The following is a 115343-nucleotide window of genomic DNA, read 5'->3' on the forward strand; positions in this document are numbered from 1 at the left end:
TTTTATCTACGTTATAAACCTTTGCAATTCCGGAATCCCAGCTCTTACTAATCAAAAATAGCTCGTCCCCTCTGACAACCATCGCTTCTGCATCGTAATCATGATGGTAAATCATATATTCGCCAGGCGCGTAGCCTTGGTAACTGAGGTGTAAAGTATTCCTATCTGTCCAGGTGTGTTTATTGGCTTTGATAATTCCTAAATCGGTGCGGACGCCGTTATTGTTCCCGACATCGCCTACGTAATAGAAATCGCGATCGGCAGTGAGGCTTTCCCAGTCATTATTATGTTTTGCCACTATTTTTGAAAAAGTACGATTGCCCTCATAATCCATAAAGTAAAGCGCAGGATAATTCCCCGAATCATTGACTGTTACCAAACCTTGGTCAGCACAGTAGAGTCCGGACGATTCCTGTAATACTGGTCCAAATGTTTTCTCCATTAATAGCTGAATATGATCTTCGCCTATCCCCGCCGCGTTATTGCAGCCAATCATTAGCACACTTAACCCTAACAACAGTGTGCTGCATGATGTGCTAACTTGCTTGAGCCATCGATTAAGGAAAAATGGCATTCTGAGAACCCCTTGGAGATACGATTGATTAAACATTTTTCGCCTGGCCTGAAACAACATTGGTAAACCAGGAACTTACTCTTGTTGAGAGGAAAGCATGCTTTATGATGGTTTTCAGCCCGCAATACCCTTACTAGATGATTCTTTACAACGATTTATCTACACAATTAGATTTTTATCTGCTGACATTATTATCGATTTGAACCATTATCACGGTTTTCTAATTAATTTCCTTGCCGAGGAAATGTATGAGAGAGACTTTTTTATATTGTCCTCATACATCCTATCTTATTAGCTACTTTTCGTCCTTTCTGATGCATCAAAAGTCGGCTCTGGATCAGACGCTATTCTTTTTATTAATGTAAGGGCGATGTATAACCGTTCTATAGGGTAGCCTAATTTTCTTGATTAATAATACTGGCGGAATGAAGCATAAGTGATCCCCCGCTATAGCTGGCACCTGATGTTTTTAGGAAAAGGAGCCTGCGCAAATAACGAATGGGCCATGTTTTTAAAACTTCTCCTGAGAAACTAACCCGACTATATACTTTAGACTGAAGGGCTGCTTGCTCCGAATCTGATTAACTAGTAAGACGGTTAGGGATAGACTGAATTGGGGGGAGGAGCGAGTTGTTTTTTAAACCCTTTATAAGCGTTATTCCGTAATGTTGCAAATACTTTTCTCACATCAACATACCATCCGCTCAGCGGTTTAACATTTATTTTGCTGTTTCCCCCGGCTTTATATATTTCATATGGTTCTTTTTAATATTGTTCAACCCATGCAAGGCTTCCTAAGAAGCTTTGCATGGCGACTTCCTTTATTCAGTTTCAACTTCAGCTTCGAATACTAGAATATAAGCTTCTTCAATCCACACCCCAGTAAATTCGATGCTATCTCCTGCCGAGACTGTAGATAGAAATACCTCACCAGATACCTCTTCATCATTCAATGTCAATTTACTATTGTGGTCAAAACGAAGTTCAGACCCAGCGACTAGCACAGAGTTATCGTTTATCGCTTCTATAAGTCCTTCCATCTCGACTTTGCGAGATGTGGGCTCATCCTCATCTTCATTACCTGTAGATTCGGAATGCACCTCTACATCCGTGGCAATAAGTGCGTTTTCACTGTACTTACCCTCAACTTCGACTCGTATCGTTGCGTCTCCTGCGACCAAATTCATAAACTCATCAGCAGTGATACTTCCATCATCTGTTTCAAATTCGGTGTTTTCATCAAAAAGAACTGCCACTCCAGCAACAGTCATCCCTTCCAGTGAAATGTCGGTTGGAGCACCTTTCACTTCACCTTCTCGATCTTCTTCATTGATGCGCTTAACCTTTAACGCTATCACGTTGCCATCTTGTAGTTCTCTTGAGGTCACTTTAAGAATGTCATTCACTTGGATATCGTCGAAGGTGAAACGGCGCTCGTCTTGCTCCGACTCATCTTCATATTGTGTATCGAGATCAGCATGAAATGTAATACCATTAACTACAAATGTTTCCGCTTCGCTGTCGATGGAAGCGACTTGGCCTTCGGACTTACCGTAATTCTTACGTTCTTTAAACTCTATAGTTTCTGCAACCAATGCATCACCATCACGGGAGCCTTCAACTTTTACCCAAACATTGCCGGTAAAACTTTCCTTAGAGCCATTGTCAAATTCAGTTTCTTGGTCAAGAATGAACGTATATTGGTTAACCTTGAATGTACCAGCTTCACTGTCGTAGTTCGTTAACATACCCGCTATTTCTATCTCGTCTGCATCCTCGAAATCTCGCTCCAAATCAGGTTCTTTATTTTCTATTTCGGTAGCAGTCAAAGTGCGAGTATCTGTATTGTAGGTTGTGCCTTCAACCTTAACCACCATCCCATTACTTAAGTCGTCAGCAGTCATATCGTCAAAACTGGCTTCGCTATAATTAACGGTTAGCTCACTTAGCAAAAAGGTTTGTTGTTCGGTATTCAGCTGTGACACAGGTCCAGACAATTTGATATCTTTTTCATCCGTTTCCAGCTCGATGTAAGTGGCATAAAATCCTGTTTCGGTAATATATCCACTGATCTCTACTAAACTTCCCACACTCAACTGGGCGGGATCGACGCTCTCAAATTCAGTTAAATCGTCAAAATAGACCGCTTGCCCCATAATCGTTAATTGCGCACTTGCGTAATCAATTAGGCTGATAAATCCTTGCAGGGTTTCTTCGTAGACAATTTTAGTGGCCTCTGGGTCTTGACCCTCTGCCCCCTCAGTAGCCTTTATTTTTACAACCATTCCCATTTTCAGACCCGCTTCCTGAGCCCCCGTTTTCCCTTCAATGGTGAATGAAGCGCTGTCCGACACATACCGTTTTCCATTTACGTATACACTTCCAAATCCTGTGATAACACCTTGGGTAGCCGTTGATGAAGCGGAAGTGCTTGGGGCGGGTGCAGGATCTGCGGCTGGAACCGGTTCAGTCGTCTCGCTTACAGAGTTGGGTGATTCGCTTCCTCCACATGCAGTAAGAAGGGTAGCCAAGGTAGCAGCAAGTAAAGAATGATGGAAAGTCATAAATGTGTTCCTCTCTATTGATATCACTCAGCATACAACTGTTGAATGCTTAAACAATCAATGAAAGGAATGCTGATCTATACCTTAAATTACCCGCTTATACGTCACCCTAGCGTTAACAAGTGGTCTTCTCGAGGCAATCTCCAATATTAGCAACAACTTATATTCTGCTCGACAGGTTGTATTAAGTTAAGCACATTCTGACAATACTTGGCGTTTTGCCGTGTTATGAAGAGGTATCGCGTTACAGTTGTTTGAATGGAAGGGTTAAGCTTTATTGTTCATTCGCAGCTAATGAGAGCGATAAACATGGCTAACCAAAGACAAAATATTATTGACTACATAGAAATATTAACGCGATTTTTTGATAAAATTCAGCCGTCGCTGTGAAAATACTTATTCCTCATACTCGTTGTCCTGCATGTCTCTTGTAGGTTTGATATCGACTGATTCGTGCAACTCTGAATAAACGAGCACTGCCTCGCCGGATTGAAGCTGTGTTAGCACTTGCGCCACTTTCTCAGCCAATGTGACTTCTTCGTCACCATAGTCTGTGCCTTCTCTCAAGACGAATTCTTTAACGATATTGTGCAGAGTATCCTTACTCAGTTGCTCTATGGGAATAATCATTTAGTTACCTGTGTATCGACGGGCAAATACTGTTTAACAAATTGTTTGATACGTTTATGCAACCAAACAGTAGGGTTAGCCATTGACCCTTGCATAAATCCGACATGCCCACCTCGGTCACTTAATTCAATAGTGACATCTTTAGCCAGGTTATGCTCGTTGGGAATAATTAAATGATTCATAAAGGGATCATCAATGCTATGCAATATCAATGTAGGGCAGTGAATGGAGCTTACGTAATGATACGCACTGCTTTTTTCATAGTAATCGTCAGCATCGACGAAGCCATGCAATGGCGCTGTGACTTTCTGATCGAAATGTTGAAAACTGGTGATATCATTTAAATCGTCCGGTTTAAGCTGAATTAATCTGCGATAGTCTATGTAGGCCATTTTCTTTTTAAGCGTGGCTTTCATGCTGCCGAGTAAATACTTCTGATAAACACGGGAAAACCCCTGATTAATACTCTGTGCACATTCAGCAAGTTTAAGTGGTGCAGATACCGCGATTGCCGCTTTTAGCCATTTCTGCGCAGGATTTTCACCTAATAATTTAAGCAACATGTTGCCACCTAATGAGAAACCCACAGCGACTTTAGGCGTATCTGGAAAACGCTTATGTAGTACTTTTAAGAAGTAACTAGGGTCTTCTGTCTCACCTGAATGGTACGCACGCGCCAGTTTGTTGGGTACACCGCTACATCCTCGGTAGTGCATCATGACTACTTGCCAGCCACTAGTGCTTAAGGTAGCCATAATATCGTTTGCATAGTGAGAACGAATACTGCCTTCAAGGCCATGAAAAAGGGCGACCAAGCCAGTAAGTTTTTTTGGTTTAGGGCCCCATGCTATGTCCACAAAGTCCTCATCGGGCAGGGTCAACCGTTCCATAGAAAACGCGAGAGGCAATCGTTTTTGAACAAAGCGTGGCCAAATCGTTTGAATATGTCGATTACGAGCCCAGCGTGGAGCCTTGAATGTGCTTTCAATAATTTTCCCGTGATTTTGCTGAGTGAACGTCATGACAACTACTTTTTACTTTTTACTTTTTACTTTTTACTTTTAACTTTTTATATTAATTTACGACTGCGGCAATTAGGGCTAACGCGTCGGCATTGCCGCGTAAATTGTATAAATGAATGAAAGCGGGAATACTACCATTAACTTGTTGTGGCTCAACCGAATGATGCGTTTGCTGATTAAACTGCGCTAGCATATCCGCCTGTTGAAGACGCTCTAGCGATAATTCCTCATCCTTGAGTTGTTGATATCGGACACTGTTAAATGGCGTCTTATGTTTTACTTTTCTACGCTTTTGGCGGTGAAGGTTTAATTTTTCATCACTTTGTTTAATAGCGTGTCGTAGTGCCTGCCACTGCACCAGAGTAAGCATAATGTTATTGGACACGCACCAGCCAAGTAAAAGCAGTAGATTGATGTTCACACCAAACTTATCTTGTAGTGCAAGACAGTGATGCATGTTTTCGCCTAACGCGTAGCGTTTGACACTAAAGTCCCAAAAACGCGCGGGTGGTAGGTTACTCATTGGGCAGGGATTCTGTCGGGCAATATTGTTGTCCTTTATCTAGTGTGATTTTCCATTCATCCTGAGCGTTGTTGCGCCACACTGACGTGTAGTCGGCGAATACTGTACCGTCGGGTCGAGGGACCGAGCCAGTGCTCAGCGCTGTGGTACCGTCTCCCATTACCGCTGCGTACTCAGGTTCCCACGCAAATGGAGTTTGTTCACTTTCACAAAAGCGTTCCACTGGGCCACTACTTCCTCGCTACCTCGAATAACTGTTTGGCCTGACAAAAACACTATACTAGGATCTAAAAAGGTTTTAAATGCTTCAAAATCCCGGTCAGTCATAGTTTAGCGAAAGCTTTCTCCACTTCTGTTACCTTCTGTTCGAGGAGTGTCATATTAGATGCTAATGACACTGTACTGAATAAAAAAGCTGAATAGAACAACAAGCTTCTGACTTTTAAAATAATTTATTTTCGTAGCTTGGTACTAACAGGCTATTTTATTATGCAAATATGATGATGCGCTACCGATATCATATTGCACTTTTAAGCAGTTGAGATGCACCATTAATTATAGCCTCCCGAATCCGGCGCCCTTCTGCTGTCGTGGTGTGAGTGGCAAGCTCTTCTTTTTTTTCTGGAAAATAAACTTTTATTAAGCCTAGCTCCTGAAAGTACCTGAGCCGTTCGTCGAATAGATCTTTTGAAATAGGCACATTGTAACTGAATCCAATCGCATCAGTGTGCGTGACCAACAAAAACATGTCGATTTCTGCGGAAGATAATGCAGCAAGCTTTTCTAATTGTGATTGAGTCAGCGTTTGCGAATGGATTTGCTGCCTCATTCGAATCTCAATATCACCCGCTTTAAAACCGCTCATTCGCGACAATAATTTTTTGATTTCATTTTTCAATACAACGACAGCAAAGACTACTGCCAAAGGCCACAACGCGTGCTCAATTAAATTAATGATTATTTCTTTCATAGATATCCCAGGGATAAATTTGCCTCAACCCACTATAGGAAAACTAGACTAGAAATAAGAATTTCACACGTTAAGCGTACCACACGCATAAAAATATAGGCTACCGATAGGACGTATTCGCCAGGTGAAATTACATTAAAAGTATCTACTTGCTATGACACGCTAGCGTAAAATATTTTCGATTGCTTCTTGCGCCTCAAGCCAGTGTAGTTCTGATTCTTCCAGTTGCTGCTTTAGTTCAGTCTGCTCAGCAAGCAACGTCATCAATTTAGCCTTATTTTTATCGTCATACATATCAGGTTCAGCCAGTTGCGCTTCAATTTCGGTCAATTTTGCTGACGCTGTGGCCATATGCTTTTCATACTTATCTAGTTGTTTTTTGTAAGGTGCAGCTTGTTGACGAAGCTCAGCTTGCTTACGTTTTTCTGCTTTACGATCAACTTTAGGCTCTGATTCTGCAGACTGTTGCGATGATTTATCTTGCGATAAAATCCAGGTTTTATAGTCTTCTAAATCACCATTAAAAGGATTAACTTCGCCAGCGTCGACCAAATAAAATGATTCACATACTGAGCTTAGCAGAAAACGGTCATGCGAGACTAAAACCATGGCACCTTCGAACGCTTGCAAAGCAATATTTAAGGCGTGACGCATCTCGAGATCAAGGTGGTTAGTGGGTTCATCAAGCAGTAATAAATTAGGTTTTAGATACACTATCATAGCTAATACCAGACGCGCTTTTTCACCGCCTGACATAGGCGCCACAGGCGAGATTGCTTCGTCACCTTGAAAACCAAAACCACCCAGATAGTCTCTAATAGACTGTTCGGTTGCTTTTTCATCCAAACGCTGAATGTGTAATAGGGCATTAGCTGTCGGATCGAGCGTTTCCAGTTGATGTTGTGCGAAGTAACCCACGTTTAACCCTTGGGCTATAGTAAATTCCCCTTGCTGAGGAGCAAGAACACCTGCTAGCAACTTAATTAACGTAGATTTACCCTGACCATTTCGCCCTAACAATCCAATACGGCTTCCAGGCACCAAATTAAGCTTAACCTGGTTCAAGATAGTGATCTCACCGTAACCCAATTTAACCTCACTCATTTGCACGAGTGGGTTAGGCAGGGTGGTGGGTTGCGCAAAAACAAAATTGAACTGGCTCTGGGCATGCGCGGGAAGCAAATCTTCCATTTTCTGTAGTTGCTTAATCCGACTTTGTGCTTGCTTTGCTTTACTGGCTTTGGCTTTGAATCGATTGATAAATGACTCTAAATGCGCGCGTTTGGCCTGTTGTTTTTCAAATTCTATGGTTTGTAGGCGTGCGCGCTCTGCCCGTTGTTTCTCATAACTCGAGTAGTTACCCGTATACGCCACCAATTTTTTGTGCTCTACACTGATAATTCCCGACACTGCGCTATCGATAAAGGCTTTGTCGTGAGATATAAGAATTAACGTTCCTTCATAGCGTTGAAGCCATTTCTCTAACCAGATCACCGCATCTAAGTCTAAGTGATTGGTAGGTTCATCTAGCAGCAACAGGTCTGAAGGACACAGTAGGGCCTGGGCCAAATTTAACCGCATACGCCACCCACCAGAAAATGCATTAACCCCGTGAGACAATTGTTCTTGCGTAAAACCGAGTCCGGCAAGGATAGTTGCTGCACGAGCTTCAACGGTGTACGCCCCAGATTGATCTAATTGACCATGGAGTTTCCCGATAGCCGCCCCATCATGACAGGCTTCGGCCTGAGCCAAATCAGCTTGCAACGCACGTAAACGAATATCGCCATCAATCACATAATCAAGTGCACTACGTTCTGTGGCAGGCGTTTCCTGCGCCACGCTGACAATACGCCATTGGGCCGGAACGTTACAGTCACCACTTTCAACACTCAATTCATTGCGTAATAGTGCAAATAAACTGGATTTTCCGCAGCCATTGGCACCAATTAACGCCACTTTTTGACCCGGGTTAATTTGTGCTGATACTTCATCAAGCAGCACCTTATTTCCCCGCATCAACGTTACGTCTGACAATTTGATCATGTAATTTGAGCCTCCGTAAATTCGGCGCGTATCATAGCAGAATGCCGAAGGAATTATTATTCACTTAATTAAGGTATAATGGGTTTAACGCCACTTTATGAGGAAAGCAATGAGTACGAAAAAGCGCAAGCGTTTTATCGCTGGTGCCACCTGCCCAAAATGTCAGGCCTCTGACACCGTTATGCTGTATCTAGAACATAATGTCGAAAAACTGGAGTGCGTAGCTTGCGGCTACACTGAAAGCCAAGCAGAGAAAAATGTACAAAACGCGGCAAAAGCTGAAAACAGCGTAATTGGGATATTCAAACCTTAAGCCGGCTTTATTTCTGATCGTTCTGCCATTACTCACCGTTTCAACGATTAGTTAGCTAAAGCAGGAGCGCTTAGATGCAATCAAAAATTTTCTCCCGCTGGACAACTGGGTTTGTCATATTCCTCGCGGTGCTTATCGCGCTAAGGATGGCACTTCCTTACGCCACAGAATGGTATTTAAATAAAATGCTGTCTGAAGAAGATGGTTTTGCGGGAAAAGAAACCCCTAAAGCCTTTGTCGGACAGGTCGGTGATGTAGATATCATGCTCTGGCGAGGTGCTTACAGCCTTGAAAATATTGAGCTGGTTAAGCGTAACGGTAAAATTCAAGAACCCTTTATTAAAGTCCGCGAAGTCGAATTCAGTTTACTATGGTCTGCGTTATTTGATGGGGCCTTGGTAGGCTCAATCGATCTTTACCAGCCTGAGCTTAATTTCGTCGACAGTAAAGATAAAAGCAAGTCGCAATCGGGTGAAGATGAGAAATGGCTCGTGCTGGCAGACCAACTGTTTCCGCTAAAAATTGATATGCTCAAGATTCACGACGGAAAGGTGGCATTTCACAACACCGATGTAAAGCCTGAAGTCCATATCTCGCTTCACGATATTACTCTTAAAGCTCAGAATTTGGTGAATAGCAGAGACTTATCCAAAGATTTAGTGGGTCGAGTAGAAGCGCAGGGAGAAGCAGCTAGCGCAGGCACCATCAAGCTCAAAGGGTCACTTGATCCGCAAACACAGAAACCTACCTTCGATTTGGACGTCAAAGCAGAGCAGATCGCATTAGTGAATTTTAAGAACTTTTTAGATACTTACGCTCCTTTCGATTTAGAGGCGGGAAGCTTGGATTTAGCGCTGGAACTTGCCAGTGATAACGGCGAAATAAAAGGCTATGCCAAACCGATATTACATAATGTCGAAGTATTTTCCTGGAAAGGAGATATTGAACAAGATAACGATGGCTTTTTCCAAGGCATGGTTGAAATGGGTTCAGCGTTTATTGCTGAACTTCTTGAAAATCAGTCTAAAGACCAAATAGCTACCCGTATACCGATAGAAGGCTCTATCGATTCTCCCGATACCCCACTGATTCCCACCGTTTTAGGGATTTTAAAAAATGCTTTTATTCAGGCGCTTAAAGGGGATTTGGAAAACAGCGTTGACTTAGAGCAAAGCACCGATCCGAGTGAGGATAGTGAATCAGATAACAACAATGAAGTAGAAGATAAGTCTCAAGAATCTCAAAAAGAAAAGTGAAAAGTGAAAAGTGTGATTTAGCAACCCATAAGGAGAAGATATGAAACTTGTTACTATTAGTATTTTAGCCACACTATCAACTTTTTCGTATGCGCATTCTGTAAAAATGCTCAACGTTCAGTCAGGAAAGCCCGCCGGAACAGTAGAGATTAGTGAAACTGAACACGGGCTCGTGTTTCAACCCTCTTTAAAAGGCATCGCGCCTGGCGGTCACGGCTTTCATTTGCATGAGAATCCAACATGTGAAAGCGCCGTAAAAAAGGGAAAGAAAGTACCGGCGGGAGCAGCGGGAAGTCATTATGATCCGCAAAATACAGACAAGCATGGATACCCGTGGGGTGAAGATAATCATTTAGGAGATTTGCCCTTACTCTATGTGGATGAAAAGGGAAATGCCGACACCCCAGTACTCGCTCCGAGACTGAGCATGGGTGATATTGAGGGCAGAGCGCTAATGGTTCATGAAGAAGGCGATAATTATTCGGACGCTCCGCAAAAACTAGGCGGGGGCGGCGCGCGGGTACTATGTGGCGTTATAAAGGCGTCTAAATAACTTCCTCAGGCAAGTAAGGCGATGGAGTAGGGTTATTCTTAAAACTCCATTCGCCTTGCATGCTACAACATTATGTCAATTTGTATGTGTTATTGGGAGAAGTAACTAATAATACACACCTCTTTACGCGGCGGATGATCTTACCCCTCGCGTACAACTTCGCTACTGTCACCCTATGAAATTAGCTATTTGAATTGAAATTGGCACAACAGTGAAACAATTACAAACATGTAAGAATTATTGAGAGGGGGGACCAGCAGAAACCTGCTGGCCGGGGAGAAGCCAAACTTATCTATCGTCCTCTTCTTCCTCACCCTCTTCTTCATCAGGCATAGTCACGTCAACAGTTGGCACTTCCACTTTTTTAGTTTCTGTACCCACATCCACGTCTGCTACATCCACGTCGTATTCAGGCATTTCACCGCCTTCAACGTCTATATCAGGAAGTTCACCTTCATCGGTTTTCTTAACCTCATACTCAGGTAGCTCGCCCGCATCAGCGTCTACGTCTGGCATTTCGCCATCTTCAGTTTTATCTACATCACACGCCCCTAAAGCGAGAGCGATACTCGAAATCATCAATAATTTATTAAGTTTTAACATCATTTTTCTCCATTTTTAGGATTGGGTTAAAATTAAGCACCTTTCATGCCAATAACAGATAGTTAGCAAACAATAGAATCCCGCAAGCTTTATATAAAGATAGTCGCTATCAATCATAAAAACTAATCCTAGTAATCGTTTATATGAATTAACGGCTAATGGAAAGTTAATATCATATAACCTATATTCTATTTGGTGTGTACAAAATTTGAACAAGGGATTAATATGTTATTTCGAAAAGCAAAAGTCGCAACGTTATGTGCGCTACTTATTGCAGGACCTATCAGTGCAGATAATCAAATCATTAGCGAACTTTCCTCTCCCGTATCCAATCAGTTTTGGTGGCCTGATCAACTAGATCTTTCACCTTTACGTGACCATGAAATGCGCTCCAATCCCTATGGCGAAGACTTTAATTACGCCAAAGCGTTCGAAAGCCTCGATATTGAGGCCGTCGAGAAGGACGTTAACGCGTTGCTCACTTCATCAAAAGATTGGTGGCCGGCTGATTTTGGCAACTATGGGCCGCTATTTATCCGGCTAAGCTGGCACAGCGCTGGTACATACCGAACTATTGACGGCCGCGGCGGTGCCGGCGGCGGGCAGATGCGTTTTGACCCCCTTAACAGTTGGCCTGACAATGGTAATTTGGATAAAGCCCGGCGTCTGCTATGGCCCATTAAACAGAAGTATGGCAGAGCCCTCTCCTGGAGTGACCTAATGGTACTGGCGGGCACGGTGGGGATGAAAAACATGGGCTTTACTATTTACGGATTCGCGTTTGGTCGAGCTGACGATTGGGAGCCAGATTTCGTTTACTGGGGGCCTGAAGTGGAAATGCTTGCAAGCGACCGCAAGGACAAAGATGGTGAACTAATCCGTCCCTTGGGGGCTACCCATATGGGCCTGATATACGTCAACCCGGAAGGCCCAAGGGGTAAACCGGATCCAGCTGGTTCTGCTAAAAATATACGTACCGCGTTTAGCCGGATGGCGATGAACGATGAAGAAACCGTTGCGTTGATTGCCGGCGGCCATACTTTCGGCAAAATGCACGGCGCTCGTAAGCCTGACTGTTTGGGTAAAGAACCTGCTGCTGCCGATTTGGAAGCTCAAGGTCAAGGGTGGCTCAATAATTGTGGTAAGGGCCACTCTGAAGACACCACCACCAGTGGCATTGAAGGGGCATGGACCCAAACTCCCACTAAATGGTCATCACTGTACTTGTCTAACTTGCTTAACCATGAATGGGAGCAGACCAAAAGCCCAGCGGGTGGTATCGTGTGGCACCCTAAAGACAAATCCTTGCACAAAGCAGTGCCCGACGCCCACGTGAAAGGTAAAAGAAATCCGCCGGTCATGACCACCGCGGATTTGGCATTGAAATTCGACCCCGAATACAGAAAAATTGCCGAACGATTTCTGAAAAACCCAGACGAATATGAGAAAGCATTTGCTAAGGCTTGGTATAAACTGACGCATCGCGATATGGGGCCCACCGCACGCTATTTAGGCAACAATGTCCCTGATGAAGAGCTAATCTGGCAAGACCCAATCCCAGAAGTTAATTACGAGCATATTAATGACAAAGATATTGCCGCACTTAAAAAGCAAATTTTGGCCACTGATCTAACTGTTTCCCAGCTTGTTAGAACTGCATGGGCTGCAGCTTCGAGCCATCGGGTTACGGATATGCGTGGGGGCGCGAATGGTGGAAGACTACGTCTTGAGCCACAAAACAATTGGGAAGTGAATAATCCACAAGAACTTAAACAGGTTTTAGCCGCTCTTGAAAAGGTGCAGTCTGATTTTAATAAAAATTCAGGCAACAAGCAGGTTTCAATGGCTGATTTAATTGTGCTGGGGGGAGCGGCTGCGATTGAGAAAGCCGCGCAGGAAGCTGGACACCCAGTTGATGTGCCATTTGAACCCGGCCGAGCGGATGCGACTAAGGAGCAAACTGATGCGCAATCGTTTGCATTACTTGAACCCACCGCCGATGCGTTCAGAAATTACTATAATCCTTCCAAAAGTTATCGACCTGTACTTGAGATGATGGTCGATAAAGCGGACCAGCTTGACCTAACGGTTCCTGAAATGACGGTATTGATTGGTGGCATGCGTGCGTTAGACGCAAATGCCAATGGGGATAAGCATGGCGTATTCACTGATAAGCCTGGAACCCTAAACAATGACTTTTTCGTTAATCTGTTAAGCATGGATACCACGTGGGAAAAAATGAACGAAAAAGAAGGCTTTTATCAAGGTAAAGATCGTAAATCAGGTGACAACAAATGGACTGCAACCCCGGTTGATCTGATATTTGGTGCGAATGCGGAGCTTCGGGCTGTCGCGGAAGCGTATGCATCCAGTGACTCTGATCAGATGTTTGTAGATCATTTCGTTAAAGCGTGGCATAAGGTGATGAATTTAGACAGGTTCTAACCCCTGTATCTTCGTGATTAAAGCGCCTTGATGGCGCTTTCTTCTCCAGCTCTGGTTTTACCCGGTGGAAAGTCAGCGGCATAACAAAGAGAGCACAAATCTGCATGGAGTGTATTCCCTACACATAAGTTCGCTTCACCTTTCGCTGAGCCCCGGCCACTTCAAACTGCATTTCAAATACATTGCGTATATGCTGACATTATCGCCGACGTTGGCGGGTTCATGGAGGATTCTAACGAAATTGAAAATTGAGTTAATTAAAGCAGCGAGATTGTTTACCCCTGCTATTCGTACGCGAAGTTATCGTACAAGCCGGATTTTTTGGTGCAACCACTACGAATGACTTGGTTTGGGGTATTTGTAAAACAAAAAGAATGTATGAAAACGGACCAGATGACGTAATTCTTTGGTGTTAATAACACACCATAGCGATGATTAATTTAAACATGTAAATCTCTTCATTGACCGGTCACCTCGCGAGAGGGCTTAAGTCTACAATACAAACAGATTTTCGGGCGATTACTGCCAGAACGACGCCACGGCATTAGGCATTCTGGCCTAATAAGGTGACGTTGGCGATTACTGGGGCTGTCGACGACTTTCTGAAAGCACCGATTCATTGCCACACATCACTGCCTTTGTTATTTATGAGTCGTCAAAAGAATAGGAATCAAGGTAGAACCTAGTTTTTTGAGGAAAATAGATGTTCCCTACCCAGATGGAAGACCAATCCATTAACAGAGATTTCTACTCAGGCAAATTGAACAGAGTGTATATCTTTGTGGTGCCAGCGCGTGCCTAGCAGATAACTTGTTCCTAACATGACACAAATAGCAGAACTGACCAGCCAAAACAGAGACGAATTATCAGCTAAAATATAGATTTCAGGTGATACCGCAAAAACTAAACCTATCGCGCCACGGATAAAAAAGATACCGGTGAGTACATAAAGTACTGTTTTTTGGAAGGGAAGTTTAAACAACATATTTGCGGCTGCAAATGCGTAAAGCGAGCCAAGAAATAAGCCTAATGCAAGTACGCATGTCACGATGGAAGGATAAATACTTCCTGATTCCGCCAACTGCGCCATCTGTTCGCCCGCACCAAATTTACGGTACCACTGTGCGCCCCGAAAAATGATGGCCACATGCAGTAAAGAGGCGAAGAGACTCGCACACCCCGCTAAAATTAACCAGATCCTACCCACTGTTATTGTCCTTTTATTATCATTTACCCACTGTCCGAATTGTGATTGGGCGCTTATAAGGTTATAAATTAAACAAAATAAAGGTTAGTGATCAAGCTTTTTTGCAAAAAACCGAAAATTGTAAGTGCTAGGCAGAGCTTATTTTTTAGCTTCCTACCCACCCCGCTGCGTGACAAATGTTAAGATGACCCGTAAATCGACTTCTCTTTCGGTGATAACCCAATCAAGACGCAAACCCTTATAAGAGGAGGGTGATAAAAAACTAAACACCTAGCTTGGAAAATCAATTAGCCAGCGAGAAGTATAAAAGCTCTACTTGTATTAGCGACAGAGGCGATAAAACGTCGATCCACTTACCCTAAGAAGGTTAATAATGTGGCGGCGGGGTTTCTTCTGACTGCTTGGCAATGTTGGACGGCTCGATAGTTTTTACTTTTTGCAGTACATGCTTCATTTGATATTGAAGTTTTTCTAACTGATGCTGCTGACCCGTCAATGCATCGTTTAAGAGTTCTATCGTGTGTTCTTGAAACGCCACTTTAGTTTGTAGGTCTTCAATATGCTGTGCAGCATTGTACAATTGCTGTTCAAGGGAGGAGTTAGTCATTTTTGCGGCTCCATAATTCTGCTAATCCGCTGCTGCTTTCGGTTAGAATGTGTTTATCACCTTTATACCCTACGCCATAGACTACGGCGCTGGGAGGACTCATATTGGCTCGCGGTGCTACCTTCCACTCGTTGATCTGCTCACCCGTTTGAACATTCCATTCATAAACTCGACGAGAAGGCGCCCCAGTTAGTAAACGCTTACCATCTTTTGAAAACACAGCATCGGTAAAAATTTTCTGCCGCGCAATATACTGCAAATTACTCACCGGTGCACCGGTTTGTGCATTCCAGATCTGAGATTTTTGCTGACTATCAGCGGTAAACACGTATCGCCCTTCATCGTCAATGGCCACCAGTGTTACTCTGCTTGGGTGGGTAAAGGTATGGATGATCTGCCCGGTCTCGGTGCTCCATAAATACGCTACATAATCATTGCCACCACTCAGTGCATACTTCCCATTGGGAGAAATATCGACACTGTTCACTTTTTCCTGATGACCTAGAAACTCCAGACGCCGGCCGGTCTGAGGCTCAAAATACATCACTTTACCATTTGAACGGCCTACCAGAATGCCTTTCCCCTGATTTGCCACTGCAATATCCCGCACCGAAGACTCGTCAATTCGCCAGAAGCCGATTGGCTCTCCCCGCTGCATGCTCCACAACGCAAACGCTTCTCTGTCAGAAGTGGCAACGAATTGATTGTCTGCAGAAATATGTACAGAAACCACTACATTGCTTCCTGCCCCTTGATGACTCCATTGATAAACTGGTTCTTCTTTACCGTATTGCCAGACGTTAATGCCTTGTGTAAGGCTGGAAACTACCGAAAAGCGACCGTCCGGACTAATATCGGCAGCAAATGCTGCTTCTTCAGCATGACGCCATACTTTTTCTGGCTTCGTATCGGGAACAGAACACGCAACCAAAACAAATATTAAAAAGGCTATTGTTAACGCTTTAGGGAACAATTGTTAATGATTCCTGTCAAATGGGTTTCGCTTTGTCATTACTACGTTTACCATAGCACGGAACACGTTTAATTTTATACTGTAACGATCTTGACGAACGTTACCACGTAGCAGTACAACTATTGCCTCGTTTAACGTGCCCAAACGACATGGTAAAAGTACGATTTTAACAATAATATGGAGAAGATTTTTATGCGTAAGTCGCTAGTCGCCTTATCCACTCTAACTGCGCTGGGCCTTTTTGCCTGCCAACCTAATACTAATGAAGAAAGCACCGCTACTACAGACAAAGCTGAAGCAGTCGAAACGGCGAATACTGGAAGCCAAGCCAGCGATATGAGTGATGCACAAAAGCAAGCTTATGCGATGGGTGCTAGCATGGGGCTTTTTGTTGAGAACAGAGCAAAACAGCAAAAAGAATTAGGTGATGAAATGGATCAAGACGCGCTCATGCAGGGCTTTAAAGATGCATTGAACGCCAACCTTAAGTTCTCTCAACAGGAAATCCAGCAATTCGCCCAAGAAGGCGAGCAAGCGTTGCGTGCGAAGCAGCAGGAAGTAGCGGCGAAAAAGTCCGAAGAAAATATTGCTAAAGGCAAAGAATATCTCGCTGAGAATGCGAAAAAAGAAGGTGTTAAAACTACTGATTCCGGGCTTCAATATGAAGTACTTGAAGAAGGTACAGGCCAGCGTCCTGAAGCAGAAGATACCGTGAAGGTACATTACCGCGGTACTCTACTGGATGGAACCGAGTTTGATTCTTCGTATAGCCGTAATGAACCTGCAGTATTTCCACTTAATCGCGTGATTCCTGGATGGACTGAAGGTGTTCAGCTTATGAAAGAAGGTGCAAAATATCGTTTCCACATTCCGTCTGATCTCGCTTACGGTGAACGAGCTACTGGCAATATCACGCCAAATTCGACCTTAATTTTTGAGGTGGAGTTGTTAGAGGTTATGCCAAGAGGCGATGAAGAAGCCACTGAATAATTTCTGAAGAATATACGAAAAAAAGCCGACAGATTAGCTGTCGGCTTTTTCCTTTTAGGGGAAGAGCGTAATCCGTGCTCGCCTTATTCCAATCGTGAAAACTCTATTATGAATTTACACGCGACCCGGATTAAATATTCGGGTATTGATTAATTTCGACTTATCGAATTGTCACTTAAGTATAGCTTGGATTTATAAATTAGCCCCTCCTTCAGCACTTATCATTAAATCGATTTGTACTAATCAAAACACTTTAATAGCTAAATGTTTTAAAGCCAAAATCCTCTACGTCTTTCACGTTTAAGCGTTAATGTGGCGTAATGACGAATCATGGTCAAACCCACTTTATAAAGTATAGCTCCAGCTAATAGATATGCCAGTTTTCTTACATTTTCCCAGCTGTCAAAAATATCAAAAAAGCCCGCGATAACGAGCATCGTGCCAGTGAGAAAAAGAATAAAGCCTGCGATAGTTACCCCCAAGTTCATTGCCGTCGGCGGCTGAGAGCGGGTGGAATAACTTCTGAACATATCATTCACCGTGAAAAACAACTTCAAGTAGATTTATGACCGCTTTGCCTTAAAAATGTTCATAAATTAACCATTAAATGATTTTCATGGTTTGTCGACTTAGTTTTACTGATGTTTAGCGAAAGCGGGCCGATAATCTATTTTATTGATATACCACTCTTTTTTTCCAGAAGGGGTGGGCACTACACAGACATCGTCAACTTCTTTTTTAAGCAGTGCGCGTGCCATTGGTGAGTCGATTGAAATGACTTCTTTTTCGTCACCATATATTTCCTCTGGGCCAACGATTCTAAAAGTGTGTGATTCACCCGCTTCATTTTCAATTTCTACCCAGGCTCCAAAAAACACTTTCCCTTCCTGTTGAGGGGAATAATGCACCACAGTAAGTTCGGGTAAAAGCTTCCGAAGGTAACGAACACGCCGATCAATCTGCCTTAATAAGCGCTTGTTGTAGGTATAATCAGCATTCTCTGAGCGATCACCCAGGCTGGCGGCCCATGTCACAATTTTAGTTATCTCAGGGCGTTTCTCGAACCACAAATGATCGTGCTCGTCTTTTAATTTTTTATAGCCTTCTGGGGTGATGAGTTTAGTTTTCACTTTCTAATAGACTCATGATGAAAATTCGCTTCTAAATCGCAATGTGTGTGTAAAAAGTTGAATTGGCTCAATGATGCCAATGAGTGACTATGATACAACAGTTATTTACCGAAATAACGCCAGTATTTACTGCTATGATCCAGATGAGTTGTACACAACAACGTGAGAGAAGCGCTGATTTAGTAAATATGTTAACATCGGCTCAAACCTAACACGCATGAAATGGATATACGCATGCCTTATTGTGTTCGCTGGATGCCTCTTCTTTTCGGTAGTATTTTTCTTGCTTTTAATGTCCACGCCTCCCAACGAGCTGATGATAATTTCACACCGCAAACGTCAATCTGTACCTATTGTAAGGGCAGAGAAATAACGGTATCAGTAGATGCCGCTCATCACAACTTTCACACTATCGATAATCGCTATGCGCCTTTTGCGAAAGTGCTTAGTGCAGACGGGTTGGTCGTTAAACCAAACCATCAAAAATTTTCTCAGCGCTCGTTAAAGTCAGCAGATATCTTGGTAATCGCAAATGCGCTTCATAAGAACAATGTTGCAAATTGGGACCGCCCCCATTACCCGGCGTTTTCTCAAGCTGAGCTCAACGCCGTTTACGAATGGGTATTTAAAGGGGGAGCGTTGTTTCTTATTGCTGATCATATGCCATTTCCCGCCGCCTCGGCCGAGCTAGCGAGTTTATTTGGGTTTGGCTTTTTTAATGGCTATGTGGAAGTGACCGGTCATTCTGAGCAATTTTTTTCGCTCAGTGACAATAGCTTGATGCCGACCCCAGTAACAACCCAGCGTAAGGACTACCCAGTCACACAAGTGCAAGGCTTCCTCGGTCAAGGTTTCACTATTCCGCCAGAGGCTATCCCGGTTATGCAATTCGTTTCCCCCGCAATTTCGTGGATGCCACAAAAATCGTGGAACATTAACGATAAGACGCCCTTTTTCAACGCAACAGGGCTTTACCAGGGTGCTTTACTTCAAGTCGGCGAAGGAAGAGTAGCCGTGTTTGGCGAGGCGGGTATGTTCACAGCGCAAATTGTGGAAGATAAAGATGAAGTCTGGAAATTTGGGCTGAATGCCGCATCCGCTTCTCAAAATGAACAGTTTCTTTTAAACATTATGTCTTGGTTGGCAGAAAAGCTATGAAATCAAAAACCTACATCATTGACCGGGCGTTACATTGGGCTGCAGCATTACTACTATTATTCATGCTAATGAACTTATCCACCCAGCTTCATAACGTTGACTGGGACATAAAAGGGCAAGTTGAACACCGTCAAGATGCGGTTGAATGGCACGCCATTATCGGCATCATCTTACTGTTGCTAACGGTCGTGCGTATTATTTTTCCAAAATTATCAAAAAACGTCATCCCACGTGTAAAACCGAAAAGTCGAAATCATGCGTTTTTTATCAAAACCACACACATCGCAATGTACATTTGCATTGGGTTACTGGTCATTACAGGTATCGCTATGATTAATAATTACGAAATTTCGTTGCACGTTTTTGGCATTGAGCTTGCGCCATCCCGCGAGAATTTCTTTGAAATTTTTCCCAAATTTCACGAAATCCATATGCTACTCAAACAAGCTATTTGGTGGTTAATTGGAATTCATTTTGTGGGGATTTTGTATGCTAAAAAATAGCCAAAAGTGAAGTAAACACGTGGTTTAATAGTAAGTTTGTTCACGTATGCCTTACACACTGTGGATATTGTGGGTAATTGAAGATAACGCAAATTACTTTTCGCTTTTTGGCTCAACCGAGCAGGTTCTATTTTTCCGCTCGATAGCGCCAGCTTCAAAATAGGGATAACTTTAGACGAGTCGAACAGAGGTAATGGAGAGGAATTAACTTCTTATCAGCTAAGCATTAATAAGCACCGAAATTTCTGTTCCTTGCTCACTATTAACTCCTAATGTCCAGTTCTGATAATCGCAAAGTCTTTTAACAATCGACATACCGAACCCGTAACCTGTACTTTTACTTCCCTGCACCCCGGGTTCAAGGAATCGATTGCCAATACTACTTTCGATACCCGTTCCGGTATCACTGACCATCAGCGTGTTGTCGACATAGCGAATGGTTACTTCACCTTTATCCGTATATTGAAATGCGTTGCTCAACAAATTTGCCAGTAGGACATTCAACATGCCGGGCTGAGCGAGAATAGTTGCATGGCAACTATCGTCTACGTTTACCTCTACCGATTTATTGTTTAACAAATAAAGATGGTCCAGCACAGATTGCTCAACCACAGGCATGAGTTGTATCGCTTCTTTTTGACTCACGTTATGTTCTTCCCGTGCCAGCATTAAAAGTGTGGATACCGTGTTTTCCATTTGCACGCATGCTTGCGCTATACGCTTTATATCTGCCTGCTCGGATGAAGTGGTAGCATTGTGAACTTCCAGGGCGTTTTTAATTATCGCCAGCGGGGTGCGTAATTCATGGCTGACATCTCGGGTAAAGCATTTCTCACGTTGCAAGGCATCGTTAAAGGCTATCATGGTGTGTTCGAGCGTAATCGCCAACGTTTTAATTTCGTTAGGCGGAAACTGTTGAGCAAAGCCTTTACGCATTTGACCGGGCTGCATTCCTTCTACCGCTGAAGCCAACTGTTTAAGGGGTTTAGTCGTTTTTCTGCCAATAAACCAGGCAATTATACACGCTATCAACGTTACAATAACGGCGCTAATGACGAAAAATTTAATAACATCGTTTCTTACGGGTCTGACCATTAACTCGCTACTCACTTCGGAGAGCAAAAAGACATTTGGCTGCTCCGGCAGGGGGTAAAGATGATAATGGCGTCCTTGCGAACCCGAAAATTCCTTTCGTTGGGGTTCTTGAATGGCCATGACACGAATATCTTTAGGTAACGAGCGTTTTGAGAAATGAAGCGACATATGCTCTCTGCGCGGTGTAAGCCACTCGCCACTTGAGCGATATTGCTGGCTTAAATACTTCGCTTCCTGTGCCATCTGCTTTTCGATAAATTTATCTTCCAGGTCATACATCAACAGTAGGCTGAGTAGGCTATACACGGCGGAGAGTATAAACGTATAGAGGCAAAAACGTGAAATAACCTGAGTGCTAATGCTGCTGAATTTATCGGTAAAATAACGTTGATTCACGGTTGAGCTTCGCTTTCTGTTTGTAAAGCAAAGCCAACGCCGTGTTTCGTCTTTAACATAGGGAACGAGAAAGGCTTATCTAACACATTACGTAATTGATAAATATGCGAACGGATGGCATCAGACTCAGTGGGTTCGTCACCCCACAATTTGTATGTGAGTTCGCTTCGGCTGACTACCTGCGGATAAGCCTCTGCTAAAACCACCAATATACGATATCCCATGGTCTGTAGCGGCAAGGTAGTGTCTTCTCTCATTACTACCTGGCGTTTTCTGTCGATACGCAGGGGGCCTATTGTCACCACGTCGTTTGTTTGTAACAAATGGCGCCGTGATAGCGCAATACATCTCACCTCTAATTCCTGAAGAGAGAAGGGCTTGGTCAAATAATCATCAGCTCCTGCAGTAAAACCTATCACTTTATCGTCAACGCTGTCTCTGGCGGTGAGCATCAAAACGGGAATGTGTCGCTGTGCTTTGTTCCGCAATTGGCGACACACCTCAATACCGTCAATTCCCGGTAGGTTTAGATCAAGGATCACTAAGTCATAGTATTCTTGCATGGCCAAGGCCAAGCCTTGATCCCCGCGGATGGCAAAATCAATTACATGACCTTGTTGCTCCATAAAGTCGGCAATATTGCTAGCGATATTTTGCTGATCTTCGACTAGCAAAATACGCAATGAAGTAGAATGGTATGACATCGCTATGCTTGTTATTTTTTTGCTAATTATATAGACAAACTTTTTAACATGTCTATGGCAGGCTGAAAATCTGGTTGGCTTTTTAATAATGTTTTCAATGTCCCTTTAGCCGCCGCCACCTCCCCTAGCTGTTGCTGAGTCTGTGCAATCTTCATGTCTAACTTAGGATGTTTAAGACTAGATTGGGCCACTTGCATAAGATCAAGCGCACGTTCAAGTTGGCTGTCTGTATTCGCTACTTCGGTATAGTAATAGCCATACATGCCAATCAAATTCATTTGGTATTGCTCAGGCTGGTGTTCAAATTTAGTAATAGCCTTTCCGTCCCCCGCTAAAAACTCTGCGATAACAGTTAAAGTACGATCCTCAGTATACGGAGTACTTTGCACAGGGGTTAATCCTAATTTTTCGACCACTTTATTAGCAACGTCGACCGTAGAAGTAGGGTTTTGCCCGGTGATAAGGCGTCCGTCAACAGCCACATGGCTTAACATAATTTCACTGGACTCAAATTTTGCGCCTCTTTCTATTAGTTTATCTTCTAGTAAAAATGCAAACTCGTTAATCCACTTTTTACCGAAAAGCTGCTCTTCTTCATTCGTGAAACTGTTAACTTCTTTATCCGCGACCAAATAACTTCCGTCCGCTAGTTTTATGTCCACTAATGCTGCCGGACCATGGCAAACGGCAGCTACCACCCCATCCTGCTGCCATATATCAGCAATCACATGTTGAAGCGCTTTATCTTTAGGTAAATCGAACATGGCGCCTTTGCCTCCGACCACAAATACTGCGGCATAATCACTCGCATCTACGGCACTCGTGGCAAGTGTTTGCTTTAGTTTTTGCATAGCAGTGGGGTCGGCTAACACCTCGGCATTGTATGGCTTGTCTGCATCGTATTTATCGGCAATAGGTGCTCCACCTGCGGGGCTGGCAATATCTACGTGCAAGCCATTACGTTTGAATACAAGGTACGCTTTGGCGAACTCGTCAAATTCGAAGCCAGGCGCAACGTCTCCGGCATCTTCCCCATTACTGCTGAGTACAACCAGAACTTTCTGCTCTTCTTTCGCTACAACAGTTAGTGCACAAAAATAAGTGAGCAGGCCAAGAACTGCGAATATTATTTGTTTAGCATTCATCATCTTTCTCCTTTGTTATCGCTGATAATCGCAGCTTTCCTGTGAAAAATATGTGAAGCCAGACTAACTTTCAGACATAAGTTGTCTAACGCTACTATTTAACGATTTTCTACTTGCCACTAAGCCTATTATCGTCACCGAGGTTAAAATGATGAAAAGCGTCCCAACCAGCCAATACATATCGGGATAATACGGCATTGAAAACTGGGATTGATAAATTAATAACCCGGCCAAATAGGTTCCTAAGATCGCGCCTATTGCTGCAATAGAAGCGGTAATAAGCCATTCGAAAACAGTTAAACGAAAGCACGTGGACCGGCTCAGGCCAAAGCTAAGAATGATGCTGTTTTTCTTTTTGTCCTTGGTTTCAGCCGCTTTGACGGTGGCCATGATAACTATTGCGGCCAGTAAAATTATAATAAATGAAAAGCCACTGACCACCTTGGTTACCATGCCCAATACATTATCGAAACGAAGCATCAGTTCTTTTAATGACACCATGCGTAAAGAGGGGTGATGTCGCCAAAGCTCACTCAGCTGTGCCCAGTCTTTCTCTGCAAGCTCCATGCTTGCCATACTGTATTCAGCAGCATCTAACTGTTGTAATGCGGCCGACGGAATTTGCATCCAAAAAGTGATTACCCCTTTACCTGATTGATATTCGTGAGTAGCGACAATAGTAAACGTTACGCTTTTTGAACCAATAAAAAAGGTCAACTGGTCGCCTAAGCTCAGCTTTAAATCTACCATCACTTCTTTTTCCACAGAGATTTGTTGCCAGTGAGCGGTGTCAGGCTGCCACCATTTTCCATCGACAATGCGATTATTCGCAGGAATATTATCACTCCAGTGCAACCTTATTGGACGCGCTAAGGTGGCTGCACTTTCACTAGGCCTGCCAATAAAATCAAGCAGTGGGGTCGCATTTACTTCGAGTAATTTGGCATAGATGAAAGGTTTTTGCTGACGAAGTGCAATCTGCTTTTGTTCAGCCCATTGGTTGATGAAATTCATCTGTGTTTTTGTCGCCTGGGTGATTAATACATTACCATCGTGTTGCCTGGTGTAATTTCCCATTGATGCGCCAAAGTCTTTTAACAGCATCAGCGTAAACAGCAATAAGAAACAACACAGCCCTATCCCTAATATTTGCGTGCTTTTACTCACTATGCGCTGGCGCATCATGAAAAGTGTAAAAGGGATCAACCCTGACACACTTCGCGTCAAGCGTTCTAACAAATACAACGAAGCCCAGCTAATTGCGATTAATACTACAACACTGAAAAGTGTGGCGAGCACGACCATTAGCGTAAGCGTATAATTATCCGAATACAAAAGCGTGATAACGCATAGCCCCAGCAGTGCGGTTAACTGACTCTTCCATTGGCGTTTTGTCGAATGCTCGCCCTTTAGTAACTGTGCGGGTGAGCATTTCAATAGCGCTAACCAAACCCGAGAATGGAACAACATAAATACCACCGCCACAATAGCGATTGAACTAAACGGCGCTTTCACATCCCATACCCACTCGATTCCGTTAAACGTGTTCCCTAGCCATTTAATGGTCAGCCAGTGCAAACCAGCAGAAAACAGGAGCACAACAGGAAGCATCCAAAGAAACCCAAATATCCACTTAAACCATGACACCATCAGACCCATTGATTTTGAAGCCGTCATGCTCATACATAGCGCAGAAAAAAACTGATCCTTGCGCACATGTACATGGGAAAGCTGCTCTATCCCAATCGCAGCCATAAAGAAAAGAATGATAGATGCCAGCCCCATAAAGTTTTCAGCTCTTATCCAAAATAGAGCTAACGGATGCCCGCCACGCTTATGGTGCACTTTTGCAGCGGGGGCATTTTCCGCCTGCCACGTTAATATTTTTTCAATATTGTTCTGATCTGCTGCGATAAGATAGCGATGTTGAATCACTTCTTCAGGAAAATGTAACGAAGGTAAATCTTTGACGTTCATCATGGCCCGCATCTCAACATTGTGAGATTCCATCAGTCGATCCGGTTCGTGCAATAAGATTCGGGAAACGTGAAAACTGTGATTACCTAATTGAAGAGTGTCGCCCACCTTTACACCCAAAACAGTCATCAGTCTGGGTTCGAGCCAAATGCTCCCTGATTCGGGCACGCTTATTCTACCTGAGCCTGGTTTGTCACTGTGCTCTTCATCAAACCTCTGCGTTGCCTGTATTTCACCCTGTAACGGGTAATCCATGTCGACAGCTTTCAGCAATACCTGCTGCCATTGTTCATTATTGGTCAGCATGGCTTTAAGCTGCCGCGTATGAACAACGTCCTTCGCCAGAACGTTTAACTGTTGAAGTTGAGCAGGGGTAAATGGTTGCGAATGAGACAGCACCACATCTGCGCCAAGCAAAGATTGTAAATTTTGTTCTAGAAAATGTTGGATATTGGCACTGGTGAGACTTAAGGTAATAATAAATACCAATAAAATTCCTTGGGTCCACCGTAGCAATACTTGGTGGCTTGCGTACTTTTCCTGTTGAAAAAGATACCATGCTAACGTTAAGGCATTCTTCAACATTGGGCTAACCTCAGCGTACTGTTGGTCAGTTGAGTACAGGTTCCCAATTCAAGGTGATATACATGCTCAGCCCGTTGCGCCAAGCTTTCGCTATGGGTGACCACTACTAGAGCGGCATTATGTTGCTCACAACAGGAAAATAAAAGGTCAGCAATTTCATTGGCATTTTCAGAGTCAAGATTACCGGTAGGTTCATCGGCAAATATAAATTTGGGGTTAAACACCAAGGCCCTGGCTATCGCCACGCGTTGTTGCTCGCCTCCACTTAATGATGAAGGCTTGTGATGAAGCCGGCTTGCTAAACCAACTTTTGCTAACCATTCTTCGGCTTTATCTTCAGCGTATTTTTCTCCTCTCAATTTTAGTGGCAACGCAACATTACTTAATGCCGAGAGTTCGGGCAGTAGATGAAATTGCTGGAAGATGAAACCTATATCGTTGCGTAGCGCATCCAGCTTACGCGTTTTATTTGATTGCATATAACAAAGCCGACCGGAAAAAGGCTTTTCAAGCCCAGACATAATCATCAACAAGCTGGTCTTCCCAGTTCCCGAGGGACCACTTATCGCGTAGGACGTTCCCTGCTCTATGGTTAGATTAAGATCGCTGAAGAGCGTTATGCGCGAGCTATTATCAATGAATTGTTGGCTCACATTTTTTAACTGGATCTGACTTGGCATTGCTCGCTCGTTTTTTTACGTTTCTTAGAATAAGTAAACTAATCCACCGTGTGTGAAATAGTTGTGAAAGTAAAAACGACCCGATATTTTTATTTAGAAAAAACTTGCCTGATTTTAATCTTCCCCCTTATCGCATCAATGCTATACTGCGCCTCTTGTTTTTGCGTGAAATGAACCTATCTCTTGGCTCAGACATTCATTCTTCAGCCCTAATTAAACATTCATTTGATAATCTATGATCATATCGACTATTGCGAAAGAACTGGCAGTTAAAGAAAGCCAGATTGAAGCTGCCGTTAATCTACTTGATGGAGGCGCCACTGTTCCCTTTATTGCCCGATACAGAAAAGAAGCGACTCAGGGGTTGGATGATACTCAGTTACGTAACCTTCAACAGCGTTTAACTTACTTGCGGGAATTGGAAGATCGCCGCAACGTAATTCTTAAGTCAATTGACGAACAGGGTAAGTTAAGCGACGAATTAGCGGCGCAAATTAAAGGGGCGGACAGTAAAACCACGCTGGAAGATTTATATCTTCCTTATAAGCCTCGTCGTCGTACCAAGGGGCAAATTGCTATTGAAGCAGGGCTTGAGCCGTTGGCTGACAATTTGTTTGCTAACCCAGAATTGAACCCTGAAGATGAAGCTCAGTCATTTGTTGATTCCGAAAAAGGCGTCGCTGATACCAAAGCAGCGCTGGAAGGTGCACGCTTTATTTTAATGGAACGTTTTGCTGAAGACGCAGGGTTGTTAGCCAAGGTTCGTCGCTACCTTATTGACAACGCCCTGATGGTCAGTTCTGTGGTGCCTGGTAAAGAAAAAGAAGCGGCCAAATACAAAGACTATTTTGAGCATCAGGAAAAATATAAAACCGTTCCTTCGCACCGTGCATTAGCCATGTTCCGTGGTCGAAATGAAGGCATGCTGCACATCCAACTCAATGCTGATCCAGCGAATGAATCTGCCAGCCAGCATTCAGAGTGTGAAAACATTATTGCAGAACATGTCGGCATTCAGGATAAAGGCCGTCCCGCTGATGCCTTCTTGCAGCAAGTGGTGAAGTGGACCTGGAAAATTAAAATCGGCATGCACATGGAAACAGAGCTATTCGCCAGTTTACGAGAAAGAGCCGACGAAGAAGCCATTAATGTGTTTGCCAAAAATCTGAACGATTTGCTGATGGCTGCTCCGGCTGGTTCACGCGTTACCATGGGCCTGGATCCCGGTTTACGTACTGGCGTTAAAGTAGCCATTGTAGATGCTACTGGTAAAGTATTGACGACTAACACTATTTATCCTCACGCGCCGCAAAATCAGTGGGATAAATCTTTACGTACCCTGGCGGTGTTGTGCCAACAACATAAAGTCACCTTGATCAGTATCGGGAATGGTACGGGTTCGCGCGAAACCGACAAGCTGGTAGCAGAAATGCTTAAAGCTAACCCTGAACTTAAAGCGCAGAAAATTGTAGTCAGTGAAGCTGGCGCTTCAGTTTATTCTGCCTCTGAATTAGCGTCGCGAGAACTACCAGAGCTTGATGTATCCCTACGCGGGGCTGTTTCGATAGCCCGCCGTCTGCAAGACCCTTTGGCCGAATTAGTTAAAATTGAGCCTAAGGCCATTGGTGTCGGTCAATATCAGCATGATGTTAGCCAGAGCCAACTAGGTAAGTCTCTTGATCAGGTAATCGAGGACTGTGTTAATGCAGTAGGTGTAGACTTGAACACCGCATCACCGGCGTTACTCAGTTACGTTTCTGGATTGAACAAAACGCTGGCGAATAACATTGTTATGTTCCGTAATAGCAATGGTGCATTTGCTGATCGCAAAGCGTTGTTAAAAGTTGAGCGTTTAGGCCCGAAAGCGTTCGAACAAGCAGCTGGATTCCTACGCATTAACGAAGGTACCAATCCGCTTGATCGCTCTGCGGTACACCCTGAAGCCTACCCGGTTATCGATAAAATCGTTTCGCAAACCAATGTTGCGGTGAATGATTTAATTGGCAACACCGAGTTGTTGAAGAAGCTATCCCCGGATACCTTCACAGATGAACAATTTGGTTTACCCACTGTTAAAGATATTCTTAAAGAGTTGGATAAGCCAGGCCGTGATCCACGCCCTGAATTTAAGACTGCTTCCTTTAAAGAAGGTGTGGAGACTATCGCCGATCTTAAACCGGGTATGATTTTAGAAGGCGTGGTCAGCAACGTAGCGAATTTCGGTGCTTTTGTTGATGTAGGTGTGCATCAGGATGGTTTAGTGCATATTTCAGCACTAACCAATAAGTTCATTTCTGATCCACGCGAAGTGGTAAAGGCTGGTGATATCGTTAAAGTCAAAGTGATGGAAGTCGACGTAGAGCGTAAACGTATTTCCTTCACCATGCGGCTTGACGAAACGCCTGCCCCAGCTAAAGCAGCCGCACCTAAAGGTAAATCAGCGACGCCACGCTCTCCCAATAAAGGACACAATAAAGGCCCCCGTAAACCGGCGCAAACACAAAATGCTGCTATGGGTAATGCCTTTGCCGATGCGTTTGCTAAAGCGAAGCAGAAGTAAGTTTATACGTTTTACTTTTATACATAAAAGAAAATGGAGGGATGCAATGTGTCTGCGTCCCTTTTATTGCACTAATTAGCTTTCTCATTCAAACAATTCGCCATCAAGATCACGGTGTTTTGCTGCAACTTTTCGGCATCCCGATGAAAATCGGGACCTCCTCACTTGTTACTGCGAACGTAAATAGAAGGTATGATTTCGATACGCAGGGGAATGGGGATGTCAGGTTTCTAATGAAGGAGATCGTGATTTTCATCACGATGACGGAGGCTGGCCGGTGACGGGGTTGGCCGATGACGGGGTTGGATATTACGCTAAGCGCTTGCTGAGAAACCCTCGTTTCTTGGTGCTGATATGGTTTGATAAAACTGTTGAATAACGCCTGTTCTAATGGCCAAATCACCTTCTTTAGCTATATTTTTAGATGGCGTATTGTCTAAATCAGATAAGCTTGCCTTTAATCCCGCTGTTGAGGACGTTTGTGTCTTTTCTTTAGCTAATTCAGCTTTTGCTTCGGCAGATTTTTGTTCCGCCTCAGCAGCCACTTTTAAATCTTGTTGAGAGGGTTGCTCAGGTGCCAGCGCTGCTGCCCGCACTTGTTCCATCTTTTGAATGGTTTTCTCTGGGGACGCGGCTTCAGAAATATCGATAGACACTTCGCCGCCTACGGCGTAACGTTTGCCATCTGGGCCTTGCTTATATTCATATTGAGGCGAACCTGCGTACTGCCCACCTACGGAAGCGTGTGCTTCTTCATGACGCCGCACTTCTGCATCGCGATCTTTTAATTCTTTAAGCTGTTGTTCTTCAGCTTGTTGTTTTTGTTTATCTTCGGCGCTTTCTTTACCTGCACTTTCACCATTGGCTGCGTCTTGCTGTTTACCACTATTTGCGGCATCTTCCTGTTGGCCAAATGCTTCACTTACCTGAGGCTGTATTTGGGGCTTTTCATACACGAATGGACCGCTAGGTTGGCCAGGTGAGCGCGCACGGTCAGAATCTGAACCAAGCCCTTTATTGTTATCGCCTTGCTCTGCTGTGGAGGTGGCGGGAATAGTTTCTCTAGAAAGGTTGTCACGACGCGCTGCCTCCGTATTGACGTTGGCAGTGCTAAACACCACATTGGTAGGGATGGGCGTGACAATATTCATCAGCGCTTCTTACGCTAGGATATCAATGATAGTACCGAGATTGTCAAAAGAAGTGCCTAATACTTTTGCATTAGCTTCGGCGTTGATACTTCCCATCTTCAACGATACTAAATCGGAAGTCATGTTGCCTGCTGGAGCAGACGACTGACCTGATGTACTCGAACCACTTCCACTTTGGTTCTGACTTTCTGAAGTTTGCATGGTACGTTCAGCGATATTCTCTGAGGCTTGCGTAATATCTGCCTGAGCTTGTTGAAGACCACTATAGCCTGCCGCAATAGCCGACCCTATACCTGAATCAATACTGTTCAAAATACTTCTACCTCTTACTACCCGAGGCTAATTATTATACAAATCGGTGTTAATTAAAAAGGCAATTCCGCCAAAACGGCCTATTTAGCGTATCCAAAATCATACTTAGGTAAGCTGGGTCATAACAAAGTGTCGTATTATATCCGCGGTCTGCTGTGGATGCGAAATAAAAGGGGCATGGGAAGCGTGCGGCAATACCACGGTATCTGCATGAGGATGCAATTTACATATCTGGTCAATACTGCTGGGTGGGACCAGGCTGTCCAGTCTGCCGTATAAACGCAAGGTGGGTTGTTTAATACGGTTTATTTCGTGGCGTAAATCTTCAGAAGATAAAAGCTTTAACCCTTCAGCCAAGGCTTTTCGGGCTGGTTCGGGAAAATCGTGAATGGCCTGTCGAATAGCTTTGATATCTTGTCTGGCAGTGGTGCTACCCATTGCTTGTATTGCTAAAAAGCGTTCAATCGTTTTTTTGTAATCCTGAGAAAGCTGCTGTTGAAACTGGGCGAGTAACGTTGCATCGATACCTGGCCAGCCAGGTGCCTGTTCAAATTTTGGCGACGCGGCTATGGTAACCATTGCGGCGATTTTGCTCTGATGCTGTAGTGCCAGGTGTTGCGCCAGCAAACCACCAAACGACCAGCCGACAATGATAGCATCCGTTGACAGTTTAGCCGCGACCAACTCTGACAAAGCAGGCAGGGTAAAGGGTTCGGGAACCACATGACTATTATCGCCAAAGCCCGGTAAATCAATAACGGTTAACGTAAAATCTTCTTGCAAATAGGGAAATAGTTTTGCAAATGCTCCGCCATTCATCCCCCAGCCATGTAAGAAAAACAGTTCTTTTCCTGTACCAATAGATCGACTGTTCAGCACATTGGGTTTATGAGAATCTTGCACGTCATACTTCCTAATCATTTTTTTCAACTACATACCGATATACGAGGTAAGCAGATCGATGTTAAAACGCCTTTTGCCGAATTTGGCGTGTATGCTTTGTCACCAGCATAGTTCCAGCGTGGTATGTCAGTTTTGTAGATATGATACCGTGTTTTTTCATCATACTGATAAACCATCGAATTTACTGCTTCGACCAGAGGTGGCTAAATATGTTAAGCACTCGGCAATTGATGGGTTATATTCAATTGGTCCTTACCAGTGGCCGCTTAATAAGCTGATAGGCAGGCTTAAATCGTCCCGGGACCTATTACCGGCTGGTGTGCTGGCTGATTGGTTTGCCGAGTCGATTGCAAATGCAGATTTGCCGTTATTGCCAGAAGCTCTGTTACCTGTACCCATTACCTATTGGCGCTATTACCAACGTCGCTATAATCAAGCTGTAGAACTGGCAAACCTGATTGGAAAAAAAATTAACATCCCCGTTGATACACAATGGGCTAGACGCAAGACGGCTAAACAGCAAACGGGCCTTAATCGGCAGCAGCGGTTACAAAACTTGCGCCGGGCATATATCGTTAGTGATGGGTTACCGTATCGTCATCTAGCCATTGTAGATGATGTAATCACTACAGGCAGCACGGTAGATGTCCTTGCCAAACAACTCAAACGGGCTAATCCACGCGTTAAAATTGATGTGTGGGCGACGGCGGTAACCCTCGCCCCACTGGTTAATCGGTCTTAATTAATATGCGCAGATTGATAAATGGCATTACTCATCAGCTTGTTGGTGCCGTACCAATACCCTCTAAAGTGGATATTGTCGGTAAAGGCAATTACCGCTCCTTCACCTAACGGCTGACTGATAACCGCCGTGGTGGCGGCAACCATTTTCACCAATTCTGGTGCAGTGTAGCCTGCTAGCAACGGTTCCTGATTATAGCGAGCGATGGTCGTAAAGGGCGAGTTATCACTCTTCACTATTAAGTTACTGGATTTAAACACCGGTATCGTTAGACGTTCATAACCATAAAAAACAGGGTGTGACGAATCGATTACCATCTCGTAAGTCGCCCCCGCTATGAGTTTTTTGGCTTCCAGTGCTTCTTTATCGGCATAGCGCAAACCCTCTGTGGAAAAGGCTTCGTCAATGGCAGCGTCTTCTTCAATTTCAACATTAAGCCAACCGTTAGACTCAAAATATTTAAGCGCCGACTGCTGACCAATCAACACGCCGCCTTCTTGGATCCAACCACTTAATTTTGCAGCAAACAGTTCATCTAATGGCCCATAGTCTCCGCTAACGAACACCACGTGAGTATAGTCCTGTAACGGCACTTCTTTCAGGCGGCTAAGTTCTACAATACTGACGGGTAATCCAACTTTGGTATCAAGATAGTGCCACACTTCACCTACATCGTATTCGGTGGACTCTTTGCCGCCAACTAACAGTAATTTAACCGGCTCAATCGGTACCATACGGCTACTGCCTAAATCGATACCGTGACTGGTTAACCCTGTGGCTATTGAATGGACAGGCACCCCAGATTGTTGGCTTAATTCTTTTACTATTGAAAAAACATCTTTGTCCTGTAACGCCATCGGGATAAGAATAGTGCCACGGGAAAATTTATAGTTCTCATTGTTGGTAAGGGTAGCGGTAAACGTATCCCCTGCAGAGCGCACCTTTACGTCTTTTTCTAGCAATGCTTGCAATAGTGCTGGCGCGTAATAGTGATGCCACTCGAATGCATAAGCGTAAGATTTCGCATCAATCGTTTCTACATCTGATCGCGCTAACGTAAACGATTCTGAGGCTTTGACCCGTCTCCGGTTACGATGGCTAACCACATCAAACTCAACATTGAAGGCATAGGGTAGGTTCCAGCTTGATACATCATAGAACGTATTGTCAGTAAAGGATGTTCTGGTTGAAAATAACGATTTCACCAGGCGGTATTGGGGCTGGTTTAACGGAATAAATAAGGTAGCCCCCGGCTCATAGCGACGTTTGTCTACTTCCAGTGCTTTGGTCACACCATGATACTGTATCTGATGTTGATCAAGTAGATTAATCATAGCCTGTGCCCGTTGCTTGTCCTGCGGGATTCGCATTACATGACCAAAGGCGTGATCCTCATCAATTAGCTTTTGTGTGTTCTTGGCAAAGTTAGATTGGTAGTTCAGTAATGCAGCTTTATTGGCCAGCGCCCCTGCAAACGTACTTAAACTGGTGGTGACTTGATTTTGAATCGTATCGGCAAATTTTACCTCACCATTTATGGATGTCTGAAGGTGACCCCGACTGCTTGCCTGCTCAAATAGGATCCCAATACTGCCGTGGGCGTCGGGATAGGTTGATCCTTTGCCATAATAAAAGTCATCAAAAGCTTCCTGGGAAAAATATAATACTTTTTTGTCGTCAAAGGCTTTGGCATGAAACTTCGCCAATGCTTCGGTCAGCGTGACATTAGCATCAGGCGTCCAAGGATTCTTACGAGAGGCTACACCCGGTTGGAAAAAGTACGTACTGTCAGTGTCCATTTCATGAAAATCGGTAAGCACATGGGGCCGCCATTTATGAAATTGACGAATACGAGCCTGTGATTCTGGATGAGTGAGTAGCAACCAGTCGCGGTTTAAATCGAACCAATAATGATTAGTGCGTCCCGAAGGCCAACCTTCCTGATGTTCACGGTGTTCGCGATCAGCATTGAGTTGTTTACCTTTGTGCATATTAGCCCAGTGAGCGAAACGGGATAACCCATCCGGGTTTAGCGAAGGGTCGAGTAACACAACCGCATTACTGAGGAGCTTTTCGATGTCATTTCCTTGTGCCGCAGCGAGATAATAAGCGACGACCATGGCAGCATTACTACCGGACGGTTCATTACCATGAATGCTGTACCCCATATATAAAAAGAGGGGGGCCTCTTTGCCTACATTTTGCTTGCTGTCGAGGGCAGCGATATGTTGATTGCGCAGGGAGTCGATTTTGCTTTGATTATCTTTGCTGGTAGCGGTAACTAACACTAGCGGTCTATTTTCATGGGTATAACCCGTCACTTCAATTGACAGACGATCAGACGCCTTTGCCAGTGTCTGCATATAACCGACCAATTGATCGTGCCGAACATGCCACTCTCCGACTTTATTGCCTAGATAAGCTTCTGGAGTTGGAATGGCGGGATTAAACGTAACATTTTTGGGTAGATAATCCTTTGCTGCTCTTCCACCTTCATCCATGTGAGGAAATTGAGCTAATGACTGAGTCGCGCATGTTAATAGCGCTAAACCAACCAACGATATCAATATTCTCAGCTTATTCATTGCAAAACCTTTTTCTTGTCTGCTGTATCAGAACAAATTTCTATACAATACTTGACTGTTTTAGTCAGGTAAATTTGTTATCATAGTCTCAACATTAATTCGAGACAGGATTTGTTAATGATCACTATATCAGAAGAAGCACAAGCGCACTTTGCTAAATTGTTGGAAAAACAAGAAGCTGGGACCAATATTCGCGTATTTGTGGTGAACCCTGGTACATCATCAGCAGAGTGTGGTGTCTCCTATTGTCCCCCGGACGCAGTAGAAGACTCCGATATACGCCTGCCGTTTAACGGTTTTGATGCCGTGGTAGATGAAGAAAGCGCACCCTATTTAGACGACGCTGAAATAGATTACGTCACTGATCAAATGGGGTCACAGCTTACGCTTAAAGCACCTAACGCAAAAGCGCGCAAAGTAGCCGATGACGCGCCGCTGGTTGAACGCGTCAATTACATGATTGAGTCAGAAGTGAACCCTCAGCTAGCCAGTCACGGCGGTAAAGTGGTACTGACTGAAATTACTGAAGATGGTTTTGCGGTACTTCAATTCGGTGGCGGCTGTAATGGGTGTGCCATGGTAGACGTGACGTTAAAAGAAGGCATCGAAAAACAGATGCTGGAGGAGTTTGCTGGTGAACTCAAAGGCGTTCGAGACGCTACTGAACACCAGGCTGGCGAACACTCCTACTACTAAGATGGATGGCGACACTCGCTTCTTTGGCCTAAGCAAAAGCTGGCACCGTTTCAAATGGGGGCTGCTGGTTTTTGCGCTAGGCGCTAGTGGCATGCTTTTTACCGACGAACAAAGCATTGTTACCTTATGGGTGAGTGTCGCAATTATGCTGCTTGGCTTTGCCTTAGCCATGAGCGGCTACCTGGGTATCTTTCTGAATCGCTTTAATCGCTTGCGCGAGACCCGTTCTCGTTCTAATCCATTTGATAAATAGCTAATTCCCATCCACAACAATCTATGAGCACTCAGCGTGCAAGTTTTTCCCTTTCGTTCATTAAGATGAGAAAGGTGTAGCGAGGCTAGCCCTAGCAAAACGGGTTAATATGTACTCTGCATGTCTTACCCCTACGCCGGAGACAACGCATAAGTTATAAACTTTCTGTTCCCTTCTTTCAATAAGTGCGCCTTTCTAATACTTCGCCACGATTACACGACATGATCTCACGACATATTTAACCCGACCATATGCAGTTTCTGTCAATAGCGCCATACTTCGCCCTGACGAGGGCTGATATGAAAAAACTGATAATGAAAACCAGTGTAGATCGAAGCGCTAAACATAAGGGGTCGATAGGTGGCTGCTTCATAAAAGGTTGACTATAATTAAGTACATTCACCTATCGTGGACATTCTTATGTTCCAACGCAAAACTGGCAGGAGATTGTAATGAAAAAGGTTGCAGGCTCCTTGCTGGTAATGGTTGTATGCGGTTCTTTCTTTCACCCAGTAATAGTTGCTCAAGAACAAAAAACAGCTATGGTCCCCTTGCCTTCGGTGGATGACTTCACAAACGGTAATAACGGTTGGAGCGCTGGGCTTGGTCTGGGTATTGAATACGAATCTGCCTACGAAGGCTCGGACGAATTCGGCTTCGAAGTCGATCCTGCGGGTGCAGTTCAATGGCGCAGTGGCGATAATATTTTTTACTGGGCAGGTGAAGCGCTGGGTTGGCGGGGTCTACGTTACGATATGTGGCTACTTGAAGCGGCGGTGGTTTTCGAAGAAGGCCGAGAAGAAAGTGATTCCGATGACGGTCATTTGGACGGTCTGGGTGATGGGGATGAGGGCCTCGAGGTCCTGTTGCAAGCCCGTCATGCTTTCGATTCCGACTGGCGTTATTGGCTAGATAGCCGGCTGCTAATAGGTGACAACGGCACACTCGGTCTTTTAGGGGCTGGCTACCGTTTCGGCGACCAAAACGATGGAACCGGTTCTTCAATTGCTGTCGCTGTGGTTTTTCATGATAGCGATTACGCCAATAAGGATTTTGGCATAAACGCCGAGCAGTCTGCTGCATCAGGATTAAATGAGACCTATCTTAGCGGAGGATTCCGCTCAATCGGCTTCCACTATAATTATCGTACTTATATCAATCAAAATTGGCAGCTTTTCGGTGAGATAGTCTATGAACGCTATGGTAGTGATATTGAAGATAGTCCTATTGCGCGCAATAATTATGAAGCCGAAGCAGGGTTAGGCGTCATTTACGTATTCTAGACCCCTACGCCCCTGTTAATCGCGACGCGTTAGCGTTCTATCATAGCTATTATTGGGTGGACTTTAGGTTTAGGTTGTATTACTAGATAGAGATAGAAACGTTCATTTTTTATTAACTTAACCTCCTTGCTGTGATCGGATTGATAAAAGTTGCTTACCACTTCATTGGCGAAAATTAAGACAACATACTATTGGGATATTTCTTAACATCATCACTTTTAATCATTTTGGCGACGTTAATGGATAGAAAATTTAAACTAGTGAGTATGATATTTAAAAAAGAATTAAATTTCTCTTCGAGCGCTACGAGCGCTTTGTTCTACTAGCCGACGCGTTAATAGTTATTAAACGTAGAAGATGCTTGCGTAGGCTCAGCTGAGACGAAAGCCGGGCGTAAAATTGAGGTACACTAATGCTTAAATCTCTCTATGTTTAAGCAAAGTTAATAGCTACGTCTTCTACTTGCGATGGCTTAACCAAACAAAATACCCGCCCAATGTCACGCCACGAGTAAATAGAAACGCCAACAATGCGTACCATAACGCTTCATTGCCAAAATCTCTGAACACATACCAGGTTGGGAAATATATTAATGCACTTAGTATCATGGTGTTACGCATGGCCTTGGCGCGCGTTAAACCAACAAAGACCCCATCGAATAAGAAACACCAATGCCCAACGAGGGGCAACCCTATCATTAGGGGTAAATAGGCCATTGCCGTATTTTGTAACTCAGCTATATCGGTAAGTTGCTTAATGATCACGTCGCCTGCCAGATAGAAGCCGCATGCGTATAGCAAGGCGAATAAACTAGACCAAAACAGTCCTCTTAATGAAGTTCGCCATACCTTATGGTGTTTTTTTGAGCCTGCCGCTTCTCCTACCAGCGCTTCAACGGCGTATGCGACACCATCTAACCCTAACGCAATCAGTACAAAGAATTGCATCAATATGGCGTTTACCGCCGCCGCCGTTTGTCCATAGCGCGCGCCCTGAAATGTTAGAAACGCCAGGCACAATTGCAGCATCAGATTTCTTAGTAATATATTGCTGTTTAAGGAAAGGATGGCTTTACGCGCCGTTCTACTAAACCAGGCTTTTTGTGGCGCGACGTTTTTACAGATGGGAAACGCGATAATCAATGCCATCGCCACCATGGTGTACTCTGCAATCACGCTGGCTAGCGCTACCCCAGCTACTGACCAGCTAAACCCTAATACGAAAAGCAAATCTAAACCTACGTTTAGCATGTTGCCCACAATTTGAATGGTCATTACCGCTTTGGTTCGCTGCTGTCCAACCAACCAGCCGATCATCACCATGTTCAGCAACGCTGCTGGCGCGCCCCACACTCTGACCGAAAAATAGGCGTCAGTATGCACGGCTACCTGCGCATTGGGATCCGCTAAAAGAAGACCTATATGCAAAATGGGAGCTTGTAGTATAAACAGCATAACGCCAAGCGCGATGGCCACTACCCCGCCTTGCCACAATACCTTAGTAGCTTGTACTACTGCCCTTTGGGTTTGTCCTTTCGCTTGCGCACTCAACCCCGTTGTAGACATGCGTAAAAAACCACAAACCCAGTATATCTGAGTAAGAATAAGCGCACCGATAGATGCCCCTGCCAACATTGCGGATGAATCCATATGTCCCATTACAGCCGTATCCACCAAACCAAGTAGTGGTGTAGTAATGTTGGCCAAGATCATAGGAAATGCTAGCTGCAAAAGCTGCACATGTGGTTTAACATAGGCTGGCATATTCAAAACGTAAGCAATTTATAAATAAGGAGAAAGCGTGCAGTGTATCACGACGAGGTTTAGGCTCGGCAACTTCCTTGTTTTCATTATAGGTTTTGTGTGCTTAACATCTATTGCTCAGGCAGATTCCGACAATGCGGTCATTCTGCTTTACCACCACGTGTCAAATGATACGCCCAAAAGCACCAGTATCAGCCCCAAGCTGTTCGCAGAGCATATGGCCTATTTAGATAAACATCATCATGTAATGGCACTACCAGACGCCATCGAAAAACTAAAAGCCAAAGAAAAACTGCCGGACAAGTCGGTTGTAATTACGTTCGACGATGGCTATGCAAATATTTTCGATAACGCGCATCCCATTCTAAAACGATATAATTTCCCCTATACCATTTTCATTAATCCAGACGTAATTGACGCGCAACGCAATCAGCTAGACTGGGAACAAATTCATACCATGCAAGAAGAAGGGGCCACTTTCGCTAATCACACTCTTGATCATGTGCACTTACTTAATCGCAACAATGGTGAAGACAATGCACTTTGGTTAGAAAGAGTTTGGCGCAATATTGAGCAGGCTGAAGCGGTGATTGAAGAGAAGACCGGTGAATCGCTTAAGTACTTAGCATATCCATTTGGTGAATATAATAAGGCGTTAGCAAAACGATTAGCTGACGAAGGTTATGTCGGTTTAGCGCAATACTCTGGCGCAATTAGCAGTAACAGTGACTTCACAGCATTGCCGCGGTTTCCCGCAGCGGGAAATTACGCTAAATTAGCGACACTGAAGACTAAATTAAATAGTTTGGCGATGCCTGTTTCATCCAGCTCAATTAGCGACCCCGAAATTCAGGGCGGCCAACTTGACGATACAGTTATGGTAACCATTAGGGGTGAGGATGTTACGCTGAACCAATTAAACTGTTTTTATCAAGGTCAAAAAATTGCGCACCAAGTGAATAAGCAAACATTTGAATACCAATTAGATTCACCCCTTCCAGTGGGTCGTTCAAGAGTAAACTGTACTGCACCATCTAAACAGTTTAAAGGACGTTACTATTGGTATTCTCAACCCTTTTTTGTTGCCAATGATAAAGGGCGTTACCCTGATTAGAGCGTTTTATACATATGTAAGAACGGCGGTTCGACGCTCTTTTCTTTAAAGCCTTGTCTGATATAAAACGCAATAGCGGCCTCGTTGTGCGTTTCTACGTCCAAAATGAGAGTGTGTTTTGCCCGTTTAATCGCCTGTTTTTCCATTTCTTGCAGCAATGCGGTAGCCACACCAGCACGGCGATATTCGGGATGTACGGCCACATGCCCCACGCCGAGTTGATTTTTATCTGGAGACTGTAAAGACTCGGCAAACTGCTGGCTGCGAGCAATAACATTTAACGATTCTGTCACACCAAAATACTCGGTAATACATGCGAGCGTTTTATGATCAAAATCTTCTGGAAGTTCATCGTGCCAGCACGTAACTATCCCTATGGGCTGGTTAGACTTACATGCCACCCAATGATTATCACTACCATACTGACCACCCTCTTTTAGCCAAGCTGAAACCAGAAAATCGCGTGCTCTGGCTTTATCGCCATTGCCAAAAATACTACATAAAAGATTCTCTCCTGCGTAGTACAGTAATTCGGTTGCCACGGTCACATCCGCAGGCGAAGCGTGGCGGATAGTAATATTCACCGAATTAGCCTGCTGTAATTGCTGACATGTCTTGTAAGATTTGTTGGCCGTCAGTTATGGCAGGCATGCCTTGCTGGTGTACTGGTTTAAATCGGCCGATCACTTGGGCCTGGGGGTTTACGACTATCACTGAAGCGCTGTGATCCACTAAATAGTTGGGATTTTCGGTACTTTCTGACAACGCATACATTAACCCCATGCTGCGCACGAAGGGGAACAGTTGATCGTGATTGCCGGTGGCGGCGATAAATTCTGCGTTAAAAAACTGAGTATATTCTTTAAGGCGCGTGGTAGTGTCGCGTTTGGGGTCGACAGAAACAAACACCACCTGAATGGGGTGCTCGCTTTCAATCTGCTTAAGCTCAGGGTAAATACGATTAAGCGAGGCCAGTGTTGTTGGACAAATATCCGGACAAAATGTATAGCCCAGAAAAAGCAGCGACCATTTTCCCTTCAACCTCTCTAAGTTAAAAGGCTCGCCGCGCTGATCGGTTAAATTAACCTTAGCAAGCGCGCGCGGCGCGGGATACGTGCTTAAATAGTCTGTTTCCGGCTTATCTTTAAATCCTGGGGGGGCGATATATATTGCACCGATCACCCCACCTATCAAGGCTAAAAAAGCCACAATACCAACAATTGTATTTTGTTTCATAAGGTAACCGGTATGTAGTGGTCAACTAGCAGTACGATAAATAGCAGCATCAAATGTAATATCGAATATTTAAAGGTTTTCATGGCTACTTTTAGGTCAGTAGTACGTTTTAGTTTCCACGCATAGTAAACAAAGCCAGCGTTGAGTGCACTAGAACCCACCAGATAAATCAATGCTGTCATGCCGGTTAAATAAGGTAACAAGCAAACCAGACATAACAGTACGGTATAAAGTAAAACCGAGGTTTTAGTAAATTTAAGGCCATGAGTAACGGGTAACATAGGTACTTTTGCGCGGGCATAATCCTTATGGCGATGAATGGCTAACGCCCAGAAATGCGGCGGGGTCCATGTGAAAATAATCAGCACAAGCAGCAAAGCATGAGCATGGATTTCTCCGGTTACGGCGGTCCAGCCTAACAGAGGGGGAGCTGCACCCGCCAGCCCACCAATCACAATATTTTGTGGGGTAGCACGCTTCAAAAACATGGTATATACCACAGCGTAACCAACCAAACTCGCTAAGGTGAGCAGCGCAGTCAGGCGATTGACATAAAGTTCTAATAAGACGTAACCCACTACCGCTAACAATGCGGCAAAAATAAGCGCATGCGTCACCGATACTTTGCCCTTGGCTACGGGGCGGTTGACCGTACGCGCCATTTTACTATCAATCTGATGGTCAACGACGTGATTTATTACCGCCGCAGAGGAAGACAACATTCCTATTCCTAACAAACCTGCCACAAGCACTTGCCAACTGACCCAGTCAGGGGTGGCTAAACACATGCCGACTAATGCCGTCAGTAATAACAACATGACAACCTTAGGCTTGGTCATTTCATAGTAGTCGTGCCAACTTGCCTGCTGTTGATTTACCGCTACTGCAACCGACGCTGGTTTATTCATAATGACCTCCTTGAAGACGATGAAGATGGAATGTTATCCAAACCATGACAAGCAATAATGTCGCCGCCACTGCATTGTGCAAAACGGCTACGGATAGAGGCAAGCTAAATACAATATTGCTTATACCTAATGCTATTTGAATGCCTAATACCACTACTAATAATGCTGCAGCCTGATGACTGAACTGAAACTGTTTTACTTTTGCCACCTTTATCGCAAACCAAAGCAAATAAAGAAAGGTCACTATAGCACCGAAGCGATGAACCACGTGCATAGTCATTCGTTCATCATAATCATGCGCACCAAACTCATAGTTTTGTGCTTCAGGAATACTAAAAGCGTCGGAAAAATCCAGTCGCTGTGTCCATTCACCTTCACATATGGGGAAATCTGTACAGGCTAACGCTGCGTAGTTTGCCGATGTCCACCCGCCTAAACCTATTTGAACCACCAATATTGCCAGTCCAACAAGTGCTAATGTGAAAGGCGTTCTTGAGGCAGATGATGGTGACGTTGTCGGTAAATGTTTAAGCCGTAGGAGTAAAAGAAACAAACAACTTAACACAGCGAAACCGCCTAATAAGTGAGCCATAACCACCGCAGGAAGTAAGTTAAGAGTGACAGTCCACATCCCCAGTGCCGCTTGGAAGATCACTAACCCCACCAGAAATAATGGTAGTTTTACTGGGTTTACCTGACGGTTACGCAAAGCTATTGCGGCTATCGCTACGATAACCAATCCTAATGTGCCAGCAAAATAACGGTGGATCATTTCATTCCAGGCTTTATGCGCTTCTACCGGACGCTGTGGAAAGGCTTGATTCGCGGCGTCTACGTGTTCTCCCTTGGGCACAGTCAAATGACCATAACAACCTGGCCAGTCTGGACAACCTAAACCTGCATCAGTCAGCCTTGTATATGCGCCTAACATAATCACTACAAACGCTAAAAAAATACTAAATCCGACTAGCTTCTTCATGCTGACATCCTTATCCAATTCGCGATAATTTTAATAGCTTTTTCAAATCGGCCAGGATATCGCGACTGGCCATGACGGCCGTTTGTTTGTCTTTATGTACAGCGTAGCGCAACATGGCATTATTCAGCGTATCAACCAACAGAATTTCGTCACCGTGGATGTCTAAATCCGATAAGGTAATTTTCTCAGCCGTGGTGTTAATGGTATGGATATTACGGTCGGAAAAAACCTGCTCAGTAGTTTTTCGATCACTCTTTTCCGTTACTAGCACGGTTACCTCTGCGCGGTCGCTTTCTTTTCCTAATGCTAACCACACCTGATGCATACTGTAGAGTGCATTTTGACAAGCTTCGTTACATTCATTCGGCAACGCATAAAGCAATCGCCAACGCTTGGGTTGATCGGCCAATAGCGCATTCACGTTTTTTACGGGCTGAAGCAACTCCCCTTTATTAGTGCTTCCTTGATTAAACCAATTATTGTCTAACGCAAGCTTAGCGAGTATCACGGGGACAATGAAGGCCGCAAATAATAATATTATTGCCCCTTTTCTAGTCATTATTGATCGGGTCATGATTTTTCCCTCTGTTTAAAGAAGACTACGAAAGTAATAACTACAGCTGCAGTGGCTAAACCGAACCACTGAAACGCATAGGCAAAGTGTTTTTCAGGCGACATCACCACAGGAGTAAAATGCTGGATAAATTGCGGATCATCTGGTGTATCAATCATTACGGTATAGGGCAACAATGTCTTCCCCGCAAAAAGGGAAAGCGTCTCGATATCTGTTTGCTGGATTACCATAGGAAACGACGAGGTTTTGTTGGCGGTTTCTGAAACAAATGGGTTAAGCGCGGGCATACGAATATATCCCGTAAATTCAGTTAATAGCTGGGGTAGTTCAAACACAGGCAGTACACTTCGTTGAGGATTTCCTTGGAGCCAACCAAAGTTTGCCAATATTGTGCCCTGATTGGTATCAATAGGTGCCAGTACCTGGTAACCCACCCGACCGTGGTTAATTTGATTATCCAACAAGAAAACTCTCTGGGTATCCACCTGACCTGAAAATCCCACTTTTAGATCACGAATATCTTTGTGTTCATCTAATTCTGCTAAAGGGATTATTCCTAAGTGCTCTTTTTGCGCTATGCTAGCCAGACGTTGTTGTTTTTGGTTCATACGATCAAGTTGCCATGCTCCCAACCCCAGCATAACTGCAATAGCCATCAAACAGATCCCAAAAGCAATGTAAGCGCGAGGAGAGGATAGTGCCACTACTTACTCACTCCAGATCACATAAGAGGTAATGATGTTAATAAAAATAATACTGGTCGGATTGCTCATATATATGATTGTGAATTTGTTTCTGGCAATGCGCGTAATGATGAAAAACGATACTAAACAACCGATGAGTAAGTTTATTGGCCGAAGAGTGATGACATCTGCACTCATTGTTCTCATTATTTTGGTTGCCATGGCAACCGGTTTAATTACACCTAATCCGCGCCCTTACTGAGCGCGGACTGGCTAACTTTATAGCACGTATACAAAGATAAATAGCATCACCCAAACCACATCTACGAAGTGCCAATACCAGCTACCTGCTTGAAATGCAAAATGGTCATCAGGGGTGAAATGTCCCTTGAGCACTCTAAAAAACATTACAATCAGTATGATGGTTCCCAGCGTAACGTGCATACCGTGAAATCCGGTCAGCATAAAGAAGGTATTCCCATATATGCCCGACTGTAAAGTTAAATCTAATTCTTTATAAGCATGAATGTATTCTTCTACCTGCAACGTCAAAAATACGCAACCAAGCAAAATGGTGATCCCTAACAGCCAAGTTAATTGTTTACGTCTATTTTGTTCCAAACCAACGTGTGCGTAGTGCAGAGTAACGGAGGAAATCAACAGAATAATAGTATTGATAGTTGGTAGACCGCCGGGTCCCATCTGTTGTGTGGTTGTTCCATCAGGCGTTTTCACCAGCGGCCATATAGCTTCAAAACCGGGCCACAATACGGCGTTGGTCATTTCATTATTCATGCTACCGCCTAACCAAGGCACCGACACCATACGCGCATAAAAGAGTGCACCGAAAAAGGCAAAGAAAAACATGACTTCGGAAAATATGAACCAGCTCATCCCTTGTCTGTAAGAGCGCCCCAGCTGAGCGCTGTACAAGCCACTCATTGATTCGTCAATCTGGTTTTTAAACCAGCCAATCAACATGATTAATAGGGTCACTATTCCTGCGAGCAGGATATATCCTCCATAACCATCCTTACCTTGGGTTGATTCAACCACAAAGTTACCTGCACCTAACGCTATTAAAAATAGCGCCACGGCCCCAACTATCGGCCAAGGACTTTGTGCAGGAACATAGTATTTTTCATAGGGTTGCTGCATATTATTCTCCATATCCCTGAGTGTTATTTTCCACTCTCAGGCTGTTCGCGTAAATAGGGGTTTTCGTTTACTGCAAGGCTGTCACCTTTGCCGGTTACATCAAATAGCGTGTATTGCACGGTAAAAAATGTAATATCGTCTGGTAATTGAGGGTCTACATAAAATTGCATAGGCATGGTGGCTTCCGCACCCGCTGACAGCGGTTGTTGATTGAAACAAAAGCATTCTGTTTTGTTCAGGTAAAGCGCTGCCAGTCCAGGCGATACTGACGGAATTGCCTGTGCAATAATTTGCTTATTAGCAGGGTTTCTTACGTAGAAATTCACTGTGTTCAGCTCACCCGGATGCACTTTCACTCGTTTCGTTTCAGCGCGAAATTCCCATGGCATACCCGTGTTAGTGCGTGTAATAAATTCGACGCTCACCGTGCGCGATTTGTCAATTTCTATGGGGGTGTAGACCGCCGCAGTATTTGAGGTTTTGCCGTTTATACCAGTTAAATCACAAAACACATCGTATAGAGGAACAAGCGCAAAACCGAAACCAAACATACCTATCACGATCACCAATAACTTGATGACCATTTTTTGATTGTTTTTCGCCTGTTCGTTCATAACCTGACTTATATCCTGACTCGCAACTATTTAATTACTGGCGGAGTTTCAAAGGTGTGATAGGGTGCGGGCGATGGAATTTCCCACTCTAACCCTTCAGCGCCTTCCCACACCTGAGCTGAAACGGGCTCGCCTTGTTTACGACAAGCTTTGATTAACAGCGCCAAGAAAATAAGTTGCGATAAGCCAAATGCGAAGCCACCTAAACTAATCCATTTATTAAAATCGGCGAACTGTAAGGCGTAGTCAGGAATACGGCGTGGCATACCTGCCAGTCCGACAAAATGCATGGGGAAGAACAATACATTGACTGATATTAATGAACACCAAAAATGCCACTTTGCCAGCGTTATGTCGAACATCCTTCCGGTCCATTTTGGTAGCCAATAGTAAACCGCTGCCATAATTGAAAAGATGGCGCCAGTCACTAGTACATAGTGGAAGTGGGCGACAACAAAGTAGGTGTCGTGGTATTGGAAGTCCACCGGTGTGATGGCCAGCATTAACCCCGAAAGCCCGCCGATGGTAAATAACACGATAAATGCAAGTGCAAATAACATCGGCACTTCAAATGTCATCGAACCGCGCCACATGGTCGCTACCCAGTTAAATACTTTTACACCTGTGGGCACTGAAATAAGCATGGTGGCGAACATAAAAAACATTTCAGCGAATACCGGCATGCCTGTCGTGAACATATGGTGCGCCCAGACAATAAAGGACAATAAGGCAATGGAAGCAGTTGCATACACCATCGACGCGTAGCCAAAAAGCTTCTTGCGGGAGAAGGTCGGTACGATCTGCGAGATAATACCAAATGCAGGTAAAATCATGATGTATACCTCAGGATGACCGAAGAACCAGAAAATATGCTGGAACATCACGGGATCACCGCCACCTGCTGCATTAAAAAAGCTGGTACCAAAGAACTTGTCGGTTAATACCATGGTCACGGCACCCGCCAGCACAGGCATGACTGCGATCAGTAGAAAGGCGGTAATTAACCAGGTCCACACAAACAACGGCATCTTCATCCAGGTCATACCTGGAGCACGCATGTTGAATATTGTTACAATAACATTGATGGCACCCATAATTGATGACGCACCCATGATATGTACTGAAAATACGAACAGTGCGGTGCTATCTCCACTGTACGTGGTAGAGAGCGGCGCATAGAAAGTCCACCCAAACGAAGGGCCGCCGCCTTCCATAAATAACGATGCCAGCAAGATCAAGAACGCACCAGGTAGTATCCAAAAGCTCCAATTGTTCATTCGTGGAAGTGCCATGTCCGGCGCCCCAATCATCATTGGCACTAACCAGTTAGCCAATCCTGTAAATGCGGGCATAACCGCACCAAATACCATTATCAGCCCGTGAACTGTGGTCATCTGGTTAAAGAAATTGGGATCCACAATTTGTAAGCCGGGCTGAAAAAGTTCGGCACGGATTACCATGGCCATGGCCCCGCCAATTAAGAACATGATGAAAGCAAACCACAAATAAAGCGTACCAATATCTTTATGGTTGGTTGTAAACAACCAGCGCTTTATTCCGGTTGGGATATGGTGATCATGATGCTCGTCGTGGTCGTGCGCCGCGGTATGTCCAGGCGTAACGGTATCTGTTGAATGTGTCATAACCTTCTCCTATTCGCCTTGCACTACTGCATTAACATCTTTTGGCTGTACGATATCGCCAGTATTATTACCCCACGCATTTCGTTCATAGGTAACTACGGCCGCAACTTCTTTCAAACTTAACATTTTGCCAAATGCTTGCATTGCCGTTCCCGCTTTTCCGTTCAGAACGATATCAATATGCGCTAACTGATCTTCCAACACCATCGGGCTGCCTTTTAACGCAGGAAACACGCCTGGCAAGCCTTCACCTGAAGGCATATGACACGCGGCACAGGCACTATTGTAGACACGTTTACCTTCTGCCATCAGCTCATCCATACTCATGTTCATTGCGAGTAAACGCTGTTCTTCTTCTTTCGCTCTACGGCGCGCTTCTTCCTGCTCTGTCATCCAAGCGTTAAATTCTGCAGGTTCTTTCGCAATGACGACCACAGGCATATACCCGTGATCCTTACCGCACAGTTCAGCACACTGACCACGATAAACGCCTGGCTCTTCTACCTTCGTCCATGCTTCGTTTATAAAACCTGGATTAGCGTCTTTCTTTACTGCAAAATCGGGCACCCACCACGAATGAATCACATCTTCGGAGGTAATCAGGAAACGCACCTTTTGGCCTGTGGGGATGACCAAGGGTCTATCCACTTCTAATAAGTAATTTTCGCTTTTTGCAAAACGGTTAGTGATTTGTTCTTGTTGCGTAGCTAACAGTGAATAATATTCAACATCACCGTCCATATATTTGTAATGCCACTTCCACTGGGATCCGGTAACCAACACGGTCATATCAGGTTCGGAGGTATCTTCCATTGCGATAAGCGTGCGCGCTGCGGGAATGGCCATAAAAACTAAGATAAGAAAAGGTACCACCGTCCAGGCGATTTCGACTTTGACGTTCTCATGGAAGTGGGCTGGTTTAACACCGCGAGATTTACGATGAAGGTACATAGAGGTAAACATCACCCCGAATACCACTACCGCTATCGCTACGCAGATGAAAAACATCAACATATGCAGGTCGTAAACCTGACCACTGATTTCAGTCACACCGCGACGTAAATTAAGATCAGACACCTCTTTACCACCACCATCAGCTGCCTGGGCGATAAAGCTGAATAATAATGTTGGTAGTGTCCCCAAAACTATCAATAAGACATTTGTGAGTCTTTTCACTCAACACCTCCGTGATGGACAGATCCGGCAAAACGACTTTACACGCGAGCGGTTAGTCCTGACCTAAATCAACTTACACCCTTAACGGATGTAAAAGATTGGAAAGGTCGTTGTTATTATATTGTTAATTAGTGACTAAGAATTACGCAATTTAAAAGGCGCGTCTAGTCTTTTCTTTGAAAAAAGCGTCGATCCGCTCAACTTTTAATCAAAGTAGAGTTTATCAGGTAAATTTGAATGTTTTATGTACAGGGTTGCACTATGTAAGTGCATAAAATGACTTAGGATACGCCCTGCAAATATTGACAAGTAGCCGAGGTATAAGGAAATTTTGATACTTGGGAAGGAAAAGGCTGTTAATGAGGTTTAACAGCCTATAGAAGTTACATCCAGTCAGCGTTGCGAATTACGCCAACAGCAATACCTTCAATCGCGAATGGCTGACAGGAAAGGTCCACTTTAATTGGCGAAAATTCATCATTTTCAGCATGAAGAACTATCTGTTCGCCTTTTTTCTCAAGTCGTTTTACTGTCACATCTTCATCAACGCGCGCTACAACAACTTGCCCATTATGAACATCCACAGTTCTGTGTACAGCCAGTAGATCACCATCCAGGATGCCGATATCTCTCATGCTCATGCCATTTACCCGCAGCAAAAAATCAGCTTGAGGCTTAAATAAGGTAGGGTCGACTTTATAATGGGCTTCTACATGTTCTTGCGCAAGGATCGGCTCGCCAGCGGCTACTCTACCAATTAATGGCAAACCCGTTTCTTCCGGCTCATCATCCTGCAGTAATAAACGAATGCCACGCGACGTGCCCGGCAAAATTTCGATTACACCTTTACGCGCCAATGCTTTTAAGTGCTCTTCGGCAGCATTAGCAGATTTAAACCCTAACTCTCTAGCAATTTCCGCACGCGTAGGCGGCATTCCCGTGGCCTGCATGGTGCCTTTGATTAATTCCAGTACTTCCGTTTGTCTTGGGGTAAGTGGACGCATAAACAGCCTGTTTTTCTATACAGTTAGCGATTAGTATAACCCGCGTCTAAGAAATGACAAGGCTTTATTTCGTGGGTTCCAGTTTAACTCAAAAACATTCCAGCATCATTGAACTCGACTAAAACCAACTGTTTTTATTGAGATTTATTTATATACGCTCTCACCATGGTATTTATGCGCAGCATTTTCTGTGACCTCCATGACTGTTATCGTAAAACTTAAAAAAACACTTTTCTAATTGTACGATATCGGTCAAAGAGACCCCGTTTTTCCACGGGGTGACGACTCTTCGTAGGTGCATAAGCCCCAGTGATTTTATAGACCCTATAATGCAAGCCTGGCAGCAAAGTGACGTCCTATCATTAATGTTATTTGGCGTATTCTTTTTATTGATATATTTTTTACCCACCCTATTAGCGGTATTTTTCAACCGTCGTCATTTGGTTAAAATAGCCGTACTTAATATTCCCGCTGGTTTTTCATTTATAGCCTGGGGAGCACTTATAGCTTGGGCCGCAACGGGGAAGGCCGGAGAATATATACAACGGAAACTATCATAGCCCGTCTGCGCAAAAAAGCTGGTTAATCAGTGTCTGATAGTGCACAAGAACTAAATTAACCAGCGCGTATTCGCTAAAGCGCTTCAAACAGTGTGATTATTTCCTGCCAAATACTTCTTTCATCAATGGCTTTATTTCTTAACGCTTGAAGCTCTTTCTGGGAATACCAGATTCCTTTTTTCACAACTGCATCAGGGGTTCTCAGCGCCTCTAGGTTGGCGACAGGATTGACTTTTGTAAAAACAAAATCTGCCGAGAAATTGGCTTTAACCTGACCTATTTTATTATCCATCGCCAACGTCTTTGCGGGCGTGATAGTTGCTGCAGCTAGTACGTCGAAGCTATTTAATCCAGCTTTTTGTAGTAGGGCCATTTCTGTATGTGTAGCAAGACCATGAGGGGAGAGCAAAACGCCCGAATCAGACCCTACTAATAGTGCAACATCGCTTTCGTGTAAGCGCTTAGTGATATCCAATAAAAATTGAAATATTTGCTGGTTGTGGGCCGCCAACTTATCTGAGGCATTTAGCCATCGTGAGACCTGATTAGTCTTTGCTTCCAGAGCAATAATATCAGAAGTGTATTGTTGTGGCTGTGACGCTAAAAACGCGTCCTTTTGCACGCTTAATTTAGTGAGCTGATAAAAAATATTAAGCGTAGGTGTTATAGGTACTCCAATAGCTCTTAATTCAGTAATGGCCTGTGTCAGCCTCTCAGTATCAAACTGATAATTTAGTGGCCCCTGATATATATCTTCAACGTGTTCCAGCGATTGTACGCCCACCAATGATGTTGTAAGCATTTCTCCAGAGGCATGCGGTCCGTGCTTCGCAACGGGGATGTTTAGCGCTTTCGCTGCATCGAGCACAGCCTTTAGCGCTTGCGGATTCAAGTTTCCATAAGCTTTGATAAGATCATAGCCTTGCGCGTGATACTTTTGCACCGCCGCCTGCGCTGCCCTAGTAGATTGCACACCATGGTGTAAATAGGCGTCCATAAAACCAGATAGAATAGGACTGCTTACGGTAGAGGAACTCCCAATTAGCGTTCCATTTTCAACCTGGTCACGCCATTTTAGTTGCGCAGGAACCCCATTCATAACGCGAACGTGGGTTACGCCATGACTCAGCGCGATGGTATAGGCAGCGGGCTCAAACATATGCACGTGCATATCGATCAGCCCAGGGGTTACGTACCCCCCTTTGCCCGCAATTATGGGCAAATTTTTATCTTTAAACGAAAGCAAATCACTGCTTATTTTTTTAATTATGCCATTTTGAATAAACAAATTTTGACCACGTATAATTTGTTTATGCTTCACATCGACGATGTTAACGTCCGTAAGTAAAAAAGATTGTTGAATAAGATTTGCGTGTGACGTATTCGCACAGCCGACAATAAATAAAAAGACAACAAGATGGTATTTCATGGAACACTCCTAAAGAAAAGGAGAATGAAGTTAACCGATGGTCGCGCTCCAAGCGTCTGTAATCTTGTATTTTATCGTCAATTATCGTGATTATAGACTTGCTAACTTGATAGCGTACTTGCCCTATATTCGCTGGGTGTAACACCCACTACTTGTTTAAAGGATTTGTTGAAAGAGGCTTTCGAGCTAAACCCGGCGTCATGAAAAAGCTGAGTGAGGGAGTGCGAATTGCCTTGTTTTATTTTTTCACATACATAATTGACACGATAACAATTGATATACTCATTGAAAGATTTTCCAGCCACAAGATTCACTGCCCTCGATATCTCTCTTACCTGCAAACCCGTTAACTGACCGAGTTCATTAAGTGTAAGCTTGGGGGTAAGAAACCACTGGTTAGAAATAATCAGTCTGTCTAATTCGGAGAATGTCGATTGATATTCTTCGGACGTGTCTGTGTTAGCCACGTCATTTATTTTTGGCTGGAAGCCATTCTTTGCAAAAACTGGATACGTCGTTTGCTCTAGTGCCTTAACTATAATAATCAACACCGCTACGAACCAAATTACATTGTTAACCCCTTGCCCAAACACGTTAACTTCGTACGAAATAAGATGCTGACTATTAAGTCTTATCAGATCAATAAAATTAAAAAAGGCCGTAGCAATCACTAACCCAATTAGCCACCTGAAGGAAAAGTCATCTGCGTCAGACCGTTCTTGATCCAGCAGCTTTTTGTAGCTAAGCAGGCAGACTACTGTTAAATAGGCATAACAAAGCCGCCAAATCGTTCCGATCGCGATGACCAATTGCACGTTTTCGGTCATGAAAATTACGGGCACCACAGGTAGAAAGTGCAGCATGTACTTTTTATCCAGCGGCTCTCCGGTTAACTTTTTAACAGCAAGGTAAAACGCTGGCCCAAATAGCATTATAAAAATCGGACTAATTAAATAAATATCCCGTGTTATCCCTGTTTCTTCAGCAATATTGACAAATGACGCGAACGCGACAAGATACAGCAAAAGTGCTATGCCCCTGCAGTTATGAACACGCCATAAAAGCATGCCACCTAATATACATACGCTGAACGAAGAAGCGTGAATAAGATTCACAAAGCTGAGGGATTCCATACTGTACCTGCCTGTCCCTTAGAAATTTACAATAGGGAGATTTGAAGAAATACTACAGGTAAATAAGGTGTCGTTAAATGTTTCTACGAAACGATGTTCTGAAATTTACATATCCCATCTGAAAGCGCATGCGGGCATTCTGCATAATAAATTTGTGGTAAAACAGAAACAGCTGATTAGAATTTAAACAAATATAACTAAACTCCGTTCGCAAAAGTCGATAGACCTCGCTAAAGAAATGAAACAAACGCACGCTTAGCTAAAGGAGTCGTATGCGGTATAGGGGTTGTCTGCTATTTCGAATACTGAAATTTATCTGCTGCCTTATACTATATAACGGTAAACTAGCTAACGTGCGGATAAAGACAAATATGTTGAGACCTTTGTGAGCAGAAATTTTTTTGACAAACCCTTCTTGTTACTTTTCATCACGCTTATCAATGCGTGTGCAGCGCCACCTAAAGCTGTTGAACGAGGCGAGATGTTAGTTCAAAAAATGCCATTACCGAGTGGTGAGTGGGAAGCCGAACGGTTTCCCTCCGCCGAGATGAATGTTTTAGAAACCCGATGGACATCCACAACCTCAAACGACATTGCCCAAACCTTTGTGTATTATGATTCGCCTAACGTTGATATCACTCAACTTAAACGGGATGACGACACACTGGGTGTTCAGGCGTGTGAAAGCGGATTTTCCAGTAAGGTATTGTCTGCTGCCGATCAAAATGGCTACCCTCAAATCACCTGGCGCAGTCTTTGCCAACCTGTAGCTGGGGCGACGGTGTTAGTGCTCCATAAAGCCATTTCTGGCAATGAAGCTCAATATACTTTTCGGCGGACTTTTGCTTCCATCCCTAACAAAGAAGAATGGTTGATGTGGCTAAGTTACTTAAGCCACTTTAGTGTGTGCGATTCGACGAAGCCGAATAAACACCCCTGCCTACCTCAAACAGAACAAATTAAGAAGGACTAGTTATGTACGAAGGGAGCTGCTTATGTGGCGCGGTTAAGTTAGCCATCAATGGCCCGATATCATCAATTATTCATTGTCATTGTTCGCTATGCCGTAAATCCAGTGGCACCGCATATGCTACCAATGGATTCATACAAAAAAACGCGTTGGCTATAGTGCGGGGTGAAGATACCGTTCAATGGTATGAAATAAAGCCTGGCCGCAAACGTCACTTCTGTAAAAAGTGCGCCTCGCCTTTATTTAGTTCCAATGCTACAGACCCTGAACGCTTAAGGTTGCGTATTGGAATTGTGGATTCCGATATCGATGAACGTCCTATTTCTCATAATTTTGTTTCTTCCAAAGCCAACTGGGATAATCTTGACGATGATTTACCTCGGTATGACAGCCATGAGCCAGGAAGGTAAAAGGCCATGAGCCTGAAAAAGTGGTTCCGCACCGAATAAGCAAGTGGCAGCGCATAGAGTGTCTATTCATGGGGTAGTGGTACATAAATTACCTGACACATTTTTACCCGTGTGAAAGGGTGACGCGGATGCATCACCTTACTGACACGGCATTACTTTTGTGGCGCCCGACAAGTATATTTACTGAGTTATCGATAGCAAAGACAAGATAACCCGGAACAAACATACTGCACAGCTGCTAAACGATTTAAAAAAACGGTAAGCCCAGCCAGTTTATTTTGGCGCGGTTCCCCCTAAAAATAATAAGGAACGCTAATGCGAGTTAACCCTTCCACCTGGCTTATTGGATATGCTGCGGTATTGGTCGCCTTTGGTTTGTTTGATGGAATGTGGCTAGGCTTAATTGCCATGCCTTGGTATCAGGAGGCATTTTCTACCTTACTAAGAGAAGACTTTGTAACCTGGCCGTGGATACTTTTTTATTTAGGCTATGGCGCTGCCGTTATGTATCTTGCCATCCTCCCTTCGCTTGGCCAGCCTATCTCGCACCCTTTTCTGGCTGGTGCGGTGTTGGGCGCTACCGCCTACGGCACTTACAATTTAACGGGTTACTCAACCATTGCTGGATGGCCGCTAGAAATGGCATTAATTGACTGGACGTGGGGAACAGGGCCGACCGCCCTGGTAGCGCTGGCTGGCAGTGCAGCGACCCGTAGCGTGCATAAGCGCAATAGAAGTTGACAGATGAACAATATCGCTTAAATTGATTAGAGAGTTCATTCAAATAGTTGCTTATGGAATTTCTAAAATTCAGCCCCCAACTTGCCCCTTACTTTGATTCCATTAATCGTGAATGGATTAGCGATATGTTTGTATTGGAGCCCATTGATGAGAAAGTAATTAGCAACCCTCAAACATACGTTATTGATCGCGGTGGATATATTTGGTTCGCCAAGCATCCGGAGCACGGCATAGTGGGTACCTGCGCACTGCTTAAAAGGGCTGATGGCATTTTTGAATTAACTAAAATGGGGGTCAGTTCTTACGCCAGAGGATTGAAGGTAGGCGAAAAGTTGCTAAGCTTTGTAATATCGAAGGCTGAGGTTATTGCATACCAAACTTTATTTTTGCTAACTAACGATAAATGCCAAGCTGCCATCCACCTATACGAAAAGCAAGGTTTTGTACACGATAAGGAAATTCTACAAACTTATGGAAAAGCTTATACGCGGTGTAATGTGGCCATGCGCTATCAAAGAAAGAAAAGTCAAAATTAACGCTTAATTCAATCGAATGAGGATTGTCTTATAAGTTGTGGTACACTTCGCCGTTTTTAACTGAACAGGGCTATATGCATGTCGTGGATGCGAAATACACTGCTTAAAGTGTTTCATTATCCCGTTAAATGGTTAGTCAAGCCACACAGTATTCCGGCAAGTGTGTCTGATGAACTTGGTATAGATACCAGTAAACCAATCATTTATCTATTGCCAACTGATTCGGTAACGGATCAACTGGCACTAAGAATGGCCGCCAAAAATCTTAGGTTGCCCACACCGAATACTTCGGTTGAGCTAGCAGGTAGACATTACCCTGGCGTTTTATTTTTACGTAAGACGCAACCGCTTTTCAAAAAGCAGGCCGCCAACACTGAAGTTGAGTCAGTCTTTACCGAACTGGTGCATTTACACCGTGACCACAATGAAATAGACGCGCAAGTCGTGCCTGTTTTCATTTCGTGGGGAAGAGCGCCTGGAAAGGGCAAGCCGGGTTTAGCTGATCTCATTGCCGACCGCACCGCTCCAAGCTGGCTACGTAAATTATTTATTGTCATATTGTTGGGTCGCGACAACTTTATAAGTTTTAGCCGCGCTGTTTCGGCACAACAAATGGCTGCACATCATGGTAGCGACAGCCATATCGCACAAAAGTTGATGCGGGTAGCAAGCACTCACTTTCATAGAAAGCGTCAAAGCATGACGGGCCCAACCCTGTTAGAACGCGAAACCTTATACAACTCTGTTTTAGGTTCTGCTTCGGTTCGCCGTGCAGTTGCTGACGAAGCGAAAGACAAAAAGGTTAGTCCAGAAAAAGCCAGGGAAAATGCGAGATCGTATATCGATGAGATTGCCGCCGATTACCGCGAGGGTCTGGTTCGTTTTGGCGATCGTCTTCTTACCCGTATCTGGAATAAAATATATAACGGCATCAGTGTTAAACATGCCGACCGTATTCGCGAATTAGCTCGCAATGGACACGAAATAATTTACGTGCCTTGCCATCGCAGTCACATGGATTACCTACTGCTGACCTACGTGATTTATCATGAAGGAATGGTCACGCCGCACATTGCAGCAGGCATTAACCTTAACTTTTGGCCTGTCGGTAAAATCTTTCGCCGCGGTGGGGCGTTTTTTCTTCGCCGCTCTTTTGCCGGCAATAAACTTTATACCGCAGTATTCAGAGAATATTTGGAATTACTTTTCAATCGGGGCTATTCCGTTAAGTATTATCCTGAAGGAGGTCGTAGTCGAACAGGTCGTTTGATCCCGCCGAAAACGGGAATGCTGGCGATGACGATGCAAGCATTAATAAAGGGTGTAAACCGTCCGGTTAGTATCGTACCCGTGTATATCGGCTACGAAAACGTGATGGAAGTCAAAAGCTACTTAAGTGAATTAAAAGGTAGTGGCAAGAAAAAAGAATCTAACTTGCAGGTGTTTTCCGCTATTCGCAAACTTAAAAACTACGGTCATGGCTTCGTTAACTTTGGTGAACCCATCCATTTAAGTCAGTTCCTGGAAAAAACGGTGCCGGATTGGCGCAGCCAGTTAGCCGCGGACCCCGATAAGAAACCAGGCTGGCTCACGCCGACGGTCAATACACTGGCGAACTCGGTAATGGTAAGGATCAATAAGGCCGCTGCGATTAATGGTATGGCGATTACTTCACTTTGTCTGCTGTCTTCAAAAACCCAACGAATGAGTGAAACCGAGCTGACCAGTGCCGTAGAGTGTTACATGACCATGCTTAAAGAGGTGCCGTTTAGTAGCGATGCCACGCTTCCTGACATGTCTGCCTCTGATTTGGTTAAGTCCACCCTGAAGTTGGATAAATTTACTATTACCGACGATGGCTACGGTAAATTAATTGGTCCTCAACCCAACTCTGCTATCTACCTGACGTATTATCGTAATAACATCCAACACGTGTTTGCGCTACCTGGGCTGATATTTGCCCAAGTGTTTGCCTGTAATGGCGTAGATAGAAATCGTACGTTACAGTTAGTAGCCGCACTTTACCCACTGCTTCAAAAAGAGTTATTTATATATTTGACGCAGGATCAAGCGCTGGCCTATGCAGATAAGCTCATTAGCTTTTTTGTTGATCAAGGACTGCTAGTAGAAAATGAAACGTTTGTTTCGCCGCCACCTACTCAATCACCACAATTTCACAATGCCTGGTTGCTTAGCCGTTGTATGCAAGAAACGTTTCAGCGCTATGCGGTGGTGCTTACTGTTATCAGCAAGCAAAAAGTGCTAAGCCGGAATGAGCTAGAACGGGTAAGTCGGGTTGTGGCCGAGCGTCTATCAACATTGTTTGGCATGAGCTCGCCAGAGTTCTATGACAAAAATGTACTATCGAGTTTTATCACCGCCTTGCGGGATAATCACTGGCTGGATATCACAGCTGATGGAAGTTTCAAGCATTCAGAAGAAAGCGAAGCATTACGTCAGGATGTGATGGCGTTAGTTTGGCCTGAAATCGTCCAACATCTAGAAAAGGTTGATTTCAGCACCACGTAACTGAGAACAAAAAGGCTCTGATACCAGAGCCTTTTTTTGTTATTTAGGCGTGGACAAGAAGAACCGATAGGCGGGGTCATTACTGACATCTTGATACTGATAATCTAACTGTTTTAAATGCTCATCGAATTCTTCCCTACTTCCAGGCGGTATATCAAACCCTGCTAACACTAGACCCTGGGCGGCCCCATGATTTCGATAATGGAACAAGGTAATATTCCAGCGTTCACCCAGGGTACTTAAAAACCTAAGCAAGGCCCCGGGGTACTCGGGAAACTCAAACGCAAACACCGACTCATTTAGAATGGTGGGAGGCCTACCACCCACCATATGTCTTACATGAAGCTTTGCCAATTCGTTGTCAGATAAATCGAATGTATCAAAGCCGCCATTTTGCAAGGTATCTGCCAGTGCTGTAAATTCCTGCGCCCCCTCTTTTAAACGTATGCCAACAAAGACATGCGCTTCGCGCTCTCCTGCATAACGATAGTTAAATTCAGTTATAGCCTTGTCGCCTACGCACTCACAAAACTGCTTAAATGCACCAGTACGTTCTGGAATGGTGGCAGCAAATACCGCTTCTTTGCGCTCCCCTAACTCACATCGCTCTGATACATAACGAAGGGTGTGAAAGTTTATGTTTGCACCACACAATATCCCTGCAAGTTTCGTCTTGCTTAACGAATGTTCTTTTACATATTTTTTGATAGCAGCCACCGACAGTGCACCCGCTGGTTCAGCGATAACGCGTGTGTCGTCAAAAATATCTTTTATCGCCGCACAAATTTCATCATTGGTTACCGTAACAATTTCGTCAATCAGCGCATTGCATAACCGAAAGGTTTCAGCGCCCATTGTTTTTACCGCCACGCCGTCGGCAAATATACCCACAGAGGGCAACGCAACGGGTTTCCCTTGTTGCTTAGCCGCTTTAAAACACGCTGACTCTTCTGCTTCTACCGCAATAATTTTAATGTCTGGACGTAGTTGCTTTAGATACACTGCGATACCAGCGGCTAATCCACCTCCACCCACGGCCACAAATATCATATCAAGGTGTGGCAGTTGCTCGAGTAACTCTTTGCCAATAGTTCCTTGTCCAGCGATAACATCAGGGTCGTCAAAGGGAGGTATAAAGGTTAGACCGCGTTCTTCACCCACTTGATAGGCGTACTGGCTGGCAATATCAAAGCTGGTACCGTGCTGTATCACGTTGACAAACTGCCCACCAAAACGTTTCACTGCCTCGACTTTAATCCCCGGCGTAGTTTCTGGCATGACGATTGTGGCCTTGATACCACACATTTTTGCACCATATGCTAATCCTTGCGCGTGGTTTCCGGCTGAAGCTGCGATGATACCCGCTTCGCGCTGCTTCTCGGTTAGCGTAGTAAGACGATTATATGCGCCACGTAATTTAAACGATTTGACCGGCTGCTGATCTTCACGCTTTAAAAAGACCTCATTACCCAATAAATGAGACAATCTGGTCATTAAGGTGACGTCACTTTGGACGGCGGCGTCATAAACCGGGGCGAGCAGGATCTTTTTTAAGTAATCATTATAAGTAGGCTGATTCATAGCAGTTCATCCAACTTTTTCTTGTCCCTGACGGCACCTCGGTCGGCGCTCGTGGCAATCAGTGCGAAGGATTTCAACGCTGTCGTAACCGCCCGTTGACGGGCTACAGGCTGCCATGGTTTTGCACTATTTACCATCGATTGAAAGCGGGCTTGCATATCTTCATCGCAGATAAGAACATTAATGCTTCTGTTAGGAATATCGATGGCTATTTGATCGTCGTCCTGGATGAGCGCGATGCCGCCTTTGCTCGCTGCTTCTGGCGAACAGTGCCCAACAGATAAACCACTGGTCCCCCCAGAAAAACGACCATCAGTGATTAACGCACAGCTTTTACCTAGACCTTTCGACTTTAAATACGAGGTGGGATAAAGCATCTCTTGCATACCCGGCCCCCCTTTAGGGCCTTCATAGCGAATGACCACAACGTCGCCTGCCACTATTTTATCCGCAAGGATCGCAGAAACCGCATCCTCTTGGCTTTCGAATACGCGTGCGCGTCCAGTGAAGGTAAGAATGCTTTCGTCTACACCAGCGGTTTTAACTATACAACCGTTTGTGGCAATATTGCCGTAAAGCACGGCCAGGCCACCATCCTTACTATACGCGTGATCAATTTTACGAATACAGCCTTGCTCACGATTGGCATCCACATTCGGCCATCGGCATGCCTGACTGAAGGCTTTAGTGGTTCTGATCCCCGCCGGCCCCGCCCGATAAAACTCAATCGCAGCGTGATTGTTTTCGTTAGTGATATCCCAGGCATCCAGCACGTTATTAAGCGTGCCACCTAAAATATGAGCCACATTCTGGTGCAGCAAACCACCGCGCGCGAGTTCAGCTAAAATGCCCATCACGCCGCCGGCACGGTGGACATCTTCCATATGGTATTTAGGGGTAGCGGGCGCGACTTTACACAAGTGAGGAACCCGCTTTGATAAACGGTCTATATCCTCCATGGTAAAGGGCACTTCACCTTCAGACGCGGCCGCCAATAAATGCAAAATAGTATTGGTGGAACCTCCCATAGCGATATCCAGACTCATGGCATTTTCGAATGCCTTACGATTCGCGATATTTCTGGGTAAGGCAGAAGCATCATTGTGTTTGTACCAACGCTCGCATAAGTCGACAATCACCTTGCCAGCCTGCTCAAATAGTTTTTTCCTATCCGCGTGGGTAGCCAGCGTCGACCCATTCCCTGGTAGCGCTAAGCCTAAGGCTTCGGTTAAACAGTTCATTGAATTCGCGGTGAACATGCCGGAACAGGAACCGCAGGTGGGGCAGGCTGAACGTTCTATCTCATCACTTTGTTCGTCACTCACTGAATCGTCGGCAGCGGCAACCATGGCGTCGACTAAGTCTAATTTGATAATTTGATCGGAAAGCTGGGTTTTACCCGCCTCCATTGGACCGCCAGATACAAATACTACTGGAATATTTAAGCGCATAGCCGCCATTAACATTCCGGGTGTGATCTTGTCGCAGTTAGAAATGCATACCAATGCATCGGCGCAGTGAGCATTTACCATATATTCCACAGAATCGGCAATGATTTCACGCGAGGGCAGGCTGTAAAGCATGCCGCCATGTCCCATGGCGATTCCGTCATCGACAGCGATGGTGTTGAATTCTTTGGCAACGCCTCCTGCTAGTTCAACATGTTCTGCAACCAGCTGACCTAAGTCTTTAAGATGAACATGCCCGGGTACGAATTGAGTAAAGGAATTCGCGATGGCGATAATGGGCTTACCAAAGTCACCATCTTTCATTCCAGTGGCGCGCCAGAGTGCTCTGGCACCTGCCATATTACGGCCTTCGGTGGTAGTTGCAGATCGTAGTTTGGGCATGTCGTGTTACCATAATGTTATTTGTAAACGGGTGTTAACCAACCCCATTTATCAGGTGTTTTACCGTTGAACAGACCGAAAAACATGTCTTGAACCTGTTCGGTGATGGGTCCTCGAGCGCCGTTGCCCACTTTAATTCCATCCACGCTGCGAACGGGCGTGACTTCAGCGGCTGTACCGCACATTAGAATTTCGTCGGCCAGATACATGGCTTCTCGTGGGATATTCTCTTCACGTACTTCATAACCCATTTCTTTAAGCAAGGTTATAACTGTATCTCGGGTAATACCCGGTAAGATTGCAGCAGTTTTAGGTGTCGTGCTAACAATGCCGTTGCGAATAACAAAGATATTCTCGCCCGCTCCTTCACTGATATAGCCGTTGACGTCTAACGCAATACCTTCGCCATAACCGTGACGCCTCGCTTCCATCGAAATAAGCTGAGAAGATAAATAATTACCACCTGCTTTAGCCCCAGTAGGCATGGTGTTAGCTGCCAGGCGGTTCCACGATGAAATACCTGCATCGACACCATTCTTCAACGCTTCATCACCTAAGTAAGCACCCCACTCAAAGGCTGCAATCGATACTTCAGTCTCTTGACCAAAGGGCACTTGAAGCCCCATGCCGATATCACCGTAGTAGGCAATAGGACGGATATACGCGGATTTCAGTTCGTTTTTACGAATGATCTCTAATGTGCCTTCATTGATTTGCTCAAGTGAATAAGGAATGGTCATACGATAAATTTTGGCCGAGTCGTACAAACGACGATTGTGTTCCTGAAGTCGAAAAACACAGGTACCTTGGTCGGGAGTGTTATAGGCACGAATACCTTCAAACACTGATGAACCGTAGTGAATTGCGTGAGTTAAAACGTGAACGGTAGCCTCTTTCCAAGGTACGATTTTGCCGTTAAACCAAATATAGTCAGCAAGTTGTTTAGCCATGTTTAATCCTATGAATGTGGGAGCTAGGCTCCGTACTGCCAATGCAATGTAATTAGTATCGCAACGAATAATACATGACAGGGCACAAGCACCCAATAACGTTCGCTTTCGTCAGACCACTTTTAGTTCATACAGGTGTAAATATTCCTGCCCGATACTGGCAAGATTTCGATGGTCGCAAAGCTGTTGCATAACAGATTGCGATAGTTGGATAGTTAACGCAAAAAGCTGGCTAGGACTTTTTACTTAATAAAATAAATAGCATGAAATAAACCTCATATTCAAGTATTTTGAAATTAACTATCCAAAAAATCGGAAAGCAGTATGGGAGATTGGTTTCATATCATTAACTTAGCCGGCGTCGCGGTATGTGCAATTTCGGGCACGTTAATGGCCTACCAGAAACGTATGGATGGCTTTGGTGTTGTAGTTTTAGCCTCGGTTACCGCTATCGGGGGGGGGACTTTACGAGATATGGTATTGGATTTACCTGTATTCTGGGTACAGAATACAGATTATCTTTACATCACGTTGCTGGCTGCTTTCATCACTATAATATGGTTACGTTTTAGTCCCCGCTTCCCTTATCACTATTTATTAATTGCTGATGCGTTTGGTCTGGCGTTATTTAACATAGTTGGCCTGGAAAAAGCCTTAATGGTTGATGCGCCTATGGCGGTAGCTATCGCCATGGGCACCATTACTGGCGTATTCGGCGGCTTGCTTCGCGATGTAATATGCCGAGAAATTCCACTGGTACTAAACGGTGAACTCTATGCCATTACCTGTATCGTCGGCGGGTTGGGGTATGCCATTGCTTATTATATGGAACTAAGTAGTCAGGTCTGTATGACGCTTGCATTAGTCATTACCATACTTATGCGGCTAGGGGCTATGCGTTGGCATTGGCAATTGCCTGTTTTTCATAGCGAACAGCCAAAAAACTGATGCTAAGAACACTTTTTATTTAAGAAGTTGAGTAACTAATACGCTAAAAAATAGCGGGATAATAAACAGTTTTGTTATCGGTTAGTTTTACGCACCAATCGCAGACTTCACTCTCCGAGTTAACAGCCACCTTGATCGCATATATGTTTTGTAAAACCGACTTATTCGCTAAGGGGTGGTGTGAAGAAGGGTTAAAAACTATGTTAACTGATGGCGAAAGCGAGATAAACTCTGCCCTTCGCCGCAATGCTGGATAGGTTAAGTTTTGACGATTTAAGTTGTTCCAACCTGACGGATGTATTGATGCTTTATCTCAATGATATTCGCCGTAAGCTTGTTTGCTTTTTTATATATAAATAACCACATCAACTTTCATTAACACGTTCCTTGGGTACCGCATAACAAATCGTTTCATAGATGGAATCTCTGTGATGCCGAATAAAAAGGTCATAGTCAGTCAAGTTCTCGTTTATCCAGGTCGGTATTGCGTGAAGATGTGCTGGATTATGATAAATAGACACAGCGATGGTAGGTCTTTGTCTTGAGATAACATTAATTGCGCCTTTCAAAACGTCAAGATCACTCCCTTCAACGTCAATCTTTAAAAATGTTGGGGGGGCAATATCACCACCACAGAATTTATCCAGCATAATTTGTTTGACCGTTACACTCCCAGAATCCGCGACTTTAGAAGAGTAACCTAATGTGGTTGGCTCAAATCTGATAACACCTTCTTCGTTTCCAACTGCCACGTTTTGCAGAGACACTTTCGCACTCGAATACTTACGCTCTAATACTTCGAAGTTATTTTCGTCCGGTTCAAAACATACCATCTGTTTAGGAGTAATGTTATTTTGATCTAAAGCGTCTAAGGTGTCACCTGTAAAGGCACCAATGTCATAAAAATTTGAATAGTCTATGTGAGCGGGAAGCTCACAGAAATACTGGGGTGACGTATTTATCCTATCGATATACGTTTTATCCAGAGTCGCTCTATAAGATAACAAAGAACGTACCACTTCCCGAGACTGATCATCGGCAAGAATTGATACTAAATGATTGCAACTATCAGCGTAAGAAGGTGTTAAAAAGAATGTTGAAGGATCTTCTACATAATGAAAATAAAATAATAATTTATCGAGTTTGTTAATCGCAAACGCCAGTTTTGGCAAAACCTCCCAATAAAACATGGTGGCCACGATGACAACGCTATTTACCAAGTTGAGTTCATCTACACGATAAATAGTGATGCCATCTACCACTTCACCAGAACGTGAGCTATTACTATCTATGAACCCGTCAATCTCAATTCCTTTATTCTTTAATAAACCGCTAATACACTTACCCGCCCCTCCCGCACCGTAGACAAATACTTTAGGGGCTTCCATTAACATGTCAAAGGTTTGGCTCTGAACGTGCAATACGTCACTTGTTACACTTTCTTTTTCTACATTCATTACGTTGACTTGATTAAATAGTGGATTAATCCAAAGAAGGACAATCGATAAACTAAAGTTTATTAATACTACAGCCCCCCACTTAGAGATAGCAATCTCAGCAAACTATAAATATTGAAAAAGCGTGGTATTGCAGACGTACAACCAGAACTTACGCTTAGAAATTGAAGTGGAGGGAACGACTATTAAACTATGGGGGCGTTGTACACACAACGAAGCCGCTCGCTACCCTTACGCGTACTGCCCAATCTTTGCTCTACGGGTCTGTTAGGAGCAAATAGTGTTAGTTTCGAATGTTTCTGGTGGGATCGCAGCGACGTATTCAGCTTCGTTAATTCCACATATAAATGTTAGGGGGCCACGGTAATGACATTTGAACTAGCAGGATAGTGTGGTTAATGCCCAGCCCATCAACGCGTAACGTTTTCACTTCGCCACACACGTCGGTAGCTACGGAAATTAAATAGCGAGCAATCACAAAACTGGTCTTTTGAGCAGTACTGCGCGTGAACATGATTATTTAATCTAGGCGCAGATAAAAATTGGGAGAATTGCAGTGGGGTTGGCAGTTGTTTATACGCGCGCGGGAGCAGGGTTGTCCGCGCCGTTGGTCAAAGTAGAGGTGCACTTGGCTAACGGTCTACCTGCCTTTGTGTTGGTGGGCATGGCGGAAACCAGCGTAAAAGAAGCACGAGATCGGGTACGTAGTGCGCTTATCAATAGTGGTTTTGAATTCCCTGCTCGGCGTATAACAGTAAATTTGGCACCTGCTGATATCTCCAAACACGGCGGTCGCTATGACCTTGCCATTGCTATTGGAATATTAGCTGCATCAAAACTTATTCCGTTTAACCGATTAGATGAATATGAGTTTATTGGCGAATTAGGACTAACAGGAGAAATTAAAGAAGTTCAAAATATTATTCCCGCCGCTATTGCTAGTAGTCAAGCACAGCGAACCCTACTCATTCCCAACAACAATACAGCTGAAGCCAGTCTGGTGAAAGACGCATACTGCTTGCCGTCAAGCTCACTGCTACAAACGTTTCATTTTTTAGTGGGGCAGGAAAATCTTGATGCTGTAAAAGTTGTTCCATTGCAGCATAAGGAGGCGTGCCCCCAGTGGGATGATGTTGTGGGACAAGGCCAGGCAAAGCGAGCATTAATGATTGCTGCCGCCGGATCGCATAATTTACTTTTTGTTGGTCCTCAAGGAACAGGTAAAAGCCTTCTAGCCAGCAAGCTAAATAGTTTGTTGCCGCCGCTGAATGGAGACGAAGCATTAGAAGTTGCGTCAGTTCACTCGGTAAAAGGTATTAAAATAGACGCCCGTAATTTTGCCTGTCGACCATTCCGAGCCCCGCATCATACTAGTTCTGCCGTGGCGTTAACTGGCGGCGGAAGTAACCCTACCCCCGGTGAAATCTCGTTGGCACACCATGGTGTTTTATTTCTGGACGAACTTCCCGAGTTTGGTCGCAAGGCATTAGATGTATTGCGCGAACCTTTGGAAACGGGAGACGTCAATATATCTCGCGCATCGGGTAGCGCCACCTTTCCCGCCAACTTTCAACTTATTGCAGCAATGAATCCCAGTCCTACTGGCGATGTGGACGATAATCGTATGACGCCCGATCAAGTAATTCGATACTTAAACAGGCTTTCAGGTCCTCTGCTTGATCGAATTGATCTGCAAGTTGAAGTACCCCGCCTGGATGACTACCCTATGCATGCGGTAAAAGTATCGCCAGAAAATGATTCAGCGCTAGATGCGAAAAAGCGCATTATTCACGCACGCAATACACAATTGCAGCGCCAGAATTGTTTAAATAGCGCGATTAAAATAGATGCCCTTATTCCTTTATGTGCACTAAGTGAAGATGACAAAACCTTTTTACAATCCGCAGCCAAACAATTAAAACTATCTATGCGCGTATTTCACCGGATGCTAAAGGTGGCGCGTACCATTGCAGATTTAGACGAAAGCGAGAATGTTAAACGCCACCACTTGGCCGAAGCGTTGGGATATCGCGCGCTTGATAAACTGATTGTTCAATTAAGTGCTAATTGAAGCATCGCTTTTACTAATGGATGCGAGCGTTTCGTTTTCAAACACGTTAAGCCAAGTTGATACCCTGAAATATCACTTACCTGAATCTGGTTTACTTTATTCGCTAAGCGCGAATGATCCAGCACAACTTGAGGTACGAAACCGATACCGCAACCCAGGGCAACCATACTTACAATTGCTTCATTTCCACCGACCGAAGCGTATATATGGGGCGCAATGCAATGAGTCTGAAACCAGTGACGCACAATGTTTCGGCTAGGACCTTGCTCGGGCAAAATAACCTGATGCGTCTGCCAATCAATGTCTTTTAGCTGTGATAAATTAAACTCTCGTGGGGTAATTAGGACAAGTGGCACGTAGTCAATTGGCGTGAAAATAAGTTCATTCGGAAAGTCCTCAGTATGAATAGCAATAGCAATATCACACTGTTGAGAGAGCACCCGTTCAATGGAGGATGCCGGATCCCCGGTGGTTAATCGTATATCCACATGAGGGTGTTGCTGGCGATATTTTGAAAGCAGTTTAGGTAAATGGCTTTGACTCGCCGTAACCGAGCAATACATTTTCACCTCTCCCCTCAGCACCGCTTTTTCAGAGTTCAGTTCCGCCTGCAACTGTTGCCACTGTTGTAAGGTTTGCTCGCTGAACGACAGCAATTTTTTTCCTTCGTGGGTTAACTTAACCGAGCGATTATTTCGAACAAAAAGTGTACACTGGCATTCATCTTCTAGGCGCTGAATAACGCGACTCAGGGTAGACGCCGTGACGTGCATTGCCAGTGCTGTCTGGCCGAAGTGCAGACTTTTGGCTAAATGAGTAAATAACGTGAGAGATCGAAAGTCCATATATTGCATTTTTCGCAAAACTGTTTTGCAAATATATCATTTTATAAAATATTTTCTATAACGTAAGCTTCGTTCATCCCGGTATAGGCAAACGGTAAAAGTAGTTGGATAATTATGGCTAATTATTTTAATTCTCTTTCATTACGTGAACAGTTAACGCAATTAAAACAATGTCGATTTATGGCACGAGGTGAATTCGCTCAAGGCGCCGCGTGTTTAAAAGATAAACGCATCGTGATTGTGGGATGTGGTGCGCAGGGGCTCAATCAGGGTCTTAATATGCGTGACTCCGGTTTACATATAAGTTACGCGTTAAGACAAAGCGCAATCGACGAAAAGCGCGATTCGTATACGCGAGCGAAAGAAAACGATTTTGAGGTTGGCACTTATCAACAGTTGATCCCTGAAGCTGACGTGGTGTACAACCTGACTCCAGACAAACAACATGCGAACGTTGTTGAAACGGTGATGCCTCTCATGAAACAAGGTGCTACGTTAGCTTACTCTCATGGTTTTAACATCGTCGAACAAGGCCAACAAATCCGCTCTGATATTACTGTTGTTATGTGCGCGCCTAAGTGTCCTGGCACCGAAGTACGCGAGGAATACAAACGCGGCTTTGGTGTACCTACGCTGATTGCCGTGCATCCTGAGAATGACCCACAAAATCAAGGTTGGGAGATTGCTAAAGCGTTAGCTAGTGCAACGGGGGGAGACAGAGCTGGTGTGCTTGCTTCATCGTTTGTCGCAGAAGTTAAGTCAGACCTCATGGGCGAACAAACTATTTTGTGTGGTATGCAGCAAACCGCCGCTATATTAGCCTACGAGAAAATGACCTCAGAAGGTATCGATGCAGGTTATGCAGCAGCCCTTATTCAGCAAGGCCTCGAGCAGATAACCGAAGCACTAAAGTTAGGCGGCATCACGCACATGATGGATCGCTTAACCAACCCAGACAAACTAGCCACGGTTACGCTAGCGGATCAACTCAAACACGTTTTACGGCCGCTGTTTGAGCAGCACCAAGATAACATCTTAAGTGGCAAATTCTCTGCCGACATGATCCGAGACTGGGAAAATAATGATAAGAATCTGCTTACCTGGCGCGAAGAGACACTTTCGACCGGTTTCGAACAGGCTCCCAGCTATACAGGCCAAATCGATAAACAAGAATTCTTCGACAACGGTTTGTTCTTAGTAGCAATGATTAAAGCAGGGGTAGAACTGGCCTTCGAGGTGATGGTTGAAGCGGGCATGTTACCCGAGTCAGCTTATTATGAGTCTCTGCACGAAACACCGTTAATTGCCAATACCATTGCCCGAAAACGTTTATATGAAATGAATGTGGTAATTTCCGATACCGCCGAATACGGCAATTACTTATTCTGTCAGCAAGCAATACCGTTGCTCAAAAAAGAGGTTATGCCCAGCATTGACCTTACATTGATAGGAAAAGGTAAATCGCTGTCGTCAAACAACGTCGATAACCAAAAATTATTACGTGCCAACTTCGCAATTCGCAATCATTTAATCGAAAGTGTGGGTAATTCCCTACGCGAGCACATGCTCACAATGCGATCTATTGCGTAACACCCCCCTGTTCTGTCGTTAGGTGCTTTTAAAAAGCCCTCTTGCCCAGCTAATGTAGCTGGGCTTTTTTTAGCGACTTCACCGCTCAATGGTATGTTATTGCTTTGGTAACTTAACACCCCCCTTCAGGTTAGACCCCAACGAAGAATAATAACAAAAAATAATACTTGTCAGAAAACCATGCTAAGGCGAGAACATTTAGATTCTGCCCCTGACTATTAGAAAGAAAACCAATAGGTTAAAAATCATACGTCAGCTCAACGATTAGCCATGTAAAGTCGTCATCGGCCTAGGTTTCGAACGGGTTGAATTGCATACAGAACACACTACTCCGACCTGTATGAAATTTAATCAAATCTTGATCATTTATATCATTTTCTTTGTATTTAAGATCTGCAAGGAATACGTATATGTGAATTTTCACGCGTATGTATAATAGTGACGACATATAGAGACACATTAAATAATCAATAAAAATCAGCTAGTTAAGTGTATATATTGGGTTTTATTAAATTTATGTAATGTATGGTGTGCCCGCATTAGGACGATATCTCATTGCCTGTTGCGACATCGCTACACCCTGTAACAATTACATTATGTAACCCATTGTTTTTATAAGATATTCATAGTTGGCACAAAGATTGGTTATATAAATGAGTCCTTCCTATATTCTTATAAAAATCAGAGGTATATCATGCAAGCAGAAATGTCCCGTTTTACACAAGTTGGAGATTGGATTTTCGAAGTAAAGATGGTTCGGGCGCTACGCGTACAAGAGTTTGGTCAACCATACAGCGCTTTTGCTAGTATCACCGTTAACGGTGATAATTTGTACATTGATTCTCAAATGACACGTCTCAATGAAGATTTTAATCGAGATGATTACATGTCCTTTTACGAATTTTGTAAGCAGCTAGATGCTAAAGAAGTGCATTACGATAAAGTTCGTCGCGGCAGACGGCAACCGCGCATTGTGGCAATAGAAGAAAACCAAAAGCCATTATCAAAAATTCAGTTGGTTAAATAGTTATTTTATTTACGCGTTTTACGAAATTTACACTGAGCTGAAAATACAGTTCAGGATTAGTCGCGCTCTGCAAAATTAACAGCAACGAACGCGAGCGATGCGAAAATCATAAACCCTACCCCGATCGGATAAAGGGTAGTGTGTATGAAATTATCTATAGCCATTGCAATGGGTACAGCGAGCAAGCTGGAAAGCGATCCTATAATTGCTGCTCCTAGCCCTGCCATATTGCCTAAAGGTTGCATTGCCAACGCATTGAGATTACCAAACAAGATGCCGATGAAGAAAAAGCCACAAAACATAGTAACAACCGTCATCCATAACGGTGGCAAGCCGTTCCATTGATGAATTAAAGCGGTAAATATCAGCGAAAAGCTAATGACGCCATATAGCGCTGACCGACATAATCTCTTCATTCCTACCCGCATTACCATGGTACCGTTAAAAAGTGACGCCAGCCCTACCGAGAAGGCTAAAATAGCAAAGTAGTAAGGAAAGTTATCACCCGTTTGGTAAAATGTTTGAAATATCGTTTGTGATGCACTCAAGTAAGACAAGAAAGAACCAAATATACATCCCATCGCTAAGGTGTAACCCATGACCATCCTATTGCGGAAGATAAAAAAGCATGACACTTTTAACCGCTTCCACCTAAATTTAGGGCGATTATGGGCTGGCAATGTCTCGGGCTGTCGAATGAAAAACCATAAACCAACGAAGACCGCCATAATTAAGAACAGGGTGAAGATATGCCGCCAAGAAAACGCATGCAGCACGATTTGGCCTATGATAGGTGCAAGCATTGGCACAAGAATGAATACCATCATAATAAAACTCATCACTCTCGCCATGGCATTACCTACATAGATATCTCGGATTATCGCCATTGAAGCTATGCGTGGTCCTGCTACACCGATAGCTTGAACAACTCTGCCCAGGATCAGCATTTCCATACTCGTAGCTAACATGCATACCAGCGTGCCGACCGCGAAAATATTTAAACCAAGTAAAATTGCTGCGCGTCTTCCTTTTGCATCGGCGAAGGGGCCAAAAAATAGCTGTCCTATGCCCATTCCCACAAAAAAGACAGAGACAATTAGATGAACTTGTTGAAGACTGTCAGCTTGTAAAGCTTCACCGATTTGATTGAGTGCAGGCAACATGGCATCTAGACTCAATGCAACAAAGGAGGTCATCAGCGCCATCAACGAAACAAACTCTACAATATGCAGAGAGGAGGATGCCTGAGTGGCGTGTGAAGAATTACGCATGTAAGTCCATTTAATCGCTTAGCTGACGGGGCCTGAGATGTTAACACCATAAGGCAAGAAATAATTCGCAGTTTAGATAAAGTAACAGATAAATCTGCCGCCTTTCAGATACAGACTGCAGGAAGCTTACAGCCTCTCATCTTTTGCCGATTCCATGACCACGTGTGTGCTGATCGTATTCACCTGCGGAATCGAGCCTAAAACGTCAGTATGAAATACTTTAAACGCATCGATATCTGATGTTTCTACTCGTAATAAATATTCAAAAGGCCCGGTAACATTATGGCACTCTTTCACTTCTGTGGCGCCACTAACGGCTTTTTCGAATGCAAGCTGTGAAGATTTCGAATGCGATTTAAGACCCACTGCTACATAGGCAGTAAACCCATTCCCCAGTAGTTTTTCATTCATCACTACACGATAACCCGCGATGACCCCCTTGCTTTCGAGATCTTGCACGCGACGTAGACATGCCGATGGGGAAAGCCCTATGACGTCCGCAAGCTCAGCGTTTGAGATCCGTGCGTTCTTTTTCAATTCAGACAATATTATTTGGTTATATTTATCCATTTTGAAATTTTGTTGCATATTCGCCATTTTTTTCGATTGTTAACGCTGAGAAATAGTGACATTACAGGAGTAAAATTGATCTATCAAATCTATTGCGGGAACTGTTAATGACGTCCGACATTTTGGCTGGATTGAGCCTATTCGCGTTAGTTTCTTCTATTACCCCTGGACCGAATAACATAATGTTAATGACGTCAGGTGTAAATTATGGGGTTAAACGAACGCTGCCTCATATGTTCGGGGTGGGTATTGGTTTTACCCTAATGGTAGCTGCGGTGGGTATGGGAGTTATGGTGATCTTTGATCGCTTTCCGGTTATCTACTCAGTGTTACGCATAGTGAGTTTAAGTTACTTACTTTATCTGGCATACAAAATTGCTACGGCAAATCAAGCAAACTGGCAGTCGAAAAGTACCGGTAAGCCCATGACCTTTTTGCAAGCCGCCCTATTCCAGTGGGTCAATCCAAAAGCATGGACAATGGCGCTCACTGCAATAACGGTTTACGCACCAGGAAGAGAAGTTTCGAGCATATTGTTTGTCGCAATGGTATTTGGTGTCATTAATTTACCCTGTATTTCATCCTGGGTGATGGCGGGTACTAAATTACGGCATTTCCTATCAAAGCCAAAGACACTACGCGTGTTTAATGTATCCATGGCATTGTTATTAATCGCTTCGGTATTACCTTCCTTGTTTAATTAAAGGCCAAATATATTTTTTCCCATACCGATGTAACAGGCTGCGCCGGATTACTTTGGTGCAGTAAAGATGTTACCTCTCTTATTACCCCTGCATAATCTTTCCCTGATAATGCTTGTCAGGCTTAGATAGTCACTATAATAACTTTCCGTTTAGATACCATCTCACGTATTAAACCACAGCCCATCTATGGCATGGTTGCTGTGCCCATAAATTCTCAGCTTGTTTTTGCCTTTTCTGAAGCGCATTTTATATAAATTGCAGCAATCCTTTCTGGACATACCGAAGTAGAAAAAGAGAAGTCGTCCCATCACCTAAGTAACCTAGTGCAACTTATTTCCGAGTTATTTATGAGTAATCCGCTGTTTTTTTTCCACGTTGATAATGAAGTCATTGATATTCAGGCTATAATGCGGTTTTTGTGTGTCGGAACTAACGACCCAATCATGGACATATGAGACTAAGGACTGTGCATTCCACGCTAAACAGAGGTATTGGTTTCCTCTTATCGGCTTTTAAACAACAGCATCTGGCCATTATTTTTTTATCAATATATTGCCTATTTTGCTCTTTTTCGGTGTGGGCGATCGAATACGATATTAATGGCGTTGACGACGACAAACTGAAAGACAACATTGAACTGCACCTTAACAACCTTAAAGTTGACTCATCTAACCTGACCGATCCATTCTGGCGCGAACAAATTGCCAAGACGGTGGCTACCGCGGTTCAACCCTATGGCTACTACAACAGTGACACTCTCGTTAAAGTAACAAAAGACGAAACCGTTCGTTTACTAATAACGCTAAACAGTCCGTTAACGGTAGCCAATGTAACACGCGAAATTATTGGCGAAGGTCGACAAGACGAAGAGTTTAGAAAGCGTTTTAATGCGTTTAGTTTAAAGCCGGGCGATACATTGGTGCAGCCAATTTACGAAGCATTTAAATCTTCCATGTTTAATTACGCATTGTCGCATGGCTATTTTGACTTTAATTGGCAAGCCTCTCGTTTGGATTTAGTGCGGGAACAACGTCAGGCAAACATCCTGCTAATTGCACAAAGTGGCCCACGCTACAAATTTGGTGGTGTTCGCATTGTGGGTGAAGATAAAGCCGTCGCCATTATTGAACGCATTATGCCTTTTGAGAAAGGTGAACCCTACAGCGCAGAAAAACTCACCGAATATAACCGTCGTTTAAATCAATCAGGTTATTTCACCCGCGTTATCGCTCGCCCTGTGGTTAATAAAGCAGTAGACAATATCGTTCCAATCGAGGTGACGGTTGTCCACAAACCAAACGATGCTTTTAATGTGGGTGTGGGTGCAGCTACTGATACCGGTCCTCGCGTTCGCTTACGCTGGGAACGCCCATGGGTAAATTCACGTGGTCATTCTATCCATTCCGAGTTATTCCTGTCAGCGCCCGAGCAATCGCTTACCATGGATTACCGCATTCCTATGCAGAACATTTTCAATGATTATGTCAGCATTGAAGCTGGCTACCAGTCTATTGAATACTCTAACACCGCCACAGAAAGTGAAACCCTTTCGCTTTCCACTCATCGCTACTGGCAGGAAATGGATTCGCCATGGCAACAAGACGGTTCAGTGACCTACTTGAAAGAAAATTATAAACAAGGCGATGAAATACCTCGGACCACTGAGCTAGTGATGCCTGGCTATGCGATTCGTTATATCAAAAAAGATGACCTTCTTAATGTGACCGAAGGGCTTTACTTAAAGGGCTATTTTCAAATTGCCCGCGAAGCGCTACTTTCAGATATTGATATGATGAAAGGGGGTATCGAAGGAAAAATCATTCGTACTTTTGGTAAACACCGCTGGGTGGCAAGAGCCGAATTAGGGGCAATAAAAACCAATGATTTTGAACGCGTCCCCGCTTCCCTGCGATATTTTGCTGGCGGTGATCAAAGCATACGTGGCTTTGCTTATAGAGATATTTCACCGCGCGAAAATGTGTTTAATCCCGTAACCGGGGAACGAGTTGAAGCCACCATTGGGGCAAAATATTTAACCACGCAAAGTATCGAATACGCTTATCGTTTTAAAGACAATTGGCGCGCGGCTGCGTTTGTTGACATGGGTACAGCATCTAATGACATAGGCGGAGATGTAGATTATGCCTATGGCATCGGCCCAGGCCTTCATTGGTTATCTCCGTTTGGGCCAGTAAGGTTTTACATTGCCAGAGGTTTTTCTGACTTTGAAAATGGATGGCGTTTTCACTTTATGCTAGGTCCTGAGCTATGAAGAAACGCAATATTTTTCTTATTTGCTTGTCGCCGATTTTACTGATCCTGGCGCTGGTAGTGTTTCTACTAACGCCTCTTAGTATGCCGCTTATCAAAATGGTTGCAGTAAAAACGGTTCCCGATTTACACATTAATGAATTAAGTGGCAGTTTAACTGAAGAGCTCAATATCGGTGGGCTGGAATGGGAAAATGACGCTTGGCAGGTGAAGCTGGATAAAGGCTATGTAAAGTTTCAATTCAGTTGCTTTTTCGCCCCCCAGATATGCATTGATCGCTTATTTTTGTCAGGCGTCGATGTTAAACAATTAGCCGTAACAGAAGAAGAAAGTAAAGAGCCCGCAGCAGAAAGTATCGAGCTGCCTTTTCCTATTGGTGTTCAGGCTTTCGATTTTAATAATATTGCCATAGAACTAGTAGGGCAAACGATTAAACTGAAACAGCTCAAGGGACGCGGAAGTGTGCACACGCGAGTAAAACTCGCCGGACTTCAGGGTGAAAATCTGATCATCGCCATGGATGCTGCGTCTACGGACGAGCCAGCGCCATCTGAGCAACCCACTAATTACGCGCTATCTTATACACCGCCCCAACTACCGGAAATTAAAACGCCAATTCCTATTGAGATTAATAGTTTTGGCTTTAAATCTGTCACCCTTAAAACGGGCGAAACAGCGCACGTTATTAATCAAATTAAATTTAAACGCCTTGGGTTTGAACAACATGATGTTTTGCTAAAGGAGCTGTTTGTAAAACATCAGCTAGCCACGTTACAGCTTAATCTTACCGCCACGCTAAAAGAAAACTACCGTATCGATTTGCTAGCGGGCTCTAAGATTATGGCGCAAGATATAAACCAAACGTTACAGCTTGATATTGACGGTGCGCTTAATAATCTAACAGTCGATTTAATGACTGAAGGAACGTATCAGGCTAATGCCAATCTTCAAGTTAATCTATTAAACGATGAGTTGCCGTTATCTCTGAATTTATCCTGGCCTGAGCAGGCAATAGCAGCGTTACCAGACAGTATACTTCATAAAGGTACGCTAAACTTGCAGGGTAAAATAGGTGCTTACCAACTTGCGGCAGACACGGCCGTTACAACCCCACAAACGGGTAATATCCCAGCTTTAGTGGATGCCACCATCACCAAAAATAATGTCACGATGAATAAGCTTACGCTTAAGCTGCTAGATGGTGAGGTAAACAATACGGGCACGCTTTTTTTAAGTGATACCATCAGCTGGCAGGGTGATACACAGGTAGTCGCTATCAATACGACCTCGTTGATACCCCAGGGGCCAACCGACGTTAACGGCAACATTCCCAGCTTACTCCAATATAGCGCTAAGGGGCTGGAAATCAGTATCGCTGATTTAAATCTGTCGGCGACTCAAGCGGATATTCCGCTTTCCTTAACAGGTTCCGTTGTTTATTCCGAACCCAGTGACTTAATTGTTTCTACAGGCGCCTTAACGCAACAGGATAATGTCATACGCTTCGCGGGTCAGCTGCTTAAACAACGTTATTTGACCGCCGACGTGTTTATCGATATTGCCAAGATTAATTCGTTATATTCGGGTGCAAGTGGCAGCATCAGGGGCAAAATAGATGCCTCCGGTAATTGGCAAAATCCTAAAGCGCAAGCCAATTTAGCACTAAGTGAAGTTAGGTTATCACCCACCGTCAGCTCCTTTATGGCAGAGCAAGGCCCTCTTAACGGTGACCTTAAGGTAGAGGGTGAGCTCACTGAGCATACTATCGCTATCGACCTGGGCTACCCGGAACATAACGTGATGCTTGCTATGGAAGGGAAGTGGAAACATGATACGCAAAGCTGGGGAGCCACGGTTAAATCAAGCGAAGTTGAAGCGTTTAATACGCAGTGGTCGCTGCAAAGTAACTTTGATGTGGCGTTTAAATCTGACCCCCTAATTATAAAAGCAACAGAAAATTGTTGGTTTTCGCGCAAAGAGGGACAGCTTTGCATGAAAGATTTACTTTACCGAAACAAGAAGGGGTTTTGGAATATCGACGCAAAAGGACTTCCACTCGGGCTTTGGGCGCATGAACTATTGCCCGATGTGTTCCCGAATTCACCGGCGTCCATGTTATCGATTCAAAGTGTAGGGAATTATGGTCAAGGTTCACCATTAGATGCTGATTTTACGATAAAAGTGACACCTGCAAAATGGACACTTGGCACAACCAATCCAGTTACCCTGACATTAAACAACGTCAGCGTGATAGGTGAAGCAGTGGATGATGAACTTACTGCTAAAATGCGGGTGACAAGTCCGGAGTTGGGTGAATTTAAGGGTAACATCAACCTAAGTCCACTCTCAGCAGAAGGTAACTTTGACGGACGCGTCTTTTTTAACGACATCAATGTCGCGCCACTTAAACCTATCTCCCCTGCGATACGTGAACTATCGGGTAACCTAAACGGACAAATAGCCCTGGCGGGGCAACTGAATGATTTATCGTTAAATGGCGAAATTGACCTTAAAAATGGTGCCATGAATGTTGAAGATGCTCCCGTTACTATCAGTAACTGGCAACAACATATAGAGCTGAATGGACGCAAGGCTACCTTCGACGGTGAATTTATGCTGGGCGAGGGGAAGGGCTCGCTAACTGGTGACGTAGATTGGTCGGGGTCGCCCGAACTCAATGTGGCACTTAAAGGTGAGCGATTCGACGTAAAACACAGTCAGGCAACGTTGAAGGTCTCTCCCGATATTGTCGCCTCTGTCAAACCGGGTAAGGTGAAAGTAACCGGCGATGTTAACATTCCGTGGGCGCGTATTGAGGTTGAAGAATTACCCGAGAACGCGGTAGCACCATCGGATGACGTTTATCTTCGCGGTGAGCCTCCACGAGACGATCCTCTCGATATCATCGACGCCAGTGTACAGGTAAAGATTGATGAGGCTAAACGAGGAGAGGTGAAGCTTGACGCGTTTGGTTTGACCGCAAACCTGCATGGTTCCATTCGAGTGAATACCGTGCCCGCTGTTGTAGGTTACGGTGATTTGCAAATCCTTGACGGACGTTACGAGGCGTACGGCCAAAACTTATTGATCCAAACCGGTGAAGTCCAGTTTAACGGCCCCCTCGACCAACCCTTTTTACTCATCGAAGCGATAAGAAGTCCGGACAAAACCGCAGATGGTGTTATCGCGGGGATCAGAATTGATGGTGCGGCTGACAGCCCCAACGTGAACCTGTTTTCGACCCCCTCCATGAACCAGGGCGCGGTGCTGTCTTATTTACTCAATGGGCGGGGGCCTGACTCAGAGAAACAAGACCCCAATTACGAAGCGCTCCTAGTAGGCTTTGGGCTTTCGCGCACTACTTCTTTGACAAATCAGGTGGGGGAATCGCTAGGAATCGATAATTTAAGTATCGGTACTACTTCTAGCCCAGGGGGTAATGACACTAAGCTTTCTGTGACAGGTCAAATCAACGAAAAATTGTCGATTGAATATAATTTTGATGTCGGTTTAAGTAAAGAGGATAGTTCCAGTCAAGCCCTTAGACGACGTCAAGGTCCGCCTGACTTGGCAGTTAGATACGATCTTACCCCAAACCTGTTTCTCGAAGCAGTACAAGCTACCATTGAGCAGCAATCGGAATACGCGCTGGATATCTACTATGAATTTTTCTTAGGTAAAAAAGAAAAGCCCGCGCTTGAAGAAGAACTTAAAACAGAGCAGTGATATCCATCCGTAGATACCCATCCGTAAAAACGAGCTCTCATTCGCCGCGTTAATACGGATTTGGCATAGTGTGAGAAACGGATGCAGTGTTACGGATTAAACTTAAGATCGTTAATTCGGCCGTTTTTGAGACTGTAAATCCAGCTATGAATATGAAGTTCCTGTCCACGCGCAAGGGCATCCTTAACCACGTTATTACGACTTACATTACGCGCTTGTTCCATTACATTAAGTTCACACAAACGGGCAGATCGCTCTTCTTTAGGTAATGCGTTAACTTCGTCAGCATGTTTAGCGTAAATATCTTTAATATTGGCTAACCAATGATCAATCAAACCAAATTGCTGATCACCCATGGCCGCTTCTACACCGCCACAGCCATAATGTCCGCATACAATTATATGTTTCACCTTAAGAACTTCCACCGCATACTGAAGTACCGATAAACAGTTAAAATCGGTATGCACTACCATATTCGCCACGTTGCGGTGCACAAAAATCTCACCCGGTAGCAAGTCGACGATTTGGTTTGCAGGTACGCGACTATCCGAGCAACCGATCCACAAATACTGAGGGGTTTGCTGCTTTGAAAGTGTGCTAAAAAATTCAGGATCAGCATCGTGCGTGCGTTGTGCCCATTCAGCGTTATTATCCAGCAACTTTTCGATGTCTTTCATGATTCTCCCGTCAATAGGTTACTTTTCATTTTTACTAGTTAGCAGATCCAAACGCTCAGCTTCTGCCCGAAAACGTTTTTCTCTTTTGGATGCCCAGATATAAAAACCAGTTAGTATTAACCCTACTATCAGCAGTACGGTTGCCCAGTGTTGCCAGCTTTTCGTTTCTAACTGGTTGTTCAGATAGAGTATGCCATAAAATAATAACAGAACCACGTACGATACCCAGCTGGAGTGTCTGGTCAGACGGGCTATCAAAACGTTGTTACGCATTTGCTTTTTCAGCGTTTTTAAATATTCATTGGTTTGGGACACTCGCGTAAAAGCGGCATAGCGCCTCAAATAAGCAAGGTAGCCGGCGAATAATGCACAGATAACAGCCAACCCCATTAAGAGGAAGAACGCCAATTGACCTAGCTCGTTATATTTAAGAACGAGTGCAAAGATAATAGGAATCAGTGCACCAAAATCAATCAAAATGTAACCTCGGTGTTTCCACTTCTGTGTTTTGAACTGGCGCTCTATTTTCTCAATATCAATCTTTTGAACGGTTTGCTGTTGCCACAGCCGTTCGAGGTTATGGTTTTCATTCATCATCATTTAACCTCTTGGTTAATGTTTTCTTAATTCGGTTAATTAGTACACCTACATTACTTTGTGATAAACCACTTAAATTCGCTATCTCGGCGTAACTTAGCCCTTCTAACGACATAGTAATGACTTGTTTTTGAACTAGAGGAAGCTGCCGAATTTCGGCTAAAAGCTTGTCCAGCTGTTGAGTTTGCTCAACATGAGCACAAGGATTAAAGCTTGAAGACGGCACCGAATATATCTGTTCATCTAACGCTTCCACGTCGGGAAGTCGCACCTGAGTGGCTACATGGCTAACTGCGCGGTTGTGCGCCACTTTAAGCACATAGACTTTTACGCTGCTGCGTCCTTCGAAGCGTTTCAAAGCCTGCCAAACAGCAACAACTATCTCCTGTAAAAGCTCCTGTCTTAGCGCTTCATTCGCTTCGTAACTGCTGGCTACACGGCTAAGTAATGGACCGAACTCTTCCCAGACTTCTTTAAAACTCGACGTCACTATTCAATTCTTATTTTTGGTGAGATTTTATCTACGTTTGTCATTCTTAGTCCTACAACTTCAAAATTAATTACAGCTAATGTGTAATATTTTTTTAAACCAGATGACTGATACAAAAGAATACCAACTAATTGGAGAAAACATATGAGTGGTTTACTGATTTTATTCATTATTGTTGCCATCTTCGGCTCAATGTTAGCGGCCCATTACGTCGACGCAAAATGGAATTGTAATTTCTTTGCATGGTTAAACGGGGAAAACGTGAACCCTTTTCAACCTAAACAATCTTTACACAAAAGAACGTCACATAGCGAAAATATTGATGCGTTGAAAAGTCGCATAGAAACCTTGGAAACTATCGTGACAGAGCCTGCTTACGAACTAAATAGAAAACTCAATCAGCTTTAAGAAAATCAGCGACATGGGACATGGCCAGGTCAAATAAGCGTTGTCTGGCTTCGTCAGCTACCCACGCGCAGTGAGGGGTAATTAGCAGATTAGGTAAGTTGGCCGTAATCAAAGGATGATCTGCCGGTGGCGGTTCTTCACTAAGCACGTCCAGACCTGCCCCTGCGAGTTTACCTTGTTTTAACGCGTTGAGCAGCGCCCCTTCATCAATTAGCTCACCACGGGCGGTATTGAGTAAAAAGGCTGAAGGTTTCATCAAATTAAGCCTGTTACTGTTAACCAGGGCTTGGGTTGAACTGGTTAAGGGACAATGCAGGCTTATCACATCCGCTGTAGGCAGCAGACTGTCCAGTTCGGGCCGAGTGTCATCTCTGATTCCTTCCCGGGCAGCAAAAGTCACCCGCATACCTAAAGCCTTAAACAAATCAGCTACTTTATTTCCAATAGCCCCGCTTCCCACTAGGACGGCCTGTTTGCCTTCTAGTTGAGAAACAGGATGATGATGTAAACAGAATTGCGAAGACGCGCTCCACTTACCCTGGCGAACATCACTATTATAGCGATTAAAAGATGTCGCTAAATTTAACAACAGCATTAGCGTATGTTGCGCTACCGCTGCACTTCCATAATTTTCAACATTCTTAACAGTCATCCCATTTTTGTGGCACCAACTTACATCTACATTGTTGGTTCCGGTAGCAAGAATGCCGACATAACGGCATAGAGGGGCCTGCTCGAGAATATGAGCAGGCAACTTCACCTTATTGGTTAGAATAATGGGTGCGTGTTGAATGCGCGAAACCACATCCTCAGGGCGAGTTTGTTGATAAATCTCAAATTCTGCCTCTACATTATTTAACGAAGATAAATTTAACGTCGCCGGTTTGAGCGACTCGAAATCCAATATGACTGCGGTAGGTTTACTCATTTAACCACCACCATATCATCACGGTGCACCACCAATCCATTTGATGGATAACCTAGAGCCTGTCTTAATTCAGTGGTTTTGCGCCCTTGCACGCGCTTTAGTTCAGCGGTTGAGAAAAGCACCAGCCCTTTTGCTATTTTCGTTCCATCGCACTCAATACTGACCGCATCTCCCATATTAAATTCACCTTGAGACCCAACTACGCCACAAGGCAATAAAGAGGCACCGTTCTCACGTATTGCAGTCGCTGCACCTTCGTCAACCTGAATACACCCTGTCTCTTTCAGGGTATGATTTATCCATAATTGACGCGCCCGTTGACTGGAATGCTTGGGGCGAAATACCGTACCCACAGGTTTTCCATTCATCAAGGCATCAAAAACCTCAGGTTTTCGACCATTAACAATTAATGTTTGTATGCCGCTTTGCATACACTTTTCAGCGGCCTGCAATTTAGTGTGCATACCGCCCGTTCCTGCTTTACTTCCTGCACCACCAGCTAGCTTATAAATAGCTTCATCTATCCTATCCACTTCATCTATTAAGCGCGCATCCTGATTAATGCGTGGGTCGGAGGAATACAAGCCATCTACGTCAGAACAGATAATTAATGTATCAGCTTGCGCTACCAAGGCCGCATAGGCGGCCAGATTATCATTATCACCTACCTTAAGCTCATCCGTAGCAACCGTATCGTTCTCATTAATGATGGGTAGCGCATGATGCGCAAGTAACTCCCGTAGCGTATTGGCGATATTGACATAGCGGGTGCGGTTTCGGAGATCTTCAGCGGTAAGTAACAATTGAGCGCAGGGAAAATCAAAAAAACGTTGCCAGTTTGCCATCATTTGGGTTTGCCCAATTGCGGCCATTGCCTGTTTTTCTGCAATGGTGGCAATATGGTTCACGTTTACACTGTTGCGTCCAGCGGCAACGCTACCTGAAGAAACAACCAGAACTTCTTTGCCCGCTGCACGACTGGCAGTAATAAATTGCGCAATAGCGAGTAAGAATTTTGCACTACAATGGCTTCCGTCGGGAGCAATTAACGAACTGCCGACTTTTATTACCGCTCTTTGCCATGTGAACACGCTGCGAGTCCTCTTTAAGTAAAGTAGTTAGCATACTGTAAGTCACCGTGTTTACAAAGCAGCAGATATCGGCTCGTCGTGCCAACGCTGTATAGAGCGTGGTCGCTGGAAACGCTTTCCTATAAGTCGTTAATATTGAGGAAAGTAATTTAGGTGAAACAGGTACGGTGCGCTTGAGCTCAATTAGTTGAAGTAGTGGGGAGTTAGGTGAAGTAGAATTTAATCAATCCTATTGCTCGACATTGCAAACAATGTCTTCTTTAAAATGCGAGTACTACTGATCATGAGTATTCGCGTCAAACTTTGTCATGTTGAGTGCGGTAAGATAATTTTCTAACCGACGAAAAACCTATCCCACGCTGGTAAAGCAAGAACGTTAAAATCAACTGATAAATATTCGAAAGTTAGGAGTGGAAGGTTAAACTCAACTAGATTAGGTCCCTCAAGAACCGTCTTAATACGCTGATTCGCCTTAACTTAATAGTTAAGCGAAATTAACTCGCGAAAAATGAAACTCCACACTTTTCGCGAGGCATTATCCTATAGAAATGTATAATAAACCCACAAAAATATAAGCAATTTGTAAATCAATAAAATAGTCAGGTTCAGTTATGACTACCTAATTACCACGCTTCAACAAATCTTTAAGCTTCTCATCTGCTTTGTCTAATAGTTCATCTTTTTTCTCATCAAACTTTTCTTTTGCTTTTTCCTTCGCAAGATCACGGGTTTTCTTCTTCGCTTCCGCAATCACATTATCCAACATATTGTTCAGGATAGCGGCGCCTACTTGATCAGCGGGCATTCCATTGGGTTGACCCACCGGGCCAGCATTAAAGGTAGGAAGGGTTACATCATACTTTTTCTTTTCCAGCTTTAAGCCTTTGGTATCAAACTTTTCAAAATCGATAGTGAGCTTTGTATTCGCGACCGTGACACTATCCACAACCACTAACGGGGCGGGTTCGCTACTAGGTTGGTCAGATTTGCTTTTAGGTAGATGAGACTGAAGGTTATCTTTCAATACCATCAGGTTTCCGGAGCCATCGGCGTTTACTTCATATAGCATTTCTGGTGCATTAATCGTTAACTCCTGAACGTGATAAGGCTCATCAAAGGAATTACCTAAGTCAAACGCCATATTGTCTACACTAAAGGCATCTTCATCACTGAAGCCTTCAGGGTTGTCAATTTCCAACTCGCTAATCTCCAGTCGACCTTCACGAAACTTCAGGTTCACGCCGGATACGCTAACAGTGGTACCCAGATACCGGCTACCCTTTTTTTCAATTTGGGTTTTTAGAAATTCATTGGCGCCACTCATCACATACCAGACAATGCCGCCCACCACGATGATAACTACCAGTAATCCAATAAATATTTTCTTCATCACTCTCTCCAGCTTTGTTTTATATGTGCTTATACCGCTAAACATGGCGAGTGGTTCGAAATAGGCCCATAACACATCAAAATTGTGTGCCGATATAAACGTCAATAATGAGAAAACACTAATAAATTGTGAAAAAGGATACCCTAACACTACAAGTTGATTAAAAAACAAACTATATTTAATCCCATCAGTAAAGGAATACTTGCTGTCAAAGTGCCTTACCTTAGCTTTCAAACCACAATGCTAATCCAACTGAGGGATACCGGGATGATTGCAAAGAATCTATTAGCAATATTTATCGCCATATCATTTTGCATTTCTGCTATCGCTGCAAATGAAGAGAAAACTGACAAACGTGCCTGTATTGATATGGTAAAAGATGGGTTTCGTCCCATTGACGAAAATCGTCAAACGAGGTTCATGGGCAAGGTTTCAAAGGATACCGCATTGTGTCGCGGCGGAGAGAAAGCTGTCAAATACAGGGATACGCCCTGGGTCGACTGGTCAAATTATTGGGCGACGGGGGATTCCTCTTCTTTAAAAGAAGGCAGTAAAGCAAAAACAATATTGGGTGAACACCTTAAACCAAATGGACGAGGGATAGATGGTTCGTTAATGGACCTAGAGTACCAACGGGTAGAGTTGATCAAGTTTAATTTGTTCGATAACTACACCTACGAGGACTATATTAAAGGACAAGGTAATAAGGATGGAGCATCTATCAAACGCTGGGATGAAATGCGTCTTGATAAAGATGATCCTTTTTTCGAAGCCGTAGGGGGTGATGGCGAACAGGTATGCACTGGCGAACTTATCCGGCACCGTACTTTAAGCGGAATTTGCAATGATCTTATTAACCCCAGAATGGGCGCTAATGGCACTTACTTCGCCCGTAACGTCGCTTTCTCTTCAACCTTTCCCCGCCTAGGTAAAACTGAATTAGCGCGAAATCGGCACAGCGACGCAGAACAGGGTATGCGACTTAGTTTGCTCACCCCCGACCCGCAATTAATTTCGCGTAAATTATTTACCCGGGAACAAGAACAGAATAATAACTGCAATGATGGCTTAGGCTCGGGTAACAATGCGGCCAGTGACGAATGTGATTATATTAAAGCGCCCTTCTTTAATGTTTTGGCCGCCTTCTGGATCCAGTTTATGACGCACGATTGGTTTTCGCATCTGGAAGAAGGCCGTAATCAGTCGAAGTTGGTGACAGTGGGTTGTAAAACGGATGAAGCAGAGAAACTTGGCTGTCGTCCTGGAGACCGAATGGAGCCAGCACTATTTGCCCAAACCAGTGAACCCGCCACCTTCACACACAACGACAAGGAGTATTTAAAACGTGCTTACATGACCACAGAAAATACCACTACTGCCTGGTGGGATGCGTCGCAAATTTATGGTTATGATACCCTTTCGCAAAAACGCGTTATCCGTGATCCACAAGATAACGCGAAACTACATATGCCTAATGGCTATTTACCTCTTTTAAAACCCTGTGATGCGAATACTGACAACAGTTGTGAGGTACAGCCCCAGTGGCAAGGTCAAGAGGCCACCGCGTTTCCAGATAACTGGAATATTGGTTTAAGTTTTTATCACAATCTTTTTGTACGCGAACACAATTACTTCGTCGACCACTTCCGTGCACAACAACAAGCTCATCCCAATCAGGATTCTGGTTTACGCCACCCGCAACGACCGAAACAGGTCATCGCTTACAGCCAAGTGACAGATGAAGAACTATTTAATGCTGCGCGATTGGTCGTTTCAGCCATGATAGCAAAGATTCACACCATCGAATGGACCACGCAACTGCTGTATAACGAACCGCTGTATCGCGGGATGAATTCTAATTGGTTCGGCTTATTTAATCTTGAAGAGAGTAATGAGGTTTCATCCATTATCAAAAAAATTACTCACAATGAAGAAAACTATTTCAGCCGCATGTCTACTTGGCTGGCCCGCGTTTTCAAAGACAAAGATGAGGCCCCAAAAGCTAATTCCTGGTATTCCGTTTTTGCCTCTGGTGCTGGTATTTTTGGGCTACAAAATGCTCGTCAGGAAGGTGCGTTGTGGTGGAAGAAAGATAACTGGGATATAACTAACCCGGAGCACGTTAACGGTGGAGTCAATCATTTCGGTTCACCCTTTAACTTTCCAGAAGAGTTTACTTCAGTCTACCGATTGCATCCTTTGGTACCCGACTTGATAGAAATGCGTGATTATCGCCAAGCCAACCAGATAAATGCCAAAGTGCCTGTAATCGACACCGTTCGTGGCGACGCCACTGCACAAATGCGGGAATTTGGGCTTGAAAACTGGGCGTTAGCTATGGGCCGTCAGCGGTTGGGTGCACTGCATTTACAAAACCACCCTCGTTTTTTACAAAACCTACCCATGCCGCATCTCGATTCACCTAGTAAGAAAATCGACGTGGTCGCACTGGATATCATTCGTGATCGCGAGAGAGGTATTCCACGCTTTAATGAATTTCGCCGTCAGATAGGCTTAAAAAGTCTGACTAGTTTTGATGACTTTGTTGATCAACGACTGGATAAAACAGATCCAAACCGTATTGCGCAAGAAAAGGTAGTGACGAAAATCCGCAATATTTATGGCACCCATAAATGCGACGCATCCAAAGTCATTACTGACGCACAGCAAACAGCGCAAGGCACCCCAATTAATGATTGTCATGGCGCCCCCGATGGCAGTGAAGTAGACAATATTGAGGATGTTGATTTAGCGGTGGGGTGGCTTGCCGAATATACCCGACCGCATGGGTTCGCTATTTCGGAAACACAGTTTCATATCTTTATTATTAATGCATCCCGTCGTTTATTTAGCGATCGCTTCTTTACTTCAAGTTTTCGCCCTGAATTTTATTCAACATTAGGGTACGACTGGGTATTGAACAATGGCCCCTTGGATGAATGTCCGTTTGAATTGGAACAAAACAATAATGGTATAAAACAATGCAATGAGCCTGAGCAGTCTAATGGCCATACGGTTGCCGTGTCGCCATTAAAACGCTTATTGATGCGCAATATTCCTGAGCTTAAAGAACAATTAATGCCCGTTGTGAATGTATTTGACCCCTGGGCGCGAGATAGAGGTGAATATTACTCACTGGCATGGAAACCCCGCAAAGGCGCTGAAAATGATCCAGCGTTTAAAAATTAATGGATGGAAAGAGTGAGAATGAAGGTGGCGATAACACTACTACTATTGTTTGTTGCGGGCTTGAGTGAAGCGCAGCATTTTCCTGGCGAAAATTTTAAAGGTAATGAGGATCAATTAGCCAGACAAATGGAAGCCACCATTAAACAGGTGGTTCGACAACGCTATCCAGACTCCCATATGAAACGATTTAATCAGGCTAAGTCCTTGGGTTGTTTCGACGCGACCTTCGAGGTTAATCACGATATTTCAGCCTCCCTCAAGTACGGACTTTTCGCTAAGCCCGCACGCTACCGTGCACATGTTAGGTTCGCCAACGCTAGCACTAGCGACGATGCTGATCGAGATCTGCGCGGTCTGTCTATTCGGGTTGGCGGCGTTAGCGGTAACCCGGTGTGGGGAAACCCCGGTTTTCAAGACTTCGTGCTTAACAGTCATCCTGTTTTATTTGCGGCTACACCGGAAGAGTTTTTAAGCTTTATTGAAGCTCAACGTAATGAGAGTGTTATCTGGCATCTGCTTACGCCGACCAACTGGGACTCGTTGTTTATTTTATTGACCGCACGGAATAATCCTACCAGCCCATTTGATATTCGCTATTGGAGTACAACGCCTTATCAACTTGGCGACAATCAAGCGGTTAAATACTCGGTACGACCATGCTCGAATTTCCAAAGCGAATTGCCAGGCGAACTTACGAATAATTACCTGCGCGCCGCTATGCAAAACCATTTGGAAAATACAGATGCCTGTTTTGACTTTATGGTTCAACGGCAAACCAATAATGATGATATGCCTATCGAAGACGCCTCCAAAGAGTGGGATGAAGCGGATTCGCCCTTTGTGCCCGTCGCTCGCCTATTAATTAAACAACAACCGTTTATTTCAGCAGAAGCCATTAAGCAATGTGAAGAAACTGCGTTTAATCCTTGGCAAAGCCTACCTGAACACAAGCCGCTGGGTAGAATGAATTATGTGCGTAAACAGGTTTATCACGCTCTTACCCGATTTAGAAAAGAACACAATCGAAAATTAGAAAATTAGAAAACTCGCTTTACGTATTAACAATTTGATAGCCAAAGGAGCATATGGCAATGAACGAAACCATACAGCGCTGGCTGCAGTTAAGCCGCGAAGAGTTGGATGATATATACCAAAGTCATTCAGCTGGAGCCTTACCCCACGGTGATACGAGAGGAACCGCAATTGTTGCCGGTTCGTCACGGGCTAAATTTTTCGCGCGATGCGCCAGAACATTAGCTTGGCAGGGGAAGGTGTTTGATCTTTTCCCGCCCGACTTTGAACGCGGTATTTTAGTTAATAAAGTGCTACCGGTGGGGCTGGGCATGATAGTCGCTAAAGTCTATCGTGATAAAAGTTGGATGGACGGAAAAGACACCATCGTAATCGACTATAGCTCAACGTCCGTTCTTGCTAAGAAAATTCGGGATGAAATTCGAGAAATTGAAGACGGCGTGTATCTGGGTAAAGTGTGGTGGGGTAAAAAACGTATTCTAGACTTTGCCCTCAATAGTCGTTCTAACAGAGTATAAAGTGTGCCCATTTCGCGCAAGATAAGCTGGGGAAGAATTATCCTGTTAGTAGGGGCGGGCTTAATTATCATTGCCAGCATGTACATTGCAAATCGTTTTCTTACAGATCGCGCGGTTACGTATGATGACATAACAGAACACTTTAAATACGGTTCACTGGGCGGTGAGCGTAACTTAGGGATCCCGTATTGGCTATGGAAAGCGGTACCGCATTTATGCCCTGAGATGCTACCCCACAAACAACCAGGCGATATTGGCTTTGAATCCATCGGTATGCTGTACGAATCAGGCAAAAGTCTACCCGTAGGGGTGTCTAAGCGCCGTCACTTCGGCATTGACCGCGTATTTATGAATTGCGCTGTTTGTCATACCAGTACAGTTCGCGGTTCAGCGGATGATGAGCCTACATTGGTACTGGGTATGCCCGCCAATCGATTTCGTCTTATGCAATTTGAAAAAACCTTTTTCGGTTGTATGTCCAGCCAGAAGTTTAGTCGCAGTAACCTGATCCCTTTGATTGATTCACTAGGAGCGGATTTAGACTTGCTCGACCGCTATCTTGTCTATCCAATCGCTATCTGGTTAACCCAAGAAAGACTCGCGTTACTCGAATCCAGACTTGGCTTTTATAAGCAGCAACCTGAATGGGGCCCAGGACGAGTGGACACTTTTAACGCTGCAAAAGCGGTGTTTAACTGGGACTGGTCGAGAACCACCCGCTACGAAATGATCGGCACCGCAGATTTTCCCTCTATCTGGAATCAGGGACTGCGAAAAAGACGCGATGATGGTAAACCCATGGAGCTGCATTGGGACGGCAATAACGATACTGTTGAAGAGCGTAATCTGTCTGCCGCATTTGGGGCGGGAGCCCTCCCCACCAATATCGATCATGAAGCACTTGCGCGTATAGAAGACTGGCTATTAACCCTGCCTTCCCCCAAATATCCGTTTTCAATCAACCCTTCATTAGCTGAGCAGGGCAAGCCGTTATACAACCAATACTGCGCGTCTTGCCACGGAAAATCAGGCACCGACTTTAGCGGTGAATATGTTGGTCATGTACAGTCTATAGATGACATCGGTACAGACAGGTGGCGATTGAATTCATACACCCGTGAATTGGCGCGAAATCAGGGAACCTTGTATAGCACCAGCGAACAGCACAGATTTAAGCGTTTTCGCAAAACCAATGGTTACGCAAATATGCCGTTAGATGGGATATGGCTGCGGGCTCCGTATTTACACAATGGTTCAGTTCCCACAATGCGCGATTTGTTGCGGCCTGCGTCTGAACGACCCGAACAGTTTTATCGCGGCAATGATATTTATGATCAAACCAACTTGGGCTTCGTCAGTGATAAAAAAGAAGCTTATGGCAGGCCCTTATTTCTATTTGATACCCGTGTCGACGGTAACGGCAATCAGGGCCACGAGGGCGAGAGGTATGGCACTTTACTTTCCAACGCTCAGAAAAACGCCCTCGTCGAATATTTAAAAACCTTTTAGCCCTATGTGCGAGGTGACCTATGTTGCAGACTCAAAATAACCCTAAATCTGCCAGGGGTAAAATGCGCTGGTGGCTTAGCATACTTATTCTGTTGCTGGTAGGTGGCGGGGTGTTGGGAGCGGTAGGTTGGTACAAACTATTTCGCGAGGTGCCGCAACCAGACTGGGTCACCGCGACACCTGAAATGCGTTTCAAATACGGCTCGATAGGCTCTGAATATGAAGCTGGCATTCCCTACTGGATCTATATGGTTTTACCGCAAATGTTCCCTGATTATTTACCGGGCAATGGGGGGTATGCGTCATTAGGCTTACCCTGGGAGGAAGGCCAGTCGCTACCGGCTGGTTTTACCAAAAAAACGATTGGTTTTCCCCGTGTCGGCAATAACTGCGCTATGTGCCATACCACTCAATATCGGGAAAGCGAAACAGCGAAACCTATTTATGTGGTCGCTGGCGCAGGGCACACTGTCGATATTGAAGGTATTTTCACCTTTTTGATTAAAAGCGCCAAGGATCCACGTTTTAATGCGGACAATATTCTTGAACAAATCGACATGATCCACACGCTCTCGTTCATCGACAAGCTGCTGTATCGGTTCGCCATTATCCCCATTACTAAAAAGCGCTTAATCGAACGAGAGGCGCAATTCGCCTGGATGTTTCGCGAAGATTTCCCTGAGTGGGGCAGGGGACGAGATGATCCGATGAATTTAACCAAGTATTTCATGCTGAACCTTTCTATGGATGACTCCTATGGCCCAGCCGATATACCCTCTATCTGGAATCTGAAAAAATATGATGCAGAAGAACGAAGACTGAATTGGGATGGGGCCACCCATGACGCTTACTCGGTGATAATCGATTCGGCGTTAGGCATTATGGGTGCAGAGCCTCACAATACAGAAGAATTTTTAGAGGAAGTGAAATGGCTGGAAGAGTACTTGCGCAACCTGCCGCCGCCCAAATGGCCGTTTGAATTGGATAGTGCTTTGGCGCAACAAGGTGAAACAATTTTTAAGCAGGAATGTGCGCGCTGTCATGCAAGTGAGCAAACAGGAAAACCGCTACCACTGGAAGTGGTAGGTACGAGTTCGGCAAGACTCAATACGTGGAGCAAACAGAATGCTATTGATGCGAACAAGGTGGTCAGCGAAGCTGGAATTGAGCGGGCAGGGCTAGTTGAAGAACCGCTTCCCGGCTACGTAGCCCAATTTCTCGATGGAGTGTGGCTACGTGCGCCCTATTTGCATAACGGCTCCGTCCCCACTATCCGCGATTTACTATTGCCACCAGCACAACGCACCGTCACATTTTATCGCGGCTATGATGTGTATAATAAAGAAGATATTGGTTTTATCAGCCAAGGTAACAAGGCTAAGCGGGTGGGGACGCTATTAGATACACGTGTTAAGGGGAACAGTAACCAAGGGCACGATTTTGGTACCCAGCGAAGCGAAAGTGATAAAGAGGCGTTGATGGAGTATTTGAAGAGTTTGTAAAGTTTATATTATCGTATTTAGACCGCCCCCCTAGAGGCAGACTTCATAGCTACTTTCTATACACCGGTAGATCATCGCCTCGCCGCGAGATTTATCTTCAGCGGAAATATGCTGATCAATTTTAGAGAAAAATGCTTCGTGCACTGTCTTTCCGTTATGTCTAGCTAAATGTAACCAGATATATGCCTGATACATTCCTTCTTTAACACCTTTACCATTTATATATAGCCAACCAAGTGCGTACTGGGCTTTAGGGTCCCCCTGTCTTGCGGCTAGTAAATACCATTTCGCAGCTTCAGCATAGCTTTTGGGGACACCAATCCCCAAGAAATATAGATCGCCTAATTTACTTTGAGATAGAACTTCCCCGTTACTAGCAGCTTTTTGATAAAGCTTTACTGCTCGAAGTATGTCTTCCTCTACACCGTCTCCGTTGTGATACATTCTGGCTAAGTTATAGGTAGCATCCGCATCCCCTTGCGCCACAGCTTTCTCATACCAATATTTGGCTTTCGTAAAATCGACTTCAGTTGCTACACCATTGTAATAGAAATTACCTAGATTGAACTGCGCGTCCGCATAGTCCTGTTCAGCGGAGAGGGTAAACCACTTTAATGCCTCTGCTAAATTTTGCTCGACACCTTGCCCAAGATCATAAGATACACCCAGATTGTATTGGGCTGAAGGATGGCCTTGTTCTGCTGCCAGGTGCCACCATTTAATTGCTTCTTTTTCATCCTGGGCTGTTCCTATCCCATTTAAGTAGCGATAGCCTATTATAAGCTGCGCTTCTGCATTTCCCGCTTCGGCCGCTGAACGCACTTCTTCAAAACTAACCTCGGAAGAAGCATTAATAGAGACAGTGAAAAAACAAAGCAGAAACCCTAGATAACAATAACGCATACAAACCTTCCATGAATTTTTTCTAAAGATGTTTCTACTGGGATTTAAGATGAATCGCAAGCTTCAAACGGGTGTTCTTATCAGTAGGCTATAAGAAGTGGGAGTTACAAAAAACTGACAAAGGTTTCTGTAACACCTTAAAATCCTAGTGAATTATGAGATATAGTAAATAATCGATTTATAACCTAACCCCATTTTTAAGATGACCCCAACTCGTCACTCAGCTCATCTGTTCCTTCATTTTGGTGAGTAACCTTGCGTAAGGCCAGCAACCCAATGATCAAACTCATGCTATGAAGCGCAGCGATGCTGATTTGTAACCATATAGCAACATCCATAAAACCCAATAAAACAGCAATTGCTATTAACCGTAAACTGTCGAGCTTCAATGCTTTTGGCATTCCTTGCAAAATGAAACCCGTCATTACAGCGCTGCTGAGTATTGCTAAAATCAGAGCGAACTGAGCTACACCATCAATATGTTGCAACGCTAATAATAAATAAAGCGTAATCATCAACATAATACCGTGCTGCATTGCACAGTAGAGCTTGGTTAGAGGCGATTGGGAGGGGTCAAATTTCACAAAATGCTGTAAAGGCGTTTTAACTATTGGAAATTGTTCAGAAACATCTGCTGGTCGCCAACCAGTACGCCCAAACCAGACACGAAATTTATTTTTCCAGCCTTTCGTGTGGTAGCTGTCTTTAATTAGTTGTGCATAAACTTGGCAGTTCGCCCAAACAGGATTAAAACTTTTTAATGCACCACGGATACCATAAATTATCTCCAAACCTTTCACTTCATGCATGTAGGTATTAAAAAGCCTATCCCAAATGATGAATACGCCGCCATAATTTTTGTCGATATAAACTTTATTTTGAGCATGATGGACACGGTGATTGGAGGGCGTAACGAAAATTTTCTCCAGCCAGCCCAGTTCACCAATATGGCGAGTATGCACCCAGAATTGATACACCAGATTAAGCGCTGCAATGGTGATAAACATTTCTGGAGGAACGCCTGCAACTGCCATAGGTATATAGAATATCCAGCTAAAAATGGCGCCGCTGGTTTGCCTTAACGCAGTGGTTAGGTTGTACTCTTCACTGGAATGGTGTACTACATGAGCGGCCCACAAAATACTCATTTCATGGCCCATACGGTGATTCCAGTAATACAAAAAATCATACGCGATAAAGGCAATCACCCACACCCACCAGCTTTCAGGTAGTGAAACCAGTGAAAACGCGTCGAATATTAAAAAGTAAATTGTAACCGGAATAAGTTGATGGGCGATTACCATTACGCGCGATAGCACCCCGGCACTTAAGCTGGTAATAGCATCGTTCACCCGGTAAAAACCCGTCCCGCGGACTCGATCTACCCAAAGCTCTAGGGCAATAAGAAAAAAGAACATCGGAATGGCGTATAAAATCACCGTCATTGAACTATCCCGTCTAAAAACTAAACACTTCGTCCATCCTGTCAGTATATAGCAAAACACCCAATCCAAAAGTTGATTATTTACTATTTAGATAGAATTTAATTACCTGTATTCAATTTTTCTTTTTTTGCAGCGATCGTATGAACGATTATTTCAGTAGAAAATTTATATAAAATAGTAAGTTGTAAAAATTAAGAGTAGACTGATAAAACAAGATAAAACCTGACTATTTTGTCTTTGTTACTATACTTGCACGAAGGGATTAACTATATCAAAGGTGAAAAATTATGAGTGAACCTGGGGAAAAGCGTACGCTAGCACCACACGTTGTCATTATTGCGATCATCGTCGTTGTTATTTTGGCTGTACTTCTTTGGCCTAGTAACAAACCTGAAGAAGAGGTGGTTGACGAGCCAGTAGTATCCGAGCAGGAAACCTTGGATGTTGAAGAGCCTGAAATATTTGAACCCACTCCTGAGCCTGAGCCGGTAGAAATTGATCCCGATGCAGAAGTTGAACCTATGCCTGCGCTACCGGAAATTGAGCCCGAACCAATGGATACTACCGACGATGGCATCCGCACTTCGCTAAAATCATTGAATGAAGAAGCGCAGACTGAAGAGTTGTTAGTTGATGAAGGGTTGATGCAGCGATTCGTGGTGTCTGTGACCAATCTTTCAAATGATCAGATGGCACCGAGCCATCAGCTGTTTAAAGCACCTGAGCAGGAATTCCGTACTTACAAGCAAGCTGGTAAAGAATGGGTAGACGCAGCAAGTTATAAACGCTACACCCCGTATGTTAACTTGCTTGAATCATTTGAAAATGAAGCCCTGATCGATTTGTACGGCCAGTATAAAGGCGACATTCAGGCAAAGTATGCAGAAATTGGGAATCCAGATAAACCGTTTAACGAAGTTATGATTGAAGCCATTAATCAACTACTGGACACCCCCGAAGTGCCAGTTCCGGTAGAAGTATATAGTGACTCAGTAACCTACAAATATGCCGATGAGCGACTTGAAGAACTCAGCTCGCCGCAAAAACAATTGTTACGTACGGGTCCGGACAACATGCGCCGAATTAAAGCTAAATTACGCGAAGTTAAAGCGTTGCTAGAAGAACAAGATGGATCTGAATAAGCTTCAAACCCAAATAACAGGTCATCAAGATGATGGCCTGCCTCCAGTTGAGAAATGGGATCCTCCATTTTGTGGCGACCTGAATATGCAAATTAAGCTTGATGGCCGCTGGTTCTATGAAAATTCACCCATTGGCCGTCTTGCATTGGTCCGGTTGTTTTCGTCGGTATTGAAAAAAGAAGGGGAACGCTATTTTTTAGTTACACCTGTTGAAAAGGTAGGACTCAGCGTAGAAGATGTGCCTTTTTTAATCACCCAGTGGAAAGAGGAAAATGGCGTTTATCAGTTCACCACACAAACAGGTGATGAGCTTCCCCTCAATGAAAATCACCCAATTGAACTACGCCAACCGCCCACAGCATTAAGCGACCCTCAGGCAACGCCTATCCCTTACATTAAGGTTAGGCGTAATCTGTGGGCTCGATTTAACCAGAACGTGTACTATCAACTAATTGAACGCGCTCAGCCAAAGCAAGCTAATGATGGCACCACTAGCTTACAACTTACCAGTCAAGGGCAAACATACTGTATTGGCAAACTGCCCAGTAATTTAGCGTAAGAAATTCTGGCTCAGACCACAGAACTATTGAATATTCTAATTTTAGCTTCGGGTGGCATTAGTCATTGCACTGGCACGCTGTGCGTTACCGTGAGGCAGGGAATTAATACCTGTATGTTCAAACTTGCTTTCCTGGCGTATCCGCTGTTGCGAATGTACCGCGTCACCAATATGATTTGAGCGTGTATCAATCTCTCCACTCATTGAATAAATTTGATTATTCGCAATGGCAGATTTTTTCCGCTTCCTCAGCACTTTGCAATTTTTTAGGCTATCGGGTACGTTTTCAACCCATTACCTCGAGGTAGTACGCCTTTACTGCATGCTACCCAGCATGTTTTTGGCAGATTCGTGGGTACCCGGGGATAGGGCCCTGACTTCATCGGCTCCCCTTGCGATACCTCTGCCTTTTTCGCCATTTCTCTACCGGGTTTAATTCGAACCGACTGATAACCCACCCGCTAACCGTTCGCCACTATTGGTATAACAAGCGCATTTACCCGTTAATAGCGACCGTATTTTCAGCAATTTTTAACTATGCCACGATTTTCCTTTCTACAACTTTTAACATAAATCGTTAAATACCGCTTTTGGCCTATCTGAACGACGAACGATATTATGCTTTTTGCCCATGAGCTCTTTTCGGCTAACGCCTTTAACTTTGCAAAAAAGCATCATTAGCGTCAGTAATCACGCCATGGTTAACCGGGGTAGAAGCGGGCTTAAGGTTGGTTGCGTAATCTATTTGAACATTTTAATCTGGCGCCACTTCAGATCCTTTTACAGAGATTACTATTAGTAATAGTTGTCAGGACGTATAGTGCAAACTATGGTAATCAAGCTGCACTTGGAAAACTAATTCATATTAAAAACCACTATAAAAACAAGTAGAAGACTATGAAAAAAATATTTATTTTAACCGCTATCAGCTTGCTATCAAGCAATGTGGTTGCAGACACACTGATTTATGCCGGTCAATTATTTTCAGCCGAAAATACACAATTACAGCGAAATATGACCATTGTTGTAGCAGACAACAAAATTAAAGATGTCGTATCGGGTTTCAAAACGGCTGATGACGGGGACACGGTTATTGATTTAAAAGGCGCCACTGTAATGCCCGGTTTAATGGACATGCATGTTCACTTATCAGGTCAGCATGGTGGGCCTATCACTTATTTGGAGCGATACCAACTAAATGAAGCTGATGTTGCATTACGCGCTGCTTTTTACGCTGAAAAAACGTTATTGTCAGGCTTCACCAGTGTACGGAATTTAGGTGATGGCTATAACGAAACTGTAGCCTTACGAAAGGCTATTGATAAAGGCCTGCACATCGGCCCAAGAATATTTACGGCAGCGAAGTCTATCGCCACTACAGGGGGGCACGCCGACCCAAGTAACGGCATGGCGTCCCGAATTCGTCCCGATGTAGGCCCCTTGGAAGGAGTCGTAAACGGCGTGGCTCAAGCCAGAGAAGCGGTCAGACAACGCTACAAAGATGGTGCAGATCTAATCAAAATCACGGCTACCGGGGGCGTGTTAAGTGTTGCCAAGAGTGGCCAAAATCCTCAATTTATGACTGACGAGTTAGCAGCGATAGTGGATACAGCTAACGATTATGGTATGCACGTGGCCGTTCACGCCCATGGCAAAGAGGGCATGAAGCGCGCAATTTTAGCCGGGGTCGACTCTATTGAGCATGGTACTTACATGGACGATGAAATCATGCAACTTATGAAAAAACACCAAACCTGGTATGTGCCTACTATTCTGGCGGGCGATTTTGTAGCCGAGAAGGCCAAAATTGAGGATTATTTTCCAGAACTCGTCAGACCCAAAGCCGCTGCCATCGGCCCACTCATTCAACAAACCTTTAGTAAAGCCTATAAAGCTGGCGTAAATATCGCATTTGGTACAGATAGCGGCGTTTCGGCTCACGGTGATAATGCACAAGAATTTGCGCTAATGGTAGCAGCGGGTATGTCGGAGGCCGAAGCTTTACAAAGTGCAATGCTTAATGCAGCAACGTTACTGGGGGTTGAAAACGAACTGGGAACAATAACGCCAGGAAAACTGGCAGATTTTATTGCCGTGCCGGGTAATCCTTTGGACAATATCCACGTAATGGAAAAGGTGAGTTTTGTGATGAAAAACGGACGTATATATAAACAAAATTAGGGACAAATATGTCGATTAAAGGCGCGCTTAAACAGAAAACGAAGAATATGATTCATTCTAATCATATTTATACCAGCATTACTGTCGCCTCTTTTCTCGAATCTACCATCATTCCTATTCCTCTGGAAGCCATACTCGTGCCGGTCATGCAGGCGCGCCGAGAGCGTTTGTGGATGATTGCCCTAATGGCCACCATAGGCTGTATTATTGGTGCGGTATTTGGTTATGCATTGGGTTTTTTCCTGTTCGATATGATTGGTGACTGGATAATTCAAACCTTTTCCAGTCCCGAACAATTCGAACATGTACAACAGAAAATGAAACGGGAAGGTTTTTGGTTCGTTATGACGTTAGGTATAGCCCCTATCCCTTTTCAGATAGCGATGCTTGCAGCCGGCGCTACCCATTACTCGATATTTAGTTTTCTAACTGCGACATTAATTGCGCGTTCTATTCGTTATTTCGGCTTAGCGGCGGCCGTATATTACGGTGGGAATAAAGCAGAAGAACTTATTCGTCAATATAAAACAAAGGCCATAATTGTGCTCACGCTGATTATTGTCTTATTATGGTGGCTAACGACACAGCTCTAACCTTTCCATTTGATAATAATTCTCATTTCTATTAGATTAACTTGCACTGAAAGTTAAGTTTGAAAAGGAGAAGTGTATGTCACCCCCCGCTATCGCGTCCGACCGGTTTATCAATGTGGGTATCAAAGCATCTACATTGGTCGACATTTTAGCTTCTTATAAAATTCATATATGTGATCTTCATTGTGTGGATCAGGCTGATAAACACGCCCTGCAACGGTTATTGCTACAGGCAACCATAAATAATATCAGCAAGTTATGATCATTTATGACGAAAGCTATATATAAATAATCATTATTAACACTTCGAGAATACTGATGGCAGACCACGAAACATGGATAAAGTATATAGCGAGAACGGGTTATGCTTCCAAAACGGTGCTTTACATAATGCTTGGAGTTATCGTTGTGAGCTCGGCTTTCTCCGCTTTCACTTCCTCGGGAAGTCCTAGCAAAAAAACTGTTTTCACTAATATATTAGAGCAACCGTTTGGCAGATATCTACTCATGGCTGTAATCGCAGGTATGATTTGCTATTCGTTATGGCGGTGGATTCAGTGTTTTCTCAATACCGAAGAACTGGATATGGAAAAGGCAAAGGACATCATCATGCGCGTCTTTTTATTCATATCCGGCGTTCTTTACTTCTTAGGTGCCTACGCAGCTGTAAAAATTCTAATGGGACAACGCGGCAGCAATGGCGGGGGTGAAAGTGGTGGGGACAACTCAAGCGAAAACATTGCAGCTACACTAATGGAACAAAGTTGGGGCGGATACGTGGTGATGGCGCTGGGTATCATCATTATCATTTTTGCTATCGTCCAGTTCAAGCACGCGTGGAAATGTGACTTCATGGACAAATTTGTCACCCAAAATATGTCATCTAAGGAGATAGAGGCAAGTAAAAAAGCGGGACGTATTGGGTATGCGGCACGCGGCATCATTTATTCCGTCATCGGCGTTTTCTTTCTTCAGGCCGGGTGGTCTCACGACCCAGAGGAAGCGGGTGGGCTTAAAGAAGCGTTTCAATCATTGATGGAACAGCCATTCGGTGACTGGTTATTAATGGCGGTAGGTATTGGGATTGTTTTATTTGGGGTGTTTTGTGGCTTCGAAGCGTTGTACCGGCAAACTGATAAAAAATCCAATCCCGCGCATGCGTAAATGGAGAGATAGATTATAGACAAAAGGGGCCTTACGCCCCTTTTTCAATCACAAACTGGTACGGCAATATCTCGGTCTGGCTAAACAACAAATTATGGTGCATAAACTGACAAAACGTAGGGATATCACGCGCTGTGGCAGGGTCGTCAGCAGTGACTAATAACGACTGCCCCTGTTCCATTTTACGCAGTGTCAAACGCGTCATCATCACAGGTTCAGGACAACGCAAACCTAACGCATCTAATGTATTATCCGCTTCAGGTGCTACCTGCTCGCTCATTTGTCTGCAATACCATATTGGCTGCGGTAAGCTTCTATCGCTTCTACAGAAGCGCCGAATTGACCTTGTCCTTTTAGATAATTAACCACATCATCCAGCGAGACAATTGAAACCACTTTGGTACCATAGTCACGCTCTACTTCCTGTATAGCCGATAAGTCGCCATTACCTCGCTCCTGACGGTTAAGGGCAATTAATACCCCCGCTAATGAAGCATTATGAGCATTAATAATGTCCATGGACTCGCGAATGGCGGTACCAGCGGTGATTACATCATCCACCAGCATCACTTTACCTGTTAATTCGCTACCCACCAAGGTACCACCTTCACCATGAGCTTTTGCTTCTTTTCGGTTAAAGCAATAAGGAATATCAACGCCATAGTGGTCATACATAGCTACCGCCGTAGTGGTGGCTATAGGAATACCTTTATAAGCTGGACCGAACAGTAAGTCGAAGTCAATTTTTGCGTGCGTAAGTGCCGCTGCATAATAGCGACCTAACCTCGCTAAGTCGCCGCCTTTATTGAACAATCCTGCATTAAAAAAATAAGGGCTTTTGCGGCCAGACTTTAACGTAAACTCACCAAACTTTAGTACATTTCGCTGTATGGCAAATTCGATAAATTCTCGTTGAAAATCCTGCATGCTTCCTCCTTACGCAAGGGCTGATTTTTGAATATCGAACAGCTCACGTAAACCATGCTTAGCAATCTCTAACATCTCATTCATTTCGTCAAACGAGAACGGCTCAGCTTCTGCGGTACCTTGTACTTCGATTAGCTTGCCAGTTTCTGTCATGACGATGTTCATGTCAGTGTCAGCAGCTGAATCTTCGGTGTATTCTAAGTCGGCAATAGGCGTGCCCTGATAAATGCCAACCGACAGCGCTGCAATCATGTGTTTCAGCGGATTAGCTTTAATAATGCCTTTACTACGCATATAGGTTAACGCATCTACCAATGCCACACATGCGCCGGTAATGGAAGCTGTACGGGTACCACCGTCAGCTTGAATGACGTCACAATCTAAAGTGATCGTATTTTCGCCTAATAGCTTGAGATCTACAGCGGCGCGCAAAGAGCGAGCGATGAGGCGCTGAATTTCAAGTGTACGACCGCCTTGTTTGCCTCGAGCCGCTTCGCGGTCGCTACGAGTATGTGTAGCGCGTGGCAACATACTGTACTCAGCAGTCACCCAACCTTTGCCCATTCCTTTCATAAAGCGCGGCACCCCTTCTACGACGGTGGCATTACACAATACCTTGGTATTGCCGAATTCTACTAATACCGATCCTTCCGCATGGCAGGTATAGTTTCTGGTAAGGGTAACGGGGCGAATCTGACTGGCGGTTCTGCCGCTTGGACGCATAGTTTTCTCCATAAGAGTAGGCAATAGATAACGATAATTGGCAAGTATAACGTAGACCAACCCCTGCGGGAAAATCATCTTACGATTAAATTAAAAATGAATGCATATACGTTTTTTAATGTAGGAAATAAGCTACTATGGACATACGAGGTTTCTGTTCTTTTTTACGTACCGCAAAGAGCCATAGATTGGCTATTTGCTTATGCAGAAATCAATAACTATATAGGTGAGACGTGATTTATAGTATGACCGCTTTCGCACGCAGCGAAGTAAAACAAGATTGGGGTACCGCCGTTTGGGAAATTCGTTCTGTTAATCAACGTTTTTTAGAAACGTACTTTCGATTACCAGAGCAATTCAGAGCTCTGGAACCTGTTTTACGCGAACGTCTACGTAAAAAGCTCCAGCGGGGTAAGGTAGAATGCACTCTGCGATTTAGCGCCAATGAATCCAATGTTAGTAAATTAAATATGAACGAAGAGTTGGCTAAACAGGTATTGCATGCAGCCGATTGGGTGCAGTCGCACGGTCAGTCAACGGGTGTAAATCCCCTCGACGTATTACGTTGGCCTGGTGTCATCGCTGCAGAAGAAACCGATATGGATGCCATCAACAGTGAGGTGCTAAACAACTTCGACATGCTTCTGGAAGACTTTATATCAGCTCGCGCCAGTGAAGGTAATGCGCTAAAAGCAATGATTGAACAGCGTTTGGACGGTATTGAAACGGAAGTTAGCAAAGTCGAAAAAGAGATGCCAGACATTATGCAATGGCAACGAGACCGAATCAGTTCACGTTTTGAAGAAGCCAAAGTAGAACTTGAGTCAGGTAGGCTGGAGCAGGAAATGATCCTGTTAGCGCAAAAAGTTGATGTCGCCGAAGAGCTCGATCGCCTCAAAGCCCATGTTGCTGAAGCGCGTAAAATCTTAAACAAGGGGGGCGCAATCGGACGCCGTTTAGATTTCATGATGCAGGAATTCAATCGCGAATCGAATACGCTGGGTTCAAAGTCAATTAATACTTCAGTTACGCAGTCGGCGGTGGAAATGAAGGTATTGATTGAACAGATGCGAGAGCAGATCCAGAATATTGAGTGAGCCGACACCTACAGCGCAAAACACCTCTATAGCCCTTTAAATATAAGGGGTCATTCAGACACTAGCCGACATAAGAAGACAGGAAAAGACACGCTGACCACCACTTTTTAGGCCTAAAGTGGTGGTTGAAGTGGTGATCTGTTTTCACCTGCATTTGCTGTGTTTTCATCAACCAATGGAGACACAGATGCCACTTAAATATACACGTAAATCCATCAACGAAATGGTCGCTCGAGGCAAACCGGGAACCACCCGGGTTGCCTCGGGATTATATATTGTTGTTAAACGACCGATGATCGCGCGATGGTTATTTCGTTATCAGTTACACGGAAAACGAACTGAAATCACACTTGGTGCTTACAGTGAAACAGATAAACTGTTGCTGTCATTTGCAGAAGCAAAAAAACAAGTCGCCCTGCTACAAGCACAACTTGCCAATGGCGATAACCCGAAAAAAGATGCGCGACTAAAATCCTATCTCGAAATTAAAACCGTCGATGACCTGGCGCAAATGTATCTGAAGAGAAAAGCGCAACGTATAAAAACTGGTCACATTTTAGTTCGCCAATACGAAAAAGACATCAAACCTGCCATCGGTCATATCCCCTTATCAAAATTACATCCACTTGATGTGTATGAAACTGTGCAGCAAATTCTAAATGAAGGAAGGCCAACGATTGCCAACCGCATCTTATTCCTATGCAAAAACATTTTTAAGCTGGGCGTGAAGAACCAGTTGTTGGATAGCAACCCCGCAACCAACTTCACGACGAACGAAGATGCGGGAGGCACCCGCCCGCCCAGAACCATAGTTTTGAGCCAGCAAGAGATCGGCATCTTATTCAAGGTCATGCGTGCAAATCCAAAGAAAGTGCCTGAGGCCACCTATATAGGCATTACCCTGCTGATGATCCTTGGAATGCGAAAAATGGAACTGTTTAGTGCTCGCTGGACTGAAGTAGATCTGGAACGTCAGATGTTCCATCTGCGTGCAGAAGATACTAAGTCTCATCGTGCTATCGCCATTCCAATACCCGAGAGAGCATTACCACTGTTCAAACGCCTAAAAGAGTTAGCCGGCCACTCCCTCTACTTGTTCCCTGCGCGAAAGCGCAGTAAGCATGACCATCTTTCTCATGACACTGTTAATCACACACTTGCAGATCTGTTCGGCAAGAAAACAAGCAGCAGTAAAGCCTCACCCAATTTGTTAGGAGCAGCCGGCGTAACCGAGTTCGTTGTACACGACCTTCGTCGTACCTTCCGAACATTGCTTGCGCAGTTGAGCGTGTCGGAAGAAGTGGCAGAGAGCTGCCTGAATCACTCAAAAAGTAAGATCGTACGGATTTACAATCAATACGCTTACATCGAAGAGCGAAAAAAAGCACATGAGAAGGTCGCAGATGTGATCTTGCCACTGGCCGGGTATGCCGAATCCATCCAGGGATTCAAGCGTGCATAAATAACAATAAACATAGAAGTAGCCCAGTAAAAATGGGCTAACACAGAGATCCAAAATATAGAGAAAATCAGTTCATGAAAGACGCAAATTATCGCCAGAAATTTATTATCCAAGTGCTTGATGCTTGGCTAAACCGCAATGCCGACGAGAATATTTCTGTAACGATGGATGAGATGGGAATTTTCATATTGCCACCGCCCATAATACCTCAATCGTTAATAGCAGAATTCGACACAGACCTGCCGGCCATCTACCGTGCCTGCCCTCGCATTGCAGCTTTGTATATGCCAGAGAATCATCAAAGAAAAGGGGTTTTCACTGACATCGTCAGTGAGTTATTAGAACGACCTACAACAAGAGCCATAATGTTCGGTCCTGTCTGCAACGATAGCTTTATAGAGTACCTTCAACAGCATCCAAATTGGCATGAAGTAGTAGACCCATGGGAGAACAAAGAGGGTCGAGCGTCAGGCCCGTTGTATATACGTTTTGTTCAAAAATCATGCTAGTCTTGCCAAATAAACGCTTTAGATTGAAGACAATATGAAATGTTACGTTGTTGATGGCACCGATGAGTTGGGAATTTAATTAATTCTTTTGAGAGATAATGCTCTATCTTCGGGTATAGGTTTAATATTCCCGAAGATTTTAACATTTTTGCGAAAAGAGAAACTCAATGGAAAGCCTTAAGCTCTTCCATAAATTCATTATAAAACTTCCTTTTCTTTTCTAAGGCAATTAATCTCTCTTCCTTGCAGTCCCCGTCACATAATAATGTGACTCTTTTAATTTCATCATCTACTTCATCACAAACTTTCTGCCAGCCTTCTCTATTTTTAGCAAGTTGCACTAAAAAATAATTTTCAAGCCCTTTAAATACATGATGTGCAAACATTAAAAGAATTGTAATAATCAATCCAACACTAATGACAATTATAGGCAAACTATAATTTTTCATGCCGGTAGAGCTTACCGAAAATAAACCTCCTCTATTTTTGGTGTCCACCAAATAATAATTTCCTTTATTATCTTGGAATAAAACATTCCCCTTACTAAGTTGCTCTCTTGTATTTTCATCTAAAGTAACCGATGCTCTCTGAATGTTATCTTTCGGTTCTACTTTAAAGGAAAAAGTATCTTTTCCGTTAAAGCTGAAAATGAGTGTGAAGAGCATTACAATAACCATGATTGGTATGATCTTTTTTATAAAGCTCTCAATAAGCTGCACCTTATAGAAAAAACTTGATAAAACGCTGTAATTATCTTCCTTAATAACGCAGTCTGCAACGGTGACCTTATTATAAGGGTGCTGGCATTCTAACGATAGCGACTGATACTTTCGCCTGATATCTGTTTGATACATTGCTCTATAGTAAAAGCAGAGCACACCAATTAAGAGGCCTAACAGTGTCGCAATTGTAACAATTTCGTTTTCCATACTACGCTCCTTGCCTTGACGTAGACACTTCTCCCTCAATTATTCTTGAAAATACTAGCGTTAACGAAGAAAAAAGTATCGAAATTAAAGATCCAGTTAAAGTGGCCATTGTGTGTGAGATTTCAAAATAGTTTGGCCCGTAAATTGATATAGCTAAGAAAATCAACCAACTAAAAATCAAACCTATAGCATTGATAAGATCAAATGAACTAGATAGGACTTGCCCAGCACTTTTTTGCCTGACGCCAATCACCCAAAATATATGGGGAAAGAATATTGCCAGCTGCGAAAAAATAGTATAAATAATCGGCAAAAAGCTTTCCGTAGCTTGCTTGTAAAGAAGAGTAAATAAAGCAAGCTGTATTATTGATATTAAGATAACGCCAGACACTGCAATGGCTTTAAACTTTGCTTTTGGGGCCATTAGAATTCTATTTTGAAAAGTAGACCTATCCGAAATAGATAGAACCGAGGCAATTAATGCGGAGTCAGCGGTTGAAAAAAGTGCTGAAGAGAAGCCTGCAAAAAGGACGGCAAATGAAAAATAAACAAATAAATTTTCCGACAACCTGAAAAAATTAAAGAAATCACTTACATTTGAGAATTTCACACCACTTATATAAAAAAGTGTTAACGCCACAACAGGAACTATCCAAAGAATTAAGAAACCTGTTATGACATTCTTAAGGCCAACTTGAGCCTCGGTTACACTTTCCGTCGAAGCTAAGCGTTGCCAGGAACTTAGTTGAGTATACGGAAGAGTAAAGTTTTGAATAGTTACCCAAATGACAAAAACGAATACCTCAGCATCATAGTTCTTATCAAGAATATCACTTTCTATTGTACCAGTTGTCCGAAATAAAAATGTAAAAATCGCTGATATGAGAAGAAAAGCCAAAGAAAGTATCATTAACTTAAATTGCCATGAGTCGCTCTTAAATACAGCTCCCATTCCTCCTGATGAGACATAGAAAACAACAACAAACAATAAAAATCCAAAAGCTAGAATGTTCGACAGGAATGTCTTTTCTTCAATATAAAAAGTCAGAATTTGAGACCCGATAAAAAGCTCTAAAAACAGCATAGTCAACAATGCCGAAAAGCTTATTAATGAAATTGCTCTAGATGTATACTTCCCCCCGGTCGATAAAAACCAATAATCAGAAACGGTGGATAGCTCGTTTGTATTGTCAGAAGATCTCTTCATTATGCGTAAGAAAATGAATTGACCCAGTAAATAACTTATGCCACACCAAAACAAAAATAATCCGTACTTTTCTATACCCGTGATGAAAAAGAAAATTACAGTAGCTAATGAAGTACTCGCCGCAGCCATTGACATACCGAAATTGTCTGAGTTTTCAGAGTGTTTATTAAAGAAGAACCAGTCGAATGCCGCCTTATTCCCTCCCTGTTGGAGACTTAAGTCAAGGTCTTTAGGTCTTCTAGAATGTGACATAAATGCATAAGCACTAATGCACAATAGTAGTATCGCTAAAATATCAATCATCTCCATGTCTATTCTCCATTTTGTATTCAACGTACGGCATTTTATTTTTAATGTTTAGAGGGCTAATGCCATTCATTATACTTTTAATTACATCAGGTATTTTAGGGTAAATGAAGATAGTTTGATTAGCCTGAACCACCTCGTTTGACGCAATAAAAAGTGGAATTTCATGTAGCAAGTATAAGGAAGAATTTAATATGCACTTTTTAGACAAACTTCCACTTTTTGATTGCATGAACTCAGTTGAAAAGCTATCAATAAAATGTTTAAAATTCTGATCGCTTTCATAGGCATTCAATACATAATTCAAATTTTCTTGAAAAATATTATTCTTAAGCAATCCCTGATAAGCTAATATTTTCTCTTCGCCAAACTTTCGATTGCAATTCTGAAGGGCTGTAATGCATTTGTTGTATAAATAGTTACATTGTCGTTTAGCTTTTTTGGCAGCTTTTTCCTCGTCGTAACCAAATGCGATTAGGGAGTATACTGTTGGTTCATCGGGTATAAATATTCGAAAGTCTAAAAAGTGCGCTCTCGTCCATTCGATTATCTCCTGAACATTAGACGTAGTGAAGAAGCCTGAGAATGGGCTTACGCCGATTATCGCCACTGATTCATTCGCATGGGACAAGCTTCCTAACGCTTTAACGCGCCCTTCCGGTTCACTATTGTAATAAGACGGAATCCCAAAATGTGCAAGGTTTTGCATTCTGTTATCTTCCTTGAAGCCCCCTTTTAGTATAAAAATTAAACAGAGACAGTCAAGTCAACTTGAAAATAGAATTTTATACCTAACAAACTTCGAATGAAGAAGAACAAGAATTTGAGTTGATGAAGCTTAATAAAGTATCCCTTTGTTTCTTTCACTTTAAGCTAAGACAACACAGGCAAATGTGTATATTGTTCCATTTACTGTCCTCCTTTAATTTGAATTTCTACTCATTCAAATAAAGCTCGGCCATATCGTCCAATCTGGCTTTAACCTCTTTCCAGTTTGGCATTACCTGGGTCAACAAGCGCCAGAATCGCTCGCTGTGGTTGTATTCTGCTATGTGGCATAGCTCATGTAGGATTACGTAATCTATGCACTCTTTGGGCGCTTTTACGAGGTGTGGGTTTAACATCAGATTGCCCTGAGCTGAGCAGCTGCCCCATTGCTTTTTCATGGCCATTACTCGGAACGAGGGGATGCCCTTTACCCATTCGGCTTTTGGTAACATTTCGTTCAGCCGCTGATGAAAAATGTATTTTGCTCGAGTTTGATACCAGCGGTTGAGTAGACCTTTTATCACTTTTTCAGGACTTTTCTCGTTTGGCCTCATCGTTACCGTGAGCTTGCCACGCGTTAATTTAACGCTTGGTATAGCACCTTCATGCTTATCGATTTTAAGCACGTACCGTTTACCCAAATAAAATTTGGTTTCACCACTGACGTATTGTTTGGGTATGACATGCTCATGCTGCGAGGCGAACGCTTTGATGTTGTCCCAGATCCATCTTGCGCGTTTTAGCATAGCCTCTTGTATCGATTCTGGCGTAGCATCATAAGGGACAGTTGCCACCACCCTTTGATCCGGATGCACTTTGATCACAATTTTTCGCTTGGCTCTGGTTTCTGAGCCTTGAGTGCGCCTAATGATGTCGTAACGAATGACATCATCGCCATACTTGAACAGGCCCGTTTCGGCAGTCTGTTTACATATTTCTGCCGCTACGCTGGGTAATTTCTTCATATTTACTTTCTGGAAAGGCCTAAACGGACAATCTTTAATACTTCTTCTATATACCGTTGTGCGTCATCAATACCGAGGTCTGCAAACAGCATGGGCAATAACGCCTTACTTACGGCGTTTTCAATTTCAGCCGGATTAATGGAATATTCTGCAACGGCTTTACGAACGATGTTATCTACTGCAAACGCATATTCCGTCAACTTATCGCGGTCCAAGTCTTTCTCATTGATTAGGTCTTCCCCAAACAGATGTTTGAACAATCCATAATATGCTTGGGCGTGTTTGTTAAGCTGTCCCTTATCGTCAGTAAACACATTGGGAATGTCATCAACTTCGCGCTCTTTGACCTTCTGCTCGAAGTCAGCAAACATCATGTATTGTTTAACTGGCGCATCAAACATAGCTTTAGCCTCGTCAATGGCCTTTTTTAACAGCTTAGAGAAATACTCTTGGGCATAAGGATCATCAGCCAAATCCTGCTCTATCATTTTGGTAACACGGCCGGTGATGGTATCTGTCTTGTTGCGAGCCTCGTCATCTGTCATTTCTTCGGGTTTCGCCGTACGACCCATGTTGCTAACTAAATAAGCCCCTTCAGGTTCTTGTACCTCAATCCCGGCAATGTGTTTATCCAGCAAACATCGGATGTCTTCAGCATACTCGTCGTAATCGATGGTTTCGTTGGCGTCTTCTCGCACTTGCTTGCGCAGCGCTACAAAGGCTTTCAAATCTTTCTTGTAGAGATCACGCTTGCCATCAAATGACTTATCATCGAAAAATGATGCCGACTGTAAGGCGACTTTCATGCAGTTTGAATACGCCGTCAAAGCAGCGTAGAAGTCATCCCGCTTCTTTAAGTTGGTGTCTACCAGCTGGCCATCTATATTTTCAATCTTTGGAGCCAGTGCTTGCCGCAAAGCTGGGCCGTCTTGCTTATTTTTAACGTCAGCGAAAATGGCCCACACGTCACTATGCAATCCAGGAAGCTTTTTGTACTCAGTGTCCATTTGTTGATAAAGACTTTTGAGATCGTCTATATCAAATCCACCTTGGGTACGTTCAGCAAGGTCCTGATATTTTTCAATGGTGGTATCCAGCTCTTTTAAGATGCCGCGATAATCAATCAGGTAACCAAATTGCTTTTTACTGTGCAATCGGTTTACCCGAGCTATGGCCTGAATGAGGTTATGTTCTTTGAGGGGTTTATCGATATATAAAACTGTGTTTTTTGGCTCGTCAAAACCCGTTAACAGCTTATCGACAACTATCATAATGTCGGGGCCGTCATCTCGGCCAAAGTCTTCGATAATGGCTTTGGTGTAGGCTTTTTCGTCCATACTGCCTACCGAACTCTTCCACCATTGCTGCACAATGTCTTTGCTTTCCTGATCAACCACCTCGTGCCCTTCGCGGGTGTCAGGTGAGGACATGGCAACAACCGAGGTTACCTTGCCTATCTTATCAAGCGCATGCTTATAACGAATGGCTGAGGCTTTTGAATCGCACGCCAGTTGTCCCTTCAACCCTTGTTGCTTGAAGTTTTGGAAGTGGTCAGAAATATCATGAGCTATCAGCTCTATACGCCCTTCGGTTTGGTAAATTTGGCCTTTTTGTGAAAACTTCTTTTTGAGGTCTGTGCGCTGCTTATCGGTTAGCTTTTCCGTCATCCGATAAAACCAGGCATCAATAGCCTTGTCGTTTACATTCAACTCAGGTATTCGCTCTTCATACAACAGGGGCGTTACCGTTTTATCTTCTACGGCTTGCTGCATAGTGTATGAGTGAATGATTTTGCCAAATTTGTTTTCGGTTTTATCATTTTTAAGTAAAGGCGTGCCAGTAAACGCAATATAGGCAGCTTTTGGCAAGGTTTGGGTCATGCGTATATTGTTTCCGCCGTTTTGGCTGCGATGCCCTTCATCCACCAAGACGATGATATTTGGGCTAGGGTTGTAGCAGGCTTTATGCTTAATCGCAGAGCCAAATTTATTGATAATTGAGAAAATAACCCTCTCATTGCCCTGGCCGATCTGTTCGGCCAGACGCTTACCTGATGTTGCCATCGCGGTTTTCTTGTCTTTATCAGTAAGTACACCGCCAGACGCAAAGGTGCGGCTTAACTGATCTTCTAAATCTACCCTGTCGGTCACAATGATCACCCGGCATTTAGCCAGTTCATCCATCCATACCAAGGCTTTTGACAAGAAGACCATGGTAAATGACTTACCACTGCCAGTTGTATGCCAAATCACTCCACCTTGTCGGCTACCATTGTCATCAAGGGTGGTGATCCGCTCTAGCAAGGCCTTTATGCCAAACACTTGCTGATACCGAGCGACTATCTTGCCTACTTTTTTATCAAATAGGGTAAACAAACGGGTCATCTCCAGCAGGCGCTGGGGTTGTAGCAAACTCACAATTAAGCGGTCTTGATCGGTCACCACCAAGTCGCCCCCGCCTACCAGTGACAGATACTCGACTTTGTCTTGTACCGGACGATGGGCAAATAAGACATTAACTGCTTCCGTGCTTAATTTGGTGTTTTTAATACGGACAAAGTCTTGCTCTGAAATGTGTTCTTCTTTCCATTTGGCCCAGAACTTAGCTGGCGTACCACAGGTAGCGTAACGGCCGTCATGGCCGTTGGTAGATAATAATAACTGGCTAAAGGCAAACAGGTGGGGGATTTCAGCCTGGCCCTGGTTGCGTATATTTTGCGAAATGCCCTCGGTGATCGTGGGCTTACTTTCGTTATTGGAATCTGGCCGCTTGGCTTCTATCACCACCAACGGCAAGCCGTTTACAAAACACACAATGTCCGGAATTCGGTTACCGGTGCTGTCAGTGTTTTGTACCACCATTTCTTCGGTAACATGAAACTGGTTGTTATTGATGTTTTCCCAATCGATTAAAGGGATGGTAGGAGACGCTTTCTTTCCATCGATAAATTCCGTCACACTCACGCCGTAAATCAGGGCGTTGTAAAGCTTTTCATTGGCACCCAAAAGCCCTAAATTCATGGCCGGGTTTAGCTCATGCATAATCTTGTCTATAGCAGCACTGGAGAGCTTGCGCGACTTACCCAAAAACACAAACTTTTGCTTAGCAAGAAACTCCCGCATGACAGGTAACAGGATCACCTGTGAGGTGCTTTTCTTGTCACCAGCAAACTGGTTACCCCGCATTACCTCACATTCTGACGCTGGCACATAGGTGTAACCAAGGTTGGTTAAAAGCGTCAGCGCAGGAATTTTAGCCGCGAACTCTTCTTTGAAATTGGCTGATGCTTGTTTTTTCATGTCCATATGGGGTGTTCTCTCCAGTCTTCGGGTATGCCCATTGCCGCTCTCCAACGTCTATTCTCAGAGACAGGGCTTATTATTTGATTTACTTGTTCTGCCCACTGTTCACCATTGCCGGTGACCCTGAGTAAAAAGCGCAGCATCAACAAAATATAAAAAATACGATCATTGCGCGGAGTAATGGGGGGCAACCATTCCGGCTCTTTTGCTTTGTCTGGTCTGATTGCTAATTTTCGATTCCACAAACGACTGTGGTGCGCACAAATATTGCGAACATAGGTTAGGGTATGAAGCCAGTCAGCTAAGCGTTTATGGTGCAGGCCAAAATGTTCAGCAATGGCTTTTTTGTCTTCAAAGCCGCTCTTTTGATCGTTTCTTAAGCCACGATAGCCAATAGATAAGGCTCCGAGTGACATGACCTCCGTTAACATCCATATTGGTATAGTCGGAAAGCCCTGATACTTGGATTTGTAATGCTTAATAAAATCATCATTTGAACGCGCTACTTCTACTTCAAGCTTTTGCAGCCATTCACCATGCCTAAATTGATGATGAAAATTTGCCGGGTCAACATGACCAAACGCGCCATATCGATGCCCTATGTGGTAGGTAAATTGTGTTCGAACCGCAATTTCGACTCGTTCTGTAGCGTCCAAAACCAAAGATCGAAGCTGACGATCCATTTCATACAGTTCAATAACCTCATCGAAGTGAGTATTGGCTTCAAGCGTATTGCCTACAACACCGTCTGCATTACGCACTCTAAAGGGATACCAATAGCCACTTAAACGATAGTAACTCAAGCTAGACAGTTTAAATTCGGCAGATTGCTTGTCAGAAAAAGCCATACCTTTTCGTTCCAAATGCGCTATTTGGTCTGCAAAGGTAAGATGTTGTTTTTGGTATGGTATCAGAGGCATGACAGTGCCTCTTGATTAGAGAATTGCTGATCAACAGGCAAAGAAAAACCGCCAAGGTTGCGCGACACTCCCGCATTCAACGAATGGGGGGCACTAAGCGTGGCGGTTATGTTGGGTACATTATGGTGCAATGTGAGTACCTTAGTCAACTTTTCTAAAAATCAAATTAGTAGAAAAATAGCTGTTGCAAGCTGAGTAGGTGCTTGCTGAATTTAACTTGCTCACTCTTGCTCATCCCCATTAGCAGGATCCACTTTCTTGCTGAGAATTTCACTTACATTCAATTTCAGTCCAAAAATGTCGTTAACCTTTACACACACATCTGAAAGATCTTTTTTCTCTTGTTCAATACCATGAGCAGTTATAGAGCTAATCTCTTTGGTAATGGCCTTCTCCGCTGAGTAACCACTATTAACAAACCAATTGAGCTTTTCAGCACTCTCTTGTTCAGTCCAATAGCTCACCCTTCTCTCGACCAAACTCTGCTCTACACTACTTAGTCCACCTTCAAATACAGGGCTAAGAGCCTCAAACTCCTCAGCAGTTAACAGATCACCGTCTGGATTTTCGAAATACGCCTGTGTAATTTCAGGGCAGTGGGTAATGTTGAAATCTACAACTTTGTCTTTGAGTTCAATTAACGGCTTTAACTTGTCAAGACTGTATTCAGGCGTCTTGGAATGAACATACCCCTTCAGAAAGTCAGCCCATGCTTTACTGAAAAATGTATTATCCTCTGGAACACACTTTAGCAAATCATTATTCGCGATAATCGCTTTGGCCCAGTGTTCCCGGCTTAGTTTACGAATAACCTCATTAGTAAATTGCTGTGCGGATTCATCTCCAAACCTTTGTAATATAAAAAGAGTCTTATTGTATGCAACTGGGTTTTCCTCAATTTCAGTGCGAATAGCTTCTATTGCTCCCCCCTCACACAATTTCTGTGTAATAGAGGAAAGTTCGTCGTCATCTCTCCATCGTATTTCGTCAACGTAGTGAGCACCTGTTTCGAACAGTTTTGAATCAAACTCTGAGCGAATTAACTGCAATGCAAAAAGGTTCCGCCTGTCATTAGCCAATTCCCAGACTCTGTCGTAAGTATTAGATTCACAAATTGCCCGACTCAGAAGCTTTAATTCGTCTTCCGACAACTCACAACTCAAAGCATTTTTGATTGCGGGACTAACCGATTCGTTATCCTGGAAATCCGGGCAACAAATAGCAATTAAAAGGGGTAATGATGGGTTTGACTCAACCGTTGAGCTAACTCCACGCTGCCAAAACTCAGTGCTAGCAACACAATCGTCTATGCGCTTTTTATCTTTTGTACTTGCTAATCCGTACCAAGTAATAATGAAGTTGTAGATGTCTTCTACATCATAATCTCTGTCAGCTCTCTGTAACCAAGTCACAAGGTGCTCAGTTACCTGTTTCCAAAGATTGAAATCAGGCAAGTGTTTAATGGAGCGTTGCAAAACGTCGAAGTGGTCTGGATTAATGGTTGCCTGAGAAAAACTAGCGTTTGCGATAAGCTGTTCGAACACTTGTTTAGACGGCAATACGGATCTGATTCTCACGCCAGCGGACTCACACAAATTCAACCATTGTGGCCAAACTGAAGCATCAAGCTTGTTGTAATGCGTCTGTCTCAATTCCTCACCATGCTTACCAAGGGTCGCCTCAAGGTCTCGCCATGCGATCAATTCCGATTCTGATAGCTTTTCAGAATCAAAGTCTCTTACATTTCTTGAGATT

At 44.0% G+C, this 115343-nt stretch carries 105 protein-coding genes (2 of these 105 running past the window's edge); 42 read left to right on the plus strand and 63 right to left on the minus strand.

Annotation, left to right across the window (positions count from 1 at the left end; translation table 11 throughout):
• From OPS28_RS15950 to OPS28_RS15985, 8 genes are all read right to left on the minus strand, one after another.
• A protein-coding gene (locus tag OPS28_RS15950) for a hypothetical protein (RefSeq protein WP_265610456.1) crosses the window boundary here: on the minus strand, positions 1 to 574 show its 5' portion. The gene continues 338 nt to the left of window position 1, outside the view; the window shows 574 of its 912 coding nt (coding positions 1-574); the start codon lies at positions 572 to 574; the stop codon falls past the left edge of the window.
• A gap of 821 nt (positions 575 to 1395) precedes the next feature.
• The gene (locus OPS28_RS15955) at positions 1396 to 3138 is read right to left on the minus strand and encodes a DUF5666 domain-containing protein (protein WP_265610457.1); all 1743 of its coding nucleotides are present in this window, start codon (positions 3136 to 3138) and stop codon (positions 1396 to 1398) included.
• Between the two features lie 396 nt (positions 3139 to 3534).
• Entirely contained in the window at positions 3535 to 3768 is a 234-nt protein-coding gene (locus OPS28_RS15960; protein WP_265610458.1) for a YheU family protein, read from the minus strand.
• The gene (locus OPS28_RS15965; protein WP_265610459.1) at positions 3765 to 4790 is read right to left on the minus strand and encodes a hydrolase; all 1026 of its coding nucleotides are present in this window, start codon (positions 4788 to 4790) and stop codon (positions 3765 to 3767) included. The genes OPS28_RS15960 and OPS28_RS15965 overlap by 4 nt, the downstream gene beginning before the upstream one ends.
• Before the next feature lie 52 nt (positions 4791 to 4842).
• Positions 4843 to 5313 carry a TIGR02444 family protein gene (locus OPS28_RS15970; RefSeq protein WP_265610460.1) on the minus strand — a complete coding sequence of 157 codons (471 nt, stop codon included), beginning with the start codon at positions 5311 to 5313 and terminating at the stop codon, positions 4843 to 4845.
• Positions 5306 to 5536: a hypothetical protein gene (locus OPS28_RS15975; protein WP_265610461.1), complete on the minus strand. Its 231-nt coding sequence runs from the start codon at positions 5534 to 5536 to the stop codon at positions 5306 to 5308. Before OPS28_RS15975 ends, OPS28_RS15970 begins: the two co-directional genes overlap by 8 nt.
• A gap of 294 nt (positions 5537 to 5830) precedes the next feature.
• On the minus strand, positions 5831 to 6283 hold the full coding sequence (locus tag OPS28_RS15980) for a hypothetical protein (RefSeq protein ID WP_265610462.1): 453 nt from the start codon (positions 6281 to 6283) through the stop codon (positions 5831 to 5833).
• Positions 6284 to 6445: 162 nt separating this feature from the next.
• The gene (locus tag OPS28_RS15985) at positions 6446 to 8329 is read right to left on the minus strand and encodes an ATP-binding cassette domain-containing protein (RefSeq protein ID WP_265610463.1); all 1884 of its coding nucleotides are present in this window, start codon (positions 8327 to 8329) and stop codon (positions 6446 to 6448) included.
• Between the two features lie 109 nt (positions 8330 to 8438).
• Between OPS28_RS15985 and OPS28_RS15990 the strand changes: the two genes are divergently transcribed.
• The 3 genes from OPS28_RS15990 to sodC all read left to right on the plus strand — a co-directional run bounded on the left by OPS28_RS15990 (position 8439) and on the right by sodC (position 10451).
• Positions 8439 to 8642: a YheV family putative zinc ribbon protein gene (locus OPS28_RS15990; protein ID WP_265610464.1), complete on the plus strand. Its 204-nt coding sequence runs from the start codon at positions 8439 to 8441 to the stop codon at positions 8640 to 8642.
• Positions 8643 to 8716: 74 nt separating this feature from the next.
• Positions 8717 to 9898 (plus strand): DUF748 domain-containing protein, encoded by a 1182-nt coding sequence (locus OPS28_RS15995; protein ID WP_265610465.1) that lies wholly within the window; start codon positions 8717 to 8719, stop codon positions 9896 to 9898.
• Positions 9899 to 9938: 40 nt separating this feature from the next.
• Positions 9939 to 10451 (plus strand): superoxide dismutase [Cu-Zn] SodC, encoded by a 513-nt coding sequence (gene sodC / locus OPS28_RS16000; RefSeq protein WP_265610466.1) that lies wholly within the window; start codon positions 9939 to 9941, stop codon positions 10449 to 10451.
• 288 nt (positions 10452 to 10739) lie between these two features.
• On the opposite strand, the gene OPS28_RS16005 is transcribed toward sodC, so the two are convergent.
• Positions 10740 to 11057 (minus strand): hypothetical protein, encoded by a 318-nt coding sequence (locus OPS28_RS16005; protein ID WP_265610467.1) that lies wholly within the window; start codon positions 11055 to 11057, stop codon positions 10740 to 10742.
• Between the two features lie 222 nt (positions 11058 to 11279).
• Here OPS28_RS16005 and katG point away from each other — a divergent pair, with 222 nt between their 5' ends.
• Entirely contained in the window at positions 11280 to 13499 is a 2220-nt protein-coding gene (gene katG, locus OPS28_RS16010; protein WP_265610468.1) for a catalase/peroxidase HPI, read from the plus strand.
• A 751-nt stretch (positions 13500 to 14250) separates the two neighbouring features.
• Here the strand turns inward: katG and OPS28_RS16015 are convergent.
• From OPS28_RS16015 to OPS28_RS16025, 3 genes are all read right to left on the minus strand, one after another.
• A complete protein-coding gene (locus tag OPS28_RS16015; protein WP_265610469.1) occupies positions 14251 to 14706 on the minus strand; it encodes a hypothetical protein in 456 nt (151 codons plus the stop codon).
• A 367-nt stretch (positions 14707 to 15073) separates the two neighbouring features.
• Positions 15074 to 15313 (minus strand): SlyX family protein, encoded by a 240-nt coding sequence (locus OPS28_RS16020; RefSeq protein WP_265610470.1) that lies wholly within the window; start codon positions 15311 to 15313, stop codon positions 15074 to 15076.
• A complete protein-coding gene (locus tag OPS28_RS16025) occupies positions 15306 to 16286 on the minus strand; it encodes a WD40 repeat domain-containing protein (RefSeq protein ID WP_265610471.1) in 981 nt (326 codons plus the stop codon). The genes OPS28_RS16020 and OPS28_RS16025 overlap by 8 nt, the downstream gene beginning before the upstream one ends.
• 192 nt (positions 16287 to 16478) lie before the next feature.
• Here OPS28_RS16025 and fkpA point away from each other — a divergent pair, with 192 nt between their 5' ends.
• A complete protein-coding gene (gene fkpA / locus OPS28_RS16030; protein ID WP_265610472.1) occupies positions 16479 to 17276 on the plus strand; it encodes an FKBP-type peptidyl-prolyl cis-trans isomerase in 798 nt (265 codons plus the stop codon).
• 269 nt (positions 17277 to 17545) lie between these two features.
• Here the strand turns inward: fkpA and OPS28_RS16035 are convergent, their stop codons facing one another.
• Together OPS28_RS16035 and greB are read right to left on the minus strand one after the other, a co-directional pair.
• A complete protein-coding gene (locus OPS28_RS16035) occupies positions 17546 to 17806 on the minus strand; it encodes a hypothetical protein (RefSeq protein WP_265610473.1) in 261 nt (86 codons plus the stop codon).
• A gap of 105 nt (positions 17807 to 17911) precedes the next feature.
• Positions 17912 to 18406, minus strand: coding sequence for a transcription elongation factor GreB (gene greB, locus OPS28_RS16040; protein WP_265610474.1), 495 nt, complete (start codon positions 18404 to 18406; stop codon positions 17912 to 17914).
• 234 nt (positions 18407 to 18640) lie between these two features.
• Between greB and OPS28_RS16045 the strand changes: the two genes are divergently transcribed.
• Both OPS28_RS16045 and OPS28_RS16050 read left to right on the plus strand, forming a co-directional pair.
• Positions 18641 to 19564 carry a DUF4350 domain-containing protein gene (locus OPS28_RS16045; protein WP_265610475.1) on the plus strand — a complete coding sequence of 308 codons (924 nt, stop codon included), beginning with the start codon at positions 18641 to 18643 and terminating at the stop codon, positions 19562 to 19564.
• Positions 19561 to 20067, plus strand: a complete 507-nt coding sequence (locus tag OPS28_RS16050; RefSeq protein WP_265610476.1) for a cytochrome b/b6 domain-containing protein — start codon at positions 19561 to 19563, stop codon at positions 20065 to 20067. Before OPS28_RS16045 ends, OPS28_RS16050 begins: the two co-directional genes overlap by 4 nt.
• Before the next feature lie 219 nt (positions 20068 to 20286).
• Here OPS28_RS16050 and OPS28_RS17110 read toward each other — a convergent pair whose 3' ends face one another.
• From OPS28_RS17110 to OPS28_RS16075, 5 genes are read right to left on the minus strand one after another with little or no spacing between them, the layout of a single operon-like run.
• Positions 20287 to 21558: a sensor histidine kinase gene (locus tag OPS28_RS17110; RefSeq protein ID WP_265610477.1), complete on the minus strand. Its 1272-nt coding sequence runs from the start codon at positions 21556 to 21558 to the stop codon at positions 20287 to 20289.
• Positions 21555 to 22262: a response regulator transcription factor gene (locus tag OPS28_RS16060; RefSeq protein ID WP_265610478.1), complete on the minus strand. Its 708-nt coding sequence runs from the start codon at positions 22260 to 22262 to the stop codon at positions 21555 to 21557. The genes OPS28_RS17110 and OPS28_RS16060 overlap by 4 nt, the downstream gene beginning before the upstream one ends.
• Positions 22263 to 22288: 26 nt before the next feature.
• Positions 22289 to 23410 carry a type 1 glutamine amidotransferase domain-containing protein gene (locus OPS28_RS16065; protein ID WP_265610479.1) on the minus strand — a complete coding sequence of 374 codons (1122 nt, stop codon included), beginning with the start codon at positions 23408 to 23410 and terminating at the stop codon, positions 22289 to 22291.
• Between the two features lie 60 nt (positions 23411 to 23470).
• Positions 23471 to 25969: an ABC transporter permease gene (locus tag OPS28_RS16070; protein ID WP_265610480.1), complete on the minus strand. Its 2499-nt coding sequence runs from the start codon at positions 25967 to 25969 to the stop codon at positions 23471 to 23473.
• Entirely contained in the window at positions 25963 to 26649 is a 687-nt protein-coding gene (locus tag OPS28_RS16075) for an ABC transporter ATP-binding protein (RefSeq protein ID WP_265610481.1), read from the minus strand. Before OPS28_RS16075 ends, OPS28_RS16070 begins: the two co-directional genes overlap by 7 nt.
• A gap of 235 nt (positions 26650 to 26884) precedes the next feature.
• On the opposite strand from OPS28_RS16075, the gene OPS28_RS16080 reads away from it, so the two are divergent.
• Positions 26885 to 29209: a Tex family protein gene (locus OPS28_RS16080; protein ID WP_265610482.1), complete on the plus strand. Its 2325-nt coding sequence runs from the start codon at positions 26885 to 26887 to the stop codon at positions 29207 to 29209.
• 314 nt (positions 29210 to 29523) lie between these two features.
• Here OPS28_RS16080 and OPS28_RS16085 read toward each other — a convergent pair whose 3' ends face one another.
• The 3 genes from OPS28_RS16085 to bioH form a co-directional block, all read right to left on the minus strand.
• Positions 29524 to 30360 carry a putative metalloprotease CJM1_0395 family protein gene (locus OPS28_RS16085; RefSeq protein ID WP_265610483.1) on the minus strand — a complete coding sequence of 279 codons (837 nt, stop codon included), beginning with the start codon at positions 30358 to 30360 and terminating at the stop codon, positions 29524 to 29526.
• 9 nt (positions 30361 to 30369) lie between these two features.
• On the minus strand, positions 30370 to 30672 hold the full coding sequence (locus tag OPS28_RS16090) for a hypothetical protein (RefSeq protein WP_265610484.1): 303 nt from the start codon (positions 30670 to 30672) through the stop codon (positions 30370 to 30372).
• Positions 30673 to 30777: 105 nt separating this feature from the next.
• The gene (gene bioH, locus OPS28_RS16095; protein ID WP_265610485.1) at positions 30778 to 31575 is read right to left on the minus strand and encodes a pimeloyl-ACP methyl ester esterase BioH; all 798 of its coding nucleotides are present in this window, start codon (positions 31573 to 31575) and stop codon (positions 30778 to 30780) included.
• A gap of 58 nt (positions 31576 to 31633) precedes the next feature.
• Here bioH and OPS28_RS16100 point away from each other — a divergent pair, with 58 nt between their 5' ends.
• Positions 31634 to 32317 (plus strand): ComF family protein, encoded by a 684-nt coding sequence (locus OPS28_RS16100; protein WP_265610486.1) that lies wholly within the window; start codon positions 31634 to 31636, stop codon positions 32315 to 32317.
• Here OPS28_RS16100 and OPS28_RS16105 read toward each other — a convergent pair.
• Positions 32314 to 34902, minus strand: coding sequence for a M14 family metallopeptidase (locus OPS28_RS16105; RefSeq protein ID WP_265610487.1), 2589 nt, complete (start codon positions 34900 to 34902; stop codon positions 32314 to 32316). The genes OPS28_RS16100 and OPS28_RS16105 overlap by 4 nt on opposite strands.
• A 117-nt stretch (positions 34903 to 35019) precedes the next feature.
• On the opposite strand from OPS28_RS16105, the gene nfuA reads away from it, so the two are divergent.
• From nfuA to OPS28_RS16120, 3 genes are all read left to right on the plus strand, one after another.
• A complete protein-coding gene (gene nfuA / locus OPS28_RS16110; protein WP_265610488.1) occupies positions 35020 to 35598 on the plus strand; it encodes a Fe-S biogenesis protein NfuA in 579 nt (192 codons plus the stop codon).
• A gap of 1 nt (position 35599) precedes the next feature.
• Positions 35600 to 35851: a hypothetical protein gene (locus OPS28_RS16115; protein ID WP_265610489.1), complete on the plus strand. Its 252-nt coding sequence runs from the start codon at positions 35600 to 35602 to the stop codon at positions 35849 to 35851.
• 452 nt (positions 35852 to 36303) lie between these two features.
• A complete protein-coding gene (locus OPS28_RS16120) occupies positions 36304 to 37134 on the plus strand; it encodes a MipA/OmpV family protein (RefSeq protein WP_265610490.1) in 831 nt (276 codons plus the stop codon).
• Positions 37135 to 37592: 458 nt separating this feature from the next.
• Here the strand turns inward: OPS28_RS16120 and OPS28_RS16125 are convergent, their stop codons facing one another.
• The gene (locus OPS28_RS16125; protein WP_265610491.1) at positions 37593 to 38846 is read right to left on the minus strand and encodes an MATE family efflux transporter; all 1254 of its coding nucleotides are present in this window, start codon (positions 38844 to 38846) and stop codon (positions 37593 to 37595) included.
• Positions 38847 to 38934: 88 nt separating this feature from the next.
• On the opposite strand from OPS28_RS16125, the gene OPS28_RS16130 reads away from it, so the two are divergent.
• On the plus strand, positions 38935 to 40011 hold the full coding sequence (locus OPS28_RS16130) for a polysaccharide deacetylase family protein (protein ID WP_265610492.1): 1077 nt from the start codon (positions 38935 to 38937) through the stop codon (positions 40009 to 40011).
• Here the strand turns inward: OPS28_RS16130 and OPS28_RS16135 are convergent.
• From OPS28_RS16135 to OPS28_RS16160, 6 genes are read right to left on the minus strand one after another with little or no spacing between them, the layout of a single operon-like run.
• On the minus strand, positions 40008 to 40595 hold the full coding sequence (locus OPS28_RS16135) for a GNAT family N-acetyltransferase (protein ID WP_265610493.1): 588 nt from the start codon (positions 40593 to 40595) through the stop codon (positions 40008 to 40010). The genes OPS28_RS16130 and OPS28_RS16135 overlap by 4 nt on opposite strands.
• Before the next feature lie 4 nt (positions 40596 to 40599).
• The gene (locus OPS28_RS16140; RefSeq protein ID WP_265610494.1) at positions 40600 to 41247 is read right to left on the minus strand and encodes an SCO family protein; all 648 of its coding nucleotides are present in this window, start codon (positions 41245 to 41247) and stop codon (positions 40600 to 40602) included.
• On the minus strand, positions 41244 to 42155 hold the full coding sequence (cyoE, locus tag OPS28_RS16145) for a heme o synthase (protein ID WP_265610495.1): 912 nt from the start codon (positions 42153 to 42155) through the stop codon (positions 41244 to 41246). The genes OPS28_RS16140 and cyoE overlap by 4 nt, the downstream gene beginning before the upstream one ends.
• Positions 42148 to 43134, minus strand: coding sequence for a COX15/CtaA family protein (locus OPS28_RS16150; protein ID WP_265610496.1), 987 nt, complete (start codon positions 43132 to 43134; stop codon positions 42148 to 42150). The genes cyoE and OPS28_RS16150 overlap by 8 nt, the downstream gene beginning before the upstream one ends.
• Before the next feature lie 10 nt (positions 43135 to 43144).
• Complete coding sequence (locus OPS28_RS16155; RefSeq protein ID WP_265610497.1) at positions 43145 to 43708, minus strand: hypothetical protein; 564 nt, start codon at positions 43706 to 43708, stop codon at positions 43145 to 43147.
• The gene (locus OPS28_RS16160) at positions 43705 to 44364 is read right to left on the minus strand and encodes an SURF1 family protein (RefSeq protein ID WP_265610498.1); all 660 of its coding nucleotides are present in this window, start codon (positions 44362 to 44364) and stop codon (positions 43705 to 43707) included. Before OPS28_RS16160 ends, OPS28_RS16155 begins: the two co-directional genes overlap by 4 nt.
• Positions 44365 to 44446: 82 nt before the next feature.
• Here OPS28_RS16160 and OPS28_RS16165 point away from each other — a divergent pair, with 82 nt between their 5' ends.
• On the plus strand, positions 44447 to 44653 hold the full coding sequence (locus tag OPS28_RS16165) for a DUF2909 domain-containing protein (RefSeq protein ID WP_265610646.1): 207 nt from the start codon (positions 44447 to 44449) through the stop codon (positions 44651 to 44653).
• A gap of 17 nt (positions 44654 to 44670) precedes the next feature.
• Here OPS28_RS16165 and OPS28_RS16170 read toward each other — a convergent pair whose 3' ends face one another.
• The 5 genes from OPS28_RS16170 to lexA form a co-directional block, all read right to left on the minus strand.
• Entirely contained in the window at positions 44671 to 45549 is an 879-nt protein-coding gene (locus tag OPS28_RS16170; protein WP_265610499.1) for a cytochrome c oxidase subunit 3, read from the minus strand.
• A 23-nt stretch (positions 45550 to 45572) separates the two neighbouring features.
• Positions 45573 to 46163 carry a cytochrome c oxidase assembly protein gene (locus OPS28_RS16175; protein ID WP_265610500.1) on the minus strand — a complete coding sequence of 197 codons (591 nt, stop codon included), beginning with the start codon at positions 46161 to 46163 and terminating at the stop codon, positions 45573 to 45575.
• 26 nt (positions 46164 to 46189) lie between these two features.
• Positions 46190 to 47806: a cytochrome c oxidase subunit I gene (ctaD, locus tag OPS28_RS16180; protein ID WP_265610501.1), complete on the minus strand. Its 1617-nt coding sequence runs from the start codon at positions 47804 to 47806 to the stop codon at positions 46190 to 46192.
• Between the two features lie 9 nt (positions 47807 to 47815).
• Complete coding sequence (gene coxB, locus OPS28_RS16185) at positions 47816 to 48982, minus strand: cytochrome c oxidase subunit II (RefSeq protein WP_442864013.1); 1167 nt, start codon at positions 48980 to 48982, stop codon at positions 47816 to 47818.
• Between the two features lie 383 nt (positions 48983 to 49365).
• Positions 49366 to 49986 (minus strand): transcriptional repressor LexA, encoded by a 621-nt coding sequence (gene lexA / locus OPS28_RS16190; protein WP_265610502.1) that lies wholly within the window; start codon positions 49984 to 49986, stop codon positions 49366 to 49368.
• A 329-nt stretch (positions 49987 to 50315) separates the two neighbouring features.
• Between lexA and OPS28_RS16195 the strand changes: the two genes are divergently transcribed.
• A complete protein-coding gene (locus OPS28_RS16195; RefSeq protein WP_265610503.1) occupies positions 50316 to 50546 on the plus strand; it encodes a superinfection immunity protein in 231 nt (76 codons plus the stop codon).
• A gap of 73 nt (positions 50547 to 50619) precedes the next feature.
• Here the strand turns inward: OPS28_RS16195 and OPS28_RS16200 are convergent, their stop codons facing one another.
• Both OPS28_RS16200 and OPS28_RS16205 read right to left on the minus strand, forming a co-directional pair.
• Positions 50620 to 51975, minus strand: coding sequence for an amidohydrolase family protein (locus OPS28_RS16200; protein WP_265610504.1), 1356 nt, complete (start codon positions 51973 to 51975; stop codon positions 50620 to 50622).
• A 101-nt stretch (positions 51976 to 52076) separates the two neighbouring features.
• On the minus strand, positions 52077 to 53108 hold the full coding sequence (locus OPS28_RS16205) for a helix-turn-helix domain-containing protein (RefSeq protein ID WP_265610505.1): 1032 nt from the start codon (positions 53106 to 53108) through the stop codon (positions 52077 to 52079).
• A gap of 385 nt (positions 53109 to 53493) precedes the next feature.
• Between OPS28_RS16205 and OPS28_RS16210 the strand changes: the two genes are divergently transcribed.
• From OPS28_RS16210 to plsB, 5 genes are all read left to right on the plus strand, one after another.
• Positions 53494 to 54081, plus strand: a complete 588-nt coding sequence (locus OPS28_RS16210) for a hypothetical protein (RefSeq protein ID WP_265610506.1) — start codon at positions 53494 to 53496, stop codon at positions 54079 to 54081.
• A gap of 2 nt (positions 54082 to 54083) precedes the next feature.
• Positions 54084 to 54488: a GFA family protein gene (locus OPS28_RS16215; protein ID WP_265610507.1), complete on the plus strand. Its 405-nt coding sequence runs from the start codon at positions 54084 to 54086 to the stop codon at positions 54486 to 54488.
• Positions 54489 to 54803: 315 nt separating this feature from the next.
• Positions 54804 to 55229: a DUF2177 family protein gene (locus OPS28_RS16220; protein WP_265610508.1), complete on the plus strand. Its 426-nt coding sequence runs from the start codon at positions 54804 to 54806 to the stop codon at positions 55227 to 55229.
• A gap of 53 nt (positions 55230 to 55282) precedes the next feature.
• A complete protein-coding gene (locus tag OPS28_RS16225) occupies positions 55283 to 55765 on the plus strand; it encodes a GNAT family N-acetyltransferase (RefSeq protein WP_265610509.1) in 483 nt (160 codons plus the stop codon).
• 78 nt (positions 55766 to 55843) lie between these two features.
• Entirely contained in the window at positions 55844 to 58294 is a 2451-nt protein-coding gene (plsB, locus tag OPS28_RS16230) for a glycerol-3-phosphate 1-O-acyltransferase PlsB (protein ID WP_265610510.1), read from the plus strand.
• A 39-nt stretch (positions 58295 to 58333) separates the two neighbouring features.
• Here the strand turns inward: plsB and ilvA are convergent, their stop codons facing one another.
• From ilvA to OPS28_RS16245, 3 genes are read right to left on the minus strand one after another with little or no spacing between them, the layout of a single operon-like run.
• On the minus strand, positions 58334 to 59875 hold the full coding sequence (gene ilvA, locus OPS28_RS16235) for a threonine ammonia-lyase, biosynthetic (protein ID WP_265610511.1): 1542 nt from the start codon (positions 59873 to 59875) through the stop codon (positions 58334 to 58336).
• On the minus strand, positions 59872 to 61725 hold the full coding sequence (ilvD, locus tag OPS28_RS16240; RefSeq protein ID WP_265610512.1) for a dihydroxy-acid dehydratase: 1854 nt from the start codon (positions 61723 to 61725) through the stop codon (positions 59872 to 59874). The genes ilvA and ilvD overlap by 4 nt, the downstream gene beginning before the upstream one ends.
• Positions 61726 to 61742: 17 nt before the next feature.
• Positions 61743 to 62675 carry a branched-chain amino acid transaminase gene (locus OPS28_RS16245; RefSeq protein WP_265610513.1) on the minus strand — a complete coding sequence of 311 codons (933 nt, stop codon included), beginning with the start codon at positions 62673 to 62675 and terminating at the stop codon, positions 61743 to 61745.
• A gap of 324 nt (positions 62676 to 62999) precedes the next feature.
• On the opposite strand from OPS28_RS16245, the gene OPS28_RS16250 reads away from it, so the two are divergent.
• Entirely contained in the window at positions 63000 to 63623 is a 624-nt protein-coding gene (locus OPS28_RS16250) for a trimeric intracellular cation channel family protein (protein ID WP_265610514.1), read from the plus strand.
• Positions 63624 to 63988: 365 nt separating this feature from the next.
• Here the strand turns inward: OPS28_RS16250 and OPS28_RS16255 are convergent, their stop codons facing one another.
• Positions 63989 to 65080 (minus strand): FkbM family methyltransferase, encoded by a 1092-nt coding sequence (locus OPS28_RS16255; RefSeq protein ID WP_265610515.1) that lies wholly within the window; start codon positions 65078 to 65080, stop codon positions 63989 to 63991.
• A gap of 556 nt (positions 65081 to 65636) precedes the next feature.
• Between OPS28_RS16255 and OPS28_RS16260 the strand changes: the two genes are divergently transcribed.
• A complete protein-coding gene (locus tag OPS28_RS16260) occupies positions 65637 to 67151 on the plus strand; it encodes a YifB family Mg chelatase-like AAA ATPase (RefSeq protein WP_265610516.1) in 1515 nt (504 codons plus the stop codon).
• Here the strand turns inward: OPS28_RS16260 and ilvY are convergent.
• A complete protein-coding gene (ilvY, locus tag OPS28_RS16265; protein WP_265610517.1) occupies positions 67133 to 67996 on the minus strand; it encodes an HTH-type transcriptional activator IlvY in 864 nt (287 codons plus the stop codon). The genes OPS28_RS16260 and ilvY overlap by 19 nt on opposite strands.
• Before the next feature lie 114 nt (positions 67997 to 68110).
• On the opposite strand from ilvY, the gene ilvC reads away from it, so the two are divergent.
• Complete coding sequence (gene ilvC / locus OPS28_RS16270; RefSeq protein ID WP_265610518.1) at positions 68111 to 69586, plus strand: ketol-acid reductoisomerase; 1476 nt, start codon at positions 68111 to 68113, stop codon at positions 69584 to 69586.
• A gap of 694 nt (positions 69587 to 70280) precedes the next feature.
• A complete protein-coding gene (locus OPS28_RS16275) occupies positions 70281 to 70613 on the plus strand; it encodes a hypothetical protein (protein ID WP_265610519.1) in 333 nt (110 codons plus the stop codon).
• A 56-nt stretch (positions 70614 to 70669) separates the two neighbouring features.
• Here the strand turns inward: OPS28_RS16275 and OPS28_RS16280 are convergent, their stop codons facing one another.
• Both OPS28_RS16280 and OPS28_RS16285 read right to left on the minus strand, forming a co-directional pair.
• The gene (locus tag OPS28_RS16280; protein WP_265610520.1) at positions 70670 to 71884 is read right to left on the minus strand and encodes a multidrug effflux MFS transporter; all 1215 of its coding nucleotides are present in this window, start codon (positions 71882 to 71884) and stop codon (positions 70670 to 70672) included.
• Positions 71885 to 72010: 126 nt separating this feature from the next.
• Positions 72011 to 72472: an Lrp/AsnC family transcriptional regulator gene (locus OPS28_RS16285; protein ID WP_265610521.1), complete on the minus strand. Its 462-nt coding sequence runs from the start codon at positions 72470 to 72472 to the stop codon at positions 72011 to 72013.
• Between the two features lie 89 nt (positions 72473 to 72561).
• Between OPS28_RS16285 and OPS28_RS16290 the strand changes: the two genes are divergently transcribed.
• From OPS28_RS16290 to OPS28_RS16300, 3 genes are all read left to right on the plus strand, one after another.
• Complete coding sequence (locus OPS28_RS16290; RefSeq protein WP_265610522.1) at positions 72562 to 73158, plus strand: LysE family translocator; 597 nt, start codon at positions 72562 to 72564, stop codon at positions 73156 to 73158.
• Positions 73159 to 73609: 451 nt separating this feature from the next.
• Positions 73610 to 75430 carry an autotransporter assembly complex protein TamA gene (locus tag OPS28_RS16295; protein WP_265610523.1) on the plus strand — a complete coding sequence of 607 codons (1821 nt, stop codon included), beginning with the start codon at positions 73610 to 73612 and terminating at the stop codon, positions 75428 to 75430.
• On the plus strand, positions 75427 to 79155 hold the full coding sequence (locus OPS28_RS16300; protein ID WP_265610524.1) for a translocation/assembly module TamB domain-containing protein: 3729 nt from the start codon (positions 75427 to 75429) through the stop codon (positions 79153 to 79155). The genes OPS28_RS16295 and OPS28_RS16300 overlap by 4 nt, the downstream gene beginning before the upstream one ends.
• An 89-nt stretch (positions 79156 to 79244) precedes the next feature.
• On the opposite strand, the gene can is transcribed toward OPS28_RS16300, so the two are convergent.
• Genes can through OPS28_RS16315 form a run of 3 tightly spaced genes read right to left on the minus strand, consistent with a single transcriptional unit; the run spans position 79245 to position 80919 of the window.
• On the minus strand, positions 79245 to 79832 hold the full coding sequence (gene can, locus OPS28_RS16305) for a carbonate dehydratase (protein WP_265610525.1): 588 nt from the start codon (positions 79830 to 79832) through the stop codon (positions 79245 to 79247).
• Between the two features lie 18 nt (positions 79833 to 79850).
• Positions 79851 to 80432, minus strand: coding sequence for a hypothetical protein (locus OPS28_RS16310; RefSeq protein ID WP_265610526.1), 582 nt, complete (start codon positions 80430 to 80432; stop codon positions 79851 to 79853).
• Complete coding sequence (locus tag OPS28_RS16315) at positions 80419 to 80919, minus strand: RNA polymerase sigma factor (RefSeq protein WP_265610527.1); 501 nt, start codon at positions 80917 to 80919, stop codon at positions 80419 to 80421. The genes OPS28_RS16310 and OPS28_RS16315 overlap by 14 nt, the downstream gene beginning before the upstream one ends.
• Before the next feature lie 144 nt (positions 80920 to 81063).
• On the opposite strand from OPS28_RS16315, the gene OPS28_RS16320 reads away from it, so the two are divergent.
• On the plus strand, positions 81064 to 81327 hold the full coding sequence (locus OPS28_RS16320; RefSeq protein WP_265610528.1) for a hypothetical protein: 264 nt from the start codon (positions 81064 to 81066) through the stop codon (positions 81325 to 81327).
• Here OPS28_RS16320 and OPS28_RS16325 read toward each other — a convergent pair.
• The 3 genes from OPS28_RS16325 to OPS28_RS16335 all read right to left on the minus strand — a co-directional run bounded on the left by OPS28_RS16325 (position 81314) and on the right by OPS28_RS16335 (position 84736).
• A complete protein-coding gene (locus tag OPS28_RS16325; protein ID WP_265610529.1) occupies positions 81314 to 82255 on the minus strand; it encodes a D-2-hydroxyacid dehydrogenase in 942 nt (313 codons plus the stop codon). The genes OPS28_RS16320 and OPS28_RS16325 overlap by 14 nt on opposite strands.
• Complete coding sequence (gene proB, locus OPS28_RS16330; RefSeq protein ID WP_265610530.1) at positions 82252 to 83346, minus strand: glutamate 5-kinase; 1095 nt, start codon at positions 83344 to 83346, stop codon at positions 82252 to 82254. The genes OPS28_RS16325 and proB overlap by 4 nt, the downstream gene beginning before the upstream one ends.
• A gap of 619 nt (positions 83347 to 83965) precedes the next feature.
• Positions 83966 to 84736 carry a hypothetical protein gene (locus OPS28_RS16335; protein ID WP_265610531.1) on the minus strand — a complete coding sequence of 257 codons (771 nt, stop codon included), beginning with the start codon at positions 84734 to 84736 and terminating at the stop codon, positions 83966 to 83968.
• Positions 84737 to 85003: 267 nt separating this feature from the next.
• Between OPS28_RS16335 and OPS28_RS16340 the strand changes: the two genes are divergently transcribed.
• From OPS28_RS16340 to OPS28_RS16360, 5 genes are read left to right on the plus strand one after another with little or no spacing between them, the layout of a single operon-like run.
• A complete protein-coding gene (locus OPS28_RS16340; protein WP_265610532.1) occupies positions 85004 to 87925 on the plus strand; it encodes a peroxidase family protein in 2922 nt (973 codons plus the stop codon).
• 18 nt (positions 87926 to 87943) lie between these two features.
• Positions 87944 to 88966 carry a catalase gene (locus OPS28_RS16345; RefSeq protein WP_265610533.1) on the plus strand — a complete coding sequence of 341 codons (1023 nt, stop codon included), beginning with the start codon at positions 87944 to 87946 and terminating at the stop codon, positions 88964 to 88966.
• Between the two features lie 50 nt (positions 88967 to 89016).
• A complete protein-coding gene (locus tag OPS28_RS16350) occupies positions 89017 to 89475 on the plus strand; it encodes a hypothetical protein (RefSeq protein WP_265610534.1) in 459 nt (152 codons plus the stop codon).
• Positions 89476 to 89478: 3 nt separating this feature from the next.
• Positions 89479 to 90984, plus strand: a complete 1506-nt coding sequence (locus tag OPS28_RS17115) for a c-type cytochrome (protein WP_265610535.1) — start codon at positions 89479 to 89481, stop codon at positions 90982 to 90984.
• 20 nt (positions 90985 to 91004) lie between these two features.
• On the plus strand, positions 91005 to 92486 hold the full coding sequence (locus OPS28_RS16360; RefSeq protein ID WP_265610536.1) for a hypothetical protein: 1482 nt from the start codon (positions 91005 to 91007) through the stop codon (positions 92484 to 92486).
• Positions 92487 to 92516: 30 nt separating this feature from the next.
• Here OPS28_RS16360 and OPS28_RS16365 read toward each other — a convergent pair whose 3' ends face one another.
• Together OPS28_RS16365 and OPS28_RS16370 are read right to left on the minus strand one after the other, a co-directional pair.
• The gene (locus tag OPS28_RS16365) at positions 92517 to 93389 is read right to left on the minus strand and encodes a tetratricopeptide repeat protein (protein WP_265610537.1); all 873 of its coding nucleotides are present in this window, start codon (positions 93387 to 93389) and stop codon (positions 92517 to 92519) included.
• A gap of 197 nt (positions 93390 to 93586) precedes the next feature.
• Positions 93587 to 94834 (minus strand): sterol desaturase family protein, encoded by a 1248-nt coding sequence (locus OPS28_RS16370; RefSeq protein WP_265610538.1) that lies wholly within the window; start codon positions 94832 to 94834, stop codon positions 93587 to 93589.
• Between the two features lie 287 nt (positions 94835 to 95121).
• Here OPS28_RS16370 and OPS28_RS16375 point away from each other — a divergent pair, with 287 nt between their 5' ends.
• Both OPS28_RS16375 and OPS28_RS16380 read left to right on the plus strand, forming a co-directional pair.
• Positions 95122 to 95976 (plus strand): DUF3014 domain-containing protein, encoded by an 855-nt coding sequence (locus tag OPS28_RS16375; RefSeq protein ID WP_265610539.1) that lies wholly within the window; start codon positions 95122 to 95124, stop codon positions 95974 to 95976.
• Positions 95963 to 96535 (plus strand): DUF1285 domain-containing protein, encoded by a 573-nt coding sequence (locus OPS28_RS16380; protein WP_265610540.1) that lies wholly within the window; start codon positions 95963 to 95965, stop codon positions 96533 to 96535. The genes OPS28_RS16375 and OPS28_RS16380 overlap by 14 nt, the downstream gene beginning before the upstream one ends.
• Before the next feature lie 42 nt (positions 96536 to 96577).
• On the opposite strand, the gene OPS28_RS16385 is transcribed toward OPS28_RS16380, so the two are convergent.
• The gene (locus tag OPS28_RS16385; RefSeq protein ID WP_265610541.1) at positions 96578 to 96739 is read right to left on the minus strand and encodes a hypothetical protein; all 162 of its coding nucleotides are present in this window, start codon (positions 96737 to 96739) and stop codon (positions 96578 to 96580) included.
• 693 nt (positions 96740 to 97432) lie between these two features.
• Here OPS28_RS16385 and OPS28_RS16390 point away from each other — a divergent pair.
• The 4 genes from OPS28_RS16390 (at position 97433) to OPS28_RS16405 (ending at position 100473) form a co-directional block, all read left to right on the plus strand.
• Positions 97433 to 98716 carry a metal-dependent hydrolase family protein gene (locus OPS28_RS16390; RefSeq protein ID WP_265610542.1) on the plus strand — a complete coding sequence of 428 codons (1284 nt, stop codon included), beginning with the start codon at positions 97433 to 97435 and terminating at the stop codon, positions 98714 to 98716.
• Between the two features lie 8 nt (positions 98717 to 98724).
• Positions 98725 to 99309 carry a YqaA family protein gene (locus OPS28_RS16395; protein WP_265610543.1) on the plus strand — a complete coding sequence of 195 codons (585 nt, stop codon included), beginning with the start codon at positions 98725 to 98727 and terminating at the stop codon, positions 99307 to 99309.
• 76 nt (positions 99310 to 99385) lie between these two features.
• Positions 99386 to 99571 (plus strand): hypothetical protein, encoded by a 186-nt coding sequence (locus OPS28_RS16400; RefSeq protein WP_265610544.1) that lies wholly within the window; start codon positions 99386 to 99388, stop codon positions 99569 to 99571.
• Positions 99572 to 99627: 56 nt separating this feature from the next.
• Positions 99628 to 100473, plus strand: a complete 846-nt coding sequence (locus OPS28_RS16405) for a DUF1206 domain-containing protein (protein WP_265610545.1) — start codon at positions 99628 to 99630, stop codon at positions 100471 to 100473.
• A 31-nt stretch (positions 100474 to 100504) separates the two neighbouring features.
• Here OPS28_RS16405 and tusA read toward each other — a convergent pair whose 3' ends face one another.
• From tusA to rph, 3 genes are read right to left on the minus strand one after another with little or no spacing between them, the layout of a single operon-like run.
• Positions 100505 to 100753 carry a sulfurtransferase TusA gene (gene tusA, locus OPS28_RS16410; RefSeq protein ID WP_265610546.1) on the minus strand — a complete coding sequence of 83 codons (249 nt, stop codon included), beginning with the start codon at positions 100751 to 100753 and terminating at the stop codon, positions 100505 to 100507.
• Positions 100750 to 101400 carry an orotate phosphoribosyltransferase gene (pyrE, locus tag OPS28_RS16415; RefSeq protein ID WP_265610547.1) on the minus strand — a complete coding sequence of 217 codons (651 nt, stop codon included), beginning with the start codon at positions 101398 to 101400 and terminating at the stop codon, positions 100750 to 100752. The genes tusA and pyrE overlap by 4 nt, the downstream gene beginning before the upstream one ends.
• Positions 101401 to 101409: 9 nt before the next feature.
• Positions 101410 to 102123: a ribonuclease PH gene (rph, locus tag OPS28_RS16420; protein ID WP_265610548.1), complete on the minus strand. Its 714-nt coding sequence runs from the start codon at positions 102121 to 102123 to the stop codon at positions 101410 to 101412.
• Positions 102124 to 102356: 233 nt separating this feature from the next.
• Here rph and OPS28_RS16425 point away from each other — a divergent pair, with 233 nt between their 5' ends.
• The 3 genes from OPS28_RS16425 to OPS28_RS16435 all read left to right on the plus strand — a co-directional run bounded on the left by OPS28_RS16425 (position 102357) and on the right by OPS28_RS16435 (position 105191).
• Positions 102357 to 103220 carry a YicC/YloC family endoribonuclease gene (locus tag OPS28_RS16425; RefSeq protein WP_265610549.1) on the plus strand — a complete coding sequence of 288 codons (864 nt, stop codon included), beginning with the start codon at positions 102357 to 102359 and terminating at the stop codon, positions 103218 to 103220.
• A 187-nt stretch (positions 103221 to 103407) separates the two neighbouring features.
• Positions 103408 to 104682 (plus strand): tyrosine-type recombinase/integrase, encoded by a 1275-nt coding sequence (locus OPS28_RS16430; RefSeq protein ID WP_265610550.1) that lies wholly within the window; start codon positions 103408 to 103410, stop codon positions 104680 to 104682.
• Between the two features lie 74 nt (positions 104683 to 104756).
• Entirely contained in the window at positions 104757 to 105191 is a 435-nt protein-coding gene (locus OPS28_RS16435) for a hypothetical protein (RefSeq protein WP_265610551.1), read from the plus strand.
• Between the two features lie 164 nt (positions 105192 to 105355).
• Here OPS28_RS16435 and OPS28_RS16440 read toward each other — a convergent pair whose 3' ends face one another.
• The 7 genes from OPS28_RS16440 to OPS28_RS16470 form a co-directional block, all read right to left on the minus strand.
• Positions 105356 to 106120 (minus strand): hypothetical protein, encoded by a 765-nt coding sequence (locus tag OPS28_RS16440; protein WP_265610552.1) that lies wholly within the window; start codon positions 106118 to 106120, stop codon positions 105356 to 105358.
• A gap of 1 nt (position 106121) precedes the next feature.
• A complete protein-coding gene (locus OPS28_RS16445) occupies positions 106122 to 107636 on the minus strand; it encodes a hypothetical protein (protein ID WP_265610553.1) in 1515 nt (504 codons plus the stop codon).
• A complete protein-coding gene (locus OPS28_RS16450) occupies positions 107623 to 108342 on the minus strand; it encodes a tRNA-dependent cyclodipeptide synthase (protein ID WP_265610554.1) in 720 nt (239 codons plus the stop codon). The genes OPS28_RS16445 and OPS28_RS16450 overlap by 14 nt, the downstream gene beginning before the upstream one ends.
• Before the next feature lie 226 nt (positions 108343 to 108568).
• Positions 108569 to 109366 (minus strand): M48 family metallopeptidase, encoded by a 798-nt coding sequence (locus OPS28_RS16455; RefSeq protein ID WP_265610555.1) that lies wholly within the window; start codon positions 109364 to 109366, stop codon positions 108569 to 108571.
• 2 nt (positions 109367 to 109368) lie between these two features.
• On the minus strand, positions 109369 to 112671 hold the full coding sequence (locus OPS28_RS16460; RefSeq protein ID WP_265610556.1) for a type I restriction endonuclease subunit R: 3303 nt from the start codon (positions 112669 to 112671) through the stop codon (positions 109369 to 109371).
• Positions 112662 to 113588 (minus strand): Abi family protein, encoded by a 927-nt coding sequence (locus tag OPS28_RS16465; protein WP_265610557.1) that lies wholly within the window; start codon positions 113586 to 113588, stop codon positions 112662 to 112664. The genes OPS28_RS16460 and OPS28_RS16465 overlap by 10 nt, the downstream gene beginning before the upstream one ends.
• 221 nt (positions 113589 to 113809) lie before the next feature.
• A protein-coding gene (locus OPS28_RS16470; protein ID WP_265610558.1) for a P-loop NTPase fold protein crosses the window boundary here: on the minus strand, positions 113810 to 115343 show its 3' portion. It continues 1805 nt past the right edge of the window; 1534 of the gene's 3339 nt are visible here — the last part of the coding sequence; its start codon lies beyond the right edge, outside the window; it ends in the stop codon at positions 113810 to 113812.

The organism is Alteromonas sp. ASW11-130 (assembly GCF_026183735.1).
GTDB lineage: Bacteria > Pseudomonadota > Gammaproteobacteria > Enterobacterales > Alteromonadaceae > Alteromonas.

Coding starts and splice junctions, on each gene's coding strand:
- OPS28_RS15955 (WP_265610457.1), bottom strand. CDS start 3,138: ATGACTTTCCATCATTCTTTACTTGCTGCTACCTTGGCTACCCTTCTT.
- OPS28_RS15960 (WP_265610458.1), bottom strand. CDS start 3,768: ATGATTATTCCCATAGAGCAACTGAGTAAGGATACTCTGCACAATATC.
- OPS28_RS15965 (WP_265610459.1), bottom strand. CDS start 4,790: ATGACGTTCACTCAGCAAAATCACGGGAAAATTATTGAAAGCACATTC.
- OPS28_RS15970 (WP_265610460.1), bottom strand. CDS start 5,313: ATGAGTAACCTACCACCCGCGCGTTTTTGGGACTTTAGTGTCAAACGC.
- OPS28_RS15980 (WP_265610462.1), bottom strand. CDS start 6,283: ATGAAAGAAATAATCATTAATTTAATTGAGCACGCGTTGTGGCCTTTG.
- OPS28_RS15985 (WP_265610463.1), bottom strand. CDS start 8,329: ATGATCAAATTGTCAGACGTAACGTTGATGCGGGGAAATAAGGTGCTG.
- OPS28_RS15990 (WP_265610464.1), top strand. CDS start 8,439: ATGAGTACGAAAAAGCGCAAGCGTTTTATCGCTGGTGCCACCTGCCCA.
- OPS28_RS15995 (WP_265610465.1), top strand. CDS start 8,717: ATGCAATCAAAAATTTTCTCCCGCTGGACAACTGGGTTTGTCATATTC.
- sodC (WP_265610466.1), top strand. CDS start 9,939: ATGAAACTTGTTACTATTAGTATTTTAGCCACACTATCAACTTTTTCG.
- OPS28_RS16005 (WP_265610467.1), bottom strand. CDS start 11,057: ATGATGTTAAAACTTAATAAATTATTGATGATTTCGAGTATCGCTCTC.
- katG (WP_265610468.1), top strand. CDS start 11,280: ATGTTATTTCGAAAAGCAAAAGTCGCAACGTTATGTGCGCTACTTATT.
- OPS28_RS16020 (WP_265610470.1), bottom strand. CDS start 15,313: ATGACTAACTCCTCCCTTGAACAGCAATTGTACAATGCTGCACAGCAT.
- fkpA (WP_265610472.1), top strand. CDS start 16,479: ATGCGTAAGTCGCTAGTCGCCTTATCCACTCTAACTGCGCTGGGCCTT.
- OPS28_RS16035 (WP_265610473.1), bottom strand. CDS start 17,806: ATGTTCAGAAGTTATTCCACCCGCTCTCAGCCGCCGACGGCAATGAAC.
- OPS28_RS16045 (WP_265610475.1), top strand. CDS start 18,641: ATGCCTTATTGTGTTCGCTGGATGCCTCTTCTTTTCGGTAGTATTTTT.
- OPS28_RS16050 (WP_265610476.1), top strand. CDS start 19,561: ATGAAATCAAAAACCTACATCATTGACCGGGCGTTACATTGGGCTGCA.
- OPS28_RS16060 (WP_265610478.1), bottom strand. CDS start 22,262: ATGTCATACCATTCTACTTCATTGCGTATTTTGCTAGTCGAAGATCAG.
- OPS28_RS16065 (WP_265610479.1), bottom strand. CDS start 23,410: ATGATGAATGCTAAACAAATAATATTCGCAGTTCTTGGCCTGCTCACT.
- OPS28_RS16070 (WP_265610480.1), bottom strand. CDS start 25,969: ATGTTGAAGAATGCCTTAACGTTAGCATGGTATCTTTTTCAACAGGAA.
- OPS28_RS16075 (WP_265610481.1), bottom strand. CDS start 26,649: ATGCCAAGTCAGATCCAGTTAAAAAATGTGAGCCAACAATTCATTGAT.
- OPS28_RS16080 (WP_265610482.1), top strand. CDS start 26,885: ATGATCATATCGACTATTGCGAAAGAACTGGCAGTTAAAGAAAGCCAG.
- OPS28_RS16085 (WP_265610483.1), bottom strand. CDS start 30,360: ATGAATATTGTCACGCCCATCCCTACCAATGTGGTGTTTAGCACTGCC.
- OPS28_RS16100 (WP_265610486.1), top strand. CDS start 31,634: ATGTTAAAACGCCTTTTGCCGAATTTGGCGTGTATGCTTTGTCACCAG.
- OPS28_RS16105 (WP_265610487.1), bottom strand. CDS start 34,902: ATGAATAAGCTGAGAATATTGATATCGTTGGTTGGTTTAGCGCTATTA.
- nfuA (WP_265610488.1), top strand. CDS start 35,020: ATGATCACTATATCAGAAGAAGCACAAGCGCACTTTGCTAAATTGTTG.
- OPS28_RS16115 (WP_265610489.1), top strand. CDS start 35,600: ATGGATGGCGACACTCGCTTCTTTGGCCTAAGCAAAAGCTGGCACCGT.
- OPS28_RS16120 (WP_265610490.1), top strand. CDS start 36,304: ATGAAAAAGGTTGCAGGCTCCTTGCTGGTAATGGTTGTATGCGGTTCT.
- OPS28_RS16125 (WP_265610491.1), bottom strand. CDS start 38,846: ATGATCTTGGCCAACATTACTACACCACTACTTGGTTTGGTGGATACG.
- OPS28_RS16140 (WP_265610494.1), bottom strand. CDS start 41,247: ATGAAACAAAATACAATTGTTGGTATTGTGGCTTTTTTAGCCTTGATA.
- cyoE (WP_265610495.1), bottom strand. CDS start 42,155: ATGAATAAACCAGCGTCGGTTGCAGTAGCGGTAAATCAACAGCAGGCA.
- OPS28_RS16150 (WP_265610496.1), bottom strand. CDS start 43,134: ATGAAGAAGCTAGTCGGATTTAGTATTTTTTTAGCGTTTGTAGTGATT.
- OPS28_RS16155 (WP_265610497.1), bottom strand. CDS start 43,708: ATGACCCGATCAATAATGACTAGAAAAGGGGCAATAATATTATTATTT.
- OPS28_RS16160 (WP_265610498.1), bottom strand. CDS start 44,364: ATGGCTATTGCAGTTATGCTGGGGTTGGGAGCATGGCAACTTGATCGT.
- OPS28_RS16165 (WP_265610646.1), top strand. CDS start 44,447: ATGTTAATAAAAATAATACTGGTCGGATTGCTCATATATATGATTGTG.
- OPS28_RS16170 (WP_265610499.1), bottom strand. CDS start 45,549: ATGCAGCAACCCTATGAAAAATACTATGTTCCTGCACAAAGTCCTTGG.
- OPS28_RS16175 (WP_265610500.1), bottom strand. CDS start 46,163: ATGAACGAACAGGCGAAAAACAATCAAAAAATGGTCATCAAGTTATTG.
- ctaD (WP_265610501.1), bottom strand. CDS start 47,806: ATGACACATTCAACAGATACCGTTACGCCTGGACATACCGCGGCGCAC.
- lexA (WP_265610502.1), bottom strand. CDS start 49,986: ATGCGTCCACTTACCCCAAGACAAACGGAAGTACTGGAATTAATCAAA.
- OPS28_RS16195 (WP_265610503.1), top strand. CDS start 50,316: ATGCAAGCCTGGCAGCAAAGTGACGTCCTATCATTAATGTTATTTGGC.
- OPS28_RS16200 (WP_265610504.1), bottom strand. CDS start 51,975: ATGAAATACCATCTTGTTGTCTTTTTATTTATTGTCGGCTGTGCGAAT.
- OPS28_RS16205 (WP_265610505.1), bottom strand. CDS start 53,108: ATGGAATCCCTCAGCTTTGTGAATCTTATTCACGCTTCTTCGTTCAGC.
- OPS28_RS16215 (WP_265610507.1), top strand. CDS start 54,084: ATGTACGAAGGGAGCTGCTTATGTGGCGCGGTTAAGTTAGCCATCAAT.
- OPS28_RS16220 (WP_265610508.1), top strand. CDS start 54,804: ATGCGAGTTAACCCTTCCACCTGGCTTATTGGATATGCTGCGGTATTG.
- OPS28_RS16225 (WP_265610509.1), top strand. CDS start 55,283: ATGGAATTTCTAAAATTCAGCCCCCAACTTGCCCCTTACTTTGATTCC.
- plsB (WP_265610510.1), top strand. CDS start 55,844: ATGTCGTGGATGCGAAATACACTGCTTAAAGTGTTTCATTATCCCGTT.
- ilvA (WP_265610511.1), bottom strand. CDS start 59,875: ATGAATCAGCCTACTTATAATGATTACTTAAAAAAGATCCTGCTCGCC.
- ilvD (WP_265610512.1), bottom strand. CDS start 61,725: ATGCCCAAACTACGATCTGCAACTACCACCGAAGGCCGTAATATGGCA.
- OPS28_RS16245 (WP_265610513.1), bottom strand. CDS start 62,675: ATGGCTAAACAACTTGCTGACTATATTTGGTTTAACGGCAAAATCGTA.
- OPS28_RS16250 (WP_265610514.1), top strand. CDS start 63,000: ATGGGAGATTGGTTTCATATCATTAACTTAGCCGGCGTCGCGGTATGT.
- OPS28_RS16255 (WP_265610515.1), bottom strand. CDS start 65,080: ATGAATGTAGAAAAAGAAAGTGTAACAAGTGACGTATTGCACGTTCAG.
- ilvY (WP_265610517.1), bottom strand. CDS start 67,996: ATGGACTTTCGATCTCTCACGTTATTTACTCATTTAGCCAAAAGTCTG.
- ilvC (WP_265610518.1), top strand. CDS start 68,111: ATGGCTAATTATTTTAATTCTCTTTCATTACGTGAACAGTTAACGCAA.
- OPS28_RS16275 (WP_265610519.1), top strand. CDS start 70,281: ATGCAAGCAGAAATGTCCCGTTTTACACAAGTTGGAGATTGGATTTTC.
- OPS28_RS16280 (WP_265610520.1), bottom strand. CDS start 71,884: ATGCGTAATTCTTCACACGCCACTCAGGCATCCTCCTCTCTGCATATT.
- OPS28_RS16285 (WP_265610521.1), bottom strand. CDS start 72,472: ATGCAACAAAATTTCAAAATGGATAAATATAACCAAATAATATTGTCT.
- OPS28_RS16290 (WP_265610522.1), top strand. CDS start 72,562: ATGACGTCCGACATTTTGGCTGGATTGAGCCTATTCGCGTTAGTTTCT.
- OPS28_RS16295 (WP_265610523.1), top strand. CDS start 73,610: ATGAGACTAAGGACTGTGCATTCCACGCTAAACAGAGGTATTGGTTTC.
- OPS28_RS16300 (WP_265610524.1), top strand. CDS start 75,427: ATGAAGAAACGCAATATTTTTCTTATTTGCTTGTCGCCGATTTTACTG.
- can (WP_265610525.1), bottom strand. CDS start 79,832: ATGAAAGACATCGAAAAGTTGCTGGATAATAACGCTGAATGGGCACAA.
- OPS28_RS16310 (WP_265610526.1), bottom strand. CDS start 80,432: ATGATGATGAATGAAAACCATAACCTCGAACGGCTGTGGCAACAGCAA.
- OPS28_RS16320 (WP_265610528.1), top strand. CDS start 81,064: ATGAGTGGTTTACTGATTTTATTCATTATTGTTGCCATCTTCGGCTCA.
- OPS28_RS16325 (WP_265610529.1), bottom strand. CDS start 82,255: ATGAGTAAACCTACCGCAGTCATATTGGATTTCGAGTCGCTCAAACCG.
- OPS28_RS16335 (WP_265610531.1), bottom strand. CDS start 84,736: ATGAAGAAAATATTTATTGGATTACTGGTAGTTATCATCGTGGTGGGC.
- OPS28_RS16340 (WP_265610532.1), top strand. CDS start 85,004: ATGATTGCAAAGAATCTATTAGCAATATTTATCGCCATATCATTTTGC.
- OPS28_RS16345 (WP_265610533.1), top strand. CDS start 87,944: ATGAAGGTGGCGATAACACTACTACTATTGTTTGTTGCGGGCTTGAGT.
- OPS28_RS16350 (WP_265610534.1), top strand. CDS start 89,017: ATGAACGAAACCATACAGCGCTGGCTGCAGTTAAGCCGCGAAGAGTTG.
- OPS28_RS16360 (WP_265610536.1), top strand. CDS start 91,005: ATGTTGCAGACTCAAAATAACCCTAAATCTGCCAGGGGTAAAATGCGC.
- OPS28_RS16365 (WP_265610537.1), bottom strand. CDS start 93,389: ATGCGTTATTGTTATCTAGGGTTTCTGCTTTGTTTTTTCACTGTCTCT.
- OPS28_RS16370 (WP_265610538.1), bottom strand. CDS start 94,834: ATGACGGTGATTTTATACGCCATTCCGATGTTCTTTTTTCTTATTGCC.
- OPS28_RS16375 (WP_265610539.1), top strand. CDS start 95,122: ATGAGTGAACCTGGGGAAAAGCGTACGCTAGCACCACACGTTGTCATT.
- OPS28_RS16380 (WP_265610540.1), top strand. CDS start 95,963: ATGGATCTGAATAAGCTTCAAACCCAAATAACAGGTCATCAAGATGAT.
- OPS28_RS16385 (WP_265610541.1), bottom strand. CDS start 96,739: ATGAGTGGAGAGATTGATACACGCTCAAATCATATTGGTGACGCGGTA.
- OPS28_RS16390 (WP_265610542.1), top strand. CDS start 97,433: ATGAAAAAAATATTTATTTTAACCGCTATCAGCTTGCTATCAAGCAAT.
- OPS28_RS16395 (WP_265610543.1), top strand. CDS start 98,725: ATGTCGATTAAAGGCGCGCTTAAACAGAAAACGAAGAATATGATTCAT.
- OPS28_RS16400 (WP_265610544.1), top strand. CDS start 99,386: ATGTCACCCCCCGCTATCGCGTCCGACCGGTTTATCAATGTGGGTATC.
- OPS28_RS16405 (WP_265610545.1), top strand. CDS start 99,628: ATGGCAGACCACGAAACATGGATAAAGTATATAGCGAGAACGGGTTAT.
- tusA (WP_265610546.1), bottom strand. CDS start 100,753: ATGAGCGAGCAGGTAGCACCTGAAGCGGATAATACATTAGATGCGTTA.
- pyrE (WP_265610547.1), bottom strand. CDS start 101,400: ATGCAGGATTTTCAACGAGAATTTATCGAATTTGCCATACAGCGAAAT.
- rph (WP_265610548.1), bottom strand. CDS start 102,123: ATGCGTCCAAGCGGCAGAACCGCCAGTCAGATTCGCCCCGTTACCCTT.
- OPS28_RS16430 (WP_265610550.1), top strand. CDS start 103,408: ATGCCACTTAAATATACACGTAAATCCATCAACGAAATGGTCGCTCGA.
- OPS28_RS16435 (WP_265610551.1), top strand. CDS start 104,757: ATGAAAGACGCAAATTATCGCCAGAAATTTATTATCCAAGTGCTTGAT.
- OPS28_RS16440 (WP_265610552.1), bottom strand. CDS start 106,120: ATGGAAAACGAAATTGTTACAATTGCGACACTGTTAGGCCTCTTAATT.
- OPS28_RS16445 (WP_265610553.1), bottom strand. CDS start 107,636: ATGGAGATGATTGATATTTTAGCGATACTACTATTGTGCATTAGTGCT.
- OPS28_RS16450 (WP_265610554.1), bottom strand. CDS start 108,342: ATGCAAAACCTTGCACATTTTGGGATTCCGTCTTATTACAATAGTGAA.
- OPS28_RS16455 (WP_265610555.1), bottom strand. CDS start 109,366: ATGAAGAAATTACCCAGCGTAGCGGCAGAAATATGTAAACAGACTGCC.
- OPS28_RS16460 (WP_265610556.1), bottom strand. CDS start 112,671: ATGGACATGAAAAAACAAGCATCAGCCAATTTCAAAGAAGAGTTCGCG.
- OPS28_RS16465 (WP_265610557.1), bottom strand. CDS start 113,588: ATGCCTCTGATACCATACCAAAAACAACATCTTACCTTTGCAGACCAA.